The organism is [Empedobacter] haloabium, from assembly GCA_008011715.2.
Taxonomy (GTDB): domain Bacteria; phylum Pseudomonadota; class Gammaproteobacteria; order Burkholderiales; family Burkholderiaceae_D; genus Rugamonas; species Rugamonas haloabia.
In genome coordinates, this window is sequence record CP136508.1 from 5,571,600 (window position 1) to 5,685,769 (window position 114,170).

Consider the following 114,170-nt stretch of genomic DNA (forward strand, 5'->3'; position numbering starts at 1 on the left):
TCCAGCTTCGATGCCACGTCGGTGACGAACAGCTGGTTGGTGCGCGGCTCGATGATGGCGCTGCCGCGCTTGGACAGGATGCGGTTGCGCGAATCGCCGCCTTCCAGACCGAACACCGTCTTGAACGCTTCGGCCTTCTGGTAGTTCAGCTGGAAGATCTCGGACTTGAGCGGCTCCAGGTCGGCAATCTGCGCCTTCTGTTCCAGCTCCAGTTTCTCCTTCGTCAGCAGCTCTTCCTTCGGCGCGATCCAGATCACGTTGCCGTTCTTGCGCATGTCCAGGCCCTTGGCCTGCAGGATCACGTCCAGCGCCTGGTCCCACGGCACTTCCTTCAGGCGCAGGGTCAGGTTGCCCGCCACGCTGTCGCTGGTGATGATGTTCAGGCCGGAGATGTCGGCCACGGCCTGCAGCGCCGCGCGCACTTCCACGTTCTGGAAATTGAACGACAGCTTCTCGCCGCGGTAGCCCTGCGAGCCCTGGGTCAGCTTGTTCGGGTCTTCCTTGATCGGCTTTACGTCCACCACCAGCTGCGTGTCGCTCTGGTACACGCTCTGCTCCCACAGGCCCTTGGCTTCGATCTGCATGCGCACGTTGTCGCCCTGCGGCGTGGTGGTGATCAGCGAGACCGGCGTACCGAAATCCGTGACGTCCAGGCGGCGGCGCAGCGATTCGGGCAGCGCCGTCTTCAGGAAGTCCACCGTGACGCCATTGGCGCCCTGGCGCACGTCGACAGCGACCTGATTGCCGGGCAGGTCGACGACGATGCGGCCCTCGCCATTGCTGCCGCGACGGAAATCGAGGTCGCGCAACGCCGGGCGGGCGGCCGCCTTGACGACCGGCGCTTCGGCCTTCGCGACAGGCAGGCCGCGGCTGTCCACCGCCGTGGCCGTGCCGCCGGAGGCATCGATGGTGAGAATGACGTTCTTGCCGTCGATGGCGGTGGCGTAGTTCAGCGGCCGCTTCAGGTTGAACACGAGGCGCGAGCGTTCGCCCGCCTGCACCACGTTCACGCTGCGCAGGTCGCCCACTTCCATGTCCTGGCTGGTCTTGCCGGTGCCGTTGCTGGTCTTGCCGAAGTCCAGCGCGATGCGCGGCGGATTGGTGATGGCAAAGCCGATCGGCAGCTTGTCCGGTGCCTGGTCGAGCGCGATGCGGACGATCACGTTCGAGCCCTGCTGATTGGCCGTGACGGATTCGATCGCGTTCTGCGCCCAGGCGGCCGCGCTGGCCAGCGCCAGCGCCAGCGCGACGCCGGCCCGGCGCAGGGTTGTGATGGCGATCATTGCGTACTCTCCTTACTGTCCTGCAGTTCCAACTTCGATGTGCGTTCGACCCACTCGCCGGCCGCATCCTGTACCAGTTCCCGGATCGTCACGGCGTCTTCCGTCACCGCCGTGATCCGGCCGAAATTCTGGCCCAGGTGCTGCCCGGTCCGTACCTGGTACAGGGTACGGTCGATCTGCAGCAGGCCCCAGACGACGCCGCCTTTTTGCAGCGTGCCCACCATCTTCATCGTGTCGAGGGGGAAGCCCTCGAGGAATTCCTTGCGGCGGCCCATGTCGGGCTGCTCGCCGCCGCCGGGGCGGGCCTTGGCCAGCTCCGTCAGCAGCTTGTTCGGGTTGAACGGGTCCGGCTGCTCCTGTGCCGCGTAGGCGAACGGCACGAAGGTCTTCGGCTCCGGCAGCGGCTTGACGGCCGGCTGCGTGCTCGCGTCCACTTCCTTCATCCACTGGCGCACTTCCTGCACGTCGCTGTCGCCGCAACCGGCCAGCAGCGCGCAGCTCACAAACCATGTCGCAACGTGCCTCATGGTTTCGCCTCCTTCTTTTTCTTGGCGGCGGCCTTGCGCTGCGCCGCCACCTCGTCCTGGTCCAGGTAGCGGAAGGTCTTGGCCACCGCGTCCAGGGTCAGGGTGCCGTCGCGGCCCGTCGTCAGCGACATATTGTTCAGCGTGACGATGCGCGGCAGATTGGCCATGTCGCCCGCGAAGGCGCCGATGTCGTGGTAGTTGCCGGACACCTTGATGTCGATCGGCAGCTCGGCGTAATAGTCCTTGACGACGACCTGGCCCGGCTTGAACAGCTCGAACTGCAGGCCACGGCCGATGCCGGCCTGGTTGATGTCCGACAGCAGCGCGGCCATTTCGGCCTTGCTGGGCAGCTGCTTCTCCAGCCGCACCACGTACTGGTCGACCTGCGCCTTCTGGGCTACCAGCGCCGGCAGGTTGACCGCCTGCGCCGTCTTCATGCGGTATTCGGTGCGCAGCGTCTGTTCCTGCGCCGCGCCGGCGTCCTGCTCCTCGAACTGGCCGCTCCAGTAGCCGAAATAGCCCAGCACCACCACGCCCAGCGCCACGCCGACGCCGCACAGCACGCGCGGCGCCAGCGGCCACTGGCCGGGATGCACGCCATTCAGGCCGCGAAACTGCGCGGCGATGGGTTCGATCAGATCCTTGATATCCGTTGCCATGTCGTCACGCCGCCTTGTCCGGCGCCGGCTGTTGCGCGCCCGCCTTGCCGTCGTCTTCCGGTTTGTCCTTGTCGCGCGGGCGCTTGATGCCGACGATGACGGTGAATTCCACCACCTTGCGCGCCACCTTGCCCTGGCCGATCGTGCCGGCCTTCGCTTCCACCAGGTCGGGCCGCTCCAGCCACGGCGAAGCGCTCGACATATTGCGCAGCAGTTCCGACACGCGTTCCTGCGACTGCGCGTAGCCGTTCACCGTCACGCGCTGGCCTTCCTGGCGAAACGCCTTGAGGAACACGCCGGGCGGCGTCTGGCGCACCAGCTCGTCGAGCAGGTAGACCGGCTGGTTGCGGTCGCCCTGCAAGTCCTCGACGGCCTGCTGGCGCGCCTTCAGCGCCTCGATCTCCTGCTTCAGTGTGGCGATTTCCTTGATCTTGCCGTCCAGCGCGACGATCGCCGTCTTCAGCTCGCGGTTGCGGCCTTCCTGCACGGCGATTGCGCGCGCGTTGTAGCCGCCCACCAGCAGCACGATGCCGGTGCCGATCAGGGCCGACAGCACCATCAGCGCGACAAAGGCCGCCTTGCGCTGCTTGCGCTTTTCCTCGCGGTGCGGCAGCAGGTTGATGCGAATCATCCGAACCTCCGCAAGGCCAGGCCGCAGGCCACCAGGTAGGCCGGCGCGTCGGTGCGCAGCTGCTGCTCGCGCACGGTGCCCGCCAGCTTCATGCCCTGGAACGGCGCCACGATCGCGGTCGGGATGCGCGTACGGCTGGCGATCATGTCCATCAGGCCGGGCACCAGCGCACAGCCGCCGGCAAGGTGGATCTGGTCGATCTTCGTGTACGGCGTCGAGGTGAAGAAGAACTGGATCGCGCGCGTCACTTCCAGCGCGGCGCTTTCCAGGAACGGCGCCAGGATGTCGGTGGTGTAGCTGTCGGGCAGGTCGCCCGTCTTCTTGCGCGCCTCCGCTTCCTCGTAGGCCAGACCGTAGGCGCGCACGATGTCCTGCGTCAGCGAATTGCCGCCGAACGGCTGTTCCTTCTCGTAGACCGTCACGCCATCGGCCATCATCGAGCACTGCGTGATCTGGGCGCCCATCTGGAACAGCGCGATGACCTGGCCGGCGCCGGCGCCCGGCGCCTGGGCGACGATGCGGTCCAGCGCCGCGCGCGCGGCATAGGATTCGATGTCCATCACGCTAGCCTTCAGGCCGGAGGCCTCGGCGACCGCCACGCGGTCCTCGACCTTCTCGCGGCGCGCGGCGGCCAGCATGACTTCGATATCGTCGGCCGAACTGGCGACGGGACCGATCACGTCGAAGTCCAGGCTGACCTCGTCCAGGGCGAACGGGATGTACTGGCTGGCTTCGGATTCGACCTGCACTTCCAGCTGCTCTTCGGACATGCCGGCGGGCAGGATGATCTTTTTCGTGATGACGGCGGCCGGCGGCATGCCCAGCGCGACGTTGCGCGCCCGCGTGCCGCTTTTCTTGACGACGCGGCGCACCGCATCCACGACCTGGTCCAGGTTTTCGATATTGCCGTCGGTGACCGCACCGCGTGGCAGCGCCTCGCTGGCATAGCGTTCCAGGCGCAAGCCGTCCTTGCCCGCATCGGCCAGCTCGACCAGGCGCACGCAGGTGCTGCTGATGTCGAGCCCGACGAGGGGCGGCGCGGCACCGCCGAACAGGGCTTTCAGGTCGGGCATCATGGCCGCGCTCTCCGCCCGGCGCGGCACGCGGGCCCGGTTGCGGGCCACACCAGAGATGTTTGCATAATGTCAGAATTCGCTTCTAAAACAGGCACTTGGGCCTGGGACAGGGCTTGATGTTGAATCCTAGCAATAGCGCTGAGCGGGTGTAAAGGTATTTCTGTAGGGAATTTTTGTGACACTGTGCCTGTTCCACCACACAGTTTTCAAGACGACTAGCCGTGCCGATAACAAAGTTGTTTTGTTTCCTACGGAAAACTTTGCGACACCAGAGGGAGGCTGGCGTGCGTGCCCCGCGAAATGGGGGTGCCTTATAATGCTTGCATAAAATTATGAAAGTTGCCGTCGCATGACTCCTCCAAACAACGCCGCCAAGTCCAAGTCCCCCAAGAACATCCTGCTGCTCGCTTTAGGCTCCGTCGTCGGCCTCGTGCTGGTCGCGGTGTTGCTGGTCGTGTTCGGCCTGGCACTGGCCTACCCCAGCCTGCCATCGCTGGACACGCTGACCGACTACCGCCCCAAGATGCCGCTGCGGATTTATTCGGCCGACAACGTGCTGATCGGCGAATTCGGCGAGGAGCGCCGCAATCTGGTGCGCTTCAAGGACATCCCCGACGTGATGAAAAAGGCCGTGCTGGCCATCGAGGACGACCGCTTCTACGAACACGGCGGCGTCGATTACTGGGGCATCCTGCGCGCGGCGCTGCACAACGCGACGGGCGGCGCGCGCCAGGGCGCTTCGACGATCACGCAGCAGGTGGCGCGCAACTTCTTCCTGTCCAGCGAGCAGACGCTGAAACGCAAGGCCTATGAAGCGCTCCTGGCCTGGAAGATCGAGCAGAACCTCTCCAAGGACCAGATCCTGGAGGTCTACATGAACCAGATCTACCTGGGCCAGCGCGCCTACGGCTTCGCCTCCGCCGCGCATATCTACTTCGGCAAGGACCTGCGCGACATCAGCGTGGCCGAGGCGGCGATGCTGGCCGGCTTGCCCAAGGCGCCTTCCGCCTACAACCCGGTGGTGAACCCGAAACGCGCGCGCATCCGTCAACAGTACATCCTGCAGCGCATGGCGCAGTTGGGCTACATCACGCCAGCGCAGTTCGAGGAGGCGAAAAACGAACAGCTGAAGGTGAAGACCGACAGCAGCGAATTCGGCGTTCATGCCGAATACGTGGCCGAGATGGCGCGCCAGCTGGTGTACGAGCAGTTCAAGGACGACACCTACACGCGCGGCCTGAACGTGTTCACCACGATCACCAAGGCCGACCAGGATGCCGCCTACCTGGCGCTGCGCCGCGGCGTGATGGACTATGAGCGCCGCCACGCCTACCGCGGGCCGGAAGCCTACGTCGACCTGCCGAAGAACCGTTCCGAGGCGGACGAGATCATCGAAACGGAACTGGCCGAGCATCCGGACAGCGACGACATCGTCGCCGCCATGGTGCTGAGCGCTTCGCCGACCAAGGTGACGGCCGTGACGGCATCGGGCGAGGAAATCACCATCACCGGCAAGGGCCTGGACATGGCCAAGGCCTGGTTGTCCGAGAAGGCGGCACCGAACCGGCGCGTGCGCCGCGGCGCCGTGATCCGGGTGATGCAGGAAGAGAAGGACTGGGAAATCACGCAGATGCCGGAGATCGAATCGGCCTTCGTGGCGGCCAGCACGGAAGATGGCGCGATCAAGGCGATGGTGGGTGGCTTCGACTACAACCGCAACAAGTTCAATCACGTGACGCAGGCTTGGCGCCAGCCCGGTTCCTCGTTCAAGCCGTTCATTTATTCGGCCTCGCTGGAGCGCGGCCTGTCGCCGGCCACGATCATCAACGACGCGCCGATCTCGTTCGACGCGGGCCAGACCGGCGGCCAGGCGTGGGAACCGAAGAACTACGACGGCAAATACGAAGGCCCGATGACGATGCGGCGCGGCCTGACCAAGTCAAAGAACATGATCTCGATCCGCATCCTGCACAAGATCGGCGCCCGCTACGGCCAGGAATACTCGACCCGCTTCGGCTTCGAGGCCGACAAGAACCCGCCCTACCTGACGCTGGCCCTGGGCGCCGGCGCGGTGACGCCGCTGCAGATGGCCGGCGCCTACGCCGTCTTCGCCAACGGCGGCTACAAGGTCACGCCCTACCTGATCTCGAAGGTGACGGACGCCAACGGCCGAGTGCTGTCGCAAGCGGCGCCGGACCGCGCCGGCGTGGAGGGCAACCGCGTCATCGACGAGCGCAACGCCTTCCTGATGGACAGCATGCTGCGCGACGTGGCGCGCTACGGCACTGCGGCCAAGGCCCAGCAGGTGCTGAAGCGCCCCGACCTGGCGGGCAAGACCGGCACGACCAACGACTCGATCGACGCCTGGTTCGCCGGCTACCAGTCCAAGCTGGTGGGCATCGCCTGGATCGGCTACGACCAGCCGAAGAACCTGGGCAACCGCGAAACGGGCGGCGGCCTGGCGCTGCCGATCTGGATCGGCTACATGCAGAAGGCGCTGAAGAACATCCCGGTCGAGGAGCGCCCGGTACCGGACGGCATCATCATGGCCAACGGCGATTACTACTATGCCGAGAATCCACCGGGCGTCGGCGTCGAAAGCCTGGAGGGCGCCAACCGCGGCACCCCGGCCGAGGAAAAGGCGCGCGACGCCGTCAAGAACGAGCTGTTCTGATGGAATAAAAAAAACCGGTGACTGTCACCGGTTTTTTTTGGCGTCTGCAACCCAGCCGCTACAGCTGGCCGACAAACATCCCACATCGGCACCACAAAATCCCCACAGCCGCCGCGCCCGCCGCGGCGTACGCTGGTTCTTGAGCGTCGCAGTCCCTACCGGCCGCGCCGCCGCAGGCCGACAGGCCTTTCCTTCACTTTAACAGGATGTGCGCCGAAAGGCTGCGCCGGCGTAGCGACGCCCACGCGCAGGCGGGGAAGCGCTCACGCAATATGGCTCGTTCAATCAGGGTGCTGTACCGCAATGTGCACGGCCGCGTTCGGCGCAATTTCAACTGGCCGCCAATCCAGGAAAGGTCCGCCATCATCATCACGGCCGCCGAGTGGGCGCCGGGCAATCCCATCCCGGGCGATCCCAGCCCGGGTCGGCCCCATCTCGGCGAAGCCAATGTGTACGTGACCAACGTCGGCCCGCACGATCCGGAGGGCGGCAGCGGCGGGGTCGAGTTCCACCTGCACGTGGACTGGCCCTCGCCGCTGGACGTGATCGTGACGATCAGCGTGCTGGAGGACGTCGAGAACTTCGTCGTCGTTGGGTGAAAAAAAAACCGGTGACTGTCACCGGTTTTTTTATTGCCTCAAAACAGGGGTCGGTCCCGGGTTTCAGGGGTTGGTGCTGACGATCACCGGGGAGCCGCCGGACTGCTCGGTGGCGATCTGCGACAGCGCGTCGAACAGCTCGGTGCCGTCGCGCGTGTCGATCCATTTGCCATCCACGTAGCGGTAATGGAAGCCCCCGGAGCGCGCCGCCACCCACAGCTCCTGCATGGCGGCCTGGCTGTTGACGATGACCTTCGAGCTGTTGTGCAGGAACTCGATCTCCAGCACGTTGCCGCTGCGGCTGCACTCGACGTCGATGCGGTCCTCGTCGGTCAGGCGGTCCAGCGCGGTTTCGATGGCGGACAGGGTGCTGTCGGCCAGGTCCAAAAATTCCGTTTCGGTCATGCTACACTCCAAGGGTTCTGTACATACCGAGATTCTAATCGTGAAGTTCACTTTAGCGTTGCCCGTTGTCGTCGCGACCGTCCTGCTGACGGCTTGCGGCCAGACCGGCCCCTTGTATATGCCGAAGCCGCCGAACAAGCCGGCCAGCGCCACCGAGTTGGGCAAACCCGGCGTGGCGCCCGCTTCCGCTCCCGTTCCCTCGACGCCTCCCGCTTCCCAACAGTAACCGCACCCATGTCCCATTTCGACTACCAGAACGGCGTGCTGCACGCCGAAGGCGTTGCCTTGCCCGCCATCGCCGAACAGTTCGGCACGCCCACCTACGTCTACTCCAAGACCCAGCTGTTGGAAAACTTCGACGCCTATGCCAACGCCTGCGCCGGCCGTGACGCACTGGTCTGCTACGCGATGAAGGCCAACTCCAACCTGGCCGTATTGAACCTGCTGGCGCAGCGCGGCGCCGGCTTCGACATCGTCTCGGGCGGCGAACTGCTGCGCGTGATCGCCGCCGGCGGCGACCCGAAGAAAGTGATCTTCTCGGGCGTGGGCAAGAGTGTGGACGAGATGCGCCTGGCCCTGGAGCACGACATCCTGTGCTTCAACGTGGAGTCGATTCCCGAGCTGCACCGCCTGAACGACGTCGCCGGCACGCTGGGCAAGAAGGCGCGCGTGTCGCTGCGCGTGAACCCCAACGTGGACCCGAAGACCCACCCATACATCGCCACCGGCCTGAAAGCCAGCAAGTTCGGCGTCGCCTTCAGCGATGCACTGGACACCTATCGCGTGGCCGCACAGCTGCCGCACCTGGACGTATCCGGCATCGACTGCCACATCGGCTCGCAACTGCTGGACGACGCGCCGCTGCTGGAAGCGCTGGACCGCCTGATCGAGCTGATCGACGCGCTGGCGGCCGAAGACATCCACCTGCACCACGTGGACGTGGGCGGCGGCCTGGGCATCGACTACGGCGTCGCGGGCGAGGAAGCGCCGGCACCGGCGGGCGACTACGTCACGCGCGTGTTCCGCCGCGTGGACGCCTGGCGCGCCGAGAAACACGACGGCAAGGGCATCAAGGTGATCTTCGAGCCGGGCCGCTCGATCGTGGGCAATACCGGCGTGCTGCTGACCAAGGTCGAATTCATCAAGCACGGCGAAGAGAAGAACTTCTGCATCGTCGACGCGGCCATGAACGACATGGCGCGCCCGGCGTTGTACGAGGCCTGGATGGACATGCAGCCCGTGAAGCAGGCCAGCGGCGAAGGTGCCGTGTTCGACGTTGTCGGCCCGATCTGCGAGTCGGGCGACTGGCTGGCGCGCGATCGCGCGCTGCCGGTGGAAAGCGGCGACCTGCTCGTCATGAAGACGGCCGGCGCCTACGGCATGGCGATGGCCTCGAACTACAACACGCGCGGCCGCGCCGCCGAAGTCATCGTGGACGGCGACCAGGTGCACCTGGTGCGCCGGCGCGAGACGCCGCAGGAGCTGTTTGCGCTGGAAAGCGTGATCCGTTAAGAAAAACGGTGACAGTCACCGTTTTTCAAACCCCAACTGCAAACCCTGGGGTCAGACCCGGCGGGTCTGACCCCGGCCTTGCGCCGTTGGGTTGGCTTGCTTTTGGCGCGCCCACCACACCCGCATCCCCAGCAGCAGTGCCACGATCACCACGAACAGCATCGGCTCTGCCAGGTCGTGCTTGGCCGCCTTCATCCACCAGAAGTGCAGCACGCCCAGCGGCGCGACGAGGTAGACCAGCCGGTGCAGCCACAGCCAGCGCTTGCCGCCGAGGCGGCGCACCATCGCGTTGGTGCTGGTGATCGCCAGCGGAATCAGCAGCACGAAGGCAATGAAGCCGACCAGGATGAACGGCCGCTTGCCCACGTCCTTCAGCATCTCGGCCACATCGAAGAAATGGTCGAACCACAGGAACGTCATGAAGTGCAGCAGCGCGTAGAAGAACGCGTACAGCCCCAGCATGCGGCGCAGTTTGAGCACCCAGTTCCATTTGGCCAGGCGCCGCAGCGGCGTCACCGCCAGCGCGATGCACAGGAAGTACAAGGTCCAGTCACCGGTCGAGCGCGTGATGAACTGCAGCGGTTCCACCAGCGCCCCCGTCAACGTCAGCCAGACCAGGCGCGCCAGCGGCACCAGCGCCAGCACGAAGACGGCCGCCTTGATGACCGTCAGCTGTTTCGGCGAGGGTGTCATCAGAAGTTCTTCTTCAGGTCCAAGCCCGTGTACAGCGACGCCACGTCGTAGCCGTTGAACATCAGGGTCTTGCGCTTGCGCGACAGGAACGAGTCCTCGCCGATGCGGCGCTCGGTGGCCTGCGACCAGCGCGGGTGATCGACCTCGGGATTGACGTTCGAATAAAAGCCGTACTCGGACGGCGCCGAGCGGTTCCACGACGTGCGCGGCATGTCGCGCGTGAAGCGGATCTTGACGATCGACTTGGCCGACTTGAAGCCGTACTTCCACGGCACCACGACCCGCACCGGCGCGCCGTTCTGGTTCGGCAGCACCTCGCCGTACATGCCCAGGGTCAGCAACGTCAGCGGATGATTGGCCTCGTCCAGGCGCAGGCCTTCCGTGTACGGCCAGTCCAGCACGCGGCTGGCCACGCCCGGCATCTGCTTGCGGTCGGCCAGCGAGATGAACTCGACGTATTTCGCGTTGCCCGTCGGCTCGACCCGCTTGATCAGTTCCGACAGCGAATAGCCCACCCATGGAATCACCATCGACCAGCCTTCCACGCAGCGCAGCCGATACACGCGTTCTTCCAGCGGCGCCAGCTTCAACAGCGCGTCCAGGTCGAGCGTCAGGGGCTTTTTCACTTCGCCCTCGATCGACACCGTCCAGGGCCGCGGCCGCAAGGTGCCGGCGTTTTCCGCCGGGTCGCTCTTGTCGGTGCCGAATTCGTAGAAGTTGTTGTAGTGGGTGGCGTCGTGGTACGCGGTCGGCTTGTCCTGCGCGGACAGCGCCGCATTGCGCCTGGCCGCCAGTTTCGGGTTGACGCCCTGGGCGAACGCCTCGCGCGACAGCATTTCCAGCAGCGCGCCGCCGGCGATCGAGCCGGCCGCCATCTGGCGGATGAAGGCGCGCCGGTTCTCGAACACGGCACGCGGGGTGATCTCCGACGGGAACGGCAGGTCGATGCCGTTGGGGGAACGCTTGATCAACATGACAACTCCGAAATGGTGGTGGTTTATCCTGGACAAACGTTACACCATTCCGGAGGCTCCCCGGATTACAACTGGATTACATTGCGCTGAGCATTACAGCGCGCTCACAGTGCACCATAGGAGTGCAGGCCGGACAGGAACATGTTCACGCCCAGGAAGGCAAACGTCGTCACCAAGAGGCCGACCAGCGCCCACCACGCCGCCGCACGGCCGCGCAGGCCCGACATCAAGCGCATGTGCAGCCAGGCCGCGTAGTTCAGCCAGACGATCAGCGCCCAGGTCTCCTTCGGGTCCCACGACCAGTAGCCGCCCCAGGCCTCGGCGGCCCACAGCGCGCCCAGGATCGTGGCGATCGTGAAGAAGGCGAAGCCGGCCGAGATGGCCTTGTACATCACGTCGTCCAGCAGCTCCAGCGACGGCAAGCGGTCGACCAGGTAGCCGTGCGATTTGAGCAGGTAGGCCGTGGCCACCATCGCAGCCAGCGCGAACGTGCCGTAGCCGATGAAGTTGGCGGGCACGTGGATCTTCATCCACCAGCTCTGCAGCGCCGGCACCAGCGGCTGGATCTCGGCCGCGTCGCGCGACACCGTGTACCACAGCAGGAAGCCGACGGCCGCCGAGATCACCAGCATCACGAAAGGCCCCAGCTGGCGCGTGCCGTAGCGCTGTTCGTAGTACAGGTAGAACATCGCCGTGATCAGGGCGAACAGGATGAACACCTCGTACAGGTTGGAGATCGGGATGTGGCCCACGTCCGGACCGATCAGGTAGGACTCGTACCAGCGCACCATCATGCCGGTCCAGCCCAGCACCACGGCGGCCCAGCACAGGCGCGAGCCGATCGAACCGCCGGCGCCGGAGCGGCTGGCCAGTCCGATCAGGTAGAACAGCGTGGCCAGGAAGAAGCACACGCTCATCCACAGGATGGCGGACTGGCTCGACAGCATGTAGCGCAGCCAGAAGCGCTGGTTGGCCGCCTCCAGGTTGCCGTCGTACAGGGCGATCGCGCCCAGCGCCAGCAACGCGACCAGCGGCATCAGCCAGCGCACCGGTTTCCAGTGCCAGCCCAGCGCCGCGAACGTGGGCGCGGACAGCACGAGGATGACCTTCTCGTACACGTCCATATAGCTGCCGTAGCGGTTCAGCGCGAACAGCGCGCCGCCCAGCAGCGCGGCGGCGAACAGCCAGTCGGCGATCGTCAGGCGGCGGAAGTAACCCGGTGCCGCGCTGTATGTCGCATCCTTGGTCTGGTGTTGAGTGATGTCCATATCGGTCTCCAACCTCTCTTGTCCCTAAGCTTACGCCGATTGCGGCAATTGCCGCTTCAGCGTGTCGAACTCCCTGTCGAAGTCCAGTGTGCGGCGCTGCGTGCTCATCGCCATCAGCGCGTGCGCGCCCTGGTCGTCGTCGCGAATCCAGACCCACAGCCGGCGCTCGCGGATATAGAACATCGCGAACACGCCCAGCACCAGCAACGCGCAACCGGTGTAGACGACGGCCTTGCCGGGCGAGCGCGTCACCTGGAACACCGACGCCTTGACCTGCGTGAACTCGTCCAGCTGCAGGTAGACGGGCGCGCCGTAGAAGAAGCTGTCCGACAGCGCATTGGTCGCCAGTTGCAGGAAGCGCGCGTGCTGCTCGTCGGCCTTGGCCGGCGCCAGGCCGTCCTTGGCGCGTGCCACCTGCCACAGCTCCCACAGGGTGCCGTTCAGGATCTTCATGAAGATGTCGGCCGCCTTTTCCTGCTCGGCCGCCGGCACCTTTTCCAGGAAGCGGCTGACGGCGACAAAGCCGGCCGCCTGTGCATTGCCGGCAAAGATCTCCAGGCTCTTCGTGGCCGACAGCGCCAGCTGCGATTCCATCGCCTCGGCGCGGCTGGACTGCGGCATCGCGCGGCGCGCATACGCCTGCGCGGCCTGGCTGCGCAGCGCCGGATCGTGCAGCGCGGCGCGCAGGCGCATCCAGTCGCGCACGCTGTGCTCGTCGTCGGCGGGAATGCGCAGGTAGCTGAACGGGTCGGCCGGGCTGGAACGCACGCCCGCCAGGAACACCGTCGCGCCGTCCACCGTGACCGGCTGCATGTAGTTCTGGAACTCGCGCGCCTGGCCGGTCTTGTCGCGCAGCTTGTACTGCACGCTGGGGCCCACGTTCTTCAAGTCCTTGTTGTTGGCGTTCTTCGCCGCGGAGCCCAGCTGGCGGGCGAACGCGCTGTCCAGGCTTTCGCCCTTCTTCACGTCGCGCGCGTCGCGGCTGGCCATGTTCTCCACGTTGAACGGCCGGAAGTCGGTCCACTCGACCGTGTAGGCGTCGTCCAGCTTGGTCGAGGCGCCGACCTCGCCCGCCATGGCGAATTGGCCCGCCTGCGCTCCCGTCATCGGGAAGCCCGTCAGTTTCAGCTTGCTGCCGCCATCCTCGAAGCTGGACTGGTACACGGCCAGGCCCTTGTACACCAGCGGCTTGTTCACTTCGATGGTGGCCGGGAAGGTCTTGCCCGTCTCGTGGTCACGCACCACCACTTCGCTGGCAAACAGCTTCGGCATGCCGGTGCTGTAGAAATCGATATTGAACTTCTTCAGTTCCAGGGTAAAGGGCAGCTGCTGGATCAGCACCCCGTCCGCGCGCGGGATCACGGCCGTGTCGCTGGCCTGCCCTTCCGGCACCATCGCGTTGCCGCGGAAGGTGGGATTGCCCAGGCCGAGGCGGTGCTTGGCCGGAATCTCGGCGATCACGCCGCTGCCCTTGAACGGCTCCTTGCCCAGTACCCATTCCTGCACGCGGATCGGCACGTCCGAATCGAGCAGGCCGCCCACGCAGATGACGACGATGGCGCTGTGCGCGAAGATGTAGCCGAACTTGTTGGCCGCGCCGCGCTTGGCCGCGACCAGCGTGCCGCCGTCCTTGTCCACGATCCTGGTCTGGTAGCCCGCATGGGACAGCCGCGCGGCCGTCTGCTGCGCCAGCGCGGCGCGCGCCAGCGGCGCCTGCCATTCGACCTTGTGATGGAAGTTGCGCAGCGATTGTTCGCGCACGTTCTCGCGCCAGCTGCGCATGTCCTTCATCATCTTCGGCGTGTTGCGAATGATGCACAAGGTGGTGGATGTGACCAGGAACGCCATCATCAGCAGGAACCACCAGGCCGAGTAGACGGCGTACAGCCCGAGCTTGCCGAACACCTCGAACCAGAACGGACCGAACTGGTTGATGTAGTTCGGCATCGGCTGGTTCTGCTGCATGATCGTGCCGATGATGGCGGCGATCGCGATCATCATGAGCAGCGCGATGGCAAAACGCATCGACGACAGCAATTCGAATGCTTCGTTGAGCAGCGGACGGCGGGTATGCAGACGGATTCCGGTGGTCGAGGTGGAGCTCATGCCTTGCTTTGGGTACAGGTGAGTGGAGCGCACTGCATACTAACAAATCGGAAGCCACAAGGGGGGCCGCGCGCCGGCGTGCCTAGCCGCGCGCGCGGAAGCACTAGTCATTCCGGCCAGGTAGGCAATAACAAAAAGGGCAGCCAGCTCGCGCTGCCGCCCTTCCTCGTGTGTTTCCTTCGCCGGCTGCTTATTTCAGGCCCGCCACGTAGTCGGCCACCGCCTTCATCTCGTCGCTGGACATGCGTTCGGCGATCGTCGTCATCTCGGCGCTGTTCTTGCGGCCCTTGGCCTTGAAGCCTTCCAGCTGGGCGATCGTGTAGTCCTGGTGCTGGCCGCCGATGCGCGGATAGCGGGCCGGGTTACCGGCGCCGGCCGGACCGTGGCAGCTGGCGCAGGCCGGCACGTTCTTCTCGGCGATGCCGCCGCGGTAGATCTTCTTGCCCCATTCGACCGTGTCCTTGTTCTTGGCGGCGCCCGGCTTCTGGCCCTGCGTGGACAGGTAGGCGGCGATGTTGCGCTTCTCCGCGTCCGTCAGCATCTTCGAATACATCGTCATCACCGGGTTCTGGCGTTCCGGGGTCGTGAAATCGACCAGCTGCTTGTACAGGTAGCCTTCCGGCTGGCCGGCCAGCTTCGGATTGGCGGCGATCGTCGAATTACCGGCGGCACCGTGGCAGGACACGCAGGCCGGCAGGCCACGCGCCGTGTCGCCATCGGCATACAGGGACGAACCCTTGGCCGGATCGACCTTGACCGCTGCGGGATGGGCCGCGTCGGCGGCGAACGCCGTGCCCGAGAAAATCATCAACGCTGTGAATATGGAATGTACCACCGGTGTAAACGCACGATTCATTCAGACACCCTACAGAGACGAGTCGATAAAAGGGCCGCAGCGACGCGGACCGCAAGCCAGGTAATTCCTTATTGTACAATAGCTTCCCCGGCCAAAAAGCCTGTCTCCCTAGCGTTTCCCCTGATCTCCATGTCCAAGCTCTGGCAAGCCCGCTTCTTCACGACCGTCAATCACCTGCGCGACCTGCCTCGCACGACGGTGCCCGAAATCGCCTTCGCAGGGCGCTCGAATGCGGGAAAATCCACTGCAATCAATATCTTGTGCAACCAGAAGGGTCTCGCGTTCGCGTCCAAGACGCCGGGCCGCACGCAGCACATCAACTTTTTCTCCATCGGCGGCGCCCACGTGGCAATGCACCGGAAGGACGAGACCAACGTAGCCGAAATTCGTTGCCTCCTGGCCGATTTGCCAGGGTACGGCTACGCCGAAGTATCTGGTGATGCGAAGTTGCATTGGCAGCGCCTGTTGGGCGATTATGTACAGCGACGCGAACAGCTCGCGGCGCTGGTCCTCATCATGGACGCGCGCCGCCCGTTCACCGACCTCGATATCCAGATGCTGGAATGGTTCGCCCCGACGGGTAAGCCAATCCACTGCATCCTGACGAAGGTGGACAAGCTCAATCGCAACGAATCCGTCAACGTGCTGCGCCAGGCACAGGCCAAGCTCGATAGCTATGTCGACGAGGAGGGCGAAGGCTTCCCGTTCACCGTGCAGCTGTTTTCGGCGCTGAAACGCATCGGCATCGAGGAAGCCACGGCGAAGATCGAGGAACTGCTTGGCCTGAACGTCGACGTGGCCGGCCTGGCAGCGCAGGACGAGGACGACGCCGAACAATAAACCACTGCTGAATGGACCACACCGCGATGCACAGCCCTCACTTCTCCGCCCAGTTTCCCGCCATGCGCATGCGCCGCATGCGCCGCGACCCGTTCTCGCGCGCCCTGATGCGCGAAAACGTCGTCACCGCCGCCGACCTGATCTATCCGGTGTTCATCCTGGAAGGCAGCAACCAGCGCGAACCCGTGCTGTCGATGCCGGGCGTGGAGCGGGTCTCGGTGGACCTGTTGCTGAAGGTGGCCGAGGAGTGCGTCGACCTGGGCATTCCCGTGCTGGCGCTGTTCCCCGTGATCGATTCCTCGCTGAAGACGCCGGACGGCATCGAGGCGACCAATCCGGAAGGGCTGGTGCCGCGCGCCGTGCGCGAGCTGAAAAAGCACTTCCCCGAGCTGGGCATCCTGACCGACGTGGCACTCGATCCGTACACCAGCCATGGCCAGGATGGCCTGATCGACGACAACGGCTACGTCATCAACGACATCACGACCGACATGCTGGTACGCCAGGCGCTGGCGCAGGCCGACGCCGGCGTGGACGTGGTGGCGCCATCGGACATGATGGACGGCCGCATCGGCGCGATCCGCCAGGCGCTGGAAGCGAAGAACCACATCCACACCCGCATCATGGCCTACTCGGCCAAGTACGCGTCGGCGTTCTACGGCCCGTTCCGCGACGCCGTCGGCTCGGCGAAGAACCTGGGCAAGGGCGACAAGAACCAGTACCAGATGGACCCCGCCAACAGCGACGAAGCGCTGCGCGAAGTGGCGGGCGACCTGCAGGAAGGCGCCGACATGGTGATGGTCAAGCCCGGCATGCCCTACCTGGACATCGTGCGCCGCGTGAAGGACGAGTTCAAGGTGCCGACCTTCGCCTACCAGGTCAGCGGCGAGTACGCGATGATCAAGGCGGCCGCGCAGAACGGCTGGCTCGATCACGACAAGGTCATGATGGAAGCCATGCTGGCCTTCAAGCGCGCCGGTGCCGATGGCGTGCTGACGTACTTTGCGCTGGATATCGCGCGCAAGCTGAAGCAGGCATAACCCATGGTGTCAGGCACCTGTCTCAGGGCGTTCCGCCCTGAGACAGGTGCCTGACACCGGTGTTTGCTCCCAGGTCCGGCTCGGCACGAAGCACCTGCTCCACCCACTCCCCGAACACCCGCACCTTCGGCGCGGCCATCCTCCCCTTCGGATACAGCAGCGACACCGGCATCGGGGCCGGCGGCGTCTCGGGCAGCAGCTCGACCAGCGCGCCGCTGGCCAGGTGCCGCCGCACCTGATACGCCGCGGCCTGCGTGATACCGATGCCCTGCAGCGCGCACAGCACGTTGGCATCGGCATCGTCCACCGCCACCGGACCGCCCACCTGGGCCGTCTCGATCCGGCCATCCACGATAAAGTCCCAGTCGAACGGCCGGCCCGTGCGGCCCGAGTAATGCACGATGCCGCGGTGCGCACGCAAGTCGGCGATCGTGCGCGGCGTGCCATGGGCGGCCAGGTACGCCGGCGCGGCGCAGGTGACGAAGCGCATGCTGCCGACCTGCCGGCCCACCAGTGCCGAGTCCTGCAGCGCGCCGACCCGCAGCGCGCAATCGATGCCCTCCTGCGTCAGGTCGGCCAGCCGGTCGGCCAGGCTGACCGTGACCGTCAGCTCGGGCCAGGCAACCAGGAATGCCGCCAGGTGCGGCAGGACGACGTTGCGGCCGACGGCGCCGGGCAGCTCGACGCGCAAGGTGCCGCGCGGCCGCGCCGCCGCCGTGCCCCGGAAGCACTGCTCGGCGGCGTCGATGGCAGCCAGGATCTGCACGCACTGGTCGTAGTAGGCCGCGCCATCGGTCGTCAGCGCCAGCTTGCGGGTGGTGCGCAGCAGCAGCGTGGTGCCGAGATAGGCTTCGAGCTTCTGGATCGTGGCCGTCAGCGCGGCGCGGGGCAGGCCCAGCGTTTCGGCCGCCTTGGTAAAGCTGTTGGCTTCGACGATCCGTACGAACGTCTGCATGGCCTTGACCTTGTCCATGAATTGTTCATCTAAAGTGAAAAGTAAAAGCGCATTATGCGCTGATTATCTTTGCCGGCGACTCCCCTAGACTGGCCTCGTCCCTTCCCCCTCACGAGGTAATCATGAACTCTTCCATTTCACGCGGCATGGTGTTGCTGCTGGCCGCCGCCGCCGGGCTGATCGTTGCCAACCTGTATTACGCGCAGACGCTGGTCGGCCCCATCAGCGCGGCGACCGGGCTGTCGCCGGCAGCGGCCGGCCTGATCGTGACCTTGACGCAGGTGGGCTATACGCTGGGCCTGCTGTTTGTCGTGCCGCTTGGCGACCTGCTGGAGAACCGCCGGTTGATCGTCACGGCACTGGCCGCGGCGGCGGCGGCCTTGCTCGTGGCCGCGTTTGCCAGCAGTGCCGCGGTGTTTCTGGCCGCTGCGCTGGTCATCGGGCTGTCTTCGGTTGCCGCGCAGGTGCTGGTGCCGTTTGCCGCGCACCTGTCCAGCGAGGCCGAGCGGGGCCATGTCGTCGGCAAGGTCGTCAGCGGCCTGCTGCTGGGCGTGATGCTGGCGCGGCCGGCCGCCAGCCTGGTGGCCGACTACGCCAATTGGCACGTGGTGTTCGGCGGCGCGGCCGTGCTGATCGCGCTGCTGGCACTCGTGTTGCGGGTCCGCCTGCCGCAGCGGCGGCCGACGGCAGCCCTGTCGTATCCCAAACTGATCGGCTCGCTGTGGACCTTGTTCACGAGCACGCCCGTGCTGCGCCGCCGCGCCGCCTACCATGCCGGCCTGTTCGGCTCGTTCAGCCTGTTCTGGACTGTCGTGCCACTGGTGCTGGCCAGCCCGGCGTTCGGCCTCTCTGGTGCCGAGATTGCCGTCTTCGCGCTGGTCGGCATGGCGGGCGCCGTCGCGTCGCCCATTGCCGGCAAGCTGGCCGATGCCGGCCACGGCACGATTGCAACCGCGGTCGCGCTGGGCCTCGGGGTGGCCGGTTTCGCGCTGCCGCTGCTGGTGGCGGGCACGCGTTCGGTTGCGCTGGCCGTGCTGGTGGTCGCGTCGATCGTGCTCGACATGGGTGTCGCCGGCAACCTGGTGCTGGGCCAGCGCGCCATCTTCATGCTGGGCCACGAGGTGCGCAGCCGGCTGAACGGACTGTACTTTGCCGTGTTCTTTGCCGGCGGCGCGGCAGGCTCCGCGCTGGGCGGCTGGGTGTACGCGCAGTACGGCTGGCATGCCGCACTGCTGGCGGGGCTGGCGATGCCTGCGCTGGCGCTGTTGTACTGGGCGGGCGAAGCGTTGCCGTTCGGGGCGGCGCGCAAGGCGGCATAGGTTGCCGCTTGAAAATCGGAGGCTGTCCCCGATTTTCCGAACGCCGTAAATCGAAATCGGGGACAGCCTCCGCATTGGCCGCTTGTTTCGCGAAAACCCGGGTCTGTCCCGGTTTTTTACGCTTGCATGAACTCGCCCAGTTCGGTCGCGATGCGCTGCGCCAGCTGGTGGATGTGGAAGCCGTCGACAAAGCCATGGTGCGCCTGGACCGAAAACGGCAGTTGCAGGCGGCCGTTCGGCGCGTCGCGGAACTTGCCCCAGGCGATCGAGGGAATGTCGGGCGAGCCGAGTGCGGCGGTCGGGTGCTGGATCGACGTGAAGTCCAGCCAGGGGATGCAGGTGATGAAGACCTGGTCGCGTGCTTCGCGCGGCGTCATCGTGCGATAGATCGGGTTCAGTTCCGCCATGGCGGAAGCTTCGGCCCGGGCCGCCAGGCCGCGCGCGACGAATTCGCGCAGGTCGTCCGACCAGGCAAACTGGGCGAAATTGAGGTCATTGTGCTGGTTGATGACGGTAAACGACGGCACCAGCCGGTCGATGCGCAGGATCTCGCCGTCGAGTATGCGGTAGCGGAAGTTTTCCACGGCCAGGGTGGCGCGCAACACCGCGCACAGCAGCACGTGGAACGGTGCCAGGCCCTGCTCCTGGCACCAGGGCCGGAAGTCAGGCAGGTCCAGGTTGAACGTCAGGTTGAGGGCCGGACTGTCCATCCGGTCGAACATCTCGAAGCGGTCGCGCCGCCGGTCGATCAGCTGCATGTCGTGCGCCTTGGTAAAAAGCGCATTGTCGCACAGCATCAGCGCCCGGCGGGCCGTACGTATTTCGGATACATCTCTTTCAGCAGGAAGGCGCGCAGCTCCGGCTCATCCTCCTTGCGCGCGCTCATCTTGACGACCCGGCCCAGGCGATGCGACTCCCACTCGAAATCGCCCGGCTTTTCCTTGCGGATCAGCTCGATCATCTTCGTCACGACGGCGTTCTCGATGTCGATCTCGTTGCCCAGCTCGACGTGCACCTGCTGCAGCCAGCGCCGCTTGAAGTTCGTGTTCCAGCCGCGGAACTTGACGTCCGCGCTGTTGAAGGTCTGGTTCTGTACGTCGAAGATGCCGCCCGTGTCCTCGCGGTCGCCGGCGGCGTTGCGGCCCTGGGCGCCCATGATGTTGGCAATGGCGCGCGCCTTGGCCTTCGCGTCCTCGCTCTCGGCCGACTCGGCCGGCGGACTTTGCGTGGCGCCGCGGCGACGGCGGTTCTGTTCGATCAGCTGCGACATGTCCGTCACATCCGGTGGCGGCGGCGTCAGCTTGGCCTGGACCGGTGGCGTCTCCTGGCGGCGCGGCTCCGTGATCGCATCCGGATTGGTGCGCGGCAGCGGCGCCGGCTGCGGCCGCGGCTTGGCCTGCGCCGTGCGCTTGGGTGGCTGCTGCTGCGGGGTGGGCGTGGGCCTGGGTGTCGGTGTCGGTTTCGGCGGCGTCGGGGTCGGCGCGACAGGCGCGATCCACACCATTTCGCCGGCTTTCGACGGCGGCCGGATCTTGACGAACGTCTGCGGATTCATCAGCACGACCAGCAGGAGCAGCACGTGCAAGCCGATGGCGATGCCAAGGCCGACACGGTTCGGCTGCTTGCGTCCGTATTGCAATGGCAGCCCGCCCGGTGGCAGGGCCTGGCCGCAGGTGGGGCAATACTCGTCGTGACCGTGGGTATGACTGAATTGGAACAAGATAAACCGTCTTCTGTGCGCGAACCGGCAAGCCGGGCCAAAGTCGAGCAAGCTTACGCGAGCTTGCGCTTAACGGATGTTACCGTATGTATCCTCCCGGCGGGCGCGACGCTGCACCGCACCATGGCCGAGTCCGTGTCGCACAACGGGGTCAGGCACAAAAGCTGACACGGGCTCGAGTGTAGTGCCATTACTGCGGAGCTCATGTCAACATTCGTGCCTGACCCCGAGGTGGGACACGGGCTGGGCCGTCAGTGCTTGGCCAGGTGGACGGCTTTCAGTTCCACTGTTTGCGGTGGCGGCGTGGTGTCGTCCAGGTCGGTGTCGCTCATCGGGCCGCTGCCGCTGTACTTGTCCAGGAACAGGTAGATCACCGGTGTGATGTACAGGGTGATGACCTGCGAGAAGATCAGGCCGCCACACACGGCCAGGCCCAGCGGCTGGCGCAGCTCGGCGCCTGCGCCCAGTCCCAGCGCGATCGGCAGCGCGCCCATCAGTGCCGCCAGCGTCGTCATCATGATCGGGCGGAAACGCAGGATGCACGCTTCACGGATCGCCTCGACCGGCGTCTTGCCCTCTTCCCGCTGTGCCTGCAGCGCGAAGTCGATCATCATGATGGCGTTTTTCTTGACGATGCCGATCAGCATCAGGATGCCGATGATGGCGATCATCGTCAGGTCCATGTTGAAGATCCACAGGGTCAGCAGCGCGCCCACAGCCGCGGATGGCAGGCCCGCCAGGATCGTCAGCGGGTGGATATAGCTTTCGTACAGCACGCCCAGCAACACGTAGATGACGCCCAGCGCGGCCACGATCAGGATCACCTGGCTGCTCTGCGAGCTCTGGAACACGGCCGCGTCGCCGCCATAGGTGGTGATGATCGATGGCGGCAGGCCGAACTCCTGGCCCATCGCGTCGATCTTGGCCGTTGCATTGCCCAGCGGGACATCCGGCGCCAGGTTGAACGACAGCGTGATCGCCTGCAGCTGGCCCTGGTGGTTGACGGCGGTCGGCCCCACCGTGCGCTGCACCGACGCAAAGCTGGACAGTTTCACAAGCTGGCCGGCCGTGTTGCGCACCGAGACCTTGGTCAGCGCGTCCTCGAAGCGGCGGTCCTCGTCGGCCGCCTCCAGGATCACGAAATAACTGGCGGCGGACGAGTAGATCGTCGACACCTGCCGCTCGCCGAACGCCAGGTACAGCGCCGTGCGGATGTCGCTGAGGTTGACGCCCAGGTTGTTGGCCTTGTCGCGGTCGATCTTGAGCGAGGCCTGCAGGCCCTTGTTTTGCGAATCGCTCGTCACGTCGCGGAAGTCCGGGTCGGCGCGCATGCGCTCCAGGTAGCGCTCGGCCCATTCGTTCAGCGCATCCGGGCTGACCGACTGCAAGGTGTACTGGAAACGGCTCTTGCTGGGGCGCCCGCCCAGCTGCAGGTTCTGCACCGGCGACATGTAGACGGCGATCCCGGCCACCTGGCGCGTGGCCTTGCGCAGGCTTTCCAGCACCTGCGGCATCTTGTCGCGTTCGGCACGGTCCTTCAGCACGACGAACATCCGGCCCGTGTTGCCGCCGCCGGTAAACGACACCACGTCCTTGACGTTTTTGTCGGCCCGGATCAGCGCGGCCACCCGGTCCTGCAATGCCAGCATCGCCGTCGACGAGATGTCTTCGGAGGCTTCCGTGTTGATGCGGATCTGGCCGATGTCTTCCTCGGGGAAGAAGCCTTTCGGGATGACGCTGTACATGACGATCGTCAGCGCGAACGTGCCCACCGCCACCGCCAGCACCACATAGCGGTGGCGCAGCGCCGTGTCCAGCGTGCGGGCATAGCCGTCGCGCACCTTGGTGAACGCGGCCTCGAAGTGGCGGCCGATAAAGCTGTCGTCGCCGGACGTCTCGTGCGAGTCGGCCGGCAGGAAGCGCGAGGCCAGCATCGGCACCAGGGTCAGCGACACCGCCGCGGACACCAGCACCGACAGCGCGACGATGACGGCAAACTCATGGAACATCAGCCCCATCACGCCCGGCATGAAGAAGATCGGGATGAACACGGCCACCAGCGAAATGGAAATCGAGACGATGGTGAAGCCCATCTCGCGCGCGCCGATCAGGGCCGCCTGCAGCGGCTTCTTGCCGTGCTCGATGTGCCGCACGATGTTTTCCAGCACGACGATGGCATCGTCCACGACCAGGCCGACAGCCAGCGTGATGCCCAGCAGCGAGATGTTGTCCAGGCTGTAGCCGAACGCGTACAGCAGGGACAACGCGCCCAGCAGCGAGATCGGCATCGTCACGGCCGGGATGAAGGTGGCCGCGGCGCGGCGCAGGAACAGGAAGATGACGAGCACGACCAGCACGATGGTCAGCGCCAAGGTCAGGTTGACGTCGTGCAGCGCTTCTCGGATCGACACCGAACGGTCGTTGACGAGGGCGATATTGATCGACTCGGGCAATTGCGCCTTGAAGCGCGGCAGCAGCGCCTTGACGCCGTCGACGACCTGCACGGTGTTGGCGTCCGGCTGGCGCTGCACCAGCAGCACGATGGCGCGCTCGCCGTTGTAGCTGCCGAACGATTTGATCGACTGGAAACTGTCCTCGACAGTGGCCACGTCCTTCAGCCGCACCGGTTCGCCGTTGCGCACGGCGATGATCAGGTCGCGGAATTCGGACGCCTTCATCATCTGCGGATTGCCCTGGATCGTCAGCGTCTGCGACGGCCCGTCCAGCACGCCCAGCGGCGTGTTGGCGTTGGCGTTGCGCACGGCCGCCTGCACGTCGGCCAGGGTCAGGTCGCGCGCGTTGAGCAGGTCGGACTTGGCGCGGATGCGCACGGCGAAGCGCTTCTGGCCGTTGACGGTGACCTGCGCCACGCCGGGCAAGGTGGACAGGCTGGGCGCGATCAGGTTTTCCGCGTAGTCGTTCAGCTCGGACAGCGAGAGCGACGGCGAGTTCATCGCCATGAACAGCACGGGCGCGTCGGCCGGATTGATCTTGCGATACGACGGCAGGTCCGTCATTTCTTGCGGCAACTGGCGCTGGGCGCGCAGCAGCGCGGCCTGCACGTCCACGGCCGCTTCGTTGACGTCGATGCTGGAATCGAATTCCAGGGTCAGCGACGTGTTGCCCTGCGTGCTGGTCGACGTGATCATCGTCAGGCCGGCGATCGTGGAGAACTGCTTCTCCAGCGGCAGCGCCACCGAGGATGCCATGGTCTCCGGGCTGGCGCCCGGCAGGTCGGCATTGACGTTGATGACCGGCGTGTTGTAGCTGGGCAGCGCCGCGACGGGGATCTTCAGGTAGGCCAGCACGCCGGCCAGGATCAGGGTCAGCGACAGCAGCACCACCATCACGGGGCGCCGGATGGAGAGCTCGGACAGGTTCATTCGACACCTTTCGATTTGCCCTGCTCGGCCACGCGCGCGTCGGCGATGCGCACCTTGCCGCCCGGACGCAAGTTCTGCTTGCCTTCGACGATGACCTTCTCGTCACCCTGCAGGCCGCGTACGGCCGCGTCGCCGCCAAAGGCATGCAGCCGCTCGATGTTGGCGACCTTGGCCGTGTTGTCCGGCCCCACCGTGTAGACGAAGGTGCCGCGCGTGTTGGTGATGATGGCATTTTGCGGCAGCACCAGCGCGTCCTTCAGCGTCTGCACCGTCAGGCTCGTGTTGACGTACTGGCCCGGCCACAGGCGCGTGTCCTTGTTGTCGAACTGCGCCTTCACGCGGATGACGCCGGCGACCGGGTCCACCGTATTGTCGATAAAGCTCAGGTGGCCTTCGATCGGCTGCTCGGAATTGTTCTGGAACGCCTGCACCGGCACTTTGCCCGCGCGCTGGGCATCGAGCAGAGCCGCCAGGCTGTTTTCCGGCAAGGTGAACGCCACGTTGATGGGGTCCAGCTGGGTAATCGTCGTCAGCGACGTCGCCAGCTGCACCAGGCTGCCCGGATAGACGTTGATGGCGCCGACCCGGCCGGTCATCGGCGCCCGGATCGTCGTGTAGCTCTGGTCCACGCGGACGGCGCGGGCGGCCGCGATGTCCGCTTCCAACAGCGCGCGGGCCGCGTCGACCTGGCTCTTGAGCGTATCGACGGCGCCCTGGGCGATGAATTTTTGCGCCAGCAGTTCCATGCTGCGCTTGTACTGGCGCTCCAGGTCGGCCAGACTGGCGCGGTCGCGCGCCACCTGGGCGTCCGCCTTCTGCACATTGGCCGCCTCGCTGCGACTGTCCAGCGAGAACATCAGCTCGCCCTGCTTGACGAACTGGCCTTCCTTGACGTGCACCTTGACGATCGTGCTGGTGGTCTGCGGGTGCAGGTCGACGGTGCTGATGGGGCTGACGGTACCGTTGGCCTGCAGCAGCACGGGCACGTCCTGCCGCTTGGGCTGGACGATGTTGACGGTCGTCGGTCCCTGGAAACCGCCCTTGCCGCCGGCCTGCTGCGCCGGCGCGGCGGGACGGGTAAAGTGCCAGGCGCCGGCCGCAACGGCGACGGCGACGCCGACGAGAACTCCCAGAGTTTTCTTTTTCATTCTAGTGAACTGCAGTGATGAGTAAGTAGCATGAGCCGGCGGCTGACACCGGCCCTCCCAATTCTTGTTTTGATCTTATTGCTCTACGGCATTAAGCCCGACATTGTGGCACTGAACCGTGTCGGGCTGATTACTTGCCAGCATAAAATTCCGGCAGGGTCAGTACGGCTTCCAGCCCGCCGTGGTCGCTGTTGGCCAGGCTCAGCGTGGCACCATGCTGCTCGGCGATATTGCGGGCGATGGTCAGTCCCAGCCCCGTCCCCCCGGACGTGCGCGAGCGGGAACTCTCCAGACGATAGAACGGTTCGAACACGCGCGCCAGCTGGTCCGGCGGAATACCGGGTCCTTCGTCGCGGATGCGCACGCGCGCCGCGCCCGCCAGACGCTCGACCGTCACGTGCGCCTTCTGGCCATATTTGACGGCGTTGTCAATCAGGTTGACGAGGCAGCGCTGGATGTCCAGCGGCCGGCCCAGCAGGGCCATGCCGGCGGCGCCCTTCAGTTCCACCGGCTGGCCCGCGTCGGCGGCATCGGCGCAGACGCTGTCCAGCAGCGAATCGAGGTCCAGTTTCTGCATTGCGCCACCCGCATCCATGCTGCGCGCCAGGTCCAGGCCTTCCTTGACCATCGCCTGCATGGCGGACAGGTCGCCGATCAGTTTCAGGCGCAAGTCGTCGTCCGGCACCTTTTCCAGGCGCAGGCGCAAGCGGGTCAGCGGCGTCTGCAGGTCGTGCGTGATCGCCGCCAGCATTTCCGTGCGCTGCGCGATGTACTGGCGGATGCGTGCCTGCATCGCGTTGAACGCGGCGCTGGCCTGGCGGATCTCGCTGGCCCCCGTCAACTCCAGCGGCGGGTGGTTGATGTCGTTGCCCAGGTCCTTCGCGGCCTGCGCCAGCTGTTTCAGGGGTCGTACCGTCATCCGGGTGACCAGGTAGGCCAGCACGGCAATACACAGCAGGAACGGCACGAACACCGCGTATTCGTTGTGGCCCGTTGGCGCCGGGGCCCGCGGTGGCAGGACCGACAATTTCAGGAGTTGCCCGTCCGTCATGGCGATCTGCACGGACTCGCAGGTGCCGCGCCATTGGGTGGCGCCGAACACCGTATTGGTGGCCACGGGCCGGTCGCACGCCGCCGGACGCTCGGCCAGCGGCGTTACCTGGAACTCGCGGCCCAGGCGCTGCGACAGCGCGGCCAGAAAATTCCGTGGGCGGATGCAGCGCGGGGCGCTCCTCGCTGGCCAGCTCCAACTGGACGCTGCCCTTGCTGGCCACGGCCAGGTATTGCGCGCGCGACTCCGGGCGCACCACGTCCGCTGTTTCGATGATCTGCTCGGCCCGCTCCAGTGCGTGGAAGTTGCGGTAGCGTTCAAGGGTGCGCTGGCGTTCGTTGAGGGCCAGCCACTGCGTCAGCGCGGCCGACGCGATAATCCCCAGCATCAGGGCGAAAAACACCCGCCCTGTCATCGAATTGAAGAAGGCTTTCACACGCGCGGCTCCACCGAGACGGTGCCGGCCAACACATAGCCGCCATTGCGTACCGTCTTGATGATTTGCGGCACGCGAGCGTCCTCGCCCAGCTTCTGCCGCAGCCGGCTGATCTGGATGTCGATGGATCGGTCGAACGGGTCGGCGTCGCGCCCTTGTGTCAGGTTCAGCAACTGGTCGCGGTTCAGCACGCGGTTCGGATGTTCCAGGAAGACCTTGAGCAGGCGGAACTCGGCACCGGACAGCATGATCACCATGCCATCGGGGTTGAGCAGGTGGCGCGCCGTCAGGTCCAGGGTCCAGCCCGAGAAACGGATCTGGGCGGCCTTGTCCGCACCGCCGGCGCCAGCGGTGTTCGTACGGCGCAGCACGCTGCGGATGCGCGCCAGCAGCTCGCGTGGCTCGAACGGTTTCGGCAGGTAGTCGTCGGCGCCCATTTCCAGGCCAAGAATGCGGTCCAGCGGCTCGCTGCGGGCCGTCAGCATGATGACCGGCAAGCTCGAATGAGCGCGCAGCTTGCGGCAGATCGTCAGGCCGTCCTCGCCCGGCATGTTCAGGTCCAGCACGATCAGGTCCGGCTTGGTCTCGTCCAGCAGCTTCCACATGGCCGCGCCGTCCTGCGCGCCTAACGTGCGGTAGCCGTTCGTTTCCAGGTAATCGGCCAGCAAGGTGCGGATATCGCGATCGTCGTCGACGATCAGAATGCTCGATGTAGGTTCCATGCCTCAATTATCGCCACTTCGGCCGCCGCTGCCTAACGGGTGTTTGTATCGTCTTGTATATGTGAGCTCAGCAATAGGGAAACAATCGGATACAAATCGCCGGGCTGGGGACACTTCGCCGAAACACATCGCTGTCAAGATGGTTCCCATGTGCAGAGCGGTAAATGCACATCCACTTGCTGCTTAATCGATCGGAAGGATGAACCATGAATACCCTGCGCAAATCTCTTATTATCGGCATGACGGTTATCGGCATGGGCTCGGCTGTTGCCAGTCACGCCCAGGAAGCGACCACGCCAAAACATCGGGAATATGCGGCGACGAAATTCGACCCCGCCAAGCGCGCCGAACATTTCGCCCAGCGTCAGCAAAAATTGCATGATGCGCTGAAATTGACGGCAAACCAGGAAACGGCCTGGAATGCATATATCGCCGCGATCAAACCGCAAACGCCGGTGGGTCGCCCTCAACATATCGATTTCAAATCGCTGCCGGCACCGGAGCGTATGGAAAAACGGATCGAGCGCCAGAAAGAGCGCCTGGCGAAACAGGAAACCCGTCTGGCCGCGCTGAAGACGTTTTATGCGGTGCTGACACCGGAACAGCAAAAGACCTTCGACCAAGCGACGCAACACGAGGGTCGGCATCACGGCATGCATCGGGCGTTGCGCAAACAGCAAGGCTGAGCAGCATATCGATTAGTAACCGTAGCTGGTACCTGCGGTGCCTTCGGGGTGGCTTCGGCCGCCCCCTTTTTGTCCAGTGCGTGCCAAGTACAAGCTCGATTGCGCCAACTTTTAGCTCATTGTCAGCGAAGTACTGGGGCCAGACCCGCTGGGTCTGACCCCGCCCCTGCGAAAGACCGCCTGCGCACGCCTATATAACAGGGCGCCATTGGCGCCCTGTTTTGGCTATCGCATTCTCTGCAAAGAAACCAGGAATTTTTCGGCATTCTGGAAGCCGATCACCCGTGAGTCCGGTATTTCGCGCCCATCCGTACCAAACAGGATAATACCCGGTGGCCCGAACAGCCCAAAGCGTTTCAGCAGCGCCTTATCGGCATCGCTGTTTGCCGTCACGTCCGCCTGGATCAGGATCGTATTACCCAGCTTTTCCTTGACGGCCGGATCGACAAACGTCAGCTTTTCCATTTCCTTGCACGATACGCACCAATCGGCATAAAAATCCAGCATGACGGTTTTACCGCCCGTATTCGCAAGAATATTGTCCAGCTCATCGACATTGGCGATCCGCTTGAATGCCAGCGGTGCCTCGGCATTACCACGCAAGTGCGCCAGCGGCGCCAGGGGATCGCGGCTGCCGGTGGCCACGCCGATCATCTGGCCTACACCCAGTAAAATCGCCAGCACCGCAACGGTTTTCGCCGCCCAGCCGTTTTTCTGACGGATCAGATAGGTACCGTAGCCGATACCCAATACAGCCCAGCCGGACATCTGCACGACCGGAGGCAATACCGGCGACACCAGCCACCATGCCATGGCCAGCAATAAAACACCAAAGAAGCGCTTTACGGCATCCATCCAGGCACCAGCACGCGGCAGCAGTGCACCGGCGGACAGCCCGACCAGCATCAGCGGCACGCTCATCCCCACCGCCATGGCAAACAGCGCACTACCGCCGATCAGCACATTACGGGTCTGGCTGATGTACACCAACGCGCCGGCCAACGGGGCCGCCACGCATGGGCCCACGATCAAGGCGGAAATGGCTCCCATCGCAAAGACGCCGGCCAGCTTGCCGGCGGACTGGCGCCCCGAAGCGGCGGCCAGGCGGCTTTGCAGGGCGGACGGCACCTGCAGCTCGTACACCCCGAACATCGACAGTGCGAGCGCCGCCATCAACAAGCCGAAAGCGCCCAGTACCCAAGGATTCTGCAGCGCGGCCGCCAGGCCCTCTCCGATCAGCCCCGCCGCGATGCCCAGCGCCGTGTAGACGATCGCCATGCCCAACGCATAACTGCCCGACAACACGACGCCGCGCTTGCGCGTCGTGCCGCTGCCTTCGCCCACGATAATCGAGGACAGGATCGGCACCATCGGCAGCACACAAGGCGTGAACGACAGGCCCAAACCCAGCAGCAGGAACAGCGGTACGATGACCGCCAGCCGGCCGCCCTGCAACGCGCTGTCGATGCGGCCCAGCTCGCTTTGTGGCGCCGGCGGCGCGACGTCGGGCGGCGCTGCGACCGCCATCGACGCAGCTGGCGGCGCCGCGCTGCCTGGGCTCATTTGCAGGCTGAACGGGGCCGCGGCGGGCGCGGCAGCGGCCACGCCCACATCGCCCGGCGCGCCGCCCAGGCGTACCGTCGCATCCTGCGGCGAATAGCACAGGCCCTTTTCGGAGCAGCCCTGGCCGGTTGCCGTCAGCGTGAACGGTCCGCTCGCCTCGACCGGCACCCGCATCACGACGCTGCCGTGATAGGTCTCCACGTCCTTGGCAAATGTCTCGTCGTATTTCACCTTGCCGGGCGGGATCTGCGCGGCGCCCAGGCTGGCGCCCTGCGCACGGAACGCGAAGCGTTCGCGGTACATGTAGTAGCCGTCAGCGATCTTCCACGTCACTTCGACGGTCTTTGCGTCCGCCATGCGTGCGGACATCTGGAAGGCAATGTTCGGATCGAGGAATTCTTCGTCCGCCCGGGCGGGCGCGGCCGGCAGCAGGGCCAGCACGGCGGTCAGGACGGCAAACAGGCGCAGCAGGAAAGGCATGTGATCTACTCGGCAAAAGGACAATCCGGGAGCATGGTACACCCGCTGCCGCCGGCAAGCGACTGTCAGGCCAAAACTCGGGACAGATCCCGGTTCTGCGGCAGTGGATGCATCGTCATGGTGCCGCAAGTGGGCCGCGCCGATTGTCTTCGTCTGTCGCAAAGATGTCGCAGCAAACATGCCGCACCAAAAGAAAAAGCCGGGCGGACCCGGCTTTTTCATGGAACGCTGATGAATTACTCAGCGGTCGGTGCAGCTTCGACTTCGGTTGGTTCCGGACGGTCCAGCAGCTCGACGTAAGCCATTGGAGCGTTGTCGCCAACACGGAAACCCATCTTCAGGATGCGCAGGTAGCCGCCGTTGCGGTTAGCGTAGCGCGGGCCCAGTTCGGCGAACAGCTTCTGAACCATTTCACGATCACGCAGGCGGGCAAACGCCAGGCGCTTGTTTGCCAGGGTGTCGGTCTTGCCCAGGGTCAGGATCGGCTCGATCACGCGGCGCAGTTCTTTTGCCTTTGGCACGGTGGTCTTGATCGCTTCGTGACGCAGCAGCGAAACGGTCATGTTGCGCAGCATTGCCAGACGGTGGGACGAGGTACGGTTCAGTTTACGGAGGCCGTGACGGTGACGCATGGTACTTCCTTTCAATGATGTTTATATCCGAGCTCTTCGATCGCCAAGCGTGAGCTAGGCGCGGGCCGGTTAGTAGGGAAAACGCCCGCCACGACATGTGGCCGGCGGTGGTGCAAATTACTTCTCCAGACCTGCAGGCGGCCAGTTTTCCAGCTTCATGCCCAGGGTCAGGCCGCGCGATGCCAGCACTTCCTTGATCTCGTTCAGCGACTTGCGACCCAGGTTCGGGGTCTTCAGCAGTTCGTTTTCCGAACGCTGGATCAGATCGCCGATGTAGTAGATGTTTTCGGCTTTCAGGCAGTTCGCGGAACGGACGGTCAGTTCCAGGTCGTCCACCGGACGCAGCAGGATCGGATCGACCAGCGGCGCACGCGACGGTGCTTCGGCGGCGGCTTCCGTGCCTTCCAGCGCAGCGAACACGTTCAGCTGGTCGACCAGCACACGCGCCGACTGGCGGATCGCTTCTTCCGGCGTGATGACGCCGTTCGTTTCGATGTTGATGATCAGCTTGTCCAGGTCGGTACGCTGTTCCACACGTGCCGATTCGACAGCGTAGGAAACACGGCGCACTGGCGAGAACGATGCGTCCAGGATGATGCGGCCGATCGTCTTGTTCGTGTCTTCCGACAGGCGACGCACGTTACCAGGCACGTAGCCGCGGCCCTTCTCGACCTTGATCTGCATGTCCAGCTTGCCACCGGCGGTCAGGTGAGCGATCACGTGATCCGGGTTGATCAGTTCCACGTCGTGCGGCAGGTCGATATCCGATGCCAGCACGGCGCCTTCGCCTTCCTTCTTCAGGGTCAGCGTGACGGAATCGCGGTTGTGGACCTTGAAGACCACGCCCTTCAGGTTCAGCAGCAGGTCGACCACGTCTTCCTGCACGCCGTCCAGCGAGGAGTACTCGTGCACGACACCGGCGATGGTGACTTCGGTCGGCGCGTAGCCGATCATCGACGACAGCAGCACGCGACGCAGGGCGTTGCCCAGCGTGTGGCCGTAGCCGCGCTCGAACGGCTCCATCACGACTTTGGCGTGACCGGCGCCCAGGGCTTCGACGTCGATGATACGTGGCTTCAACAAACTGTTTTGCATTGAAATGTCCTTTTCATTACCCTCGGCTCGTTACACCGATAAGGCTGATGGCATTAGTGAAAACGCCCGCTCGAATGAGCGGGCGGGTATTACGGGTGAACTAAGCGGTGTGCCAGCTCAACTGTTACTGCGATTAACGCGAGTACAGTTCGACGATCAGCGATTCGTTGACGTCGTTGGCGATTTCGCTACGCTCTGGCAGGGACTTGAACGTGCCTTCCATTTTCTTGGAATCGACGGACACCCATGCCGGCATGCCGACTTGTTCGGCCAGCGACAGCGCTTCGACGATACGGGTCTGCTTCTTGGCCTTTTCGCGCACGGCGATGACGTCGCCGACTTTGACGGCGTAGGAAGCGATGTTCACGACGTTGCCGTTCACGGTGAAGGCTTTGTGCGAGACCAGCTGACGCGCTTCAGCGCGGGTCGAGCCGAAGCCCATGCGGTAGGCGACGTTGTCCAGGCGGGTTTCCAGCAGGGACAGCAGGGTCTCACCGGTGTTGCCCTTGCGACGGTCGGCTTCGGCGAAGTAGCGGCGGAACTGACGTTCCAGGATGCCGTACATACGCTTGACCTTCTGCTTTTCGCGCAGCTGGTTGCCGTAGTCGGAGGTGCGGGCACCCGACTTGACGCCGTGCTGGCCTGGCTTGACGTCCAGTTTGCACTTGGAATCCAGCGAGCGGCGGGCGCTCTTCAGGAACAGGTCGGTGCCTTCACGGCGGGACAGTTTTGCTTTTGGTCCGATATAACGTGCCACGGTAATTTTCCTTAAATAATAAATGACGCCCCAGAATCCATCGACGCGCGCGTCGATACGACCAGGCGCTAGTCTGACCCTCTAATCCGTCAGACGGTGGCTCAACATTTGGGCCCGACCGTCAGCCCCGGGAGGCGACGAACAGGCAAAAATAGCCGGACAGTATAACCGTTTCCGATTTACTGTTCCAGCGATTTTTACATCAGGGCGACGGTGGCCGGCCCACACCGGACCGGCCATTGTCTTGCTGTGCCGAAGATGCGTCTCGTACGCTAGGTACGAATCCAGCAATCCGAATCGGATTGCTTAGATACGACGACGCTTCGGAGGACGGCAACCGTTGTGCGGCACTGGCGTGACGTCCTGGATCTCGGTGATCTTGATACCCAGGTTGTTCAGTGCGCGAACAGCGGATTCACGGCCAGGACCTGGGCCCTTGATACGGACTTCCAGGTTCTTCACGCCGCATTCCTGAGCAACTTTACCAGCCGCTTCAGCAGCAACCTGCGCTGCGAACGGGGTCGACTTACGGGAGCCCTTGAAGCCGGCGCCGCCCGAAGTTGCCCACGACAGGGCGTTGCCCTGACGGTCGGTGATCGTGATGATCGTGTTGTTGAAGGAAGCGTGCACGTGGGCGATGCCTTCAGCGACGTTCTTTTTGACTTTCTTACGAACGCGCGCTGCTGCTGCGCTGCTTTGTTGCTTAGCCATAGTTGTTCCCTAGATTATTTCTTCAGCGATTGAGCGGCTTTGCGCGGACCTTTGCGGGTACGAGCATTGGTACGGGTGCGCTGACCGCGGACCGGCAGGCCCTTACGGTGACGCATGCCGCGGTAGCAACCCAGATCCATCAGACGCTTGATGTTCATCGACAGTTCACGGCGCAGATCGCCTTCCACCACGAACTTGCCGATTTCGTCACGCAGCTTTTCCAGCTCGCTGTCGTCCAGGTCTTTGATCTTCTTGTTGGTCGGAACACCCGTCTGGGCGCAGATGAACTGCGCACGTGGGCGGCCCACGCCGTAGATTGCCGTCAGGCCGATCACGGTGTGCTGATGATTTGGGATGTTAACCCCTGCAATACGTGCCATTCGTTATTCCTCGATTAACCTTGACGCTGTTTGTGACGCGGTTCGACGCAGATAACACGAACGACGCCCTTGCGCTTGATGATCTTGCAGTTGCGGCAGATCCGCTTGACTGAAGCGTTAACTTTCATTTTTGCACTCTCTTCTTGGATTCGATTACTTAAAATTACTTGGTCCGGAACACGATACGAGCCCGGGACAGGTCGTACGGCGTCAACTCCACCGTCACCTTGTCGCCAGGGAGAATGCGGATATAGTTCATCCGCATTTTACCCGAAATGTGGCCGAGTACCACGTGGCCGTTTTCCAGCTTTACTCGAAATGTTGCATTCGGCAGATTCTCCAGAATCTCGCCCTGCATCTGTATGACGTCGTCTTTTGCCATGTTGACCTGTTCGCTTAGCGGGTCGGAATGCCGCCCTTGAAGTTTGCCTTGCGCAGCAGGGATTCATATTGCTGCGACATCACGTAGTTCTGGACCTGGGCCATGAAGTCCATGGTCACAACCACAATAATCAACAGAGAAGTACCACCGAATACGAAGGATACTTTCCACTGGGCTTGCATAAACTCCGGCAGCAAACACACCAGGGTGATGTAGACGGCGCCAGCCAGGGTCAATCGGGTCAGGATCTTGTCGATGTAACGGGCAGTCTGCTCACCGGGACGAATCCCTGGCACAAAGGCCCCGCTCTTCTTCAAGTTGTCCGCAGTCTCCTTGCTGTTGAACACCAGTGCGGTGTAGAAGAAGCAGAAGAACACGATTGCCACGGCATACAGCAATGCATGGATAGGCTCGCCTGGGCTCAGCGATGCAGCCAGATCTTTCAGGAAGCGCACAACAGGGTTGCTGTTGTCCGCGCCACGCGAGAACCAGTCCACGATAGTGGCCGGGAACAAGATAATCGACGATGCGAAGATCGGCGGGATCACGCCTGCCATGTTCAGCTTCAGCGGCAGGTGGCTGGTTTGCCCACCGTAGATCTTGTTACCGACCTGACGTTTGGCATAATTCACCAGGATCTTGCGCTGGCCACGTTCCACGAACACCACCGCATAGGTCACGGCTGCGACCAGGATGACGATGATGATGGCGGAGATCGCGCTGATCGCACCGGTCGACACCTGGGTGAACAAGCCACCCAGCGCGCCCGGCAGACCGGCTGCGATACCGGCAAAGATGATGATCGAGATGCCGTTACCGAGACCGCGCTCGGTAATCTGCTCACCCAACCACATCACGAACATGGTGCCGGTCAGCAGCGTCACGATGGACGTGAAGCGGAAGGCCAGACCGGGATCGAGCACCAGGCCAGGCTGGGCTTCCAGCGCGACCGAGATGCCGAATGCCTGGAACAGGGCCAGGAACACGGTGGCGTAACGGGTGTACTGGGTGATCTTGCGACGACCCGACTCCCCTTCCTTCTTCAGTGCTTCCATCTGCGGCGAAACGATCGACACCAGCTGCATGATGATCGAGGCCGAGATGTAGGGCGTAATGCCCAACGCAAACACCGTGAAGCGCGACAGGGCGCCGCCGGAGAACATGTTGAACATGCCCAGCAGTCCACCCTCCTGCGACTTGAACAGTGCGGCCAGCTGTACCGGGTCGACTCCCGGCACCGGGACGTGCGCCCCGATGCGGTAGACTACCAGAGCGCCCAGCAAAAACCACAGACGGCCCCAAGGGAACCCGGCTGCGGCACTTTTAGCAAGCTGCGGATTAGTCGCCAATTTTCGCTCCGTTCAAGCTTAAGCGTCTCAGGCTACCGAGCCGCCGGCCGCTTCGATGGCCGCTTTCGCGCCGGCGGTCACTTTCAGGCCCTTGATGGTAACGGCCTTGGTGATTTCACCGGATGCGATCACGCGCACGTCGCGCGCCAGCACTGGCAGTACGCCAGCCTGCTTCAGGACCAGCACGTCGACTTCGCTGACCGCCAGGGCGTTCAGGTCGGACAGGCGCACTTCGGCCTTGAAGGTGGCGTTCAGCGATTTGAAGCCGCGCTTTGGCAGACGGCGCTGCAGAGGCATCTGACCGCCTTCGAAGCCGACTTTGTGGAAGCCGCCCGAACGCGATTTCTGACCTTTGTGACCACGGCCGGCAGTCTTGCCCAGGCCGGAGCCGATACCGCGGCCAACGCGGCGCTTAGCGTGCTTCGCGCCTTCGGCTGGTTGAATGGTATTCAATTCCATTGTGTTCTCCAGATCGTAAGCCGGGGCTTACGACACGACTTTAACGAGGTAGGCGACCTTGGTGATCATGCCGCGTACCGATGGCGTGTCCTGCAGCTCGGAAACCGAGTTGACACGACGCAGGCCCAGGCCACGCACGGTTGCGCGGTGGTCTTGACGGGTGCCGATCAGGCCCTTCACCAGTTTGACTTTGATAGTGCTCATGGTCATCCTCTTAAGCCAGAATGTCTTCCACCGACTTGCCGCGTTTCGCAGCGATGTCAGCAGGAGTGCTCATTTTCGACAGGCCGTCCAGGGTGGCGCGCACCAGGTTGTACGGGTTGTTCGAACCGGTGGATTTCGCCACCACGTCCGTCACGCCCATCACCTCGAAGATTGCGCGCATTGCGCCACCGGCGATGACGCCGGTACCTGGCTTGGCCGGGCTCATCATGACGCGCGATGCGCCGTGGCGGCCGGTTACCGAGTGCTGCAGGGTACCGTTCTTCAGAGGCACCTTGATCAGGTTGCGACGGGCTTCTTCCATTGCCTTCTGCACACCGACCGGTACTTCCTTCGACTTGCCCTTGCCCATGCCGATGCGGCCATCGCCGTCACCAACCACGGTCAGCGCCGCGAAGCCCATGATCCGACCACCCTTGACCACTTTGGTCACGCGGTTGATCGCGATCATTTTTTCGCGCATGCCATCATCCGGCTTGTCGCTTTGCATTTTTGCTTGCATTTTTGCCATGATCGTACCCTTAGAACTTCAGACCGGCTTCACGCGCGGCTTCTGCCAGCGCCTTCACACGGCCGTGGTAACGGAAACCGGAGCGGTCGAACGCGACTTCGGTGATTCCTGCTTTCAGTGCCTTTTCAGCGACGCGCTTGCCAACCAGGGCTGCAGCGGCGGCGTTGCCACCCTTGCCCGATTTGCCGGCCAGTTCCGCGCGAACTTCTGCTTCCACGGTCGACGCCGAAACCAGAACTTTAGCGTCCGGGCTGATCAGGTTCGCGTAAATGTGCAGGTTGGTGCGGTGGACCGACAGGCGGTTCACTTTCAATTGCGCGATCTTGATGCGGGTTTGACGTCCGCGGCGCAGACGAGATTCTTTTTTGTCCATCGTCAGCCCCTAATTACTTCTTCTTGGTTTCTTTAAGCTTAACCACTTCGTCCACATAGCGGACGCCCTTGCCCTTGTAAGGCTCAGGGGAGCGGTAAGCGCGCACTTCAGCGGCGACCTGGCCAACCTTTTGACGATCGATGCCCTTGATCAGGACTTCGGTCGGCGTCGGGGTAGCGACGGTCACGCCTGCTGGCATGTCGTGTACGACAGGGTGGGAGAAGCCCAGGGACAGGTTCAGCTTGTCGCCTTGTGCTTGCGCCTTGTAACCCACGCCGACCAGGGACAGCTTCTTCTCGAAGCCCTTGGTGACGCCGGTGACCATGTTGTTCACCAGGGCGCGCAGCGTGCCGGACATGGCGTTCGCTTCGCGGCTGTCGTTGGCCACGTCGAACGTCAGCGTGCCATTGTTGTTTTCAACTTTGACCAGGCCGTTCAGGCTCTGGGTCAGGGTGCCCAGCGGGCCCTTGACGGTGATCGCTTGCGCGGAGATGGCGACTTCGGCGCCAGCCGGCACGGCGATCGGCATTTTAGCTACTCGAGACATGTGTTACTCCTTAAGCCACGAAGCAGATGACTTCGCCACCGACACCGGTAGCGCGCGCTTTGCGGTCGGTCATGACGCCTTGCGGAGTCGACACGATGGCCACGCCCAGACCGTTCATGACGGTTGGAATCTCATCCTTGCCCTTGTAGACGCGCAGGCCCGGACGGGACACGCGCTCGAGGCGCTCGATGACAGGACGGCCCACATAATATTTCAAACCGATCTTCAGTTCCGACTTGCCTTCGTTCGAAGACACGGCGAAATCTTCAATGTAACCCTCGTCCTTCAGGACGTTGGCAATCGCTACTTTGACTTTCGACGATGGCATGGCCACGGTCGCTTTTTGCACGCCTTGGGCGTTGCGAATGCGGGTCAGCATATCGGCGATAGGATCGCTCATACTCATTGCTTATTCTCCTATTACCAGCTGGCTTTAGTCATACCGGGAATCTCACCACGCATGGCGAATTCACGGAGTTTGATACGGCCCAGACCGAATTTACGGAAGGTGCCGCGTGGACGACCGGTCATGGCGCAGCGGTTGCGCTGGCGGGTCGGGTTCGCGTTGCGTGGCAGGGCCTGCAGTTTCAGGCGGGCTTCGTAACGCTCTTCTTCCGACTTGGACTGGTCATCGATGATGGCCTTCAGAGCGGCGCGCTTGGCGGCGAATTTTTCCACCAGGTCAGCACGCTTCTGTTCACGGTTAATCAGTGCGAGTTTTGCCATGATCGTTTTAGTTCCTGAACGGGAATTTGAATGCGGCGAGCAGAGCTTTCGCTTCGTCGTCGGTCTTGGCGGTCGTGGTGATCGAGATGTTCATGCCACGCAGCGCGTCGATCTTGTCGTACTCGATTTCCGGGAAGATGATCTGCTCTTTGACGCCGATGTTGTAGTTGCCGCGACCATCGAACGAACGGCCGGACACGCCACGGAAGTCGCGCACGCGCGGCAGGGCCACGGTGATGAAGCGATCCAGGAATTCATACATACGGGCGCCGCGCAGGGTCACCATCGTACCGATCGGGTAGCCTTCGCGGATCTTGAAACCGGCGATAGCTTTACGGGCCTTGGTCACGACAGGCTTCTGGCCGGCGATCTTCGTCAGGTCGCCAACAGCGTGCTCGATAACTTTCTTGTCGGCCACGGCTTCCGAGAGACCCATGTTCAGGGTGATCTTGGTCAGGCGAGGCACTTCCATTACCGACTTGTAACCGAATTTCTCGGTCAGTTCGGCAACGACCTTGTCTTTGTACAGTTGTTGCAGACGGGCCATTTCTGATTACCCTTTCACTACTTCGCCGGAGGACTTGAAGACGCGGACTTTTTTACCGTCCACTTCTTTGAAGCCCACGCGATCGGCCTTGCCGGTCGCAGCGTTGAACAGAGCAACGTTGGACACGTGAATAGGCATGGTCTTGTCGACGATGCCACCAGTAACGCCAGTCATCGGGTTAGGCTTGACGGCTTTCTTAGCCACGTTCACGCCTTCCACCACGACGTGCTCAGCGTCTACACGCTGGGTCACTACGCCGCGCTTGCCCTTGTCCTTACCGGTCAGGACGATGACTTCGTCGTTTTTGCGAATCTTATCCATTACGACTCCTTACAGGACTTCCGGTGCCAGGGACACGATCTTCATGAACTTCTCAGTGCGCAGTTCACGCGTCACTGGGCCAAAGATACGGGTACCGATCGGTTCCAGCTTGGAGTTCAGGAGGACAGCGGCATTGCCGTCGAACTTGACCAGGGAACCGTCCTGGCGACGCACACCCTTAGCGGTGCGCACAACCACGGCGTTATAAATTTCACCTTTTTTGACACGGCCGCGAGGCTGAGCCACCTTAACGGTGACTTTGATCACGTCGCCAATGCCAGCATAACGGCGCTTGGAACCGCCCAACACCTTGATGCACATAACTTCTTTCGCACCGGTGTTGTCGGCCACTTCGAGCCGGCTTTCAGTTTGAATCATAGTATTCTCTTTCCCAACTTAAGCCGAAGAATCCACACAATGCGGACCTCTCGGTCAGTCTTGGTCCCGCCAGAGACGCGCAGCGTCACTGTTTGGGTGCTTGACCTTCATACAGTACTGACCGCGAGGCGCGTCTGCGGAGAGACACTTAGCGGCGATACATGAACGAAGCCCGCAAGTATTACATATAACCTGCGGGCCTGCAAGAACTAATTGGAAACCGGTCCGCCGCATCGCTGCGCCGGACCCGGGTTCTTCTTAGACGATTTGTGCAGCTTGCACTACACGCGTCACCGTCCACGCCTTCGTCTTGGAGATCGGACGACCTTCCGCGATCTCGACCGTGTCACCGGTCTTGACCTGGTTGGTCTCGTCGTGCGCGTGGTACTTGTTGCTACGCACGATGATCTTGCCGTACAGAGGGTGCTTCACGTGACGCTCGATCAGTACAGTAACGGTCTTGTCCATCTTGTCGGACACCACTTTACCGATCAGCGTGCGCTTGAGCGACTGTTTCACTGGTTCGTTCATTTGGCTTCCTTCGTGTTCATTACCGTTTTGACGCGTGCGATATCGCGGCGGACCTTCTTCAGCTGCGAGGTGTTGCTCAGCTGCTGGGTTGCGCTTTGCATACGCAGGCCGAACTGTGCTTTCAGCAGGTCGTTCAGCTCTTTTTGCAGAGCTGCCTGGTCTTTGCCGCGGAGTTCAGATGCTTTCATATTTCACTCCAATTATTGGCCAACCTGGCGCACCACGAAGGTGGTAGCCAGCGGCAGTTTGGCAGCAGCCAGGCGGAACGCTTCGCGTGCCAGTTCTTCGGCCACGCCGTCCATTTCGTACAGGACCTTACCTGGCTGGATTTCAGCCACGTAGTATTCCGGATTACCTTTACCGTTACCCATACGGACTTCGGCAGGCTTGTTCGAAATTGGCTTGTCCGGGAAAACGCGGATCCAGATACGGCCGCCACGCTTGATGTGACGGGTCATGGCACGACGCGCTGCCTCGATCTGGCGGGCGGTGATACGACCGCGCGCCACGGCCTTCAGACCGAATTCGCCGAACGACACGGCGGTGCCGCGCGTGTGCGAAATACCGGTGTTACGGCCTTTCTGCTCTTTACGATACTTTCTGCGTGCTGGTTGCAGCATGATTATTCTCCTGCTTTCTCAGCCGGCTTCGCAGCAGCGCGGCGAGCGGCTGGGGCGCCTGGTTTAGCGCCCGGACCTGGACGTGGACGGCCACCTGGTTTGCCATCGTCGCGACGTGGGCCGCGCTTCTTCTCGTCAGGTGGGGTGTCGATGACTGGTGCTTCGCCGGTGGCGGAGCGGTCACCCTTGTACACCCAGACCTTGACACCGATGATGCCGTAGGTGGTCGACGCTTCGGACGTGCCGTAGTCGATGTCCGCCTTCAGGGTGTGCAGAGGCACGCGGCCTTCGCGGTACCATTCGGTACGGGCGATTTCGATACCGTTCAGACGGCCGGACGACATGATCTTGATGCCCAGGGCGCCCAGACGCATCGCGTTCTGCATCGCGCGCTTCATTGCGCGACGGAACATGATGCGCTTTTCCAGCTGCTGCGAGATCGAATCGGCGATCAGCTGCGAATCGATTTCCGGCTTGCGGATTTCCTCGATATTGACGTGCACTGGCACGCCCATGATCTTGGTCAGGTCCGACTTCAGCACTTCGATGTCTTCACCCTTCTTGCCGATCACAACGCCCGGACGGGAGCTGTACACGGTGAAGCGGGCGTTCTTCGCAGGACGCTCGATGACGATGCGGCCGACGGAGGCGTTCTTCAGTTTCTTCTTCAGGTAAGCGCGCGCCTTCAGGTCTTCGTTCAGCATCGAAGCGAAGTTGCCGTTGGTCGCGTACCAGCGGGAAGCCCAGTTACGGGTAACGGCCAGACGGAAGCCGGTTGGATGAATTTTCTGTCCCATCTTGGCTCCTTAGTTACCGACCGTCACGTAAATGTGGCAGGACTGTTTCGAGATACGGTCGCCTCGGCCCTTTGCACGCGCGGTGAAGCGCTTCAGGATCGGGCCCTTTTCGACGTAGATCGTTTTCACGAACAGCTCGTCGATGTCGGCACCGTCGTTGTGCTCGGCGTTCGCAATAGCGGACTCCAGCACTTTCTTCAGGATGGCCGCGCCTTTTTTCGGGCTGAACTGCAGGATGTTCAGCGCGGCGTCGACTTTCTTGCCACGGATCAGGTCAGCGACCAGACGGCCCTTCTGATCCGACAGGCGCACGCCTTTGAGGATAGCTTTGGTTTCCATTATTTCTTAGCCTTTTTGTCAGCAGCGTGGCCCTTGAACGTACGGGTCAGCGCGAACTCGCCGAGCTTGTGACCAACCATGTTCTCGGAGACGTACACGGGAACGTGCACCTTGCCGTTGTGCACGGCAATCGTCAGACCGATGAAGTCAGGCATGATCGTCGAACGACGGGACCAGGTTTTGATTGGCTTCTTGTCCTTGGTCGCTTGCGCGGCTTCGACCTTCTTCACCAGGTGGGCGTCGCAGAACGGCCCTTTTTTCAATGAACGAGTCATGGTTTATCCTTATTTCTTGCCGCGGCGCGAGACGATCATCGAAGAAGTGCGCTTGTTCGAACGCGTCTTCTTGCCCTTGGTCTGCTGGCCCCATGGCGATACTGGATGACGACCAGCTGCGGTACGGCCTTCACCACCACCGTGCGGGTGGTCGATCGGGTTCATCACGACACCGCGGACGGTCGGACGAACACCGCGCCAACGCATCGCACCGGCTTTACCGATCTTGCGCAGGTTGTGCTCGCCGTTGCCGACTTCGCCAACCGTGGCACGGCACTCGATGTGCACGCGACGCACTTCGCCGGAGCGCAGACGCACCTGGGCGTAAGTACCTTCACGGGCCATCAGCACGACGCCGGCGCCGGCAGTACGGGCCATCTGGGCACCTTTACCTGGCAGCATTTCGACGCAGTGCATCGTGGTGCCGACTGGGATATTGCGGATCGGCAGGCAGTTACCGGCCTTGATCGGGGCTTCGGAACCGTTCATCAGCGTATCGCCGACGGACAGGCCTTTGGAAGCGATGATGTAAGCGCGCTCGCCGTCGGCGTAGCACAGCAGGGCGATGTGCGCCGTGCGGTTCGGATCGTATTCGATACGTTCCACTTTCGCAGGGATGCCATCCTTGTTGCGCTTGAAGTCGACCAGACGGTAGTGCTGCTTGTGACCACCACCGATGTGACGGGTGGTGATGTGGCCGTTGTTGTTACGGCCGGCGGTCTTCGATTTTTTCTCAACCAGGGCAGCGAACGGACGGCCTTTGTACAGGTCGGCGTTAACTACCTTCACCATGCCGCGACGGCCTGGGGAGGTTGGCTTCATCTTAACGAGTGCCATTATTTAGCCTCCTCGGAGAAATTGATTTCCTGGCCGGGCTTCAGGCACACGAAAGCACGCTTGGTATGGTTGCGACGACCGACGAAACGGCCCGAACGCTTCACTTTACCTTCGCGGTTTACGGTCTGCACCGATTCCACTTCTACCTTGAACAGCAGTTCAACGGCGGCCTTGATTTCTGGCTTGGTCGCGTCCATGGCAACACGGAACACGATCTGTTCGTTCTTTTCCGCGACCATGGTGGCCTTCTCGGAAATGACCGGCGCCAGCAGCACCTTCATCAGGCGCTCTTCGCTAATTTTTACGGCGCTCATGCCAGCAACTCCTCAATCTTGGCCAGTGCCGCTTTGGTAACCAGGACCTTCTTGTAGAAGACCAGCGACATTGGATCTGCGTGACGCGGTTCCACGACCAGCACGTTCGGCAGGTTGCGGGAAGCCAGCAGCAGGTTTTCTTCGATGTTGTCGGTGATGATCAGGACCGATTCCAGACCCATGCCGGTCAGCTTTTGCGACAGCAGCTTGGTTTTTGGCGCTTCGATCGTCAGATCTTCGATCACGACCAGGCGTTCCTCGCGGGCCAGCTGGGACAGGATCGAGCACAGACCTGCGCGGTACATCTTCTTGTTCACTTTGTGGGTGAAGTTCTCGTCAGGCGAGTTCGGGAAGATGCGACCACCGCCGCGCCACAGTGGCGACGACGACATACCAGCACGAGCGCGGCCGGTGCCTTTTTGGCGCCATGGCTTCTTGGTCGTGTGGTGGACTTCTTCACGGTCTTTCTGCTTGCGGTTGCCGCTACGGGCGTTGGCAGCATAGGCGACCACGATCTGGTGGATCAGCGCTTCGTTGTAATCACGGCCGAAGACGGTGTCAGCGGCGGCAACGTTGGAGGCAGCTTGACCTTGCGCGTTCAAGAGCTTGAGTTCCATCGATTAAGCTCCCTTCTTAGCTTTGACTTTGACGGCTGGCGATACAACCACCTGGCCGTTTTTCGCGCCTGGTACTGCACCTTTCACCAGCAGCAGCTGGCGGTCAGCGTCGATACGAGCGATTTCCAGATTCTGGGTGGTGACGGTGACGTCGCCCAGGTGACCGGTCATGCGCTTGCCTGGGAAGACGCGGCCCGGATCCTGTGCCATACCGATGGAGCCTGGTACGTTGTGCGAACGGGAGTTACCGTGGGTAGCACGGCCGGATGCGAAGTTGTAACGCTTGATGGTACCGGCGTAGCCTTTACCGATCGAGACGCCCTGGACGTCGATCTTCTGACCGACTTCGAACAGGGAAGCGGCGATGACTTCGCCAGCTTTCAGTTCTGCTGCTTTAGCAGCGTCAACACGGAACTCTTTCAGCAGAGTACCGGCTTCGACACCAGCTTTGGCAAAGTGACCCGCAGCGGCTTTGGTCACGCGGGAAGCGCGACGTTGACCGAATACGACCTGAACAGCGGAGTAACCATCCGTTTCAGGAGTTTTGATTTGCGCAATACGGTTGTTCGATACATCCAGCACGGTGACAGGGATCGAATCCCCATCGTCCGTGAAGATACGCATCATGCCAACCTTGCGACCGAGGAGGCCAAGGCTCATTTTTTCTCCATTCCCACCTACGATTGGGCAGGGCTATGTTGAACTACAAAAAAAGGTACAGACAAAAAAGTCGATTCCATACCGAAGCCGGCTAGTGTACTTCGCTTCGCCCCTTGACGCAACAAGTAATTACGAGGTATGTCGTTGTTGTTGCGTAAAGATTGCGCAGCGCCGCCAGCGGGGGCGGAACGCTACCTGGCCAGGGCCTGGTACAGCAGGTTGGTGACGCGCGCGGCCGGCTTGCCCGGGTCACCCAGCACCTTCTGCGGCTGGTGCTGCAGCATCAGCACGGCCACCAGCCGCTCCTGCCGGTCCACCGTGAACCAGGTCGACTGGGCGCCCGTCCAGCCGAACTGGCCCAGCGAGCCCAGGCGGCCGCGCCGGGCCAGGTCCAGCACGACGCCACCGCCCAGGCCGTAGCCTTCCGCGCCATGCTGATCCCAGGTCGGGTTCGGCAGATGCGACAGGTGGTTCTGCATCATCAGCTCGACGCTTTTGCGGCCCAGCACCATGCGGCCCTGCAGCACGCCGCCATCGAGCAGCATCTGGGCAAAGCGGGCGTAGTCCTCCGCCGTGGAATACAGGCCAATCGCCCCGTTCAGGTAGGGCGTGACGCGCTGGCCGTTGGCGGCCGGTGCCGGCAGCAGCTGACCGTCCGCATCGGTGGTGGTGACGGTCGCCAGGCGCGCGCGCTGCCCGGGTGCCAGCACGAAGCCTGTGTCGCGCATGCCCAGCGGCTGGAAGATACGCTTGTGCAGGAACGCGTCCAGCCGCAGGCCCGAGATCGCTTCGATCACGCGACCGGCGACGACGGCGCCGATCACGTCGTCGCGAAAGCGCGTGCCGGGCTCGGCCGCCAGCGGCAGCGCGGCCAGGCGGCGCACGTAGTCGTCCAGGTCCGGCGCCTGGTCGAGCGACGAATCGCCGCCGAAACCGGCCGTTTGCGCCAGCAGCTGGCGCACCGTCAGGACCTCGCGCGGGGCCTTGCCGTCGGCCAGGCGCAACGCGCGCAGCTCCGGCACGTACGCGGCGACCGGGTCGTCCAGGTTCAGCCTGCCCTCCTCCATCAGCATCAGCACGCCGGCGGCCGTGACGGCCTTCGTCATCGCGTCGATGCGGAAGATAGCGTCGCGCGCCAGCGGCTCGCGCCGCTCGAGGTCGCGATGGCCCCAGGCGCGCCAGTCGACCACGCGGCCGTGGCGCAGCACCAGGGCGACGGCGCCGAGGTGGTCGCCGCGCGCCACGCTCGACTCCAGGTAGCGATCGAGCCGCTCCAGCCGCTCCGGTGCGATGCCCTGCGTCTGCGGCGCGGCCTCCGGCAACGGGGCGGCGCCAGCGCTACAGGCGGCAACGAGCAGGAGCAGAAGGAGGCGTTTCATGGCAGGTTGAGCGAAGTGGTAACGACCCATTGTACTGCCGGTGCCGCGCGCGCCCGGCAGCGGGACAAGCGTCGGTGCGATAATCGCCACATGACCTCCTACATGCTCCTGAAACTGCTGCACGTGCTCAGCTCGACGGTCCTGTTCGGTACCGGCATGGGCATCGCCTTCTTCAAGTGGATCACCGACCGCACGGGCGACGTGCGGGCGATTCGCATCGTCACGGAACGGACGGTGCTGGCCGATTACGTCTTCACGACGCCGGCGGTGATCGTCCAGCCAGTGACCGGGCTGGCCATGGTCTGGCTGGCCGGCTATCCGCTGCTGAGCACCTGGATCGTCTGGTCGATCGGCTTGTACCTGCTGGCGGGCGTGTGCTGGCTGCCCGTCGTCTGGCTGCAGATCCGGATGCGCGACCTGGCGCGGGTGGCGGATGCGGCTGGCAGCGCCCTGCCGCCGCTGTACTGGCGCTACCAGCGCTGGTGGTTCGTGCTGGGCATTCCGGCGTTCAGCGCGCTGGTGGTGATTTTCTGGCTGATGCTGAATAAACCTGTCTGACAATATAAAACCGGGCCCGCAGGCCCGGTTCGCGGCGGCTGCCGAGACGATCAGAACGCGTAGCGCGCGCTGACGGTGAAGTAACGTCCGAAATTATTGTGCAGGCCCTGGTTATAACCAGCCTGGGCGACAAAGCTCGTGCTGATACCCTGCGACGGATCATACGGGGCGCGCTTGTCGAACAGGTTTTGCACGTTCAGGTTCAGCGTCAGGTTCTTGAAGCCGGTGTACGTATAGCCGAGCCCCACCGTAATCCAGCGGGCGATCTTGCAGTCCGGATAGTACGCTTCGTACAGGGGCACGGTACCGTTCCGGTTCGGCTCGGCATCGGTCGGCTGGGCCGTGCCATAGTGGCAGAAAGGCTGATCGTAGATCGTTTCGGCGTTGACATAGCGCTTCAGCGACACCGTGCCGACGTAGTTCACGGAAGCATTGACGGCATGGTCGCCCCGCGTCCAGGTGCTGGCGACGTTGAACTTCAATCGTGGCAGGTCGATGCCGCTGGACAGGTTCCAGTCGTAGATGCCGGCATTGCCGCCCACCAGGTTGTGTTCGATGTCGCCCGGATGCTGCGCCAGCGAATAGTGCGTCATGTAGGTGCCGTTCAGCTTGGTGCTCAGGCCACCCCACTCGCCCAGCTTGGCGCGATGGCGGACTTCGAAGTCGATACCGCGGACTTCGGTCGAGCCCTGGTTTTCCCATGGCAGCCTTACCATCAGCAGCGGGCCGGTGTTCGGGATCGGCGTGCCGTTGGCATCGGTCACCCAGTTCGCCGGATTCGGATCGCGCACGACGTTGGCGGGATTGCGGTCTTCGTTCTTGATGGCTTCAAAGGCCGAACCCTGCACGACCTCACCCTCCTTGCGGATACGGAAGTACTCCACCAGGAAGTCCAGGCTGCTGTTGGGGGAGTAGATGGCGCCGAGGGAGAAGCTGCGCGATTTTTCCGGCACCAGGTCCGGATTGGCACCGCCCGTCCCTGCAGCGGATTTGGCGCAGTCGACTTCGGTGGCACCCGGCTTCGGCGTGCGCTCATCGGCTTCGCAGCGGCGACGGTCGAACAGGTCACGCAGGAAGACCTGCGATCCGCCTGGCGTGACCTGCACCAGGGCCGGCGCGCGGAAGCCTTTGGCGTACGTGCCACGGAAGGCCAGGCCGTCGAAGGCCGTCCACTTCACGCCTACCTTCGGCACGTAGTTCGTTTTGATGCCCGGGTATTTGTCGGCACGGCCCGCGAAGTCCATTTCCAGGTTCTTCAGCAGCGGCGTGCGCAGTTCGACGAAGGCCGATTTCACATCGCGCTCGCCGTCGATAATGGAATTGACCAGGCCGTAAATATCGCCAGCGGCCAGTGCGGGCGTCGGATCCAGCTCGATCTTCTCGCGCCGCAACTCAACGCCGAGCGCCAGACCCATGGCACCGCCGGGTAGCTGGCCGAATTCGGTACTGGCCTTGGCATCCCACTGCAGGATCGAGGCCCGTCCTGGATTGGTAACGTCCTGTGCAATGGTCGGGTCTGCAGCCAGCGCGGCCAGCGACGTTCCGGTGTTGAGCTTGCGCAGAGTAGGCAGGTAAAGCCGGTCGTAATACGTGTCTTCTTTCTCAGAACGATTCCACAGCAAGCCGGTATCCCACGTCCAGCCGCGCAATTCCCCATTCGCACCGATCAGCACGCGCGTACTCTCGTTGATGACTTCATTGCCGCCACGCAGGTTGGCGAACCGGTAGCCCACCGAGGCGCGGGCGTTCGGGAAGGGGTTGTCCGGATGCCCGATCTCCAGGATGGCCTGGAATGGCTCGGCGACGCCAGTCGCCGTGAAGTTGTTGACCGAGGATTGGCCCAGCGTGATCGGCGTGCCCGTGTAGCTGCGTTCCGAACGCGAGTACGCCACCTCGGCGTAGGCGCGGGCGGTTTCTCCCAGTTTCAGCACGCCGCGGCTCATCACGGTGGCGTCCTTGCCCTCGCTCTGCGCTTCGAGGAACTGGTTGATATCGTAGTTGCAGAAGGTGCGGCCTACCCACACACTGGTGGTCGGAAAGCCCATCTGGGTCGAGCCCACGAGTTGCTGGGAGGGGTCGCACGCCAGCGTCGTCCGCAGGCGGTCGGCGGCATTGGCGCGGTTGACCCCGAAGTTCTTCGATCCGGGCGAGCTCTCCCGGTAGAAGGTCGGGTATTGCGACACCTGGCTCCCATACGGTGTCGCGAAGCGGCCGTTGAGCTGCTGGTACTGGGCGAAGGCAATGTCCTTCACGTCCCGCAGCGCGGTGCGGTCGCGCTTCGAGACATCGGCGGTGAAGAAGATGTTATAGCCATCGTCTTTCAGATCGCCTTTGCCCCAGGACGCCGTGGCACCACGACGGGCGAATTCGCCGTCATCGTTGGCGCTGGCGCGCGCGCCGAACTCGAAGCCCTGGAAGTTCGATTTCGTGATGAAGTTGATGACGCCACCGATCGCGTCGGAGCCGTACACGGCCGAGGCCCCGTCCTTCAGGATCTCGACCCGGTCGAGCGCCGTGATCGGGATGCTGTTCAGGTCATACAGAGTGGAATTGCCATCGTTCGGATCGGCATAGGCGGATGGCGTCATGCGCCGGCCATTCAGCAGGATCAGGGTCGATGTGGACGAAAGGCCCCGCAGCGATGCCGTGGCGACGCCGCGCGAGAAGCCACCGTCGGTCGTATCGTAATTGCTGTCACTGCCAATGGCAGGAACGAAGCGCATCAGTTCCTGGACCGTTTGTGCGCCCGTGTCCTTGATGTCCTGTGCCGTCACGACCTGTACCGGCGATGTGCCTTCCTTGTCGACGCGCTTCAGGTTGGAACCGGTGATGTAGACGGTCTGGCTCGGCTGCGCGGGTGGGGTCTGCTGTGCCAGGACGGCGGGGGTGGTCAGTGTCATCGCTACCGCAACGACACTCTTCTTCAAAGTGAACTGCATGCGTTTCGCTCCCGGATATTGTGATTTGTGCGTCCCATTAAGATGTCCTAATGGTTCTTAGCAATTTCTCACAGGTACGGTTGGGTTATCAAAAGGTTTAGCCTTTCTTGTAGTTTTTGGACACTTTGTGTTGCGCTTTTACGCCACTCGGATTTGATTATTCTGCCTTCGCGTGGCGCGACCATATTTTATTTAGAAGCCATGCTTATTCCGTTATGCGCGAGGCGCATATGGACGAGCAGAAGAAAGACGGGAGGATTGTCGGCCGAAGTGTTCGGCCCAAAAAAAAACCGGAGCCAAGGGCTCCGGTTTTTCAGGCGGGACGGCGAACCGTCCGGCACGAATCGATTACTGCAGCTTGATTTCGACGTCCACGCCAGCTGGCAGGTCCAGCTTCATCAGGGCGTCAACGGTCTTGTCGGTCGGATCCACGATGTCCATCAGACGCTGGTGCGTACGGATTTCGAACTGGTCGCGCGAGGTCTTGTTGACGTGCGGGGAACGCAGCACGTCGTAACGCACGATACGGGTCGGCAGAGGAACCGGACCTTTGACCACGGCGCCGGTGCGCTTGGCGGTGTCAACGATTTCCAGAGCGGACTGGTCGATCAGTTTGTAGTCGAAAGCCTTCAGGCGGATGCGGATCTTTTGATTCGGGGTGGACATGCTAATTCCTTAAAAAGAACGAACCGGGCAAGGACGCGCCGGCAATGTGTAAGGTCGTGCAAAACGGGTACTGCGCAGGGCTGCAAACAACGGTAAGGCTATCTACAACTGAGCGGGACCGGCATGATAGCACGGTCCCGCCCTGTACTGCTATCGCTGAATCGCCGAAGTGGCGATCAGCGACACCTTGGCATGATTAGCCCAGGATCTTGGCAACAACGCCGGCGCCGACGGTACGGCCACCTTCGCGGATTGCGAAGCGCAGACCTTCTTCCATCGCGATCGGGTTGATCAGCTTGACGGTGATCGACACGTTATCGCCTGGCATGACCATTTCCTTGTCCGCTGGCAGTTCGATCGAACCGGTCACGTCCGTCGTACGGAAGTAGAACTGTGGACGGTAGTTGTTGAAGAACGGGGTGTGACGGCCGCCTTCGTCTTTCGACAGAACGTAGATCTCGCCCGTGAAGTGGTTGTGCGGCTTGATCGAGCCTGGCTTCGCCAGAACCTGACCACGCTGAACGTCTTCACGCTTGGTGCCGCGCAGCAGCAGACCAACGTTGTCGCCGGCTTGACCCTGGTCCAGCAGTTTGCGGAACATTTCCACGCCGGTGCAGGTGGTCTTGACGGTGTCGGTGATGCCGACGATTTCGATCTCTTCGCCGACCTTGATGATGCCGCGCTCGACACGACCGGTCACCACGGTACCGCGGCCGGAGATCGAGAACACGTCTTCCACTGGCATCAGGAAGGCGCCGTCCACAGCGCGCTCAGGCGTTGGGATGTAGCTGTCCAGAGCGTCGGCCAGACGGATGATGCAGTCTTCGCCCATTTCGCCTTGCTGGCCTTCCAGCGCCATACGTGCCGAACCCTTGATGATTGGCAGGTCGTCGCCTGGGAACTCGTACTTCGACAGCAGCTCGCGCACTTCCATTTCGACCAGTTCCAGCAGTTCCGCGTCGTCGACCAGGTCGCACTTGTTCAGGAACACGATGATGTATGGAACGCCAACCTGACGGGCCAGCAGGATGTGCTCGCGGGTCTGTGGCATTGGGCCGTCAGCGGCGGAGCACACCAGGATCGCGCCGTCCATCTGGGCAGCACCGGTAATCATGTTCTTGATGTAGTCGGCGTGGCCTGGGCAGTCGACGTGAGCGTAGTGGCGGGTAGCCGTTTCGTACTCGACGTGGGCGGTGTTGATCGTGATGCCGCGTGCTTTTTCTTCCGGAGCAGCGTCGATCTGGTCGTAGGCTTTGGCTTCGCCGCCGAATTTCTTCGACAGAACGGTTGCGATTGCCGCGGTCAGGGTGGTCTTGCCGTGGTCGACGTGACCGATGGTGCCAACGTTCACGTGCGGTTTAGTCCGCTCGAACTTTTCTTTTGCCATTTTAATTCTTCCTTAGAACTATGATTTAAGGTTGTCCGGCCCGGGGGATGGCCCCGGGCCGGCAGAGGGCCGAGGCCCCCTTGCTACATGCTGTTACTTGGCTTTCGCGGTGACGATAGCGTCGATCACGTGCTTCGGTGCTTCAGCGTAGTGCTTGAACTCCATCGTGTACGTTGCACGGCCTTGCGTTGCGGAACGCAGCGAGGTCGAGTAACCGAACATTTCCGACAGCGGTACTTCGGCCTTGATGATCTTGCCGCCGCCGCCCGGGATTTCGTCCATGCCCTGCACCATACCGCGGCGGGACGACAGGTCGCCCATCACGTTACCAGCGTAGTCTTCCGGCGTTTCCACTTCCACGGCCATCATCGGCTCCAGGATGACTGGCGATGCTTTGCGGCAGCCTTCCTTGAATGCCATCGAGCCGGCCATGCGGAACGCGTTTTCGTTCGAGTCGACGTCGTGGTACGAACCGAAGGTGACGGTAACTTTGACGTCAACGACCGGGTAGCCAGCCAGCACGCCGGTGTTCAGCGTTTCGCGCACACCCTTTTCCACCGCAGGGATGTATTCGCGAGGAATCACACCGCCCTTGATGGCGTCGACGAACTCGAAGCCCTTGCCTGGCTCTTGCGGTTCGATCGTCAGCACGGCGTGGCCGTATTGACCGCGACCACCGGACTGCTTGACGAACTTGCCTTCCACGTCGGTGACGGTCTTGCGGATCGTTTCGCGGTAAGCAACCTGTGGCTTGCCGACGGTCGCTTCCACGCCGAATTCGCGCTTCATGCGGTCGACGATAATTTCCAGGTGCAGCTCGCCCATACCACCGATGATGGTCTGGCCCGATTCTTCGTCGGTCTTGACGCGGAACGACGGGTCTTCCTGTGCCAGGCGGTTCAGCGCCAGGCCCATTTTTTCCTGGTCGGACTTGGTCTTCGGCTCGACTGCCTGCTGGATGACCGGCTCAGGGAACTCCATGCGTTCCAGGACGATCATCGAGGTCGGGTCGCACAGCGTTTCGCCGGTCGTCACGTCCTTCAGGCCCACGGCAGCGGCGATGTCGCCAGCGCGCACTTCCTTGATCTCTTCACGCTGGTTGGCGTGCATCTGCAGAATACGGCCCAGACGCTCCTTACGGTTCTTGACCGAGTTCAGCACGGTGTCGCCCGAGTTCACGGTACCGGAGTACACGCGGAAGAAGGCCAGCTGGCCGACGAACGGGTCGGTCATGATCTTGAATGCCAGCGCCGAGAACTTCTCGTCGTCGGCGGCCTTGCGGGTGGCAGGCTGCTCTTCTTCGTCCGTACCAGCGACCGGCGGGATGTCCAGCGGCGACGGCAGGTATTCGATGACGGCATCCAGCATGGCCTGCACGCCCTTGTTCTTGAAGGCGGTACCGCACATCATCGGCACGATTTCCGATGCGATGGTGCGCTGACGCAGGGCCTTCTTGATCTCGGCTTCGGACAGGTCGCCCTCTTCCAGGTACTTGTTCATCAGGTCTTCGCTGGACTCGGCAGCGGCTTCGACCATCTTCTCGCGCCACTCGGCGGCGGAATCAGCCAGCTCGGCCGGGATGTCCACGTAGTCGAACTTCATGCCCTGGGACGCGTCGTCCCAGATGATGGCCTTCATCTTGACCAAGTCGATCACGCCCTTGAAGTTTTCTTCGGCGCCGATCGGGATCTGGATCAGGACAGGGTTGGCCTTCAGGCGGGCACGCATCTGCTCGTAGACCTTGAAGAAGTTGGCACCGGTACGGTCCATCTTGTTCACGAAGGCCAGGCGAGGCACCTTGTACTTGTTGGCCTGACGCCACACGGTTTCCGACTGTGGCTGCACGCCGCCCACTGCGCAGTAGACCATGCAAGCACCGTCCAGCACGCGCATCGAACGTTCCACTTCGATGGTGAAGTCAACGTGGCCCGGCGTGTCGATGATGTTGATGTGGTGCTCTGGGAAGTTGTTGGCCATGCCTTTCCAGAAGCAGGTGGTCGCCGCGGACGTGATGGTGATGCCGCGCTCTTGCTCCTGCTCCATCCAGTCCATGGTTGCTGCGCCGTCGTGGACTTCACCAATCTTGTGGTTCACGCCGGTGTAGAACAGCACGCGCTCGGTGGTGGTCGTCTTACCGGCGTCGATGTGAGCGGAGATACCGATGTTGCGGTAGCGCTCAATGGGGGTCTTGCGGGCCATAATTAATCCTAAATCTTTTAATGGACAAAACCGAGCAGCATTTTTTCAACCAAAAATGTGCCCGGCTTGAACAACAGATAAGGCCGGAAATTCCGGCCGGAATTTTTAGAAGCGGAAGTGCGAGAACGCCTTGTTCGCTTCTGCCATGCGGTGCACCTCGTCACGGCGCTTCATCGCGCCGCCGCGGCCTTCCGCAGCTTCCATCAGCTCACCGCCCAGGCGTTGTGGCATGGATTTTTCGCTGCGCTTGTTGGCGGCTTCACGCAGCCAACGCATGGACAGGGCCAGGCGGCGTACTGGACGCACTTCAACCGGCACCTGGTAGTTGGCGCCACCGACGCGGCGGGACTTCACTTCCACCAGCGGCTTGGCGTTGTTGATCGCTGCGGCGAACACTTCCAGAGGATCCTTGCCGGACTTCTGCTGGATGTGGTCGAACGCACCGTAGATGATGTTTTCAGCGACGGACTTCTTGCCCGACAGCATCAGAACATTGACGAACTTGGCGACTTCGGTGTTGCCGAACTTTGGATCCGGCAGGATTTCGCGCTTGGGTACTTCACGACGACGTGGCATTTCTATTTCCTTCCTGTCTTCAGTTGAGTGCCTCTGGGCACTCGCGCAAGGCCATCATGACCTCACACTTACTCGGTCTCGCGACCGCCTCAACTCAATTAAATTGCAAGAAATTACTTCTTGGCGGCTTTAGCGCGCTTCGCACCGTACTTCGAGCGAGCCTGCTTACGGTCTTTGACGCCCTGGGTATCCAGCGAGCCGCGAACCATGTGGTAACGCACACCTGGCAAGTCTTTCACACGACCGCCGCGCAGCAGCACGACGCTGTGTTCCTGCAGGTTGTGGCCTTCACCGCCGATGTACGAAATGACTTCGAAACCGTTGGTCAGACGCACTTTGGCGACCTTACGCAGAGCCGAGTTAGGCTTCTTCGGAGTGGTGGTGTACACGCGGGTGCACACGCCACGCTTTTGCGGGCAGTTTTCAAGTGCCGGCGATTTGCTCTTCACGACCGCGGCGGTACGTGGGTTGCGAATCAATTGATTGATGGTTGGCATCGTTCTAAATCCAACAAAATTGCTGCTGTTGACATCCCGGGTCCGGCGGACCGCCCCGGGGGCTAAAACCTGATCTCATCCGCGCCTCGCGCCTTGCCCCGGTCGATGCAGGCAGCGCGTATACCATGCGCAGACTAAAATGAGAACTCGCGAGTATAAGGCTTGCTCATGGCCCAGTCAACCAGTTTGCAAATTAATTAGGCAAGGCAACCATGGGCCCGCGGGCGCGGCCGGATGTGCGGCCCGTCCGGCGGAAAAGCACTGATAATAGCGGGCAATTTCCTTGCTATTTGTGTATGCGACCGTTGCTGCGCCCCGCCCCCCTGTTCGTCCTGCTGAGCTATCTGGCCTTGTCGGCAGTGCCCTATCTGCCCCTGTTGCTGGGCAAGCCCATGCCTGCGGCCTGGCCCGTGCTGGGCATCGAAATCGTTGCCTGGACGACGGTTTGGGCGCTGTTCGGGCGTCCGGCCAGGTTCCATTGGCTGCTGATTCCTGCCTTCATGGCGCTGCCGACGGAGATCTACCTGCTGGTGTTCTACGGCCAGGGCATCTCCACGCACCACCTCGGCATCCTGGCCGAGACCAGCCCGATGGAAGCGATGGAATTCCTCGGCAGTAAAGTCTGGTCGATGCTGGTCATCATGGCCCTGGTCGCGATCTGGTGGGTGCTGGCGTTCCGCGCCGCGCGCCAGAGCCCGGACCTGCACTGGCAGGGCGCGTCGCGCTGGACGGCGCTGGGCCTGCTGGCCGTGTTCGGCACGCTGGCCGCCTATGGCTGGGAGTTCGGCACGACACGGCCGCCTGCGCCGTCCGCTTCCGCTTCCGCTTCCGCTGCGGCGTCGGCCGATCGCGGCGTCCACCTGACCGGGCTGGCATTGCCGCCCCTGCCCGGCTGGGCGCAGCCGCCGGCGCGCTTCGACGCGTTCATCGACTCCTGGCCGTTCGGCCTGGTCGCACGCGGTGTCGATTTCTACCGCGAGCGCCGCTACCTGGCGGCACTGAACGAAACCAGCCGCAATTTCCGCTTCGGCGCGCACCAGGCCGCGCCGGACGACACGCCGGAAACCGTGATCATGGTGCTGGGCGAATCCTCGCGCCGCGACCGCTGGAGCCTGTTCGGCTACGCCCGCCCCACCAACCCGCTGCTGGCGCAGGAACCGAACCTGGTGCCGCTGAACGACGTCATCACCTCCGTCTCCGCCACCCGGCTGTCCGTGCCCGTGATCATCTCGCGCAAGCCGGCGCGGCAAAGCCTGGAGGACGGCTTCAACGAGAAATCGTTCCTGACCGCCTATAAAGAGGCCGGTTTCCGGACCTGGTGGTTGTCCAACCAGATCTCGTTCGGCAAGTTCGACACGCCTGTGTCCGTGTTCGCGCGCGAGGCCGACGTGGTCCAGTTCACCAACCTGGGCGGCTTCACCAACCGCTCCAACTTCGACGAGGTGCTGTTCGAACCGCTGCGCCTGGCGCTGGCGGACAAGGCGCCGAAAAAACTGATCGTGCTGCACTCGCTGGGCAGCCACTGGAACTACAGCCAGCGGCATCCGAAGGCGTTCGACAAATGGCAGCCGTCGCTGTTCGGCATCGACAAGCCCGTCTACACCGACCTGGCCATCAAGCCGCAACTGAACAACAGCTACGACAATTCAATTCTCTACAGCGACTGGTTCCTGGCCCAGGTGATCGGCCAGCTGAAGGCCTCCGGCCGCTCGGCCGCGCTGCTGTACGTGGCCGACCATGGCCAGACGCTGTACGACGGCAACTGCAAGTTCGCCTTCCACGGGCACAACACCCAGCACGAATTCCGCGTGCCGGCCTTCATGTGGTACTCGGACCAATACCGCGAGCGCTATCCGGACAAAGTGAAGCAATTGGTGCGCCACCGCAAGGCACGGCTGGCGACCGAAAACATGTTCCACACCCTGCTGGACGTGGCCGACATCCGCTATCCCGACGACCGCCTCGACTGGAGCTTCGTCAACGGTGCCTGGAAGAAGCACACGCGCTACGTCGACAGCTACGGCTGGACCGACTACGACAACGCCACCGTGCGCGGTGACTGCCGCGAGATCATCGCGAAGAAGCCGGCACGCAAGCGGTAGGAATGCGCCAGGACAGTCCCGGACCATGCCGACACCACCGCCGAGTCCGTGTCAGCTTTCGTGCCTGCCCCCGATGGCAAACACGGCTGCTTGCCGCAGACACTGTTGCACCCAGCAGCAGAGAGCTGGGGTCAGACCCGCCGGGTCTGACCCCGGTTTCCGGTCTCGGGCTGGAAATGCGCCAACGCTCCTCAGAGCACCGGCGGCGGCCCCGCCTCTTCGCCCCGCGCATGCCGGCTCAGCCACTGGAACACCGTGACCGCGTTGCATTCGATCGCGCTGTCGAAGCCGCTGTCGGCCAGCAGGCGGATGCCGTTGGTTGCGCGCAGTACGCCGGGGCGCACCGTGACGCCCTCCCCTGCCGCCTCTACGCAGAATGGCGCCAGCCGGTCGCGCAGCAGCGGGGCCAGCTCCAGGTTGTGCGACGACACCAACACCAGGTGGTGCCGCGCCAGTTCGTGCAGCACGGCCGTCGCCGCCGACACCGATTCCAAGTGATTGGTGCCCCGGAAAATCTCGTCGATGACGAACACGGCCGGCCCCAGCCGCGCCAGCGCCAGCAGTTCGCGCGCGCGGCGCAGCTCCGCCATATATAAGCTCTCGCCGCTGTCCATCGCGTCCTCGCTGTGCATGCTGGCGTACACCGGCAGGTTGGGCACCTGCGCTGAAGTCGCGTAACAAAAGCCGAACGCACGAGCAACGACCAGGTTCAGGCCGAGCGTGCGCAGCAGCGTGCTCTTGCCCACGCCATTCTGGCCCGAGACGAACGCGCCCGTCCCAGCAACCAGCCTGAAGTCCACCGGCGCCGGCCGGGCCAGCAGCGGATGGACGACGCCGCGCAAGTCCACGGCGCGGTCGTCGGACTGCCCGGCCCAGCAGAACGTCGCACTGGCCTCCAGGTGCCGCGCCAACGTGCAATCCGCTTCCAGTTCCGCCACCAGCCGGTAGCTGGCACGCAGGAAGTCAAGATGCTGTACCAAGGCCGCGCGGCTGGCGAAATAGCGTTTGAGGTTGGCCTGCAGCAGCCAGTCGCGGTACTCGCGCTGGCCGGGGATGCTGTCCGCCAGCGACAGCGCAAAGCGGCGCCGCAGCTTGCCGGCCTGCGCCGCGTCCGGCGCGAACGGGGCCAGCAGGCCGGTCGGGTCGGGCAGATTGCCCAGTGCCTGGTGGACGTCCAGCAAGGTGCGCAGCGGCAGCAGGACGCTGTCCCATTCCTGCGTCCGCTCATGCCAGCTGGCCTGCAGCGCCACCAGCACAAAGGTCAGCGCCACCGCGCCCACCCAGCCCAACGGGACGAAAAACGCCAGCACCAGGCTGGCCAGCCACGCGACCGGCAACAGCGGCAGCCAGCGTGCCCAGCCCGGCGCAGGCGCCAGTGGCGTGCCGAACAACGAGGGAACGACGTCGGCCTCGGCCCGGCGCAGCGGCCGGCATGCCTGCACCAGCTGCGCCAGCAGGTCGGGCGCAGCCAGCAGAGCACGTATGCGCGCCGGTTCGGCGGGCGCGGCACCGTGCAGGCGGCGGTGCAGCGCCTGGCGGCCGAACAGGCTGCTGCCCGCGCCCAGTCGGTCGGCATAGTCGTCCAGCAGCAGGTCGCGCGTCGTCTGCGCATCCATGCCACGCTCGTCCGCCGCCGCTGTCAGCAGATGAAATCGCGCGATCGCGGCGCGACCGAACGGGTGGTCGACGATACGGTCGTCGCCATTGGAAAACAGCCAGCCCATGCATACCCCAGTGGATTAACATTGAGCAATATGCGACGGATTGCCAATAAATCAAGCGAGCAACGACGCGGACAGCCGCGGACAACGCCGGACAGCGGACAGTCAACAGCAAAGTCACGCAAAATCAGCAACTTATAATATGGCACGGTTCCTGCAACGCAAGCGGCACCGAGCCACTCACCACGTTTGCCATGATCCGCGACACATCTCACCAGGACACCGTCATCGCCGCCCCGCCCGGCAGGGCCCGGCGGCGGCGCCTGCTGCTGGCCGCCGGCGCGCTCGCCGTGGCGGCCGCCTTTGCCGCCGCCTTCGGCAGTTGGCGCGGCAGCGAACATGCCGTCAGCGCCAGCCGCCTGCGCATCGCCGAAGTCACGCGCGGCACGCTGGTGCGCGACGCCGCAGTCAACGGCCGCATCGTCGCCGCCGTCAGTCCCACCCTGTATTCGACGGCACCGTCGTCCACCGTCACGCTGAAGGTGCGCGCCGGCGACACCGTGCAACGGGGCGACGTGCTGGCCGTGCTGGAATCGCCCGACCTGACCGACGAACTGAAAAAGGAGCAATCGAGCTACCAGGAGCTGGCGGCCGAGGTGGCGCGCCAGCGCATCCTGGCGCGCAAGCAGAAGCTGCTGGCGCAGCGCGATGCCGACACCGCCGAGATCGAGCGCCTGTCGGCCCAGCGCACGCTGGAGCGCTATGACGGCGTCGCCAACGAAGGCGTCGTCGCCAAGATCGACTACCAGAAGGCCAAGGACGCACTGCGCGCCGCCGAGATCCGCGCGCGCCACGCCGGCCAGGCTTCCAACCTGGAACAGGACGATGTCGAACTGGCGTTGAAAACCAAGTCGGCGCAGCTGGAACGCCAGAAGCTGACGCTGGCCAACGCCCAGCGCCGCGTCGACGAGCTGACGGTGCGCGCGCCCGTGAACGGCTTCGTCGGCACCCTGAACGTGGCCAACCGCAGCGTGGTGCAGGCCAACACCCCTTTGATGACGCTGGTCGACCTGTCGGCGCTGGAGGTGGAGCTGGAAGTGCCGGAGACCTACGTCAACGACCTTGGGCTGGGCATGCGCGCCGAGATCACCGTCAACGGCGCCACCGCCACCGGCAAGCTCTCGGCGCTGTCGCCGGAAGTCGTCAAGAACCAGGTGCTGGCGCGCGTGCGCTTCGACGGCCGCCAGCCGGACGGCCTGCGCCAGAGCCAGCGCGTGCAGGCGCGCCTGCTGATCGACGAGAAGCCGAACGTGCTGCTGCTGCCGCGCGGCCCGTTCGTCGAATCCGAAGGCGGCCGCCACGCCTATGTCGTACAAGACGGGGTAGCCGTGCGCACGCCGGTGCGCCTGGGCGCCACCAGCGTCAACGCCGTCGAAATCGCATCCGGCCTGAAACAGGGCGACAAGGTCGTCGTCGCCGGCACCGAAACGTTCGAGAACGCCGCGCGCGTCTCCATCAACCGCTGACCCAACATCACCAGATCACGAGGCCACCATGCTGCGCATGCAAAACCTGAGCAAAGTCTATCGCACCCACATGATCGAGACGCACGCGCTGCGCGGCTTCGAGATCCACGTCCGCCAGGGCGAATTCGTCACCGTGACGGGACCGTCCGGCTCCGGCAAGACGAGCTTCCTGAACATCGCCGGCCTGCTGGAAGAATTTACCGATGGCGAATACATCCTCGATGGCGTCAACGTCAAGGGCATGGACGACAACGCCCGCTCGCGCCTGCGCAACGAGAAGCTGGGCTTCATCTTCCAGGGCTTTAACCTGATCCCGGACCTGTCGCTGTTCGACAACGTCGACGTGCCGCTGCGCTACCGCGGCTTCAACGCGGCCGAACGCAAGGAGCGCATCGAGGACGCGCTGGCCAAGGTCGGCCTGGCCTCGCGCATGAAGCACTTCCCGGCCGAACTGTCCGGCGGCCAGCAGCAGCGCGTGGCCATCGCGCGCGCGCTGGCCGGCTCGCCCAAGCTGCTGCTGGCGGACGAACCGACCGGCAACCTCGATACGCAGATGGCGCGCGGCGTCATGGAGCTGCTGGAGGAGATCAACGCGCAAGGCACGACGATCCTGATGGTGACGCACGATCCGGAACTGGCCGCACGCTCGCAGCGCAACGTGCACATCATCGACGGCCAGGTGTCCGACCTGGTGAAAAAGTCGCCCACGCTGGTGGCGTAAGGAGCGTCCATGTTCGCCTATTACTTCAAGCTCGGCCTGCGCAACCTGCGCCGCAACCCGGCCCTGACGGCGCTGATGGTGCTGACGCTTGCCGTCGGCGTGGCGGCCAGCGTCAGCACGCTGACGATCCTGCACGTGATGTCCGGCGATCCGATCCCGCACAAGAGCGATCGCCTGATCGTGCCGCTGATCGACAACGGCCAGCTGCAGGGCTACGCGCCGGGCGACAAGCCGGACGACGACCAGATCAGCTACCGCGACGCCATGAATCTGCTGGCCAGCAAGCAGGGCATTCGCCGCACGGCCATCATGGGCACGGGCGGCGCGATCGAACCGGAGCGCAAGGACATGCCGTCCTTCGCCGCCACCGGCCTGGCACCCACGCGCGACTTCTTCGCCATGTTCGACGTGCCTTTCCTGTACGGCCAGGCGTGGTCGGAAGCGGACGACCGCGCCGGCGCCGACGTCATCGTCCTGTCGCGCAAGCTGGCGGAAAAGCTGTACGGCGACGTCAATCCGGTCGGCCGGCGCGTGCGCTACAACGGCTTCGACTTCCAGATCGTCGGCGTGATCGAGCGCTGGAACCCGATTCCGCGCGCGCACCGCATCATCGGCAAGGGCGCCTTCGACGACGAGGACGAGCTGTTCGTGCCGATGGCCAGCGCCACCCGCCACGAATGGTTCAACAACGGCAGCACCACCTGCTTCGACGACCGCGGTCCCGGCTACCAGGCCTGGCTCGATTCGGAATGCACGTGGATCCAGTTCTGGTTCGAGCTGAACACCGTGGCCGACCGCCCCGCCCTGCAGCATTGGCTCGACGCCTACGCTGCCGAGCAGCGCAAGCTGGGCCGGCTCAAGCGCAATGCGCCGAACAAGCTGTACGACGTGATGGAGTGGCTGGCGTACCAGAAAGTGGTCGGCAACGACAACAAGCTGTCGGCCTGGCTGGCCTTCGGCTTCCTGCTGCTGTGCCTGGTCAACACGATCGGCCTGCTGCTGGCGAAGTTCTCCGTGCGTGCCCCCGAGGTGGGCGTGCGGCGCGCGCTGGGCGCGTCGCGCCGTGAGATCTTCCACCAGTTCCTGACCGAGACTGCCGTCGTCGGCCTGGCTGGCGGCGTGCTCGGGCTGCTGCTGGCCTGGGGCGCGCTGGCGCTGATCGCGCTGCAGTCGAAACAGCTTTCGCTGGTCGCCCGGATGGACTGGACGATGCTGCTGACGACCTTCGTCATGGCGGTGGCGGCGGCCATGCTGGCCGGCCTGCTGCCCACGTGGCGCGCCTGCCAGGTGACGCCTGCCCTGCAACTCAAATCCCAATGAGGCCGTATATGGAGTTCCGTCCCATCCTGTCGTCCCTGCTGCGCAACCGCACCGGTCCCCTGCTGGTGGCCGTGCAGGTCGCCCTGAGCCTGGCCATCCTGGCCAATGCGCTGCACATCGTCAGCGTACGCCAGGCCGTCGTCTCGCGGCCTTCCGGCGTCGAACGCGAAAGCGACATCTTCCACGTGCGCGTGGCCGACCTGCGCGGCGGCGGCACGTTCAACGAGGTGCTGGCCGGCCAGAAGCGCCAGCTCGAACTGCTGCGCGCGGTGCCCGGCGTTGAATCGGTGGCGCAGACCAACCAGGTGCCGCTTTCGCAGTCGGGCAACAACACGGGCCTGGCCGCCGACCGGCGCCAGATCCGCCCTACCACCGGCGCCTCGTTCTACGTCTCGCCCGACTCGCTGGTCAAGACCTGGGGACTGAAGCTTGTCGAGGGGCGCGATTTCCTGCCCACCGAGGTGCTCGACATCGACACCAGGACCAGCACGGAACAGGCGAAGATCGCCATCGTCACGCAGGCGCTGGCGCAAAAGCTGTGGCCCGATGCGACCAGCTATGTCGGCAGGACCTTCTACTTCGGCACCGGCGACACGGCCGAGGCGGCGCGCGTGACGGGGGTGGTGGAACGGCTGCAGTCGACCAGCGCGGAGCTGGGCGAGCGCGGCGAGATGTCGCTGATCATGCCGATGCGACGGGTCGGTGAACCGCGCGCGATGTATACCGTGCGCACGGAACCCGGGCAGCGCGAACGCGTCATCAAGGAAGTCGAGGAAACGCTGCGCAAGGACGCCAACAACCACGTGATGATCCGGCCGAAAACCTTCGACGCCGACCGCAAGGACCGCTACCGGGCCGATCGCGGCCTGGCCTGGATGCTGGTCACCGTCAGCGTGCTGCTGATGCTGGTCACGGCCAGCGGCATCGTCGGCATGGCCAGCCTGTGGGTGACGCAGCGGCGCAAGCAGATCGGCGTGCGCCGCGCGCTGGGGGCCAGGCGCATCGATATCCTGCGTTACTTCATCCTGGAGAACGTGATGATCACCAGCGCCGGCGTGGCCGCGGGCCTGCTGGGGGCGCTGGCGCTGAACCACCTGCTGGTGTCCACGCTGGAGCTGGCGCGGCTGCCGGCCGGCTACCTGGTGGGCGGTGCGGCGATCTTCCTGGCGCTGGGCATCGCCGCCGTCTATGGCCCGGCATGGCGCGCGGCCAGCATCTCGCCGGCCACGGCAACCCGGGGCGTCGTATGAACCGTCGGCTTGATGTATGCTGACGGCCATGCCAACTGTACTCATCATCGACGACAACGCCGCCATCGCCATCGCGCTGGAAGTGCTGTTCTCGCTGCACGACATCGACACACTGCGGGCCGCGTCGCCGGAAGAAGGCCTGGCGGCGCTGGACCGCGCCGGCGCCACCGTCGACCTGGTGATCCAGGACATGAACTTCACGGCCGACACCACCTCCGGCGAGGAAGGCGTGGCGCTGTTCCGCGCCATCCGCAAGCGCCATCCCGACCTGCCGGTGATCCTGTTGACGGCGTGGACGCACCTGGACGCGGCCGTGGACCTGATCAAGGCCGGCGCCGCCGATTACCTCGCCAAGCCATGGAACGACCAGCGCCTGATCGCCACCGTCAAGAACCTGCTGGAACTGGGCCAGGCCAACCGCGTGCTGCGCCAGCGCCTGCAAGGGGAACTGCGCCAGCGCCGCGAGCTGGAACAGTACGACCTGCGCGGCATGGTCTGGCGCGACCCGGCCACGGAGCGGGTGATCCACCTGGCCTGCCAGGTGGCGCGGGCCGACGTGCCGGTGCTGATCAGCGGTCCGAACGGCACCGGCAAGGAACGCATCGCCGAGATCATCCAGGCCAACTCCCCCGTGCGTGATGGCCCGTTCGTCGTGCTCAATTGCGGCGCCCTGCCGGCCGAATTGATCGAGGCCGAGCTGTTCGGCGCCGACGCTGGCGCCTACACCGGCGCATCGAAGGCGCGCGAAGGCAAGTTCGAGGCGGCCGATGGCGGCACCCTGTTCCTCGACGAGATCGGCAACCTGCCGCTGGCCGGGCAGATGAAACTGCTGCGCGTGCTGGAGACCGGGCGCTTCGAGCGGCTCGGCTCGAACCGCGAGCGGCAGGTACAGGTGCGCGTGGTCAGCGCCACCAATGCCGACCTGCCCGCGATGATCCGCGCCGGCACCTTCCGCGAGGACCTGTACTACCGCCTCAACGTGATCGAACTGAAATTGCCGCCGCTGGCGGGACGGCCGGGCGACATCCTGCCGCTGGCCCGCCACTTCCTGGGCGGCGCCAAGACCTTGCGCGCGGATGCGGAAGCGGCGCTGCTGGCGCATCCATGGCCCGGCAATGTGCGCGAGCTGAAAAACGTCATGGCGCGTGCGCGCCTGCTGGCGGCCGACAGCGAGATCGGCGTGGCCGACCTGGGCCTGCCGCCGGCCGCCGCGCTGCCGGCGGGCGCGGCGACGGCGGACGCGGAACCCGACCGCGATGCCATCAGCCAGGCGCTGGCGCGGGCCAACGGTGTCGTCGCGCAGGCGGCCGCGGAACTGGGGCTGTCGCGCCAGGCGCTGTACCGGCGCATGGAGCGGCTGGGCATCGGCCGGCCCTGATGGCGCGTCCACCGGGCCCGCCGGGCCGGCGCCCTGCGCTGCGCCTTTCCCTCTTGACGCGCTGGTCGGCGCTGGTCGGCACGCTGCTCACGCTGGGCATCGTCATTGCGCTGGCGCTGGAGCACTGGTTCCCGAACCGGCCGTTGGTGGTCCTGGCGGTCTGCCTGCTGTGCGTGGTGCCGCTGTCGATCATCACCATCCGCTCGCAGCTGGCGCCGATGCTGTCGCTGTTCCGGGCGCTGGCCGGCACCGTCACCAGCTACCGTGACGGCGACTTTTCCTTCAGCCTGTACTGGCCGCAGAACGACGAACTGTGCGACCTCGTCGCCGCCCACAACGAACTGGGGGAAGTGCTGCGCGCGCAGCGCCTCGATCTCGTGCAGCGCGAACTGCTGCTCGACACGATGGTGCAGAACACGCCCGTCGCCATGCTGCTGGTGGCGGACAACGGCCCGGTCGTCTACGCCAACATCGCCGCGCGCCAGATGCTGGGCGAGGGCCGCAAGCTGGAAGGCCAGCGCCTCGATGCACTGCTCGCCACGGCGACACCCGCGCTGGCCGAGGCGTTGGCCCGGAGCGGCGACGGCCTGTTCACGACCGGCGATGGCGAGGACGAGGACGTGTTCCACCTGGCGCGCCGCCGCTTCAACCTGAACGGCCGGCGCCATGAACTGCTGCTGCTGCGCCAGCTGACCTCCGAGCTGCGCCGGCAGGAGGTACAGACGTGGAAGAAGGTCATCCGCGTCATCAGCCACGAACTGAACAACTCGCTGGCGCCGCTGACGTCGCTGGCCCATTCCGGCGCCGAGCTGGTGCGGCGCGGCCAGACCGAACGGCTGCCGCAGATCCTGGCGACGATCGAAGAACGCACGCGTCACCTGGAAGGCTTCATCCTGGGTTATGCCCGCTTCGCCAAGCTGCCGGCGCCGCGGCTGGAATCGCAGCATTGGGCCGGCTTCATTGCCCGCCTGGCCGAACAAGTGCCGTTTCGCATCGTCGGCGAACTGCCCGCCGAGCCGTGCGCCTTCGACCCGGCCCAGCTGGAGCAGGCACTGCTGAACCTGCTGAAAAATGCCCACGAATCCGGCTCGCCGACGGATGCCGTCACGATCACCGTGCGCCGGGTGCAGGACGTCATCCGGATCGACGTGCAGGATGCCGGCCCGGGCATGAGCGACACGGTGCTGACCAACGCCCTGGTGCCGTTCTATTCGACCAAGCGCAGCGGCACCGGCCTGGGCCTGGCGCTGGCGCGCGAGATCGCCGAAGCGCACGGTGGCCGCATCACGCTGGCGAACCGCGCCGGCGGCGGACTGGCCGTGACCTTGATCCTGCCGTCGGTTTCCTTGACAGTTTGATACCCCTCATCGGGCCCGGCCATAGCGTTTGCAATCGCCGGGGTGCGGCCTATCGTGACTGTATGCGGGCCGCGGGGGCCTGCTTTCCAGCGGGGAAACACCATGAAACTCTCTACGATTGCACTGACTGCAGCGTTGCTGGCCTCCGGCGGCGCTTATGCGGACGACATTACGACCAACGTCAACCTGGCGGGCGACTCGCCACCGCACCTGACGGGCGCGTTCGGCATCACCCACTACGAAGGCGGCGAGTTCACGGACAGGATCACGTTCTCGCCCACCTACGGCGAGTGGTTCGTGGACTCGAGCCTGATCACGATCGGCTTCAATCCGGCCACCAACATCAACTTCAGCTATGCCGAGATCAACGGCCATGCGATGTCGCTCAGCCCCACGGGCGTGTACGAATATGCGTACATGGTGCAGGAGCCGATCTGGGGGCCGCTCGTGCTGACCGTGCACGGCACGGTCGACACCGGCGACTGGTCGGCGTCGGCCTCCTACGCCGGCACCATCAATATCGCGCCGGTGCCGGAACCGGCCACCTACGGCATGCTGATGGGTGGACTGGGCATTCTGGCCTGGTTGGCACGTCGCCACAAGCAAAGTTGACCCGGATCAACTCCAGCAGCAAAGGACGCCTAGGCGTCCTTTTTTGTTGTGCACTTAAATTTTTCCAACAGACATGGTAATAAACGATTGACAACAAGTGATAGCACAATGTATCTTAGCAACTCGATAACCAATCTGGCATTTGAGGAAACCTTAGTATGAAACTGCAATCGATCGTTCTGGCAGCACTCCTGAGCACCGCCGTTGGTGGCGCCATGGCTGAAGACTACACCGCACCGACCGTGGCGATGTCGCTGGAAGACGGCAACTACTCCGCCGGCTTCAACGCAACCCACAGCACCGGCCTGTTCACCGACACGTTCACGTTCTCGTACTCGGGTCTGCCAGGCGAAGCAGTCGGCTTCGCTGCGAACTTCAAGAACAAGAAGAGCGACATCAACTTCTTCAGCGCTACGCTGAACGGCAAAGACCTGGGCGTGCTGAACTTCGGCAGCGACTCCAAAGTCTTCTTCGAAGAGCTGCCGGTCAGCGGCCTGCTGACCCTGGTCATCAAGGGCGAAGCCTTCGGTTCGGCTTCGTACGCCGGCACGATCGACGTGACGTCGGCCGTTCCAGAGCCAACCACCTACGGCATGCTGATGGGCGGCCTGGGCGTGATGGCCTTCCTGGCACGTCGTCGCAAGCAGGCTTGATGGCGCGCCGGTGCGCCGGTTGCCCATGAAAAAAAGACGCTCCGGCGTCTTTTTTTTCGTCCCTGGTAAACTGACGCCATGCAGAACCGACGTTTCGACCAGCCCGGCCACCCTCCCGCCACCATCACCGAATACCAGGGCGTACGCTCGCTCCACCTGGGCACCTCCTGGGTGCAGGGCGCCATGCGGCTGTCGCGGCCCGACGCCATCGAGCTCGAATACGTGCAGATGATGATGATGTGGCTGCTGTTCAACGACGACCCGCGCCATATCGTCCAGCTGGGCTTGGGCAGCGCGGCGCTGACCAAGTTCTGCTACCACCGCTTCCCCCGCGCCCGCGTCAGCGTGGCCGAACTCAATCCCAACGTCATCGCCATCTGCGGATCGCTGTTCGGCCTGCCGCCCAACGACGCGCGCCTGAACGTGCGCGAGATGAACGCGCTGGACTTCGTCAATGACGCCGCCAACCACGGCAAGGTGGACGTGCTGCAGGTCGACCTGTACGACGAAGAGGCGCGCGGCCCCGTGCTGGACTCGCCCGAGTTCTACCAGGCCTGCGCCGACTGCCTGGGCGAGGACGGCATCATGACCGCCAACGTCTTTGGCGACTTCAGCAACTACGACAAGAATCTGCAGCACATGGAACTGGCATTCGACGCCGTGGTGTGGCTGCCGGAAGTGCACGACGCCAACATCGTCGTGATCGCATTCAAGCGCGCGCCCGTGCTGGATTTTTCGGTGTTGTACGAACGCGCGGCGGCCATCCGCAAGGCCTACAACCTGCCCGCCAAGGCATGGGTCAACGGGCTGAAATCCTGGATGCAGGACCAGCAATAACGCGCGCGTTTACTCAGCCGTGGAAGTGTCGTAAAAATGCCGCGCCGGGTGACCGATCCGGCACTCTGCCAGCCCATGAGGCCGATTAGAGTACGGCAGATTTTGCAATAAAGCACGCAAAATTTGCCATACGTACAAAGTACGCAACAGTATGCTTTTATCACTCTGTTCGCTCCCGGAAGCGACGGTTAGTATCGGTGAGCCCGGACACACTGTCCCGTCCGATATTTCTGCGTCACCACCGATTACACGAGAGAGAACGAGACACATGAAGCAGACCATCCCAGCCTTCCGCCGCACCCTGCTTGCCGGCGCCGCCTTGCTGCTCACGGCGCAGGCCCACGCCCAATCCGTCGATACCGCCACCGCGCCCGCCAGTGCCACGCCAGCCGAACAACAGACCGTGGTGGTGCTGGGTTCGCGCTCGGCCGCCAAGACGGCTCTCGATACGGCCGCCCCGGTCGGCCTGATCAATATGAAGGACATGCAGAACGCCGGCCCGCTGGAGCTGGGCAAGCTGATGCAGACGCTGGATCCGTCGTTCAACTTCTCCTCGACGTTCATCAGTGATGGCACCGACATCATCCGCCCTGCCACCCTGCGCTCGCTCGGCCCGGACCAGTTGCTGGTGCTGATCAACGGCAAGCGCCGCCATCAACAGGCGCTCGTCAACGTGCAGCAGACCGTCGGCCGTGGCTCGGCCGGTACCGACATCAACGCCATCCCGCTGTCCGCGATCCACCACATCGAAGTGCTGCGCGACGGCGCGGCCGCGCAGTACGGCTCGGACGCCATCGCCGGCGTCATCAACATCGTGCTGAAGTCGAACATCAACGAGACGCAACTGTCGGGCCAGCTGGGCACCACCTCGGAGGGCGACGGCGACAATTATTCCGGCAGCGTCAACCGCGGCTGGGCGCTCGGCAGCGACGGCGGCTTCATCAACGTTTCGGCCGAAGGCCGCGTGCGCAAGGAAACCAACCGCGCCGGCCTGGACACGGCCCGCACCAACCCGCCGCGCGTGACGCAGCGCATCGGCGACAGCGACGCGAAAGACGCCTACCTGTGGCTGAACGCGGCCCTGCCGTTCGGCAAGGATGGTGGCGAGTTCTACGCGTTCGGCGGCGCCTCCAAGCGCAAGGGCGACTCGTCCGGCTTCTTCCGCGCGCCGGGCGACGGCCGCACCGTGGCCGCCGTCTACCCGAACGGCTACCTGCCGAACATCCGCACGACCGTCAAGGACGCTTCGCTGGCGGTCGGCTACCGCCAGGACCTGCCGAACGACTGGAAGGCCGACATCAGCGTCAACCACGGCCGCAGCGAACTGGGCTTCAACGAGAAGCAGACCATCAACGTCAGCTACTGGTACGAGCCGAAACCGGGCGGCGGCATCTACGCCGAGTCGCCCCTGGAAGCAGACACCGGCAAGCTCAAGTTCGACCAGACCACGTTCAACCTCGACTTCAAGGGCCCGCTGAACCTGGGCGGCGCCAACCTGTTCTTCGCCACCGGCTTCGAATGGCGCGAGGACAATTACCAGATCGTCGCGGGCGACCCGGTCTCCTACCAGTACGGCCGTACCAACAACCCCGGCATCGTGATTCGCGACGCCACCGGGGCCATCGCCGCCTCCGGCACGCAGGGCTTCCCGGGCTACACGCCATCGACCGAAGTCGACGAAGGCCGCCACAACATCGCGCTGTACGGCGACCTGGAATACCGCCCGACCTCCGAGCTGCTGCTGGCCGGCGCCGTGCGCTACGAAAAGTACTCCGACTTCGGCAACACCACGACGGGCAAGATCACGGCGCGCTGGGACCCGTCCAAGCAGGTCGGCGTGCGCGGCAGCTACTCGTCCGGCTTCCGTGCGCCGGGCGTGCAGCAGGCCTTCTACAGCTCCGTCTCGACCAACCTGGACGCCAAGGGCGTGCTGACCGAAACGCTGACGGCGCGCCAGAACAGCGCCGTCACGCGCGCCCTGGGCATCGCGCCGCTGAAGGAAGAAACCTCGCGCAACGCCAGCGTCGGCATCGTGCTGCGGCCGATGCAGAACTTCTCGTTCACGGCCGACGTCTACCAGATCAAGATCAAGGACCGCATCGTCTTCTCCAGCAATATCTCGGAGTCGATCAACGGTCCGGTGGTCGGTGCTGTCCTGAATCCGCTGAAGGTGGGCCAGGCGCAGTTCTTCACGAACGCGGTCGACACCACCACGCGCGGCCTGGACATCGTCACCGACTACAAGATGCCGCTGCCGGGCGCCACCCTGACCCTGTCCGCCCAGCTGGGCTTCAACAAGACCGAGGTGACGGGCCGTCATTCGACGTCGTCGATCCTGTCGGGCGAGGAGCTGTTCGACGCGTCGCAGGTCACGCTGATCGAGCACGGCCAGCCGCGCCGCCACCACGTGCTGGCGGCCGACTACACGCGCGGCCCTTGGAACGTCAACGCCCGCGCCAACTACTACGGCGAAGTCAAGGGCCAGGGCTTCACGCCAGGCTTCATCCAGACCTGGGACGCGAAGTGGATCGCCGACCTGACCCTGCGCTACAACTTCACCAAGAAGCTGAGCATCGCGGGCGGCATCAACAACCTGTTCGACACCTACCCGACCGAGTGGGACAAGAAGGGCGCCGCGCCGTTCCCGCAGCTGGGCTTCACGCACTGCTGGGAAACCTGCCCGTTCGGCATCAACGGCCGTTCGATGTACGTGCGCGCGGACTACGCGTTTTAACCCCGCCGGTGACAGGCACCGATCCGAGGGCGGTAACGCCCTCGGATCGGTGCCTGTCACCATGGGTCTTGTTTGCTTCATACGCGGCCAGATAGATCACGGCCGCCAACCGCCTCACCAGCTCCTCCATCCGCTCCGCCGGCACCTGCGCGTAGCCCAGCATCAGCCCATTCCAGGCAGTCGTACCCTGCACCGCGTGCGTCGACAACGCATTGACGACGATGCCTTCCCGGCGCGCCCGTTCCACGATCGCCAGGTCCGACAGCGCAGCATCGGTAAAGCGCAGCGACAGGTGCATGCCGGCCGACGCGCCATCGACCGTGGCGATGCGGCCCAGGTGCCGGTCCAGCGCCGCCACCAGCGCATCGCGCCGCTGCCGGTACAGCCGGCGCATGCGGCGCAGGTGCAGCGCGAACTGGCCACTGGTCAGGAACTCGGCCAGCGCCAGCTGCTCGGCCACGCGGCCCGCGGCGGCCGACTGCGCGCGCATCGTGGCCAGCTGCGGCGCCAGCTCGGGCGGCACCACCAGGAAGCCGATGCGCAGGCCGGGAAACATGGTCTTGCTGAACGTGCCGCAGTACAGCACCGGCGCGTCCGGCGCCAGGCCCTGCATCGCTGCCAGCGGCGGACCGTCGTGGCGGAATTCGCTGTCGTAGTCGTCCTCCACGATCAGCGCCCCGCAGGCGCGCGCGCCGTCGATCAGCGCCATGCGCCGCGCCAGCGACAGCACCGTGCCGACCGGATACTGGTGCGACGGCGTCGCATAGATCAGTTTCGGCCGGCGCGTGCGCCAGTCCTGCGGCGTCGGCGCCATGCCGTCGCCATCGACGTCGATGCCTTCGACCGCCAGCCCGGCGCCGCGGAACGCGGCCAGCGCGCCGCCATAGCCCGGGTTCTCCATCCAGACGATATCGCCCGCGTCGGCGCAGGCATGGGCGCACAGATCCAGGCTGCTCTGGCTGCCGTCGGTGATGAACACCTGCGCCGGCTCGCACACGACGCCGCGCGACGCGCGCAAATGGTCGGCGATGGCCGCGCGCAGCGCCGGCACCCCGGCCGGGTCGCTGTAGTTCAGCTGGGCCGGCGTCAGGCCGCGCCAGGCCCGGTCCAGCAGGCGGCGCCACAGCGCCAGCGGAAAGCTGGCCAGGTCCGGCACGCCCGGCACGAACGGCACGCCGTCGCTGGCATCGTTGCTGACGTGGCGCAGGTTGCGCGCCCGCCGCGACAGGCCAGCCTGCGGCACCGGCGCGGTCCTGCGCCGCCCCGGCGCGGGTGCCAGCGTGGCCACTACGGTGCCGCGCCGGTCCGGCACGACAAACCCTTCGCTGGCCAGCTGCTCATACGCATACAGCACCGTATTGCGCGCCACGCCCAGTTCCGCCGCCAGCGTGCGCGTCGCCACCAGGCGTGTGCCCGGCGCCAGCTTGCCATCGCGGATCGCCCAGCGCAGGCATTCGTGCAGCAGCCGCTGGCGCGGCCAGCTGTGGTGCCCGTGTTCCCGGTCGAAGCTTGACAACAACAGCGCGTAATCCATCCTGGCTCCATCGAAATGAACACCCCTGGACCTGTCGCAGGGGCCAACGCGACCATTATATTGCGCGCTCAACCAACCGAATGGAGATCATGAACAAGCCTACCGCCCCCACGCCCCGCACGCAGGTGAAACGCGTCGCCGAGTATGCGTCCTACGATGCCGCCCTGCTGCACGCCATCGTCGACAGCGCCTACGTCTGCCACATCGCCTTCGGCGACGCCAACGGCAGCCACTGCATCCCGACCGCCTGCTGGCGCCTGGGCGAGTACCTGTACATCCACGGTTCGAACGGCAGCCGCATGCTCAAACGCCTGCAGGAACAGGAGTGCTGCGTGACGATCACCCACGTGGACGGCCTGGTGCTGGCGCGCTCGGCGTTCAACCACTCGATGAACTACCGCTCGGCCATGATCTACGGCCGCTTCGAAGCGGTCGACGAGGCGCACAAGCGGGTGGCGATGGAAGCGTTCATGGAGCACATCGTGCCGGGCCGGCAGGCCGAGATCCGGGCGGGCAACGACAAGGAGTACGCCGCCACCACCGTCATGCGCATCGCGCTGGCGGAAGCGGCATGCAAGACCCGCACGGGGCCGCCGAACGACGATGCCGAGGACATGGACATGCCCGTCTGGACCGGCGTGCTGCCGCTGGTGACGACGCATGGCGCGCCGGTGGTCGAGCAAGGCTGCACGTTGCCGACGCCGGCTTACGTGGCGGCCTGGGACGCTTGAAGCACCGGGGTCTGTCCCTGGACAGGGACTGACCCCGAAGTTTGCTTGCGTTAGGTCGGCGCTGAACTTCAGGGTCAGTCCCGCCAGCGGGACAGACCCTAAGCGGATCCCTGTCTCCAGTGTTTTCTCAGCGCCGCTCGCGCCACCAAAGGCCGAGTAACGCGGCGGCGAACAGCACCGCGAACGGCCACGCAGGCAGTGTCGGTGCGCCAGCCGTGGTACCAGTATCACCCGGCAGCACGCGCGCCGCATACCGCTGCGTGGCCTCCTGCCGCAGCGCCCGCTGCCACGCCGGCCAGTCGTCGGCACCGAACACATACATGTCCGTGGCCTCCTTGCCGCTGCGCGCCGCGATCCAGCCGACCTGGCGCGGCCAGAAGGCGACGCAGGCGGCACCACCCTGGTCGGTGCGCGCCTGCCACGCCAGCGCGGCTTGCCCATCCACCGCCACCGTGCCGCCAGGCCGCACCCCGTGCGCGCACAGCTCCGTGCGCAGGCCCGCCACCGGCAGCGGATCCGGCTTGACCCAGCCGACCGACCGCAAGCTGGCGCGGGAGGACGCGTCCAGCACCTGCTGCCACCACTGGGCCAATGCCGCCGGCGCCGTGATCGCATGGCGGTGCCAGCCAGCGACGCCCAGCCAGACGATGCGCCCCTGGCGCCAGGGCCGCTGCCACAGCCACGGCTTGCCATCCTGGTCCGCCGCCAGCACCGACCAGTCGCCGCCCGCCACCGGATGCCATGACGCCGGTGGCAGCGCCAGCACCGTGCCGGCCGCCGCGACATGGCGGGTGTCCTCCTGCTCCGTCGTCACCGGCTGCTGCGCCAGCCGTAGCGCCAGCGCTTGCTGCCACACGGCCGGCGCGCCGGCATTGCCGCCAACGACCAGCAACGGCATGCCTTGCGCCACCTGGGCCAGCAGGGCGGCACGGGCCGTGCCGCCCTGGCTCTCGAACCAGCTGGCGTCGATGACGGCGGCGTTGGCCGGCGCCGGCAAGGCTGCGACGCCCTCGCTGCGCGTGACGGCCTTGCCCAGCACGGTCTGCCAGTCGAGCAATGCGCCGCCGTCGTGCAGCAGCTCGTTCAGCACGCGCGTATCGAACGACGGCGCGCCGAAACGCCCCACCACGTGCAACGGCAAGGCTGGCACGACGGTCAGCGGCACCGGTCCTTCCTGCAGCGTCTTGCCGGCGTCGTCCAGCAGCCGCGCGCGCAACAGCAGGCGCTCGGCCAGCGGCGGCAGCCACCGCACCGTCAACTGGGCGCCGCCGCCACGCGCCTCATGCAGCACGGCGCCGTTCTCGGCCAGCAGTTGCAGGCGCCATGGCCCGCTGGCGGGTTGCCGGCGCACGGTCAGTGCGAACGTGCGGCCCAAGGCCAGCGTGCGCGGAAAGTTCAGCCACAGCAGGTCGCCACTGGGTGCCTGCCAGGACAGGGGCCGGAGCGGCAGGTCGCGCCACTGGGCCTCGCGCAATCCATGCCCGGACACGACGATGCGGCCCGCCTGCGCCACGTCCGCCGCGACCGTGTCGTCGGTGACCGTCACGGCATCCATGACCGGCGTCACACTGGACGGCAACGCCAGCAAACCAGCCAGCGCCAGCCCCGCCGTCGCGGCCAGCCCGGCATCGACCCAGCGACGCCGGCGCAGGTACAGCGCCGCGCTGGCAACGCCCGTCGCGGCGGCCACGATGACGACCGGCGTCATCGCCCTCCTCCGGCGCTGCGCCAGGCGCGGTCGAATGCGCTGTCGGCCGCGGGCTGGGCCTGCAGCACCGGCGCGGCCGGCACCGTCGCGCGCAGCCAGGCGCGCAGCGGGCCGCGGCACGGCACGCAGCCGTCCGCCACGTCCTGCACGGCACGCTGCGCCGCCAGGCGCTGCTCGTCGGCCGGCAGGCGTGCCACGGCCGCCAGCGCCTGCTTGCGCCACAGCGCCGGCAGCGCGCTCTCGCCCGATAGAGCCTGCACCAGCGCCGGCACGTCGGCCTTGCCTGGGTCGATCGCATCATCCTTGCCGCGCGCGCGCCGGTAACTGGCCGCGCCGGCGGCGTCGCCGGTCAGGCGCTTGTCCTCGCGGATCGCCGGCGGCTCGAATGCGGCGCGGTGCAGGTACACGCGTTCGGCCTGCTGCAGCTCCTTGATCGCGGCCAGCGCCTTGTACTCGGGCGGCAGCGCGCTGCCCGGCGCAATGGCGCGCAGGGCCTTTTCGGCATCCCACATGGCCGCCAGCGCGCGCCGCAGCACGGCCTTGGTCTGCGGATCGAAGATCGTCGCGTTGTCTTCCATGTCGTGGGCGTGGCCGAACTGCGCGGCCAGGTTGGTGTTGCCGTTCATCGGTTCGTGTGTCTCTTCGCCATGTTCGTCATGGCCCTCGTGCTCGTCGCCGAACAAGGTCGATTCCTCGCCCAGGAACTGGCCGTAGCGCCGGCGCAGCTGCGCCTGGTCGGCCGCGATCCCTTCGCTGCGTTCGCGCAGCACGGCGGGCGGCAGCTTGCCGCGCATGTCCGCCACCAGCAGTTCCGTGTCGATGATGATCTGGCGCTGGCTGCGCAGGTTCTCCGGTTTCACCATGCTGGGCAGCGCGGACGAGTCCAGCGCCTGCGCTTCCGGCCCCGGCAGGCGCAGCGTGTGGGTGGGCGACTGCACCGTGTGCGGGTGTTCCGGATCGTTGTCGGTGGCGCGCACGAAGAAGTACAGCTCGTCGCCCGGTTCCATGCCCAACTCCGCCAGGGGCCAGTCCTTTTGCCAGTCGCGCCGCTTGGGGTCGCGGCCCTGCGGCAGCGGCAGCTCGCGGTCGCTGAAGCGGATGTTCTCGCCGCTGCCGCGCGCCAGGGTCAGGTGCAACGTGGCGCGGGCGATGCCGTAATCGTCCTTGGCCGCCACCGCGATCCGCACCGATGTCGTGCCGGGTGCCAGCAGGTGCACCGCTTCGACCGGCGCGGCCACCGTCACGGTGGGCGGCTGGTCGGCCGTGACGCGGACATCGTGGCGCACCGCGCCGCTGCGCCACGACACCGCGTCCAGCGCGCGCCACGCCGCGCAGCCTGCCGCAGGCACGGGCAGCACGGTGCCGTCACCCAGCTCGACGCGGGTGGCGCCCGTGGCGCACCAGTTGACGGTGCTGTAGCGCGGTACCTGCAGGTCGCGCGGCGCCGTCTGGTAGGGTTGCGCACCCGTGTAGGCTGGCGGCGTCACTCTCAGCGTGAGCGCGGCCGTGGCAGGCGTGGCGGGCTTTGCGGACAGCGCCGCTACCGGCGGCATCGGTCGTGGTGCCGGCACAAGCCACAGGGCCGCCGCGGCCACGGCGCTCAGCGCCAGCGGCAGCCAGCTGGGCCGCGTGCGCGCGCGCGCGATGGCGTCGAACTGCGCGGGGCCGACGGCGGCCGGTAGGCGCGCGGCCAGGCGGGCGCGCTGCAACCGCGCCAGCGGCGCTGCCGGCTCCTCCGCCAGCAACCGGCTGCTGTCCTCCAGCGCCGGCACCGCATCGTCCAGCCACGTGGGCCACTGCGCGGCGGTGCGGCGGCGCCATCGGCGCGCGTCCCATGCCGCCCAGGCGCCCGCGGCACCCAGCAGCGCCAGCCCGGCCGGCCATGCCGCAGGCAACGCGGCCAGGGCCGGTGCCAGCGGCGCCAGCCACCATGGCAGGCGGCGGCGCACGACGGCGCGCCACAACGGCCGCTCGATGGCATCGCGCAGGTCAGCTTCGGCGTGCATGGGCCAGTAATCTCTCGGTGAACAGCAAGCCGGCCAGCAGCCAGGGCCACCAGGCGGCGCGAGAACCGCCCGCCGGCGTCACGCCGCCAGTCGGCGCCAGCGCCAGCGCGGGCAGCGGATAAGAGGCAGGCGCCACGGCCAGCGCCTGCCAGGCATCGTACAGCGCCAGCGCCTGCGTCTCATCCCGTGGCGGCCATGGCATGCCAGTCCATACTCGCCCTTGCGGCGTGTCGGCATAGGCCAGCGGCAAGCCGGCGGCCGGCACACGCTGGCCGGCCATCGCACCGGCGCGCCACCAGTGTGGCGCGCGCCATGCGGGCGGTGGCGGATCGGCGCGGTCCCACACGATCAGCGCCGTGCGGGCATCCGGTGCGGCCACGAGTTCGTAGCGCGCGCCGCCGCTGCCAAATGCCTTGAACAACGCCTGCCAGCGCGCCAGCCGCTCGGCCGGCGCGGCCACGACAACCCGGTGCACGGGCGGCGGTGGCGACACGGCGGGCGCCAGCCGGAACGTGACGGCGTGGGCCAGGCGTGGCGGCCGCGCAGGCATCGGCACGGTGCCGGTACGGGCCAGTACCAGGATGCGAGCGTCCTTGCGCCATTCGTGCTCGTCGCGGTGCAGCCTGTCCAGCGGCGGCAGCTCCGACACCAGGCGCTCGGCATGCGCCATGCCTGCCGCCGCGACCTCGCGCTCGACCCAGTCGGCTGGCAGCCCGGGCGCCAGCAGCACCGTATCGCCGCGCCATGGGAACACGGTGACGGCCAGCCAGGCGATCAGCGCCGCCAGCAGCAACAGGCGGGCGAGCAGCAACAGGACATCCGTCCAGCGCCAGATGCGGCGCTGCTGCGGCGCGGACGACGGCAGGAACCGGGCCGTCGCCAGCAGCTCGGCCGCCGTGCGCTGGCGCTTCTGGCGGTGCCACCAGAGCGGCAGCAGCAGCGCGGGCAACGCGGCCCACCACCACGGTTGCAGGCTCGTCATCGCCGTGCCCCCGGCGCGGCCGGCGGGCGCAGCCAGCCGCGCAATACCGCCTCCAGCGGTTCCTCGATGCGTGCCTGCGTCAGCGCGATGTCGTGCTGGCGGCAGTGCGCCGCGACGCCGGCGAAATGGTCGAAGACGCTGTCGCGATAGGCTGCGCGATCCGTCGGCAGCAGGCGGTGCAACCCTTCGCTGCCGTTGCTTTCACGGTCGCGGTACGCGACACCGGACGGAAAACTGCCATCCACCTCGGCCTGCGTGCGCAAGGCCAGCAAGCGCACGTCATGGCGCAGGTGGCGCAGCCGCTGCAGCGCTTCGGACAGCGGCGACGGCCAGTCCAGGCAGTCGCTGGCCGCGAACACGACGGCCGGCGCGGCGGCGATGCGCAGCGCCGTCTTCATCGCGTCGGCGGCCGGCAACGCGCCGCTGGCCGCAGCGCGCGTGAATGCCGCCAGCACCCGCTGCAGTTGGCGCGGCCCGCGCGCTGCCGGCGTCACCTCGGCGCGCCCGTCCGCGCAGACGACCAGGCCGAACGCATCGCCCTGGCGCTGCGCGACGGCAGCCACGCAGGCCAGCGCCGTGCGGGCAAACCACAATTTGTCGAGGCCCGGCACCGCGTAGCTGGGTTCGGCCATCGAAGCGCTCGCGTCCAGCCACAGCCAGGCCGCGACATGGCTGTCGCGCTCCGCCTCGCGCACGTAATACCGGTCGGCGCGCGCCAGCAGCTTCCAGTCCACGCGGCGCCACTCGTCGCCCGGCGCATAGGCACGGTATTCGGAAAACTCGACACCGGCGCCGCGCTCGCGGCCCGCATGGATGCCGTGCCCGAGCCCCGCCAGCACGTGGCGGATGACCAGGTCGAGATTGGCGGCATGGGCCAGCAGCGCGGGCGTGGGCAGCATCGAGGCTTACGTCGGCTTGATCTGGTCCAGCAGGTGCACCAGGATGTCGGCCATCGCGATGCCGTCCGCTTCCGCCTCGAAATTGCGCAGCACGCGGTGCGCCAGCACCGGCAGCAGCATGGCGCCGATATCCTCGCGCGTGACGGCCAGCCGGCCATGGATCAGCGCGCGCGCCTTCGAGGCCAGCACCAGCGCCTGGCCGGCGCGGGGACCGGCGCCCCAGCCGACGTGCTTTTTTACCGCCTCGACCAGCGTCTCCGCCGGCCGCGTGGCGCGCACCAGGCGGGTCGCGTAGCGCAGCAGGTGCTCGCCGATTTCGATGTCGCGCACCAGCGCCTGCAGGCGCAGCAGCGCGGCCACGTCCATCGCTGCCGGCGCGTTGCGCAAGGCGCCGTGCGTGGTGTTGGCCACCATGGCGATTTCCTCTTCCTCGCTGGGGTAGCCCACGTCGATGCGCAGCAGGAAGCGGTCCAGCTGCGCTTCCGGCAACGGATAGGTGCCGGCCTGCTCGATGGGATTCTGCGTGGCCAGCACGAAGAACGGCTGCGGCAGCCGGTGGGTCTGGCCGGCAAACGTCACCGCGCGTTCCTGCATCGCTTCCAGCAGCGCCGACTGCGTCTTCGGCGGCGCGCGGTTGATCTCGTCGGCCAGCAGCACCTGCGTGAACACGGGCCCCTGCTGGAAGCGGAACTCGCGCTTGCGCGTGGCCGTGTCCTCTTCGAGGATCTCGGTGCCGACGATATCGGAGGGCATCAGGTCCGGCGTGAACTGCACGCGCCGGAATTGCATATCGGTGGCCTGTGCCAGCGATTTCACCAGCAGCGTCTTGCCCAGCCCCGGCACGCCCTCCACCAGCGCATGGCCGCCGGCCAGCAGGCAGATGATCAGCGATTCGATCACCTCAAGCTGGCCGACGATGACCTGGCCCATGCTGGCGCGCAGCGCCGCGACCTTGGCCGTCAGTGCCGCGATCTCCTGTTCGTTCCATTGCGTGTTCATGCCGCTTTCCGCCATGCCGTCAGGCTCCCAATGCGTATTGAATGATGTTGACCGCGAAGCGGGTGTTGTCCACCGCCAGCCAGCGCTTGTTGCGGAAGTCGTAGTCCCATTCGCAGCCGTAGTCCTTGTTGCTGTACAAAACGCCGATGCGGCCCTTGACCTCGATCGCCTGCAGGTACTCGTGCACCAGGTCGTCGCCCCAGCCGTTCAGCTCCATGCCCGTATTGGGCGGGCCGTCGAAGCGGAAGAAGCACGAATACAGCGGATGCGTGTTCGGAATCCTGTGCAGCGCCTTGGCGCCGAAGATGCGCGCCATCTCGGCCTCGAACGACTTGGCGAACAGCCCGTCGATATCGTGGTTGCAGTCGTCCACGAACACGAAGCCGCCACCCTTCACGTAGCGCTCGAAGTTGTTCCGTTCCGCCGCCGTGAACTGCACCAGCTTGTGGCCGGCCAGGTAGCAGAACGGCGCCTCCAGCATCTTCGGGTCGGACAGCGCGACGATGCGCTCCACCGTATCGACCTTCAGCGTGGTGTATTCGACCAGGGAGTGCAGCACGTTGCTCGGCATGCGGATGTCGACATCCCAGTCGCCCGACTCGTAGGTCAGGCGCGTGAAGTAGAAATCGTAGGCCGGCACGTGCTGTTCCTCAGACAGCGTCCGACAGCGACGTGAAGTTGAAGTCGCGCACCCGCATCGCCGGGATCATCATGCGGAAGCGCGAGCCGGCGTCGCCGATCAGCATCGGCTTGCCCAGCTCGTCGATATTGTTCAACATGACGACGGGACTCTCGTTGAAGCGGAAATTCTTGATCGGGTGCTTGATCTGGCCATTCTCGATGTAGAAGGTGCCATCGCGCGTCAGCCCCGTCAGGAGGACCGACTGCGGATCGACCATGCGGATATACCAGGTGCGCGTGACGAGGATGCCCTTCCTGGTCTCGGCGATCAGCTGCTCGGTCGACTTGCTGCCGCCGGCCATGATGATGTTGCCATGGTCGGCGCTGGCAGGCTTGCCCGTCTTCTGCGCCCAGTAGCGGTCGTAGTCGAGCGAGGCGACCTGGCCATTCCTGATAAGGTCCGTCTTCTGGCGCGCCAGCATCGACTGCTGCTCCCACGGCAGCACGGGCGCGTTGGCGTCCCACGGATCGGCCCACACATTGACCTTCTCGTCGAACAGGCGCTCGCCCAGCCGGTTGCCGCCGCCCTTCTTGGCCAGGAAGCTGCGGCCTTCATCGGCCTGGCGCGCATCGAAGGCGGTAAACATGAAGTTGAGCAGGTCGGACGATGCCGACGGTTCCAGCACCACCGTGTAGCGGCCCGGCTCCAGCGCCTTCGCTTCCACCGAGCGCAGCGCCTTCTCGATCGCGATCTCGGACGCGGCGCGCGCGTCGAACTGCTTCGGGTCGTAGGCGGCGCGGTTGACCCAGCCGGAACCGCGGCCGTCTTCCGTGCGCGTCGTGACCGTGAAATTCAGGCTGGCCAGCTCCTGGTAGCCGAACACGCCGTTGGAATTGGCGATGCATTCGAAGCCCGTGCTGTCCGAGAAGAAACCGGCGGCGACGAGGCCCTTCTTGCGGGCCGCGTCGATGCTCTGGAAGGCGACTTCGGCGCGGTACTCCGGCGTAAATTCGCTGGCGTTCGGGTTGAAGGTGGCCGATGGCCGGAACGCCTGCTTGGCGATGGCCGGCATGAATTCCGGGTTTTCCGGCGCCAGGCGTGCCGTTTCCTCGGCGCGGCGCACGGCCTTCTCGAGCGACTTGTCGTCGAATTCGTTGACCTGCGCCGTGCCCTGCCGCTTGCCGTAGGCCACCGCCACCGTCAGCTGCGTGTCCTCCACCAGCCCCGCCGTCGAGACGCTGTTGCGCGCGTAGCGCACATTGCCCTTGCGCGATCCGGAGAGCGTCACGCGGCATTCGTCCGCCTTCGTCAACGCCATCACCTTGTCCGTGATGCGCTTGGCGCTGTCCTGGTCCAGTAGTTTCATGCTTATCCTTCCAGTCAAGCGATCTTGCGTGCGGTGTTGATGACGTTGATGCCGTTGAAGCGGGTCGTGCTGGACCCGTGCGACACGGCGCTGATCTGGCTCGGCTGGCCCTTGCCGTCGAAGAAGGAACCGCCCATGCGCCAGTCCCGTTCGTCGCACATGGCCGTGCAGGCGTTCCAGAATTCCTGCGTGTTGGCCTGGTAGGCCACGTCGCCCAGCTGCTGGGTGATCTTGCCATCCTTGATCTCGTAGAACAGCTGGCCACCGAACTGGAAGTTGTAGCGCTGCTGGTCGATCGAATACGAGCCGCGGCCCAGGATGTAGATGCCCTTCTTGACGTCCTTGACCAGTTCGTCCGGCGTGAGTTTTTTACGCCCCGCCTGCAGCGACACGTTCGGCATGCGCTGGAACTGCACGCTGCTCCAGCTGTCGGCGAACGAGCAGCCATGCGATTGATGCTCGCCGATGATGTGGGCCTGGTCGCGCGTGGCCTGGTAGTTCACCAGCACGCCATCCTTGATGATGTCCCAGCGCTTGCCCGGCACGCCTTCGTCGTCATAGCCGACCGCGCCCAGTGAACCCGGCGTGGTGCGGTCCGCCACGAAATTGACGATGTCGGAACCGTACTTGAATTTCTTCGACTGCCACTTGTCCAGCGTGGCGAAGCTGGTGCCGGCGTAGTTGGCCTCGTAGCCCAGCACGCGGTCCAGCTCCGTGGCGTGGCCGACCGATTCGTGGATCGTCAGGAACAGGTGCTCGGGCGACAGCACCAGGTCGTACTTGCCCGGCTCGACGCTCTTCGCGGTCAGCTTCTCGCGCGCCTGGCGTCCGGCCGCTTTCGCATCCTCGACGATGTCGTAGGCGCCGTGGTACAGCGTGGTCACGCCGCCGGCGGCGCGTACCTTGTGGCGCGGCTGCGCGTCGAAGAACTCGTAACCCATGCCGGCCGGCGACGACAGCCCGTCGCGCGTGCGGAACTTGCCGCTGGCCTTGTCCACCGCCGTCGCCGTGAACGGCGACCACAGGCGGTGGATGTCCTGGTCGATGTAGGAGCCGTCGGTGGAGGCGAAGTACTTCTGCTGGTTCACCTGGAACAGCATGGACGTCATGAAGGTGGCGCCGGTCGCCAGCGCCGCCTTGTTGGCGGCGATCAGCATCTCGGCCTTGTCCTTGACGGGCACGGTGCGCCAGTCCTTCGTGAACGGAGTCGCCCACGCCACTTCGCCCACGCCCTTGACCGGGGCGAGGCGCACCGGTTCGCTCTGCAGGCGCGCGTTGGCGCGGGCGATCGCCACCGCCTGGCGCGCCGCTTCCGCCACCGCGTCGGCCGTCATCACGTTGGTGGCGACGAAGCCATAGGCGCCGTTGGCCAGCACGCGCACGCCCACGCCGGACGATTCGGTATTGACGATGTTCTCGACGTTGGTGTCGCGCGTCGTGATGAACTGGTTCAGGTAGCGCCCGATGCGCACGTCGCAATACGACGCGCCGGCCTTGGTGGCGGCGTTCAGCGCGGCATCGGCCAGCGCTTTCTTGAACTGGATGGCCATGGGATTGACCAGCTCTTCGGCCGCGATGGCGTTGCCGAAGACCGGCACCAGCAGTGTGCCGCCGGCGGCGGCGCTGACTTTCAGGAAGGTACGACGTTCCACTTCTGCTCCTTGGGGACTGCTTGGGGACTGTCCCCGCAGGGGGACTGTCCCCGAATTTTTGCGATACTCGACTTCGGGGTCAGTCCCCGTTGGGGACAGACCCCAGGCCTCCGGTGCCGCGGGTTACACCGCGTCCGACAACGACGTAAAGTTGAAGTCCCGCACCCGCATCGCCGGAATCAGCAGCTGCAGCGGCGTTTCGTCGCCGGCCAGGATCTCCGGCCGTCCCAGCTCGTCGATATTGTTCAGCATCGTGACCGGGCTTTCGTTGAAGCGGAAGTTCTTGATCGGGTGCTTGATCTTGCCGTTTTCGATGTAGAACGTGCCGTCGCGCGTCAGGCCCGTCAGCAGCACCGATTGCGGATCGACCATGCGGATGTACCAGGTGCGCGTGACCAGCACACCCTTCTTCGTGTTGGCGATCAGCTCCGCGGTGGACTTGCTGCCGCCGGCCATGACGATATTGCCCGGCTGGCCCACGGCGCGCGCCCCCTGCTTCTTGGCCCAGAACGGCGAGTACTGCAGCGCGGCGATCTTGCCGCCCTTGATCAGGTCCATCTTCTCGCGCGGCAGCATGGTCTGGCTGTCCCACGGCAGCACCGGCACGTCCGGATGCCATGGGTCGGCCCAGACGTTGACCTGCTCGTCGAACAGCTTGTCGCCCAGGCGGTTGCCGCCGCCCTTCCTGGCCAGGAAGCTGCGGCCTTCGTCCGCGCTGCGCGCGTCGAACGCGCCGAACATGTAGGCCAGCAGGTCGGCCGTCGCCGCGGGTTCCAGGATCACCGTGTAGCGGCCCGGTTCCAGCGCCTTGGCTTCGACCGAGCGCAGCGCCTTCTCGATGGCGACATCGGCCGCTTCACGCGCGTCGAACTTGCTCACGTCGCTGGCGTCGCGCCGCACCCAGCCCGAGCCGCGGCCGTCCTCCGTGCGCACCGTGCAGGTGAAGTCGACGCTGGTGCGCTGCTGGTGGCCGAACACGCCGCGCGAGTTGGCGATCGCCTGGAACGCGCTTTCGTCGGTGAAGAAGCCGGCGGCGACCAGCTTGTTCTTGCGGCAGGCCTCGATGCTGTAGGCCGCCACCTGGGCGCGGAACTCCGGATCGATGGCGTCGGTCTTGTCACTGAACGTGGCGGAAGCCTTGAACGCGGCGCCGGACGGCGTCGGCATGAACTCGGGGTTTTCCGGCGCCAGGCGCGCCAGGTCCTCGGCACGGCGTACCGCCTTTTCCAGCGACTTGTCGTCGAATTCATTGATCATCGCGGTGCCCTGCTGCTTGCCGAAGGCGACCGACACGGCCAGGCTGGTGTTTTCCACCAGGCCGGCGGTGGAGACGGCATTGCGGGCATAGCGGATATTGCCGGTGCGGCCGCCGTCGATGGTGACCGTGCACTCGTCGGCCTTCGACAACGACAACACCTTGTCGGTGATGCGCTTGGTGTCTTCCTGGTTCAACTTCTTCATCTGCCTGTCCTCTCTCAGCCGATCTTGCGGGCGGTATTGATCACGTTGATGCCGTTGAAGCGCGTCGTCGCGGCGCCGTGCGAGACGATGCTGACCTGGCTCGGCTGGCCCTTGCCATCGAAGAAGGAACCGCCCATGCGCCAGTCACGCTCGTCGCACAGCGCCGTGCAGGCGTTCCAGAACTCCTGCGTGTTGGCCTGGTAGGCCACGTCTTCCAGCGGCTGGGTGATCTTGCCGTCCTTGATTTCGTAGTACAGCTGGCCACCGAACTGGAAGTTGTAGCGCTGCTGGTCGATCGAGAACGAACCGTCGCCGACGATATAGATGCCCTTCTTGACGTCCTTGATCATCTGGTCGGGAGTCAGTGGTTTCTTGCCCGCCTGGAGCGACACGTTCGGCATGCGCTGGAACTGCACGCTGCTCCAGCTGTCGGCGTACGAGCAACCGTGCGATTGATTCTCGCCGATGATGTGGGCCTGGTCGCGCGTGGCCTGGTAGTTCACCAGCACGCCGTCCTTGATGATGTCCCAGCGCTTGCACTTGACGCCCTCGTCGTCGTAACCGACGGCGCCCAGCGAGCCCGGCGTGGTCTTGTCGGCCACGATGTTGACCAGGTCCGAGCCGTACTTGAATTTCTTCGACTGCCATTTGTCCAGCGTGGCGAAGCTGGTGCCGGCGTAGTTGGCCTCGTAGCCCAGCACGCGGTCCAGCTCGGTCGGGTGGCCGACCGACTCGTGGATCGTCAGCCACAGGTGTTCGGGCGAGAGCACCAGGTCGTATTTGCCCGGCTGGACGGATTTGGCCGTCAGCTTCTGCTTCGCCTGCTTGCCGGCCGCGCGCGCGTCCTCCACCAGGTCGTAGGAATTGCGGTACAGGGTCGTGACGCCGCCGGCGGCCAGGAACTTGTCCTCCTTGCGGCCGTCCAGGTACTCGTAGCCCATGCCGACCGGCGTGGACAGGCCGGAACGGGAGCGGAACTTGCCGCTCTTCTTGTCCACGGCCGTGGCGAAGAACGGCACCCACAGGCGGTGCAGGTCCTGGTCGATATACGAGCCGTCGGTCGAGGCGAAGTATTTTTGCTGGTTGACCTGGAACAGCAGCGACTGCATGAACGAGGCGCCGCCTTCCATGCCGGCCTTGTTCCCGGCGATCAGCAGCTCGGCCTTTTCCTTGATCGGCACCAGGCGCCAGTCCTTCTTGAACGGCGTGGCCCAGGCCACCTCGCCGACGCCCGGCGTTGGTGCGAGCTGCACCGGTTCGGCCTGCAGCTTCGCGTTGGCGCGGGCGATGGCGACAGCCTGGCGCGCGGCGCCGGCCACGCCGTCCGGCGTCATGTCGTTGGTGGCGGCGAAGCCGTAGGCACCGTTGGCGATGACGCGTACGCCGACACCGGCCGATTCGGTGTTCGTGACATTCTCGATATTCAGGTCGCGCGTCGTGATGAACTGGTTCAGGTAGCGGCCCACGCGCACGTCGCAATAGCTGGCGCCCGCCTGCGTGGCCGCCTGCAGCGCCGTATCGGCCAGCATCTTCTTGAATCTGGTGTCCACGGGTTTGACCAGGTCCTCGGCCGCGATGGCGCGGCCGAAGGGCGGCAGCAGCAGGGAGCCGAGCGCGGCGCCGCCAAGATTGAGAAATGCACGTCGTTCCATAAAGTCTCCAGGTGAGTAAAACAGAGCGCATGATTGACCGGCAACCTTACCAGCAAACCAACGCGTCGGACATGCAAACTTCATGCCATTTTGAAAGTGTTGTGTCGGTGCCAAACCCTCCTGCGCGGCCTCATCGACGGGGGCGTCCGCCCGGTGTCCACGCCGTGTCCGCGGTCGTCCGGTGCGGACACTTGACCGTGCCGGCTTATTGACTGATGATCAACTTGGGCGGCCAGGGTGCCGCCGCACCCGACCATTCCACAGGAGACCACGCATGAAACGATTCCTCGCCGCCGCCTTGCTGGCCGCGGCCAGCAGCGCCCCCGCCTATGCCGCCGACGACGCGGCCCTGAAGGCCGCCATCGCCAGCAGCTCCCGCACCCCGGACAACGTCAAGCGCGACGTCTACCGCCACCCCTACGAGACGCTGACCTTCTTCGGCATCAAGCCGGACATGACGGTGGTCGAGCTGTCGCCCGGCGCCGGCTGGTACACGGAGATCCTGGCGCCCTACCTGCGCGACAAGGGCAAGCTGATCGCCGCGGGCGCCACGCCGGAATCGAAGAGCCCGAATACGGCCAGGGCGGGCGAGAACTTCAAGAAGCGGCTCGATGCCAATCCCGCCGTCTTCGGCAAGGTGCAAATGGGTGCATTCGAACCGGGTGCGCGCGTGTTCACCTACGCGGCGCCCGGCAGCGTGGACATGGTGCTGACGTTCCGTAACCTGCACAACTGGATGGAGCCCGGCGACGAGAAGATGAAGGCGCTGCTGGCCAGCGTGCACACCGCGCTGAAGCCGGGCGGCGTGTTCGGCGTCGTCGAGCACCGCCTGCCGGCCGCGAAGAAGCAGGATGCGACGGCCTCGTCGGGCTATCTGCACGAGGCCTATGTGATCAAGACGATCGAGAGTGCCGGCTTCAAGCTGGCCGAGAAATCCGAGATCAACGCCAATCCGAAGGACACGGCCGACCACAAGGAAGGCGTGTGGGCACTGCCGCCGACCTACGCCAACAAGGACGTGGATCGCGCCAAGTATGCGGCGATCGGCGAGAGCGACCGGATGACGCTCAAGTTCATCAAGAAGTAACGGCGCGGGCCAAACAAAAAGGCCACCGGAACGAACGTTCCGGCGGCCTTTTTAACGAATGGGGTCGCCTCAGCGGCGCTGGAGCAGGCTCATCAGGCTGCAAAATGCGACGAAACCGGCGACCATGGAGCCGCACACGACGACAATCGACACAACCAGCTCGTTCATGCGGTGACAACTTTCATCTTATGACAAGAACGCGATTATGCTGCATTTGCACATGAAAGGGGTTCACTGAAACGCCCTGTTACATCTGTTTTTGCTGGTTTTTCCTCCAAAGCTGGCAGGTTTGACAGGGCGGCAACCCTTGCTTACTTTGCCGCGGCCTTCGCCTTCACCGGCGTGAACGCCAGGTCGTGGAAGTCGTAGCTGAAGTCCGTCTCGGTGGAGATGGCCGCCATCTTCATGCGCTCGATCGAGCCGTCCGGGTTCAGCGCGAACGTCACGTAGGCGTCGGCATTGAAGTTGCGCTCCTTCCAGCGCACGATGAAGGTGTCGTGCTGGTAGTGCTCCATCTCGCCCGTCAGGTCCGGCGTGCGCGTGAACGAGAAGATCTGCTTCTTGCCCTCGTGGCGGATGATGGCGCTGCCGTACCATGGATCGCTGTACTCGCCGTCGTAGGCGGTACGCGGCAGCGAAGGTTTCGAGCCTGCCGCGCGCGCCGCCGTCGCCTTGGCCTGGCGCGCCAGTTCGTCGCGGTGGTTCTGCTGCTGCTGCGCCGCGTAGATGCCGATCCAGTCGGTCGGCGTCACGCCCAGGTAATGGTCGATGATGCGCCAGCCCAGCGCCGCCATCGAGGCGCCGTTCTCGGCGTTGGTGAAGATGGCCACGCCCAGTTTCTCGTCCGGCAGCATCATCACGCGCGAATAAAAGCCCTGCAGCGCGCCGCCGTGCATGACGAGCTTGCGGCCACGGTAGTCGCGCACGTAGAAGCCCAGGCCGTACGAATTGAAGTTGGCGCGCGTGGCCGCCAGCGGCGGTTTCGGCTCCACGATCTTGACGGGCGTCTGCGGCGTCCACAGCTCGCGCGCCTGCGCCGCGCTGAACAGGCGCGTCTCGCCCGCCGTGCCGCCGGCCAGCAGCGCGTTCATCCACTTGGCAAAGTCCTCCGCGTTGGTGTTGATGCCAACCGCGCCGATCGCGTTCTCGACCGGCATCGGCTTGACGACGCTGATGCGGTCGTCGATGCGGCTGTGCGGCGCGGCGTGGTCGGGCGACCGCCACATCGCCGCCACGCTGGTGGTCGTACCGGTCATGCCCAGCGGGCCCAGGATGCGCGCCTGCATCGCCTCGCCCCAGCTCTTGCCCGTCTTCTGCGCGATGATGCGGCCGGCCACGATGTACAGCAGGTTGTCGTAGGCATAGCTGGCGCGGAAGCTGGTGGCCGGCTTCACGTAGCGCAGCCGGTGGATGATCTCGTCGGTGCTGAACGTCGTCGTCGGCCACCACAGCAGGTCACCCGCGCCCAGGCCCAGGCCGCTGCGGTGCACCAGCAGGTCGCGCACCGTCATCTCCTGCGTCACGTAGGGGTCGTACATGCGGAACTCCGGCAGGTGCTTCGTGACCGGGTCGTCCCAGGCCAGCTTGCCCTCGTCGACCAGCTGCGCCAGCGCCGCGGCCGTGAAGGCCTTCGAGTTCGAGGCGATCTCGAACAGCGTCTTGCCCGTCACGGGCGCCGGATCGCCCAGCTTGCGCACGCCGAAGCCCTTGGCGGCCACCACCCGGCCATCCTTGACAATGGCGATCGCCATGCCGGGCACGTCGAATGCCTTCAGCATCGCATTGGCGTCGCGCTCCAGTTCGAACGGTGCCGCTGGCGCGTTGGTGACGACGGCGCCGCTGGTGTCGGCCGCGAGCACGGGAATGTGCGACACGGCCGCGCCGCAGGCGGCCAGCAGGATGGCCGCGATAAAGGGTCTTTTCAGATGCATGGGCATGACTTTCCTGTCATTTCTTCAGCAGCTTCGTCACGGAAGCCTGGGTCTCGGGATGGTAGCGCGGCCGCGCCTTGGCGAATACGTCGCGCGCCCAGGCGGCCTGGCTCGGGTTCTTCAACAAGGCGCTGTACAGCGGCACCACGAACTTCTGCCGGCCCACGCTCATCAGGAAAGCGTTCAGCGGCTGGCGCACGTCGTAGTTGGCGTGCACGGCGGCCAGGTAGAAGCGGTAGGCGATCTCGTTGTTGCGGCTCGTGCGCAGGCCGAACGTCTGATCCAGCTCGCGCAGCTGGGCGGCATTGGCCTTGTTGTCGATATCGTTCAGGAAGTGCATCCATTCCATCGCCGTCCAGCTGCGCGCCGTCAGGTCGGCGGTGGCCTGCTCGCCCTTCAGCCAGGCGTCTCGCTGGGCATCGACGGCCACGAAGCGCTGCGACACCACGCGCTTGGCACTGGCCGGGATGCCGGCGCCGTACAGCCACTCGTCCAGTTCCGCCTGCGTCATGATTTCCGGATGCTTGTCCAGCAGGTTGGCGCGCAGGTAGGCCAGGAACTGCTCGGTCGTGACGGACTGGAACGCGTGCTGGTCGAACCAGCCGCGCAGGAACGGGTCGAACACCTCGCGGCCGGCGCGCTGCTCCAGCGTGCGCAGGAACCAGGCACCCTTCGGATAGGCCAGGCCTTCGTCCGTGTAGGTGTCCGGATTGACGTCCGGGTCGCGCGTCAGCAGCGCCTGCTTGGCGACGGGGATCTCCTTCAGCGAAGCGATGGCCTCTTCCTGCTCGACCTGCAGGTTCATGTCCGCCACTTCGCTGCCGTACAGGCTTTCGATGACGCGCGTCGTCACGTAGGTGGTGAAGCCTTCGTTGAGCCACCAGTGCTTCCACGACGCGTTGGTGACCAGGTTGCCGGACCAGGAGTGCGCCAGTTCATGGGCGATCAGGTCGTTCAGGCTGCGGTCGCCGGCAATCATCGTCGGCGTCAGGAACGTCATGCGCGGGTTTTCCATGCCACCGATCGGGAACGACGGCGGCGCCACCAGCATGTCGTAACGGCCCCACCGGTACGAGCCGTACAGCGATTCGGCGGCGGCGATCATCTTCTCCGTATCGGCCAGCTCGAACGCGGCCGCCTCGATGCGGCCCGGCTCCGCGTACACCGCCGAACGCGGTCCCAGGTTGCGCACCTGCAGTTCGCCGATGGCGATCGCCAGCAGGTAGGAGGGAATCGGCTGCGGCATGCGGAAGGTCCAGCCGCCCTTGCCGCTGCCCTGCTGGTCGTTTTCCGCGCTCATGACGACGCGCATGCCGTTCGGCGCGGCCACGCGCGCCGTATAGGTGAAGCGCACGGCCGGCGTATCCTGCACCGGCACCCACGAGCGGGCATCGATCGGTTGCGACTGGCTGAACATGAACGGGCGCTTGCCGGACAGCGTCTGCGCCGGCGTCAGCCACTGCAGCGCGTTGGCGCTGGGCGCCGTGTGGTAATAGATGCGTACCTTGTTCGGCTGGTCCTGCAGCGAGATGCGCAGGGCCTGGCCCTTCTTCGGATCGGCTTTGTCCAGCATGTACGACGCGGGGCGCCAGCCGCCCGAAGGCGTCTGCACCTGCACCCGCGCGATGCTCAGCTGGCGCGTGTCCAGCACCAGGGTGCGGGCGTTCTTGTCCAGCCAGTTCAGGGTCAGTTCGGCATAGCCGGCCAGCGTCTTGCGGCCGAAATCGGCCTTCAGGTCCAGGTGCAGCGCGGTGGTGCGCACTTCGTTGTAGCGGGCATAGCTCAGGGGATCGGCAAACGCGGAGACGGGGCCGAGCAGCGCCAGCATGATGGCGGCGCCGGCCGCGCGCAGTGTGAAGGGTGTTCGCATGAAGTCTCTTTCCTATTGACGTGGGCCGGCCCCGGGTCGCGGGCGGCGCGCTGAGAATAGCATAGAAGCGACATTTTCCAGTGCCGCCGGGCTGGCTCTGCTATCATGTGCGCGTTCTTGGGGAGTAGCCTCCTTCCGCCCGCGCGCGAGAAGAACCTGCGTCAACATGATCGGTCCGTCCGGGCCGTGGTGCAGGTGGCCGAAAGGCTTGGCGAGACCAATGATCCACGGGCGGCCGCTTGCGGGCCGGGGCTGCCCATGGGTCCTTGGTAAACGTCCGGCCCTAGTCATTTAGCCACCTACATGGAAGCCTTCCTCGTCTCCACCGGTATCGTCGCCCTTGCTGAAATCGGCGACAAGACCCAGCTGCTCGCCTTTGTCCTCGCCACGCAGTTCCGCCGCCCGCTGCCCATCGTCTTCGGCATCTTCGTCGCGACCGTCGTCAACCACTTCTTCGCCGCCGCCGTGGGCAGCTGGATCACCAACGTGCTGGGACCGGACGTGCTGCGCTGGGTGCTGGGCCTGGGCTTCCTGGCCATGGCCGCCTGGATCATGGTGCCGGACGAGATCGACGAGAACGAGCCGCACACCAGCCGCTACGGCGTGTTCGCCGCCACCGTGATCGCGTTCTTCCTGGCCGAGATGGGCGACAAGACGCAGATCGCGACCGTGGCGCTGGCCGCGCGCTTCGAGCAGATCGTGCCCGTCGTGGTGGGCACCACCCTGGGCATGATGCTGGCGAACGTGCCGGCCGTGTACATCGGCAAGCGGGCCGCCACCGCTGTCAATTTGAAGCTGGTGCATGGCATTGCGGCCGTGATCTTCGTCGCGCTGGGGGTGGCGACGTTGATGGGGGTTGGGCAGGCTGTCGGCTTGTGAGGGGTTGGGGTCTGACCCTGCGGGTCTGACCCCGAAGTTTGCATGCCTTCTGGTACCTTGAGTAAACTTCGGGGTCAGGCCCGAAGGGACAGACCCCGATGCTTCATGCGGCGCTGATTCGCAGCTCCACCGCATGTTCCTTGCCATCGTCCACCAGAGCGATAACGCCGTCGGCAATGAAGTCGCCGTCCACCACGACCGCCGTGGCGCCGCGCGTCACGCGGACCAGGTAGCGGCTGCTGCCGTAGCGGTAGCTCAAGGTAAAACCGTCCCAGTCGGCCGGCAGGCGCGGCGCGACGACGAGACGATCGCCCGTGCGCCGCACACCCAGCAGCGACTCCAGGATCAGCCGGTACATCCAGCCGGACGATCCCGTGTACCAGCTCCAGCCGCCGCGGCCCACGTGCGGTTCGACCGCGTAGATGTCCGCCGTCACCACGTAGGGCTCCACCTTGTAGGTCGCCACGTTGTCGCCATTGCTGGCGTGTTGCACCGGATTGATCAGGCGCATCAGCTCCCACGCCTTGTCCGTGTCGCCCAGCTGGGCGAAGGCCATCACCGTCCACACGGCGGCGTGGGTGTACTGGCCGCCGTTCTCGCGCACGCCCGGCACGTAGCCGCGGATGTAGCCGGGATTCAGGTCGGCCTTGTCGAACGGCGGGTCGAGCAGCTGGATCAGGCCGAAGTCGCGCCGCACCAGGCGCGCGTCCACCTGCGCCATCGCCTGGCGGGAACGCTCGGGATCGGCCGCGCCGGACAGGATGCCCCAGCTCTGCGAGATCGAGTCGATCTGGCATTCGGGATTCTCGTGCGATCCCAGCGGCGTGCCGTCGTCGAAATAGGCGCGGCGATACCATTCGCCATCCCATGCGTGCTGTTCGACGTTGGCGGCCAGCTTGTCCGCTTCGGCGCGGCATTCGACCGCGAAGGCCGCGTCGCCGCGCCCTTCCGCCAGCGGCGCGAAGCGGCGCAGCACCTCGATCAGGAACCAGGCCAGCCACACGCTCTCGCCCTTGCCTTCCGCGCCCACCCTGTCCATGCCGTCGTTCCAGTCGCACGAACCGATCAGCGGCAGGCCGTGCGCGCCGAACTTCAGGCCGTTGCGGATCGCCCGCACGCAGTGCTCGTACAAGTCGCCCGCCTGCGCCGAGCGGGCCGGCAGGTCGTAGTACGAATCCTCTTCCGGCTTGACGGGGCGCCCTTCCAGGTAGTGCGCCTGTTCGTCCAGCACGGCCGCGTCGCCCGTCACCTCGACGTAGCGGCTGGTCGCCAGCGGCAGCCACAGGTAGTCGTCCGAGCAGTGCGTGCGCACGCCGCGGTCGGCCGGTGGGTGCCACCAGTGCTGCACGTCGCCCTCGACGAACTGGTGCGCGGCGCACAGCAACAGGTGCTCGCGCAGCAGTTGCGGCTCGGTGTGCACCATCGCCATCGCATCCTGCAGCTGGTCGCGGAAGCCGAACGCGCCGCCGGACTGGTAGTAGCCGCTGCGCGCCCACAGCCGACAAGCGATGGTCTGGTACATCAGCCAGCCGTTGGCGATGACGTCCAGCGCGGGATCGGGCGTAGCCACCTGCACCGCCGACAAGGTGCGATCCCAGTGCGCCCGCACGGCGTCGAGCGCCTCCTGCGCGGCGGCGGCGCCGCCATGCTTCTGCACCATGGTCGTGGCGTCCGCGTTGCGGCGGCCGCCCAGGCCCAGCACGAAGACGATCTCGCGTTCCTGGCCCGGTAGCAGCTCGAACGGCACCTGGATGGCCGCACAGCTGTCCAGCCCCGTGCCGACCTTGCCGGACAGGCGCTGGCGCCCCAGCGCGGCCGGATTGGCCAGGCTGCCGTTGCGGCCGATGAATTCCGTGCGGTCGGCCGTCACCGTGCGGTTTGGCGCGTCCGCGTTGAAGAAGGCCACGCGGCCGGAGAACTCCGTGTTGTAGGCGTTGCGGGCGAACAGCGCGCCGCTGACGGGATCGACCTCGGTGACGACGTGCATGCCGGACTTCGAGCGCATCTCGCCCAGCACCCACTCGACGTAGCCGGTGGCCGACAGGCGGCGCGGCACCGGCGAATCGTTGCGCACCCGGATCACCGTGTAACGCACCGGCGCGTCATGCGCCACGTACGTCGTCAGGCGCGACGTGATGGCGGCCTCGGTATGCTCGAACGTGCTGTAGCCGAAGCCATGGCGCGTGACGTAGTCGCCGGCGCCGCGCGCGGGTAGCGGCGTGGGCGACCAGAAGTGGCCGCTGGCTTCGTCGCGCAGGTAGAACGCTTCGCCGCTGGCGTCGCTGATCGGATCGTTGTGCCATGGCGTCAGCCGGAATTCGTGCGCATTCTCGTGCCAGGTATAGGCCTGGCCGCTTTCGGAAATGACGCTGCCGAATTGCGGATTGGCCAGCACGTTCGACCACGGCGCCGGCGTGCGCCGGTTCGGTCCCGTGACGATCACGTATTCGCGCCCGTCCGGCGTGAAGCCGCCGATGCCATTGTGAAGAATCAGGTCGTGCGGCACGAGCGTCACGGGTCCCGCATCGTCGTACTCGCCCGAGCTGTCGGCCAGCAGCGGCGGCATGCGCAGCGGTGCCGGACCGCTGCGCTTGACCTGCTCGACCAGCGAGCCGCGGCCATCGCCGACGATGACGCGCGCCACCGTCTGCAGCAGTATGCGGTCTTCGGGCGAGATCTGCTCGAGCGGACGCACGAAGATGCCACCGGGGCGGTCGATCGACTGCGCCTCGATGCCGGAAGCGATCAGGCCCATGATCTGGTCGTGCAGCGCCTGGCGGTAGCCGGACGTGTCCTCGTACCAGATCACCAGGTCCACCGTCAGTCCCTTCAGGCGCCAGTAGGCGTGTGCCTGTACCATCTGCCGGGCCAATTCGATATTGGCCGAGTCCTTCACCTGCAGCAGCACGATCGGCAGGTCGCCCGAGATCGCGTACGGCCACAGGCCGGACTGGCCGCGCTGGTTGCGGATCAGCACCGCCGGCTCGGCGCGCAGCGTGGCGTTCGGGTAGATCACGTGATTGGCCAGGCGGCTGTACAGCTGGCCGTCCGCCTCGCTGGCGTTGAGCTGGCGCAGCACCACCTGGCTGTGCGTCCAGGCCAGCTCGAACACGCGGTCGGCCATGTGGCGGTCCTGGTACTTGTCGATCAGGTATTGGGCCGCCTCGCGCGTATCGGCCATGCCGGTCGCCAGGTCGACGGTGGCAACCTGGTCGGGCTGCAGCACGATCTGGTAGCGGATCGCGACGACCGGATCGAGCACCGAGCCGTGGCCGCCGGCCAGCGGTCCCGGTTCGAGCAGCGCGCGCGGCGCCTGCACCGAGTTGCCTCGACCGATGAAGTGGGCGCGGTCCGTCTCGTACGACACCTCGACCACCTTGGCGTCGTGCACCGTCATCAGGTGCAGCAGGAATGGCGCGTGTTCGCCCTTGCTGCGGGGGCGGCGCGTACACAGGATCGCGCTTTCGTCCGGCACGATCTCCGTCTGCACGAACAGCTTGGAGAACGCCGGATGGGCCGCATCGGCCGCCGCCGGCGCGATCACCACCTCGGCGAAGCTGGTCAGCTCGATGGTGCGCTGGCGCTCGGACTTGTTGGTGATGCGAATGCGGCGCATCTCGATATCGTCCTCGGGCGAGACGACGATTTCCGTGTACAGGTCGATCCCGTGGTCGCTGCGGCGCACCTCGGCGCGGCCTTCCGAGAAGATCACCTCGTAGCGCTCGGGCTCGGCCAGCGTGGGCTGGTAAGTGGCCGACCAGAACTGGCCGCTGGCGACGTCGCGCACGTAGCAGAAGTTGCCCCAGTTGTCGCGCGTGCTGTCCTCGCGCCAGCGCGTCACCATCAAGTCTTTCCAGCGGCTCGAGCTGCCGCCGGCGGCCGTCACCATCACGTGATAGCGGCCGTTCGACAGCAATTGCGTCTCCGGCACGGCCGTATCGGGCCGCGTCAGGATGCGCATCGGGCTGGCCTGTTCCTGCGCGGCCGCCTCGCGCAGCACCGGCGCCTGCTCGGCGCTGCTGGCGTAGAATGCGCCCACGCGCGGGCTGCGCTCCTGCAGCATGAGCAAGGCCGATTGCAGCATCGGGTCGGACTCGAAGCGGCGCTGCATCGGCCGGTCGTGCAGCAGGTAGGACAGCGACAGCAGCCCCATGCCCTGGTGGTGCACCATGAACGACTTGACGATGACGAAGGCCTGGCCACGCGGCAGCCGCGCCGGCGTGTAGTCGACCGCCTCGTAGAAACCGTAGCGTCCCATGAAGCCCAGCTCCGCCATCCGCGCCAGGTTGGCGCAAGCCGCCTCCGGCTCCACCATCAGGCCCATCATCGTGGCGTACGGCGCGATCACCAGGTCGTCCGCCAGGCCGCGCTTCATGCCGGTGCCGGGCACGCCGAAGGCACGGTACTGGTAGTTCATCGCCGCGTCCACCGTGGTGTAGCCGGATTCGGAAATCCCCCACGGCACGTTGCGCTGGCGGCCGTATTCGATCTGCGCCGCGACCACGGAGCGATAGGTCTGGTCCAGCAGCGTGTGCGGATAGGTCGGCATCACCAGCAGCGGCATCAGGTACTCGAACATCGAGCCGCTCCATGACAGCAGCACCGGCTGGCCGTGCACGATGGCGAGCTGCCGGCCCAGCGCGAACCAGTGCTCCTGCGGCAGCTGGCCCTGGGCGATGGCGACGAAGCTCGCCAGGCGCGCCTCGGAGGCCAGCAAATCGTAATAGCTGCCGTCCAGCCGCCGTTCGCTGACGTTGTAGCCGATCGCCAGCAGCTTGGTGGTGCGGTTGAACAGGAAGCTGTAGTCCAGCTGGGCGAACTCGCGCGCCTGCGCCGCCAGCGACTGCAGGGTCGCCAGCCGCTCGCGCGCCGCCGCCGCGCCCTGCTCGACCAGCACGGAAAGGTGCTGGCGCCGCTCGCGCTCCTCCGGCGCCAGGTCCGTCAGCGCGGCGCCGGGCAGCGGATAGCCGGCCAGCTCGCGCAGGGTCGGGATGCGCAGCAGGCTGGCGTCGAACACGCTGCCCGCCTCGGCGCCCGTCCATGGCGCCAGCAGGTTCACTTCGTCGAGCGCGGCGTGGCATTGCGCGGCCAGCGCCGCGGCCCACTGGCCGACGCTGCCCTCGGCCGTGGCGCTGCCGGCCAGGAAAGCGTCCGCCGCCGCCACCGCCTCGGTCACCCACTTGCGCAGCTCGACCAGGTTGGACGGATAGCGCGGCGGCGTGGGCGCCAGCGTTTCGCGCAGCGCCGCCAGCTGTTCCGGTGGGAGGCCGGCGCTTGCCGCCTCGTCGGCCAGGATGCGGTACGTCGTCGCCAGCCCGTCGGCCAGTTGTGGCCCCAGGATCGGTTGGTCGGCCAGGCCGAGCAGGCCGGCCTGCAGGGTCAGCAGGTGGCCGGCCAGGTTGCCGCTGTCGACGGTGGAGATATACATCGGCTGCAGCGGCTTGGTGGTCTGCGTGTCGTACCAATTATAGAAATGGCCCTGGTAACGTTCCATCGTGCCCATCGTGCGCAGCGTGTTGGCGGTGCGGCCGATCAGCTGCTGCACCGTCACGTAGCCGAAATCGTACGCGGTCAGGTTGGCCAGCAGCGCCATGCCGATATTGGTGGGCGAGGTGCGGTGCGCGATGACGGTGCTGGGGTGCTCCTGCACGTTGTCGGGCGGCAGCCAGTGGTCCTCGGGGCCGACGAAGGTATCGAACCAGGCCCACGTCTTGCGCGCCAGAGCGTGCAGGAAGTCGTGCTGCTCGGAAGACAACTGTGCCTGCAGCGGCTCGATCGGGCGGCTGATCCACCATGCGACCAGCGGCGCCACGAACCAGGCGACCAGGAAGATCGTGGCGGCTTCGAAGGCCTGGATGCGCGTCATCGCCAGCGCCGCGCCGGCCACCAGCGCCAGTGCGGGCGAGATCCACATGGTGCGCCAGGACGCGGCCAGGCCGCCGTTGGAGCGCGCCAGCGCCGATGCCCGCCACTCCAGCAAATGGCGGCGCGAGATCGCCATGCGCCAGATGGTGCGCGCGATGGCGTCCAGGCTGAACCAGGCCTCGTACGGCAGGAACACCAGCATCAGGATGCCATGGGCGAAGTGCAGGCCGCTGCGGCGCAGGGAGTTCGGCACGTGCTGGCGCCACAGGGTATCCGGCGCCTTGTGCGCCAGGTCGTACAGCGCGGCGGCCAGCGCCGGCACGAAGATGATGGCCAGCACGACGCCGGTCCAGAACCACGGGTGCGGCAGCGCCGCGAACGCCAGCAGCAGCGCCAGGGTCAGCACCGGCGCGACCAGGCTGCGGCGCAGGTTGTCGAACAGCTTCCAGCGCGACAGCGCGGACAGCGGGTTGCGCTCGCGCGCGCCCGTGCCGGTGCGCACGCGGCCGGCCAGCCAGCCGGCCAGCTGCCAGTCGCCGCGGATCCAGCGCTGCCGGCGCGTCACGTCGTCGCGGTAGCGCTGCGGGTATTGCTCGTACAGCTGCGCGTCCGACAGCAGGCCGGCGCGCAGGTAGCAGCCTTCCAGCAGGTCGTGGCTGAGGATGCGGTTTTCCGGGAAGCGCTCGCCCAGCACCTGCTCGAACACGTCCACGTCGTAGATGCCCTTGCCGATGAAGGAGCCTTCCGCGAACACGTCCTGGTAGACGTCGGACACGGTGCGGGTGTAAGGGTCGATGCCCGGCTCGCCGCCGCACAGTTTTTCGTACAACGAGGCGTTGGCACTGGGCAGGCTGACGGACACGCGCGGCTGCAGGATGCCGTAGCCCTCGACGACGCGGTTGCGGCGCGGGTCGATGCGCGGCAGGTTCAGGGAATGGCGCATGGTGGCGACGAACTGGCGCGCCGAGTCGCGCGCCAGCTGCGTATCGGAATCGAGCGTGATGACGTATTTGATCGTGTGCAGCTGCGACGTGTCGCCGACGACCAGCATGAAGCGCTCGCGCGCGCCGCCGCGCAGGAAGCGGTTCAATTCGCCCAGCTTGCCGCGCTTGCGCTCGTAGCCGATCCAGGCGGCCTCGCCCTCGTTGTAGGTGCGGTGCCGGTGCAGCAGCAGGAATGGGCCGCCGTCGCCTTCGTCATACTTTCGGTTGAGGTCCTCGATATGGTGGCGGGCCCGCTCCAGCAGCGCGGCGTCGGTGGGCAGCGTTTCGCTCGGCGCATCGTTGAAGTCGGACAGCAGGCAGAAACGCAGGTTCGGATCGCGGTTGGCCAGGAAGCGCACCTCCAGCTGCTCGCACAGCTCGTCGATGTTGGCCGCGCTGTACAGCAGCGACGGCACCACGACCAGCGCGCGCGCATCGGACGGGATGCCTTCCTTGAAGTCCAGCCGCGGCAGCGGGTTGGGCCGCACCAGCAAGGTGGCGACCCAGTTCACCAGGGCCAGCGCCAGCTGGCTGCTGCCCAAGAGGCCCAGCACCGCCAGCACGACCAGGGCCCAGCCCTGCACGCCGTCGCGCACCGCGCGTTCCAGCATCAGCGCCGTCAGCACGACGGACAGCACCGCGGTGCCGCCCAGGTAGGAGGCCAGTGGCGCGGCCCGCAACGTCTGGCGCAGCGCCTGGCCGGGCGTGCGGCGCATGCCGGCCTGCCGCTCCAGCAGCATCACGCCCTTGCCGATCAGGTAGAAGCCGACGTGCGCGTGGCGGGCATCGTCGCTGTTCGTGTGCGCGCGTGCCAGCTCGATCGCCTGCTGCGCCACCTCCGCCTCGGACAGCTTGCTGCGCCGGGCGATCTTCTCGATCACGTGGCGGTACTGGTCGCGCGTGACGAAATCCATGGTGCCGTACACGCTGGCCGGATCGGTGCGCAGGATGTGCTCGACCTTGCTCATCGTCTCGACGAACTCCTGCCAGTCCATCGTGCCCAGGAAGCGCAGGCTGCCGATGCTGTTGGCGATCGAGACCTGCTCGGCGGCCTGCTGGCCGATCTCGGCCTGGATCTGCTGCTCGATGGTCTGGCCGGCGTCGGCCAGGCGGTACGTGACCCAGGTCAGCGCCAAGGTCAGCGCCGGGCTCTGGCCCTGCAGGCGGCGCGACAGCTCGGCCACGAAGGCGCTGGTGATGGGCGGGTTGGAGCGGGCCATGTCCGCCACCACCAGGATCAGGCCACTGGGGTTCTTGTCGGCCACGTCGACCATCTGGTCGGCCCAGCTGTTGGCCAGGTCGCGCTGGTAGCGGTTTTCCGCCACGCGCGCAGCCGCGCGGCGCAGGTTCTCCAGCAGCGCCAGGCGCAGCATGATGGGGATGGCCCACAGCTCGCCCAGGGTCAGCGGCGCCACTTCCTGGTAGGCCTCGACGAAGCGGCACAGGCTTTCCGGGTCGACGCGGCCGTCGCCATGGGCGATCACTTCCAGCGCCAGCCGGTAGACACGCGGGGTGTCGGCTTCCAGCGCCAGGCGCGGCAGCTCGCGGCTGTAGTTCTTCGGCAGGTGCCGCCGCGCGATGCGGACCTGCTCCTCGATCAGGTAGTAGTTATCCAGCAGCCATTCGGAGGCCGGGGTGACCTGGCGGCCCTCGCGCACGGCCGTCGTCAGGTCCTCGATGGTCTTGCGCAACACGGCCGCGTTGGCCGTCAGCCGGGCCAGCAGGCGGTCCGGGCCGCCCTTCCCGCTGAGCTGGTGCGACATGGCCAACGCGCGGCCGTGATTGGCCATCTGCTGCGCGCTGAACAGTTCCGCGCGCAGCGGCAGGTCATCTTCGGCGGGGGTCTCGGGCGGCGTCTGGGTCACTGTGGCCTCGCTGGTGCGACTGAAAGTATGTTCCAGCCGATGTTAGGCGGGCGCAGGCGAAGCCACTGTACGCCAGCGTACATATAGCCAAGAAGAAATGCAAAAGATGCAACCCAGCACTTACCGGGTCGGCAGCCAGCGCGGCTTGGTGTCCGTAAACAGCTCTCGCTCGACCGGGCCGTCGTACGCCGGCTCCAACGTGCCCAGCGTGACCGCGATGCGTTGCGGCGCCTGCGTGCTGCGCCAATATAAGGTCGAGCCGCACACGCGGCAGAAGCCGCGCCGCCCGTGGTCGGACGAGGCATATTCGGTGACGAGGTCCTGGCCCTGGTCGAAGACGAAGCCGGCGCTGTCGACGTTGGCGTAGGTGCCGGCCCCGGCGCCATGCTGCTTCTGGCACATGGTGCAGTAGCAGTGGCTGCTGTGATGGACGGGGCCCGCGGCCCGGTAGACGATGCCGCCGCACAGGCAGCTGCCGTGGAGTTGCTGCTCGCTCATGCCGTCTCCTTCAGAATCGTCCGGGACAGTCCCGGACTTTCGGCCATGGTGCCAGAAAAACGGTGACAGTCACCGTTTAAAAAAAGGCGGCCACGCAGGCCGCCCGAAAGGCAAAACCAACTACGAGGATGCTTATGCGGCCAGCGCGACACCGCCGGCCAAGTGGTAGGCCTGGCGGTAGCCATGGCGGCGCAGGCACTCGGCCGCGCGGGCGCTGCGGTTGCCGCTGCGGCAGACGAATACCAGCGGTGCGTTGTCGGCGCGGCCCAGCCAGGCGGGCAGGTGCGCGGCGAGACGGCTCAGCGGAACGCTGACGGCCGGCAGGCCGGGGACACCGCCGGCCGCGTGCTCGTAGGCCTCGCGCACGTCCACCAGCAGCGCATCCGGATGGGCGCGCAGCAGCGCGTCGAGCGCCTGCCCATCCAGATGCATGTCCGCTGTCGCGGATGCGGTCTGGCCAGCCAGCGCCACGCGCAAGCTGGTACAGCACGCACTTTGCTCTTCGAAACCGGGGCACAGCAGCGTTTCCGGCGGCAGCAGTGCCGCCAGCGCGGCCGGTTCGGCGCCGCCGGCAAAGGCGTGCGACGGCGTGCCGTCGGCGCTGTCCAGCACGTAGCACAGGCTGGCCGGGCCCAGCGCCATGCGGCGCAGCCGGCGCGCGCCCAGCACCAGCACGTCGCCCTCGACCGGCCACGAGGCGCCGTCGCGGGTGGACAGGCGCGCTACTAGCCGGAAGCCGTGGCCGCCCAGCAGCGCATCGACCCGCGCCGTCAACGCCGCCTGCGGATCGATCAGCACGCAGGCGCGGCTGGCAGCGTCGCATACCAGCCAGGTATGCGCGCCGGCGGCCGTCAGTTGCAGCGGGCCATCCAGCGCCGCCGTGCCGGCCATGCCTTCCGCCAGCAGGCCGGCCAGGCGCAGCGCGTCGCCGCAGCGCACGATGCGCTCGCACGCGGCCGCGATGGCCGCGGCATCGGTGGCGGGGCCGAACGACAGCCGCACCGCGCTGCTGCTGCGCCATGCCGGCAGGCCCATCGCCTCCAGCACATAGCTGGGCGCGGCCTTGGCGGCGGAACAGGCGCTGCCGGCGGAGACGCGGATGCCGGCCGCGTCGAACACGTCCAGCAGCTCCTTGCTGGACAGGCCCGGCACGGAAAAATTGATGGTCGTCGGCAGCGCCTGCTCGAGCGGCGCGTTGAAGACGATGCCGGGCAGCGCCTGGCGCAGGGTGGTCACGACCTGGTCGCGCAGCGCGGCCAGCTCGGTTGGAGTGCGGAAGGTGCCGCCCTCTTCCAGCGCGGCCAACACGGCGCCCAGCGCGGCGATGCCGGCCATGTTTTCCGTGCCGGAGCGCTGCGCGCCTTCCTGGCCGCCGCCCATCATCAGCGGCGTGAACGGCGCGCCGGCGCGCACGTACAGCATGCCGATGCCTTTCGGCGCATACAGCTTGTGGCCGGAGAACGGCGCGTAGTCGATCCGGGTCGACGCGAGGCGCAGCGGCAGCTTGCCCAGGGCCTGGACGCAATCGACCATCCACAGCGCCGGGCTGCCGTCGAGGGCCGCGGCAATGCCGTCCAGGTCCGAGATGACGCCCGTTTCGTTATTGGCCGCCATCGTGCAGACGAACGCCGCCTCCGGCGCGACGGCGCGCAGGCCCGCCAGGTCGTGGCGGCCATCGCTGCCGACCGGCAGTTTATGCAGGGTCAGGTCCAGCCCCAGCAGGCGATTCCAGTGCGCCAGGCTTTCCGGCACGGCCTTGTGTTCGGTCGCTCCATACACCAACAGCGACCCTGTGGCCAGCCCGGCCGCGCGCCGCTCGCGGATGGCGCACAGCGCGGACAGCACGGCCGTCTGGATGCCTTCGGTGGCGCCGCTGTTGAATATCAGGCGGCCGCTGTCGGCGCCCAGCACGCGGCGGGCACGCGTGCGCACGTCGTCCAGCAGCGCCTTGGCTTTCAGCCCGGTCGCGTGGCTGCTGCTGGGATTGCCGTAACAGCGCTCCATGGCCTGCACGGCCGCACGCAACGCCGCCGGCAGCACGGCGGTGGTGGCATTGCCATCCAGATAGATTTCAGTCGTCATCCGGGTAGCTTAAGTGTTAATCGCGAAGAATCCGTTCTAAAATGCCTGCTTGGAGCGCCATAAACAGCATATACATTCTTCTTAAATGGGGATTTTTAGCATGAACCATCTCGACAAGTTCGACTACGCGATCCTTGGCGCCCTCCAGGTGGACGGTACGCTGTCCGTCGCCGAGCTGGCCGAGCGGGTCGGACTGAGCAGCACGCCCTGCTGGAAGCGGCTGAAACGGCTGGAGGAAGACGGCTACCTGGACAGCCGTGTGGCCATCGTCAACCGCCACAAGACGGGCCTGCCCGTGACCGTCTTCGTCAGCGTGCGCACCAGCCAGCACGACGAAAAATGGCTGCAGCGCTTTGCCGCCGCCGTCATCGCGCTGCCGGAGGTGCTGGAATTCCACCGCATGAGCGGCGACGTCGATTACCTGTTGAAGGTGGTGACGACCGATATCGCCGGCTACGACCGCTTCTACAAGAAACTGATCCGCACCGCCAACCTGACCGGGGTGTCGTCCGCCTTCTCGATGGAGCAGATCAAATACACCACGGCCCTGCCGCTCGAGCTCGTCTCCCACGGCAGCATGGGGTAGCCCTGCAGCAACGGCTCAGCCGTGGGATAATGGAAAGATGCCTCTTAAATCTTTCTTTACCGCATTCATCCCGGCGGCAGGGACGGCCAGCGCGGCCGAACGATTACGCGCCTGTGGCGGCGCACTGCTGGGTTTGTTGATCACCGGCCTGTCCGCCCACCTGCTGCTGGGAGAGGACGCCATCTGGCTGGTCGCGCCGATGGGCGCCTCGTCCGTTCTACTGTTCTGCCTGCCGGCCAGTCCGCTGGCACAGCCCTGGTCCGTGGTAGGCGGCAACGTCATCTCGGCGCTGGTCGGCGCCGCCTGCGTGCGCTGGCTGGGCCATGCGTTGCCGCTGCCCGCGCTGGCCGCGCTGGCGACGGCCCTGGCGATCGGCGCCATGTTCAGCCTGCGCTGCCTGCATCCGCCCGGGGGTGCCGCCGCGTTGACGTCCGTCATCGGCGGCCCGGCCGTCCATGCGGCCGGCTTCGGTTTCGCGTTCGGTCCGGTCCTGCTCGATTCTTTGCTGCTGGTGGCAGCCGCGATCATGTACAACAACCTGACCGGTCGGCGGTATCCCCACAGCCAGGTGCTCGCGCATCCGAATCCCCACGCGACCAAAGACGCGGTTCCGACCGTGCGCCTGGGCTTCCGGCCGGAGGACCTGGATGCCGTGCTGAAGCGCTATGGCCAGGTGCTGGACATCAGCCGCGACGACCTGGAAGCGCTGTTCCTGCAGACCGAGCTGCGCGCCTACCAACGCCGTTTCGGCGTGATCAGCTGCGGCGACATCATGTCGAAGGACGTCATCACGGCCGAGTTCGGCACCAGTTTGGTGACGGCCTGGCGCGAGATGCGCGGCCACCATATCGCGGCCGTGCCGGTGCTCAATCCGGCGCGGCGGGTGATCGGCATCGTCACGCAGGGGGATTTCCTGCGCCATAGCGGCCTGGACGATTACCGCTCGATGCGCGAACGGCTGGTCGAATTCCTGCGGCCCAGCGGCAAGTCCCATTCGGAAAAGGCGGAAGTGGTGGGCCAGATCATGACGGCACGGCCCAAGGTCGCGCGCCTGGATACCCCGATCGTCGACCTGGTGCCGCTGATGGCCGATGCCGGCCTGCACCATATCCCGGTCGTCGACGACGAGGAGCGCTTTGCCGGCATCGTCACCCAGTCGGACGTGGTGGCGGCCCTGTACGAACACCGCCTTGCCGAGGCCGAACCGGCCGCCGTGCCGGCCTAAGCAGCCTTACGAAAAGACTTCCGCCTGTGCCGGGCGGCGGAACAGCCCCAGCCCGACCAGCAAGCCGGCCACGGCCAGCATGGCCCAGCCGGCCGGTTGCGGCGCCGGCCGGGGCGGTACGCGACGGGCGACAGAGGTGTTTTCCGGCTTGGCGACGGGTGCCGCGGCGGCGGGCAGCGCCAGGGTGGCGGCCAGCATCAGGGCAGTCAACTGCTTCATCGAATTCCTGTTCTTGTTCTTGATCGGTTGCAAAAAGTTCCTTGCAGCATGATAGCGATGTTTCAACCGCAACAACACAGTTGAGACAAACCATTACAAATTGACATACCGTCGAGACAACTTCTTTGCCGCCGGGTGCTTATCGCTTATGCTGTCGCGTTTGTTTTCAACTCATTAATAAACGGAATTCGCATGAAATCTCTCCGCGTCACCCTGTGCGCCGCCGCGCTGCTGCTGGCATTTGGCCCCGTCCAGGCCGCCGCCCCTGCCCCGGCCAAGGGCAAGGTGTCGGCCGCCGTCGCCGATGCGGCCGGCAAGCGCTTCCTGCAACTGGCCGACGAGTACTACGACGCCATCGCACGCTTCGAGCCGGTGGGCGCGACCGAAAACGGCGACAACCGTTTCGACGACCAGATCGGCATGGCCATCGCGCCTGCCGAGCGGGCCCGTCAGTACGAGCGCTACCGTCAGTACCAGAAGCGCCTGAACGCCATCGACCGCCGCGCGCTGGTGCGCAGCGACCAGATCAACTACGACGTGCTGGCGTTCGAGCTGAAGACCCTGCTGTCGCTGGAGCCCTATCCGAGCCACCTGCTGCCGATCAGCCAGATGGACAGCATGCCGATCACCTTGGCGAACTTCGCCGGTGGCGAGGCGTCGCAACCGCTGACCACCGTCAAGCAATACGAGGCCTACCTGAATCGCCTGACGCAATTGCCGGCGTGGATCGACCAGGCCATCGTCAACATGAAGGAGGGCATGCGCACGGGCGTCACGCAGCCGAAGGCGATCATGGTGTCCGCCCTGCCGCAGTTCCAGAAGCTGGTCAGCGCCACGCCCGAGCAGAGCATCTACTACACGCCGATCAAGAAGATACCGCCCAGCTTCGGCGCCGCCGACAAGGCGCGCCTGACGGCCGCGTACCGCGCCACGATCGGCACCAAGCTGATGCCGGCGCTGGCACGCCTGGCCACCTTCCTCGAGCAGCAATACGTGCCGGCCTGCCGCACGTCGACGGGCCTGGCGGACGTCCCGAACGGCCCGGCCTGGTACAAGGCGCGCGTGGCCGACTCGACCACGACCAACCTGACGCCGGAGCAGATCCATGCGATCGGACTGAAGGAAGTGGCGCGCATCCAGGGCGAGTTCGCCCGGCTGGGCCCGAAGCTGGGTTACGACGGCCCTGCGGCCGGCCTGCCGGTCTGGGTCTCGCAGCAGCCGCGCTTCTTCCCGTTCAAGACGGAAGAGCAGGTGCAGGCTGAGTATCACAAGCTGAACGACTTGCTGGACACCAAGCTGCCGTCGATGTTCACCCTGCTGCCGAAGGCCAAGCTGGACCTGCGCCTGGAGCCGGAACTGAGCCGCGACACGGCCTCGGACCATTACACGGCGCCGGCGGCCGATGGCTCGCGCCCGGGCGTGTTCTGGTCGGTCGTGACGGACCCGAAGAAATACGGCAGCACGGGCATGACGACCTTGTTCCTGCATGAAGGCAAGCCGGGTCACCACTTCCATATCGCGCTGATGCAGGAACTGGGCCTGCCGAACTTCCGCAAGTTCGGCGGCAACACGGCCTTTACCGAAGGCTGGGCGCTGTACGCCGAAACGCTGGGGCGCGAGATGGGCCTGTTCGAAGATCCGGCGCAGTACTTCGGCCACCTGAACGACGAGCTGCTGCGCGCTACCCGCCTGGTCGTCGACACGGGCATGCACGCCAAAGGCTGGACGCGCGAACAGACCATCCAGTACATGAAGGACACGCTGGGCTACGATGCCGTCGCGAAAAGCGAAACCGAGCGCTACATGGCCTGGCCGGGCCAGGCGCTGGCGTACAAGATCGGCGCGTTGAAGATCATGGAACTGCGCCAGCGCGCGCAGGCGGAACTGGGCGACAAGTTCAGCCTGCCGGCCTTCCACGAGCAGGTGCTGGGCGACGGCACCCTGCCGCTGAGCTTGCTGGAAGCGAAGATCGACCACTGGATCGCGCAGCAGAAGGTGGCCGGCCGATAAGGCGGCCCTGGGCGGCTACAGATAGACGCCGCCCAAGCCCACCAGCAGGGTTGCCGCGCCCAGCGACAGCAAGGCCAGCAGCAGCCAGCCGGCAATGCCGCCCAGCAGTGCTGGCGCCCAGCGACGGCGGCGATAATCGCCGCCGGTGGTCATCCACACGTAACGGCAATGCTCGCGGGCAGGAAACCCACACCATGCAACCGTCAGGGCGGCGCCGGCCAGCCAGGGCAGGTGCCGCGCATACAGCTCGAACAACGCGGCCGCCACGCCCGACAGCAGGATCGTCGCAATGACGAGCCAGCTCCAGCGGCGCGCCACGACGGCCTTGTCGGGCCGCCCCAACGCGTGCCAGTTCGCGGCATGCAACCATGCCCCGAACGCCGGCGAAAACAACAGGCTCCAGCCGGCGGCCGCCCACGGGTTCCACAATTTGCACCTGTCCTGCTTCATGGTACCTCCGAAGTGGAGTAATCTTCAGTGTACCCTGCAAGCCAAGGATGGCATTGCCCATGAGCAAGCTCTTACTTGGACAGCGCATAGCGCTTGATGCGTTTGATGACCAGTTCCGGCAACGCGGTGATCTGCTTGCTGTGGTTGGCGAACACGATTTGCTGGCGCCCGATCGAGACCGGCGCGCCGTTGGCGTAGAAGCGGAATTCCAGCCAGAAGGAGCAACGTTTGACGTCGTAGGCATTCACCTCGCAGGTGATCTCCTGGAACGGGAAGGTTTCGGCCAGGTAGTCCTGCTGGGCATGCTTGGTGATGAACACGCCTTCCTGTTGCAGCATGTCGCGCGAGATGCATTCGTAGAACCATTTTTCGCGGCAGATGCCTTGCCACTCGAAGTAGCGGGCGAAGTAGGTATTGCCATAGGCATTCGAATCTTTCAGGTAGATCGACAACTGGTGGTGGAACGTCAATTCGGCGCTATTGCATACGTCATTGCTTGCATCGTTCGCTACGTTGGCGTGCATGAACATGAATTGCTCCCTAGGATTAGTGGCCGTCCGGCTCTAGTGTCCGGTGGCGTGCGGCATCAGTTGCCGAACACCTTTACTTTTTGCCTGAATGCATGGAGCACTTTTGATTTAACGCAACTCCGCATTGATTAGGGCCAACTTAGCCAGGACATCGCCACATTCCGTTGTTAAGATCGCTTGCCTGCTTCGGTTTCGTTACTCTGGCGAGAGGACCGCATGTATTCCATTCTGCCGGGCCTGGTGTCGTTGCTCTTCATTGGCTACGGCGTCTATGTGCTCAATTCACGTGGTGTCAACCGTGTCAGCATGACCTTCTTCCTGGTCTGCTTCACGACCTTCTTCTGGCAGGCCGCCTGGGCGGTGCTGTTCCAGGTCGACGATCCCGTCCTGGCCCTGAACATCGCCCGGCTGGGCTACCTGCCCATCCTGTTCCTGCCCACCACCTTGTATCACTTCATCACGGAACTGACGGGTCACCGCAGCGAGAAGCCGCTGGTGCACGGCAGCTATGCGCTGGCGGGCGCGCTGGCCGTGATGATCGCCACGACCGACTGGTTCATCGCCGGCATGCACACGTATTTCTTCGGCCACTACCCGCAGGCCGGCTGGCTGCATCCGCTGCACCTGGTGCAGACCGTCGTGGTCGTCACGCGCGGCCTGTACCTGCTGTACCGCCGCCAGCAGGTCGCCCTCTCGACGGAAAAGGCGCGGCTGCGCTACTGCCTCGTCAGCATCCTCATCTATTTCGGCGCCGCGGTGGACTACCTGTGCAACTACGGCGTGGAGCTCTACCCGCCGGGCGTGATCTTCATCGCCACCAGCCTGGGGCTGATCGCGCAGGCCATGGTGCGGCACAACCTGCTGGCCGACCCCATCGCCACGGCCGCCAGCATCGCCCATGAAGTGCGCACGCCGCTGGCCACGATCCGCAGCCAGTCGCGGGTGCTGGCGCGCAGCCTGCCCGAGCTGATCGCCGGGTACAAGCGCTCGCAAGCGCCTGGCTTGAATGCGCAGCAACTGGAATACCTGGGCGAGATCGCCCAGCACATCGAGGCGGAAGTGTCGCGTTCGAATTTCATCGTGGACATGCTGCTGGCCTCCGCCCGCGCCGGCTCGCTGCAGCGTGACGGTTTCGCCATCCATTCCGTCAAGCGCTGCGTGGACGAGGCCATCGCCTGCTATCCGTTCTCGGAACGGGAACGCGAGCGCGTCAGCGTATCGATCCGCGACGACTTCCGCTTCTTCGGCTCGGACACCCTGCTGGTCTATGTGCTGTACAACCTGCTGAAGAACGCACTGCAGGCGTTGAAGGGGGCCGGCCGCGGTACCGTGCTGATCGAGTGCCATGCGGGCGCCAGCCAGAACCTGCTGGTCGTCACCGACACCGGCCTGGGCATCGCCGCCGACGTGCTGCCGCACGTGTTCGATCCGTTCTATACGACCCGCCATTCCGGCGGCGGCACGGGCATGGGGCTGGCGTTCTGCCACAAGGTGATCACGGCCTTTGGCGGCACCATCGGCTGCGAATCGGAAAAAGGGTCATTTACCCGCTTTACCGTCGGCTTTCCGACGCACTTGCCATCGCGGGCCGCCGACGAGCCGGTCCCCGACCATTATCCGATGCCCCATCAGGCGAAATGAATTCAGGAGGGCGATTCCTCGGCCGCGCCGCGGACCACATCGTCCAGGTCTGTTTCATCGCCCAGCACGAATATCTTCCGTTCGCTCAACACGTTCAGGATAAAACCCTGCTGCTCGCGCAGGCGCCGATGGAAATCGGGCAGCGAATACAGGTTCGGATTGATCTTGCGGCGCAGCAACCGCTCCGCCACGGGCAGGCGGCTCAGCAATTCTCCATACGTCGTATTCTCGCCGATCAGCAATAGCTCGATCGCATCGGCCGAGGCTTCCTGTTCCTTCGCCGTTTTTCCATACACGAACGCCACATTCAGCGATTTGCGCATCGGTGCCAGCGCGGAATTGAGGACGCTGACCAGGCCGAAGGTTTTCTTGACGATGCTGGTCAATTCCTCATACACGACGTTTTGTTTATTCGGGCGGAACTGGCGCACGTTGCCGATGCGTTCCGACACGATCAGGCCTGCCTCATGCAAACGCTTTAACTCGCGCTGCGCGGAAGCGCTGCCCAATCCGGTCAGGCGCATGATCTCGTTGAGGTGAAAACCCTCGTTGACACGCACAAACAGCAAGCCCAGCAGTTTTTGCTGGGCGGGAGTAAACAAGGCTGAGGCAATCATGGCCAAATACTAGCATGAAGGCGCTGGAAGCTGGCACGATCCAAGGCCGCGTACGCGCGTTACAATAACTGATTGCTATCTTTTCCAGGTGACCCATGCAGCGTACGCTTGCACTGCTCCTCTCCCTCGGCCTCGGCGCAACCGTTCCGCTGACCAGCGCGGCACCGGCCAAGACACCCGCCGTGTCGCAGCCGGCTGTGTCCTTCGACCGCAAGGCATATTCGATCCCGCATCAAAAATTCGTGCTGCAAAATGGACTGACCCTGATCGTGCATGAGGACCACAGCGTGCCGTTGGTGGGCGTCAATATCTGGTATCACGTGGGATCGCGTAACGAAAAGCGTGGAAAGACCGGGTTCGCGCATTTGTTCGAGCATTTTTTCTTCAACGGCTCGGAAAACCATCCGCATGGTTTCCGCGAGGCGATGGACGACTTGGGCGCCAATAACCGCAATGGCACCACCAATACCGACCGTACCAATTTCTATGAGGACGTGCCGACATCGGCGCTGGAGCGCACGCTGTACCTGGAAGCGGACCGCATGGGGTTCCTGGGCAATTATATTTCCAAGGAGATGCTGGAACGGGAGCGGGGCGTGGTGCAGAACGAAAAGCGCCAAGGCGAAAACCAGCCTTATGGCCGCGTGCACCTGGAAAAGTCGGCCAAGATGTATCCGTATTCCCATCCCTATTCCTGGCCGGTGATCGGCAGCATGGACGACCTGAACGCGGCTTCGCTGGACGATATCCGCGAGTGGTACCGCAGCTATTACGGCCCGAATAACGCGGTGATTTCGCTGGCCGGCGACATTACGCCGGAACAGGCACTGGCGCTCGTGAAGAAATACTTCGAGCCGATCCCGCCCGGGCCGCCGCTGCCGCGCATGGCCAGCTGGATTCCGCAACTGGACCGCAACCTGCGCGACGAGATGGAAGACCAGGTGCCGCAGGTGCGCATCTACCGCAGCTATCACCTGCCCGGCTGGCGCGATGCGGACATGACGCGCCTGGGCCTGCTGTCCGACGTGCTGGCCAACTCGAAAAGCGCGCGCCTGAACCGGCGCCTGATCGACGACAAACGCCTGGCCACCGCCGTGGCAGCAGGCGTGGATGCCAGCGAACTGTCCAGCACGTTCGACATCGTTGTCACCGTGCGCCCCGGTGTCGATCCGGCCGAGGCCGAACGGGAACTCGACGCCGTGCTCGATCAATTGCTCGACCAGGGGCCGACCGCGGCCGAGGTGGCGCGGGTACGCACGATGACGCTGGCCAATTTTGCCCGCGGCATCGAGCGCCTGGGCAGCCGCGCCGACGTGCTGGCCGAAAGCATGACCTATGGCGGCAGCCCGGATGCCTACCTGCGGCAGCTGGACATCGTCGGCAGCGCCAAGCCGGCCGAGCTGAAGGCCGCCGGCACGAAATGGCTGCGCGCACATCATTACACAATGACGGTCAAGCCATTTGCCAAGCTGGCCGCGGCCAGCAGCACGCTCGACCGCAAGGTGCTGCCGGCGCTGGGCGAGGCGCCCGACGTCAAGTTCCCGGCCATGCAGCACGCCACCCTGGCCAATGGCCTGAAAGTCATTCTGCTGGAGCGGCATGGTGCACCGATCGTCAACGTGGCGCTGGCCGTGGATGCCGGCGCGGCGGCCGATACGCCGGCACAGGCCGGGCTGGCCTCGCTGACCCTGGAGCTGCTGGACAAGGGCACCAGCAAGCGCGACGCCTACCAGATGTCGGACGCGCTGGAAGCGCAGGGCGCGCGGCTGAGCACCGGCACGAGTGCCGACCTGTCGCTGGTGAAGCTGCAGGCCACGTCCGCCAACCTGGCACCGTCGCTGGCGCTGCTGGCCGAAGCGGCGCTGCGCCCGGCCTTCCCGCAGGATCAGTTCGCGCTGTCCCAGCAACGCCGCCTGGCCCAGATCGCGCAGGAAAAGGCGCAGCCAAGCGCGCTCGCGCAGCGCGTGCTGCCGGGCCTGCTGTACGGCCCCGCCAACGGCTACGGCCGGCCATCGTCCGGTTATGAGGACGCGGTGCGCCAGCTGACCCGCGCCGACCTCGTCAAGTGGCACGGCGACTGGTTCAAGCCGGGCAGCAGCACCGTCATCGTCACTGGCGACACGACGATGGAAAAAGTGAAACCGATGCTGGAAGCGGCATTCGGCAACTGGCAGGCCGGCCGCGCGCCCGCCAAGGCGACGGCAGCCGCCACGCCGGCGCCGCGCAGGATCTACCTGCTCGACAAGCCGGACGCGCCGCAGTCGACGATCGTCGCCGCCCACCTGGCACTGCCGCAAGGCCAGCCGGAAGACCTGGCGATGGAACCGGTGATGCAGAACTTCGGCGGCATGGCCACGTCGCGCCTGAACCGCAACCTGCGCCTGGACAAGCACTGGAGCTACGGTACCAGTGGCCGCCTCACCAACGTGCGCGGCCAGCGCAGCTTTGTCGTGCTGGCGCCCGTCCAGACGGACAAGACCACGGAAGCGATGGCGGAAGTGCAAAAGGAAATCCGCGCCATCGCCGGCGCACGGCCGATCCAGGGCGGGGAATTCACGAGCATCATGCGCAACATGACGTCGCGCCTGGCCGGCCGTTTCGAGTCGATCAACGCACTGGAAGCGGCCGCGCTGGAGACCGTCAACCTGGGCCTGCCGGACGATTATTGGACCCGCTACGCCAGCAACGTGCGCGCGCTGACGCCACCGCAACTGGCCGCCGCAGCCGGCAAGTTCATCCGGCCCGACGACCTGGTCTGGGTCGTCATCGGCGACCTGCGCAAGATCGAGCCGCGCATCCGCGCGCTGGGCTGGGGCGACGTGACGGTGCTGGACAGCGACGGCCAGCCGGTGCGCTGACGATGACGACCTATCACGGCAGT

The 114,170-nt window shown here is 65.2% G+C and carries 104 protein-coding genes and 1 riboswitch (2 of these 105 cut by a window edge); of the genes, 29 read left to right on the forward strand and 75 right to left on the reverse strand.

The genetic code is table 11. The annotated features are described in order from the left end of the window. The 5 genes in view from pilQ to E7V67_024210 are tightly spaced (at most 4 nt apart) and all read right to left on the reverse strand, a layout consistent with a single transcriptional unit that may run on beyond the window. Nucleotides 1-1,283: the 5' portion of a type IV pilus secretin PilQ gene (gene pilQ, locus E7V67_024190; GenBank protein WUR12758.1), read on the reverse strand. The gene continues 859 nt to the left of window position 1, outside the view; 1,283 of the gene's 2,142 nt are visible here — the first part of the coding sequence; it begins with the start codon at nt 1,281-1,283; its stop codon lies off the left edge, out of view. Next, a complete protein-coding gene (locus tag E7V67_024195; GenBank protein WUR12759.1) occupies nt 1,280-1,810 on the reverse strand; it encodes a pilus assembly protein PilP in 531 nt (176 codons plus the stop codon). The genes pilQ and E7V67_024195 overlap by 4 nt, the downstream gene beginning before the upstream one ends. Continuing rightward, nucleotides 1,807-2,469 (reverse strand): type 4a pilus biogenesis protein PilO, encoded by a 663-nt coding sequence (locus E7V67_024200; protein WUR12760.1) that lies wholly within the window; start codon nt 2,467-2,469, stop codon nt 1,807-1,809. Before E7V67_024200 ends, E7V67_024195 begins: the two co-directional genes overlap by 4 nt. A gap of 4 nt (nt 2,470-2,473) precedes the next feature. Next, complete coding sequence (locus E7V67_024205; GenBank protein ID WUR12761.1) at nt 2,474-3,100, reverse strand: PilN domain-containing protein; 627 nt, start codon at nt 3,098-3,100, stop codon at nt 2,474-2,476. Beyond that, entirely contained in the window at nt 3,097-4,173 is a 1,077-nt protein-coding gene (locus tag E7V67_024210; protein ID WUR16338.1) for a pilus assembly protein PilM, read from the reverse strand. Before E7V67_024210 ends, E7V67_024205 begins: the two co-directional genes overlap by 4 nt. Before the next feature lie 352 nt (nt 4,174-4,525). Here E7V67_024210 and E7V67_024215 point away from each other — a divergent pair, with 352 nt between their 5' ends. Next, entirely contained in the window at nt 4,526-6,850 is a 2,325-nt protein-coding gene (locus E7V67_024215; protein WUR12762.1) for a penicillin-binding protein 1A, read from the forward strand. Between the two features lie 272 nt (nt 6,851-7,122). Further along, nucleotides 7,123-7,449 (forward strand): hypothetical protein, encoded by a 327-nt coding sequence (locus tag E7V67_024220; GenBank protein ID WUR12763.1) that lies wholly within the window; start codon nt 7,123-7,125, stop codon nt 7,447-7,449. A gap of 63 nt (nt 7,450-7,512) precedes the next feature. On the opposite strand, the gene cyaY is transcribed toward E7V67_024220, so the two are convergent. Continuing rightward, nucleotides 7,513-7,854 carry an iron donor protein CyaY gene (cyaY, locus tag E7V67_024225; GenBank protein ID WUR12764.1) on the reverse strand — a complete coding sequence of 114 codons (342 nt, stop codon included), beginning with the start codon at nt 7,852-7,854 and terminating at the stop codon, nt 7,513-7,515. 40 nt (nt 7,855-7,894) lie between these two features. Here cyaY and E7V67_024230 point away from each other — a divergent pair, with 40 nt between their 5' ends. Both E7V67_024230 and lysA read left to right on the forward strand, forming a co-directional pair. After that, nucleotides 7,895-8,080: a lipoprotein gene (locus E7V67_024230; GenBank protein ID WUR12765.1), complete on the forward strand. Its 186-nt coding sequence runs from the start codon at nt 7,895-7,897 to the stop codon at nt 8,078-8,080. Nucleotides 8,081-8,088: 8 nt separating this feature from the next. Next, nucleotides 8,089-9,366, forward strand: coding sequence for a diaminopimelate decarboxylase (lysA, locus tag E7V67_024235; GenBank protein ID WUR12766.1), 1,278 nt, complete (start codon nt 8,089-8,091; stop codon nt 9,364-9,366). 51 nt (nt 9,367-9,417) lie between these two features. On the opposite strand, the gene E7V67_024240 is transcribed toward lysA, so the two are convergent. The 5 genes from E7V67_024240 to E7V67_024260 form a co-directional block, all read right to left on the reverse strand. Further along, nucleotides 9,418-10,059, reverse strand: a complete 642-nt coding sequence (locus E7V67_024240; protein ID WUR12767.1) for a protein-methionine-sulfoxide reductase heme-binding subunit MsrQ — start codon at nt 10,057-10,059, stop codon at nt 9,418-9,420. Beyond that, nucleotides 10,059-11,033, reverse strand: coding sequence for a protein-methionine-sulfoxide reductase catalytic subunit MsrP (msrP, locus tag E7V67_024245; protein ID WUR12768.1), 975 nt, complete (start codon nt 11,031-11,033; stop codon nt 10,059-10,061). The genes E7V67_024240 and msrP overlap by 1 nt, the downstream gene beginning before the upstream one ends. A 104-nt stretch (nt 11,034-11,137) precedes the next feature. Next, the gene (gene ccsB, locus E7V67_024250) at nt 11,138-12,301 is read right to left on the reverse strand and encodes a c-type cytochrome biogenesis protein CcsB (protein ID WUR12769.1); all 1,164 of its coding nucleotides are present in this window, start codon (nt 12,299-12,301) and stop codon (nt 11,138-11,140) included. Nucleotides 12,302-12,331: 30 nt separating this feature from the next. Beyond that, entirely contained in the window at nt 12,332-14,407 is a 2,076-nt protein-coding gene (locus E7V67_024255; protein ID WUR12770.1) for a cytochrome c biogenesis protein ResB, read from the reverse strand. 190 nt (nt 14,408-14,597) lie between these two features. Further along, the gene (locus E7V67_024260) at nt 14,598-15,263 is read right to left on the reverse strand and encodes a c-type cytochrome (protein ID WUR12771.1); all 666 of its coding nucleotides are present in this window, start codon (nt 15,261-15,263) and stop codon (nt 14,598-14,600) included. A gap of 129 nt (nt 15,264-15,392) precedes the next feature. Between E7V67_024260 and yihA the strand changes: the two genes are divergently transcribed. Then, entirely contained in the window at nt 15,393-16,103 is a 711-nt protein-coding gene (gene yihA / locus E7V67_024265; protein WUR12772.1) for a ribosome biogenesis GTP-binding protein YihA/YsxC, read from the forward strand. A 26-nt stretch (nt 16,104-16,129) separates the two neighbouring features. Further along, nucleotides 16,130-17,143 (forward strand): porphobilinogen synthase, encoded by a 1,014-nt coding sequence (hemB, locus tag E7V67_024270; GenBank protein WUR12773.1) that lies wholly within the window; start codon nt 16,130-16,132, stop codon nt 17,141-17,143. Nucleotides 17,144-17,165: 22 nt separating this feature from the next. On the opposite strand, the gene E7V67_024275 is transcribed toward hemB, so the two are convergent. After that, nucleotides 17,166-18,116 carry a LysR family transcriptional regulator gene (locus E7V67_024275; protein ID WUR12774.1) on the reverse strand — a complete coding sequence of 317 codons (951 nt, stop codon included), beginning with the start codon at nt 18,114-18,116 and terminating at the stop codon, nt 17,166-17,168. A gap of 104 nt (nt 18,117-18,220) precedes the next feature. Between E7V67_024275 and E7V67_024280 the strand changes: the two genes are divergently transcribed. After that, nucleotides 18,221-19,417, forward strand: coding sequence for an MFS transporter (locus E7V67_024280; GenBank protein WUR12775.1), 1,197 nt, complete (start codon nt 18,221-18,223; stop codon nt 19,415-19,417). Between the two features lie 116 nt (nt 19,418-19,533). Here E7V67_024280 and E7V67_024285 read toward each other — a convergent pair whose 3' ends face one another. From E7V67_024285 to E7V67_024310, 6 genes are all read right to left on the reverse strand, one after another. Next, a complete protein-coding gene (locus E7V67_024285) occupies nt 19,534-20,175 on the reverse strand; it encodes a CatA-like O-acetyltransferase (GenBank protein WUR12776.1) in 642 nt (213 codons plus the stop codon). Between the two features lie 38 nt (nt 20,176-20,213). Beyond that, nucleotides 20,214-21,137 (reverse strand): hypothetical protein, encoded by a 924-nt coding sequence (locus tag E7V67_024290; protein WUR12777.1) that lies wholly within the window; start codon nt 21,135-21,137, stop codon nt 20,214-20,216. Between the two features lie 251 nt (nt 21,138-21,388). Continuing rightward, nucleotides 21,389-24,520, reverse strand: coding sequence for an efflux RND transporter permease subunit (locus E7V67_024295; protein ID WUR12778.1), 3,132 nt, complete (start codon nt 24,518-24,520; stop codon nt 21,389-21,391). Continuing rightward, nucleotides 24,517-25,668, reverse strand: a complete 1,152-nt coding sequence (locus tag E7V67_024300; protein ID WUR12779.1) for an efflux RND transporter periplasmic adaptor subunit — start codon at nt 25,666-25,668, stop codon at nt 24,517-24,519. The genes E7V67_024295 and E7V67_024300 overlap by 4 nt, the downstream gene beginning before the upstream one ends. Nucleotides 25,669-25,798: 130 nt before the next feature. Beyond that, nucleotides 25,799-26,785 carry an ATP-binding protein gene (locus E7V67_024305; GenBank protein ID WUR12780.1) on the reverse strand — a complete coding sequence of 329 codons (987 nt, stop codon included), beginning with the start codon at nt 26,783-26,785 and terminating at the stop codon, nt 25,799-25,801. 366 nt (nt 26,786-27,151) lie between these two features. Continuing rightward, a complete protein-coding gene (locus E7V67_024310; protein WUR12781.1) occupies nt 27,152-27,877 on the reverse strand; it encodes a response regulator in 726 nt (241 codons plus the stop codon). 206 nt (nt 27,878-28,083) lie between these two features. Here E7V67_024310 and E7V67_024315 point away from each other — a divergent pair, with 206 nt between their 5' ends. Then, the gene (locus E7V67_024315) at nt 28,084-28,563 is read left to right on the forward strand and encodes a Spy/CpxP family protein refolding chaperone (protein ID WUR12782.1); all 480 of its coding nucleotides are present in this window, start codon (nt 28,084-28,086) and stop codon (nt 28,561-28,563) included. Nucleotides 28,564-28,788: 225 nt separating this feature from the next. Here E7V67_024315 and dsbD read toward each other — a convergent pair whose 3' ends face one another. The 30 genes from dsbD to E7V67_024465 form a co-directional block, all read right to left on the reverse strand. Further along, on the reverse strand, nt 28,789-30,606 hold the full coding sequence (gene dsbD / locus E7V67_024320; protein WUR16339.1) for a protein-disulfide reductase DsbD: 1,818 nt from the start codon (nt 30,604-30,606) through the stop codon (nt 28,789-28,791). 236 nt (nt 30,607-30,842) lie between these two features. Next, nucleotides 30,843-31,238, reverse strand: a complete 396-nt coding sequence (gene rplQ / locus E7V67_024325) for a 50S ribosomal protein L17 (GenBank protein WUR12783.1) — start codon at nt 31,236-31,238, stop codon at nt 30,843-30,845. Between the two features lie 117 nt (nt 31,239-31,355). Next, the gene (gene rpoA, locus E7V67_024330) at nt 31,356-32,333 is read right to left on the reverse strand and encodes a DNA-directed RNA polymerase subunit alpha (GenBank protein WUR12784.1); all 978 of its coding nucleotides are present in this window, start codon (nt 32,331-32,333) and stop codon (nt 31,356-31,358) included. Between the two features lie 133 nt (nt 32,334-32,466). Next, a complete protein-coding gene (gene rpsD / locus E7V67_024335) occupies nt 32,467-33,090 on the reverse strand; it encodes a 30S ribosomal protein S4 (protein ID WUR12785.1) in 624 nt (207 codons plus the stop codon). Between the two features lie 306 nt (nt 33,091-33,396). After that, nucleotides 33,397-33,801: a 30S ribosomal protein S11 gene (rpsK, locus tag E7V67_024340; protein WUR12786.1), complete on the reverse strand. Its 405-nt coding sequence runs from the start codon at nt 33,799-33,801 to the stop codon at nt 33,397-33,399. 14 nt (nt 33,802-33,815) lie between these two features. Next, nucleotides 33,816-34,181 carry a 30S ribosomal protein S13 gene (gene rpsM / locus E7V67_024345; GenBank protein ID WUR12787.1) on the reverse strand — a complete coding sequence of 122 codons (366 nt, stop codon included), beginning with the start codon at nt 34,179-34,181 and terminating at the stop codon, nt 33,816-33,818. A gap of 14 nt (nt 34,182-34,195) precedes the next feature. Beyond that, nucleotides 34,196-34,309, reverse strand: a complete 114-nt coding sequence (rpmJ, locus tag E7V67_024350) for a 50S ribosomal protein L36 (GenBank protein WUR12788.1) — start codon at nt 34,307-34,309, stop codon at nt 34,196-34,198. Between the two features lie 35 nt (nt 34,310-34,344). Further along, complete coding sequence (gene infA, locus E7V67_024355; GenBank protein ID WUR12789.1) at nt 34,345-34,563, reverse strand: translation initiation factor IF-1; 219 nt, start codon at nt 34,561-34,563, stop codon at nt 34,345-34,347. Nucleotides 34,564-34,577: 14 nt separating this feature from the next. Continuing rightward, nucleotides 34,578-35,912 (reverse strand): preprotein translocase subunit SecY, encoded by a 1,335-nt coding sequence (secY, locus tag E7V67_024360; GenBank protein WUR12790.1) that lies wholly within the window; start codon nt 35,910-35,912, stop codon nt 34,578-34,580. Between the two features lie 27 nt (nt 35,913-35,939). Next, nucleotides 35,940-36,371, reverse strand: coding sequence for a 50S ribosomal protein L15 (gene rplO, locus E7V67_024365; GenBank protein WUR12791.1), 432 nt, complete (start codon nt 36,369-36,371; stop codon nt 35,940-35,942). A gap of 27 nt (nt 36,372-36,398) precedes the next feature. Then, nucleotides 36,399-36,581 (reverse strand): 50S ribosomal protein L30, encoded by a 183-nt coding sequence (gene rpmD, locus E7V67_024370; GenBank protein WUR12792.1) that lies wholly within the window; start codon nt 36,579-36,581, stop codon nt 36,399-36,401. Between the two features lie 4 nt (nt 36,582-36,585). Continuing rightward, complete coding sequence (rpsE, locus tag E7V67_024375; GenBank protein ID WUR12793.1) at nt 36,586-37,104, reverse strand: 30S ribosomal protein S5; 519 nt, start codon at nt 37,102-37,104, stop codon at nt 36,586-36,588. Nucleotides 37,105-37,114: 10 nt separating this feature from the next. Then, on the reverse strand, nt 37,115-37,477 hold the full coding sequence (gene rplR, locus E7V67_024380; GenBank protein ID WUR12794.1) for a 50S ribosomal protein L18: 363 nt from the start codon (nt 37,475-37,477) through the stop codon (nt 37,115-37,117). Nucleotides 37,478-37,490: 13 nt separating this feature from the next. Continuing rightward, entirely contained in the window at nt 37,491-38,024 is a 534-nt protein-coding gene (gene rplF / locus E7V67_024385) for a 50S ribosomal protein L6 (protein WUR12795.1), read from the reverse strand. Nucleotides 38,025-38,034: 10 nt separating this feature from the next. Beyond that, nucleotides 38,035-38,430 carry a 30S ribosomal protein S8 gene (rpsH, locus tag E7V67_024390; GenBank protein WUR12796.1) on the reverse strand — a complete coding sequence of 132 codons (396 nt, stop codon included), beginning with the start codon at nt 38,428-38,430 and terminating at the stop codon, nt 38,035-38,037. 14 nt (nt 38,431-38,444) lie between these two features. Continuing rightward, nucleotides 38,445-38,750: a 30S ribosomal protein S14 gene (rpsN, locus tag E7V67_024395; protein ID WUR12797.1), complete on the reverse strand. Its 306-nt coding sequence runs from the start codon at nt 38,748-38,750 to the stop codon at nt 38,445-38,447. A gap of 7 nt (nt 38,751-38,757) precedes the next feature. After that, a complete protein-coding gene (rplE, locus tag E7V67_024400; protein WUR12798.1) occupies nt 38,758-39,297 on the reverse strand; it encodes a 50S ribosomal protein L5 in 540 nt (179 codons plus the stop codon). 6 nt (nt 39,298-39,303) lie between these two features. Continuing rightward, a complete protein-coding gene (rplX, locus tag E7V67_024405) occupies nt 39,304-39,618 on the reverse strand; it encodes a 50S ribosomal protein L24 (GenBank protein WUR12799.1) in 315 nt (104 codons plus the stop codon). Nucleotides 39,619-39,627: 9 nt separating this feature from the next. Next, nucleotides 39,628-39,996: a 50S ribosomal protein L14 gene (gene rplN / locus E7V67_024410; GenBank protein WUR12800.1), complete on the reverse strand. Its 369-nt coding sequence runs from the start codon at nt 39,994-39,996 to the stop codon at nt 39,628-39,630. A 258-nt stretch (nt 39,997-40,254) separates the two neighbouring features. Further along, nucleotides 40,255-40,527, reverse strand: a complete 273-nt coding sequence (gene rpsQ, locus E7V67_024415) for a 30S ribosomal protein S17 (GenBank protein WUR12801.1) — start codon at nt 40,525-40,527, stop codon at nt 40,255-40,257. Next, nucleotides 40,524-40,715: a 50S ribosomal protein L29 gene (gene rpmC, locus E7V67_024420; GenBank protein ID WUR12802.1), complete on the reverse strand. Its 192-nt coding sequence runs from the start codon at nt 40,713-40,715 to the stop codon at nt 40,524-40,526. Before rpmC ends, rpsQ begins: the two co-directional genes overlap by 4 nt. A gap of 12 nt (nt 40,716-40,727) precedes the next feature. Further along, nucleotides 40,728-41,147, reverse strand: a complete 420-nt coding sequence (rplP, locus tag E7V67_024425) for a 50S ribosomal protein L16 (GenBank protein ID WUR12803.1) — start codon at nt 41,145-41,147, stop codon at nt 40,728-40,730. Between the two features lie 2 nt (nt 41,148-41,149). Further along, nucleotides 41,150-41,944 (reverse strand): 30S ribosomal protein S3, encoded by a 795-nt coding sequence (gene rpsC / locus E7V67_024430; protein WUR12804.1) that lies wholly within the window; start codon nt 41,942-41,944, stop codon nt 41,150-41,152. 9 nt (nt 41,945-41,953) lie between these two features. After that, nucleotides 41,954-42,286 carry a 50S ribosomal protein L22 gene (rplV, locus tag E7V67_024435; protein WUR16340.1) on the reverse strand — a complete coding sequence of 111 codons (333 nt, stop codon included), beginning with the start codon at nt 42,284-42,286 and terminating at the stop codon, nt 41,954-41,956. Beyond that, nucleotides 42,283-42,558 (reverse strand): 30S ribosomal protein S19, encoded by a 276-nt coding sequence (gene rpsS, locus E7V67_024440; GenBank protein WUR12805.1) that lies wholly within the window; start codon nt 42,556-42,558, stop codon nt 42,283-42,285. Before rpsS ends, rplV begins: the two co-directional genes overlap by 4 nt. A 9-nt stretch (nt 42,559-42,567) precedes the next feature. Then, the gene (rplB, locus tag E7V67_024445) at nt 42,568-43,395 is read right to left on the reverse strand and encodes a 50S ribosomal protein L2 (GenBank protein ID WUR12806.1); all 828 of its coding nucleotides are present in this window, start codon (nt 43,393-43,395) and stop codon (nt 42,568-42,570) included. Then, a complete protein-coding gene (gene rplW, locus E7V67_024450) occupies nt 43,395-43,709 on the reverse strand; it encodes a 50S ribosomal protein L23 (GenBank protein ID WUR12807.1) in 315 nt (104 codons plus the stop codon). The genes rplB and rplW overlap by 1 nt, the downstream gene beginning before the upstream one ends. Then, nucleotides 43,706-44,326, reverse strand: coding sequence for a 50S ribosomal protein L4 (gene rplD / locus E7V67_024455; protein ID WUR12808.1), 621 nt, complete (start codon nt 44,324-44,326; stop codon nt 43,706-43,708). The genes rplW and rplD overlap by 4 nt, the downstream gene beginning before the upstream one ends. A 3-nt stretch (nt 44,327-44,329) precedes the next feature. Further along, on the reverse strand, nt 44,330-44,986 hold the full coding sequence (rplC, locus tag E7V67_024460) for a 50S ribosomal protein L3 (GenBank protein WUR12809.1): 657 nt from the start codon (nt 44,984-44,986) through the stop codon (nt 44,330-44,332). 191 nt (nt 44,987-45,177) lie between these two features. After that, nucleotides 45,178-46,365, reverse strand: a complete 1,188-nt coding sequence (locus E7V67_024465) for a serine hydrolase domain-containing protein (protein WUR12810.1) — start codon at nt 46,363-46,365, stop codon at nt 45,178-45,180. Nucleotides 46,366-46,455: 90 nt separating this feature from the next. On the opposite strand from E7V67_024465, the gene E7V67_024470 reads away from it, so the two are divergent. Beyond that, entirely contained in the window at nt 46,456-46,923 is a 468-nt protein-coding gene (locus E7V67_024470; GenBank protein ID WUR12811.1) for a DUF2269 domain-containing protein, read from the forward strand. A 50-nt stretch (nt 46,924-46,973) separates the two neighbouring features. On the opposite strand, the gene E7V67_024475 is transcribed toward E7V67_024470, so the two are convergent. The 6 genes from E7V67_024475 to rpsL form a co-directional block, all read right to left on the reverse strand. Next, complete coding sequence (locus tag E7V67_024475; protein ID WUR12812.1) at nt 46,974-49,862, reverse strand: TonB-dependent receptor; 2,889 nt, start codon at nt 49,860-49,862, stop codon at nt 46,974-46,976. Between the two features lie 348 nt (nt 49,863-50,210). Further along, nucleotides 50,211-50,528 (reverse strand): 30S ribosomal protein S10, encoded by a 318-nt coding sequence (rpsJ, locus tag E7V67_024480; GenBank protein ID WUR12813.1) that lies wholly within the window; start codon nt 50,526-50,528, stop codon nt 50,211-50,213. Between the two features lie 196 nt (nt 50,529-50,724). After that, nucleotides 50,725-51,915, reverse strand: a complete 1,191-nt coding sequence (gene tuf, locus E7V67_024485) for an elongation factor Tu (GenBank protein WUR12814.1) — start codon at nt 51,913-51,915, stop codon at nt 50,725-50,727. A gap of 93 nt (nt 51,916-52,008) precedes the next feature. Further along, nucleotides 52,009-54,114 (reverse strand): elongation factor G, encoded by a 2,106-nt coding sequence (gene fusA / locus E7V67_024490; protein ID WUR12815.1) that lies wholly within the window; start codon nt 54,112-54,114, stop codon nt 52,009-52,011. Between the two features lie 105 nt (nt 54,115-54,219). After that, nucleotides 54,220-54,690: a 30S ribosomal protein S7 gene (gene rpsG, locus E7V67_024495; protein ID WUR12816.1), complete on the reverse strand. Its 471-nt coding sequence runs from the start codon at nt 54,688-54,690 to the stop codon at nt 54,220-54,222. Between the two features lie 113 nt (nt 54,691-54,803). Then, on the reverse strand, nt 54,804-55,187 hold the full coding sequence (rpsL, locus tag E7V67_024500) for a 30S ribosomal protein S12 (protein WUR12817.1): 384 nt from the start codon (nt 55,185-55,187) through the stop codon (nt 54,804-54,806). 296 nt (nt 55,188-55,483) lie between these two features. Between rpsL and E7V67_024505 the strand changes: the two genes are divergently transcribed. Next, nucleotides 55,484-57,289 (forward strand): sulfatase-like hydrolase/transferase, encoded by a 1,806-nt coding sequence (locus E7V67_024505; protein WUR12818.1) that lies wholly within the window; start codon nt 55,484-55,486, stop codon nt 57,287-57,289. Between the two features lie 191 nt (nt 57,290-57,480). Here E7V67_024505 and E7V67_024510 read toward each other — a convergent pair whose 3' ends face one another. Continuing rightward, nucleotides 57,481-59,013, reverse strand: a complete 1,533-nt coding sequence (locus E7V67_024510; GenBank protein WUR12819.1) for a DNA mismatch repair protein MutS — start codon at nt 59,011-59,013, stop codon at nt 57,481-57,483. A 191-nt stretch (nt 59,014-59,204) separates the two neighbouring features. Between E7V67_024510 and E7V67_024515 the strand changes: the two genes are divergently transcribed. The 10 genes from E7V67_024515 (at nt 59,205) to E7V67_024560 (ending at nt 71,339) form a co-directional block, all read left to right on the forward strand. Beyond that, on the forward strand, nt 59,205-60,476 hold the full coding sequence (locus tag E7V67_024515) for an efflux RND transporter periplasmic adaptor subunit (GenBank protein ID WUR12820.1): 1,272 nt from the start codon (nt 59,205-59,207) through the stop codon (nt 60,474-60,476). Between the two features lie 28 nt (nt 60,477-60,504). Then, complete coding sequence (locus tag E7V67_024520; GenBank protein WUR12821.1) at nt 60,505-61,197, forward strand: ABC transporter ATP-binding protein; 693 nt, start codon at nt 60,505-60,507, stop codon at nt 61,195-61,197. Between the two features lie 9 nt (nt 61,198-61,206). After that, the gene (locus E7V67_024525; GenBank protein WUR12822.1) at nt 61,207-62,517 is read left to right on the forward strand and encodes an ABC transporter permease; all 1,311 of its coding nucleotides are present in this window, start codon (nt 61,207-61,209) and stop codon (nt 62,515-62,517) included. Nucleotides 62,518-62,525: 8 nt separating this feature from the next. Further along, nucleotides 62,526-63,767, forward strand: a complete 1,242-nt coding sequence (locus tag E7V67_024530) for an FtsX-like permease family protein (protein WUR12823.1) — start codon at nt 62,526-62,528, stop codon at nt 63,765-63,767. 28 nt (nt 63,768-63,795) lie between these two features. Then, nucleotides 63,796-65,145 carry a sigma-54 dependent transcriptional regulator gene (locus E7V67_024535; GenBank protein WUR12824.1) on the forward strand — a complete coding sequence of 450 codons (1,350 nt, stop codon included), beginning with the start codon at nt 63,796-63,798 and terminating at the stop codon, nt 65,143-65,145. Then, nucleotides 65,145-66,503 carry an ATP-binding protein gene (locus E7V67_024540; GenBank protein WUR12825.1) on the forward strand — a complete coding sequence of 453 codons (1,359 nt, stop codon included), beginning with the start codon at nt 65,145-65,147 and terminating at the stop codon, nt 66,501-66,503. The genes E7V67_024535 and E7V67_024540 overlap by 1 nt, the downstream gene beginning before the upstream one ends. A 102-nt stretch (nt 66,504-66,605) precedes the next feature. Continuing rightward, entirely contained in the window at nt 66,606-67,115 is a 510-nt protein-coding gene (locus E7V67_024545; protein WUR12826.1) for an FxDxF family PEP-CTERM protein, read from the forward strand. Nucleotides 67,116-67,273: 158 nt separating this feature from the next. Next, entirely contained in the window at nt 67,274-67,768 is a 495-nt protein-coding gene (locus tag E7V67_024550; protein ID WUR12827.1) for an FxDxF family PEP-CTERM protein, read from the forward strand. Nucleotides 67,769-67,846: 78 nt separating this feature from the next. Then, nucleotides 67,847-68,605 (forward strand): spermidine synthase, encoded by a 759-nt coding sequence (locus E7V67_024555; GenBank protein WUR12828.1) that lies wholly within the window; start codon nt 67,847-67,849, stop codon nt 68,603-68,605. Nucleotides 68,606-68,873: 268 nt separating this feature from the next. After that, the gene (locus E7V67_024560) at nt 68,874-71,339 is read left to right on the forward strand and encodes a TonB-dependent receptor (GenBank protein WUR12829.1); all 2,466 of its coding nucleotides are present in this window, start codon (nt 68,874-68,876) and stop codon (nt 71,337-71,339) included. On the opposite strand, the gene E7V67_024565 is transcribed toward E7V67_024560, so the two are convergent. Beyond that, the gene (locus E7V67_024565) at nt 71,296-72,873 is read right to left on the reverse strand and encodes a PLP-dependent aminotransferase family protein (protein ID WUR12830.1); all 1,578 of its coding nucleotides are present in this window, start codon (nt 72,871-72,873) and stop codon (nt 71,296-71,298) included. The genes E7V67_024560 and E7V67_024565 overlap by 44 nt on opposite strands. 89 nt (nt 72,874-72,962) lie before the next feature. On the opposite strand from E7V67_024565, the gene E7V67_024570 reads away from it, so the two are divergent. Further along, the gene (locus E7V67_024570; GenBank protein WUR12831.1) at nt 72,963-73,604 is read left to right on the forward strand and encodes a pyridoxamine 5'-phosphate oxidase family protein; all 642 of its coding nucleotides are present in this window, start codon (nt 72,963-72,965) and stop codon (nt 73,602-73,604) included. A gap of 127 nt (nt 73,605-73,731) precedes the next feature. Here the strand turns inward: E7V67_024570 and E7V67_024575 are convergent, their stop codons facing one another. From E7V67_024575 to E7V67_024620, 10 genes are all read right to left on the reverse strand, one after another. Next, nucleotides 73,732-75,312, reverse strand: a complete 1,581-nt coding sequence (locus E7V67_024575; protein WUR12832.1) for a hypothetical protein — start codon at nt 75,310-75,312, stop codon at nt 73,732-73,734. Beyond that, entirely contained in the window at nt 75,309-77,318 is a 2,010-nt protein-coding gene (locus tag E7V67_024580) for a hypothetical protein (GenBank protein WUR12833.1), read from the reverse strand. The genes E7V67_024575 and E7V67_024580 overlap by 4 nt, the downstream gene beginning before the upstream one ends. Next, nucleotides 77,302-78,300: a hypothetical protein gene (locus E7V67_024585; GenBank protein ID WUR12834.1), complete on the reverse strand. Its 999-nt coding sequence runs from the start codon at nt 78,298-78,300 to the stop codon at nt 77,302-77,304. Before E7V67_024585 ends, E7V67_024580 begins: the two co-directional genes overlap by 17 nt. Beyond that, entirely contained in the window at nt 78,297-79,199 is a 903-nt protein-coding gene (locus E7V67_024590) for a DUF58 domain-containing protein (GenBank protein WUR12835.1), read from the reverse strand. The genes E7V67_024585 and E7V67_024590 overlap by 4 nt, the downstream gene beginning before the upstream one ends. Nucleotides 79,200-79,205: 6 nt before the next feature. After that, nucleotides 79,206-80,198, reverse strand: coding sequence for a MoxR family ATPase (locus E7V67_024595; GenBank protein WUR12836.1), 993 nt, complete (start codon nt 80,196-80,198; stop codon nt 79,206-79,208). Nucleotides 80,199-80,217: 19 nt separating this feature from the next. Then, nucleotides 80,218-80,838: a DUF4159 domain-containing protein gene (locus tag E7V67_024600; protein WUR12837.1), complete on the reverse strand. Its 621-nt coding sequence runs from the start codon at nt 80,836-80,838 to the stop codon at nt 80,218-80,220. A gap of 10 nt (nt 80,839-80,848) precedes the next feature. Further along, nucleotides 80,849-82,186 (reverse strand): TldD/PmbA family protein, encoded by a 1,338-nt coding sequence (locus E7V67_024605; protein WUR12838.1) that lies wholly within the window; start codon nt 82,184-82,186, stop codon nt 80,849-80,851. A 14-nt stretch (nt 82,187-82,200) separates the two neighbouring features. Next, a complete protein-coding gene (locus E7V67_024610) occupies nt 82,201-83,838 on the reverse strand; it encodes a TldD/PmbA family protein (protein ID WUR12839.1) in 1,638 nt (545 codons plus the stop codon). Nucleotides 83,839-83,961: 123 nt separating this feature from the next. Beyond that, nucleotides 83,962-85,299: a TldD/PmbA family protein gene (locus tag E7V67_024615; protein WUR12840.1), complete on the reverse strand. Its 1,338-nt coding sequence runs from the start codon at nt 85,297-85,299 to the stop codon at nt 83,962-83,964. A 14-nt stretch (nt 85,300-85,313) separates the two neighbouring features. Next, the gene (locus E7V67_024620; protein ID WUR12841.1) at nt 85,314-86,951 is read right to left on the reverse strand and encodes a TldD/PmbA family protein; all 1,638 of its coding nucleotides are present in this window, start codon (nt 86,949-86,951) and stop codon (nt 85,314-85,316) included. Between the two features lie 274 nt (nt 86,952-87,225). On the opposite strand from E7V67_024620, the gene E7V67_024625 reads away from it, so the two are divergent. After that, the gene (locus E7V67_024625) at nt 87,226-88,038 is read left to right on the forward strand and encodes a class I SAM-dependent methyltransferase (protein WUR12842.1); all 813 of its coding nucleotides are present in this window, start codon (nt 87,226-87,228) and stop codon (nt 88,036-88,038) included. Between the two features lie 311 nt (nt 88,039-88,349). Here E7V67_024625 and E7V67_024630 read toward each other — a convergent pair whose 3' ends face one another. Together E7V67_024630 and E7V67_024635 are read right to left on the reverse strand one after the other, a co-directional pair. Continuing rightward, complete coding sequence (locus E7V67_024630; protein ID WUR12843.1) at nt 88,350-89,969, reverse strand: serine hydrolase; 1,620 nt, start codon at nt 89,967-89,969, stop codon at nt 88,350-88,352. A 16-nt stretch (nt 89,970-89,985) separates the two neighbouring features. Continuing rightward, entirely contained in the window at nt 89,986-91,839 is a 1,854-nt protein-coding gene (locus tag E7V67_024635) for a M1 family metallopeptidase (GenBank protein ID WUR12844.1), read from the reverse strand. A 100-nt stretch (nt 91,840-91,939) separates the two neighbouring features. After that, a riboswitch (yybP-ykoY riboswitch) is annotated at nt 91,940-92,122 on the forward strand. A 20-nt stretch (nt 92,123-92,142) separates the two neighbouring features. Here E7V67_024635 and E7V67_024640 point away from each other — a divergent pair. Beyond that, entirely contained in the window at nt 92,143-92,718 is a 576-nt protein-coding gene (locus E7V67_024640) for a TMEM165/GDT1 family protein (protein WUR12845.1), read from the forward strand. 103 nt (nt 92,719-92,821) lie between these two features. Here E7V67_024640 and E7V67_024645 read toward each other — a convergent pair whose 3' ends face one another. The 3 genes from E7V67_024645 to E7V67_024655 all read right to left on the reverse strand — a co-directional run bounded on the left by E7V67_024645 (nt 92,822) and on the right by E7V67_024655 (nt 104,011). Then, nucleotides 92,822-101,356: a glucoamylase family protein gene (locus E7V67_024645; protein ID WUR16341.1), complete on the reverse strand. Its 8,535-nt coding sequence runs from the start codon at nt 101,354-101,356 to the stop codon at nt 92,822-92,824. A gap of 195 nt (nt 101,357-101,551) precedes the next feature. Then, a complete protein-coding gene (locus E7V67_024650; GenBank protein WUR12846.1) occupies nt 101,552-101,929 on the reverse strand; it encodes a GFA family protein in 378 nt (125 codons plus the stop codon). A gap of 132 nt (nt 101,930-102,061) precedes the next feature. Beyond that, nucleotides 102,062-104,011 (reverse strand): aminotransferase class V-fold PLP-dependent enzyme, encoded by a 1,950-nt coding sequence (locus tag E7V67_024655; protein ID WUR12847.1) that lies wholly within the window; start codon nt 104,009-104,011, stop codon nt 102,062-102,064. Between the two features lie 100 nt (nt 104,012-104,111). Here E7V67_024655 and E7V67_024660 point away from each other — a divergent pair, with 100 nt between their 5' ends. Both E7V67_024660 and E7V67_024665 read left to right on the forward strand, forming a co-directional pair. Then, the gene (locus E7V67_024660; protein ID WUR12848.1) at nt 104,112-104,597 is read left to right on the forward strand and encodes an Lrp/AsnC family transcriptional regulator; all 486 of its coding nucleotides are present in this window, start codon (nt 104,112-104,114) and stop codon (nt 104,595-104,597) included. A gap of 37 nt (nt 104,598-104,634) precedes the next feature. After that, entirely contained in the window at nt 104,635-105,822 is a 1,188-nt protein-coding gene (locus E7V67_024665; GenBank protein ID WUR12849.1) for an HPP family protein, read from the forward strand. A gap of 6 nt (nt 105,823-105,828) precedes the next feature. On the opposite strand, the gene E7V67_024670 is transcribed toward E7V67_024665, so the two are convergent. Further along, entirely contained in the window at nt 105,829-106,041 is a 213-nt protein-coding gene (locus tag E7V67_024670) for a hypothetical protein (protein ID WUR12850.1), read from the reverse strand. 192 nt (nt 106,042-106,233) lie between these two features. Between E7V67_024670 and E7V67_024675 the strand changes: the two genes are divergently transcribed. After that, nucleotides 106,234-108,051 carry a DUF885 domain-containing protein gene (locus E7V67_024675; protein WUR12851.1) on the forward strand — a complete coding sequence of 606 codons (1,818 nt, stop codon included), beginning with the start codon at nt 106,234-106,236 and terminating at the stop codon, nt 108,049-108,051. A gap of 15 nt (nt 108,052-108,066) precedes the next feature. Here E7V67_024675 and E7V67_024680 read toward each other — a convergent pair whose 3' ends face one another. After that, the gene (locus E7V67_024680; protein WUR12852.1) at nt 108,067-108,501 is read right to left on the reverse strand and encodes a hypothetical protein; all 435 of its coding nucleotides are present in this window, start codon (nt 108,499-108,501) and stop codon (nt 108,067-108,069) included. A 71-nt stretch (nt 108,502-108,572) separates the two neighbouring features. Continuing rightward, complete coding sequence (locus E7V67_024685; GenBank protein WUR12853.1) at nt 108,573-109,031, reverse strand: acyl-CoA thioesterase; 459 nt, start codon at nt 109,029-109,031, stop codon at nt 108,573-108,575. Between the two features lie 216 nt (nt 109,032-109,247). Here E7V67_024685 and E7V67_024690 point away from each other — a divergent pair, with 216 nt between their 5' ends. Next, nucleotides 109,248-110,672, forward strand: coding sequence for an ATP-binding protein (locus E7V67_024690; GenBank protein WUR12854.1), 1,425 nt, complete (start codon nt 109,248-109,250; stop codon nt 110,670-110,672). A gap of 2 nt (nt 110,673-110,674) precedes the next feature. Here the strand turns inward: E7V67_024690 and E7V67_024695 are convergent, their stop codons facing one another. Then, nucleotides 110,675-111,289, reverse strand: a complete 615-nt coding sequence (locus E7V67_024695; GenBank protein ID WUR12855.1) for a winged helix-turn-helix domain-containing protein — start codon at nt 111,287-111,289, stop codon at nt 110,675-110,677. Between the two features lie 95 nt (nt 111,290-111,384). On the opposite strand from E7V67_024695, the gene E7V67_024700 reads away from it, so the two are divergent. Together E7V67_024700 and E7V67_024705 are read left to right on the forward strand one after the other, a co-directional pair. After that, on the forward strand, nt 111,385-114,147 hold the full coding sequence (locus tag E7V67_024700; GenBank protein ID WUR12856.1) for a pitrilysin family protein: 2,763 nt from the start codon (nt 111,385-111,387) through the stop codon (nt 114,145-114,147). A 2-nt stretch (nt 114,148-114,149) separates the two neighbouring features. Further along, nucleotides 114,150-114,170 carry the 5' portion of a GFA family protein gene (locus E7V67_024705; protein ID WUR12857.1) on the forward strand. 378 nt of this gene lie beyond the right edge of the window, so only the first 21 of its 399 coding nucleotides appear in the window; its start codon is at nt 114,150-114,152; its stop codon lies beyond the right edge, outside the window.

Excerpts from the sequence above, each read along its gene's own strand:
- E7V67_024195 (WUR12759.1), bottom strand. The coding sequence starts at position 1,810 with ATGAGGCACGTTGCGACATGGTTTGTGAGCTGCGCGCTGCTGGCCGGT.
- E7V67_024200 (WUR12760.1), bottom strand. The coding sequence starts at position 2,469 with ATGGCAACGGATATCAAGGATCTGATCGAACCCATCGCCGCGCAGTTT.
- E7V67_024205 (WUR12761.1), bottom strand. The coding sequence starts at position 3,100 with ATGATTCGCATCAACCTGCTGCCGCACCGCGAGGAAAAGCGCAAGCAG.
- E7V67_024210 (WUR16338.1), bottom strand. The coding sequence starts at position 4,173 with ATGCCCGACCTGAAAGCCCTGTTCGGCGGTGCCGCGCCGCCCCTCGTC.
- E7V67_024215 (WUR12762.1), top strand. The coding sequence starts at position 4,526 with ATGACTCCTCCAAACAACGCCGCCAAGTCCAAGTCCCCCAAGAACATC.
- E7V67_024220 (WUR12763.1), top strand. The coding sequence starts at position 7,123 with ATGGCTCGTTCAATCAGGGTGCTGTACCGCAATGTGCACGGCCGCGTT.
- cyaY (WUR12764.1), bottom strand. The coding sequence starts at position 7,854 with ATGACCGAAACGGAATTTTTGGACCTGGCCGACAGCACCCTGTCCGCC.
- lysA (WUR12766.1), top strand. The coding sequence starts at position 8,089 with ATGTCCCATTTCGACTACCAGAACGGCGTGCTGCACGCCGAAGGCGTT.
- E7V67_024240 (WUR12767.1), bottom strand. The coding sequence starts at position 10,059 with ATGACACCCTCGCCGAAACAGCTGACGGTCATCAAGGCGGCCGTCTTC.
- msrP (WUR12768.1), bottom strand. The coding sequence starts at position 11,033 with ATGTTGATCAAGCGTTCCCCCAACGGCATCGACCTGCCGTTCCCGTCG.
- ccsB (WUR12769.1), bottom strand. The coding sequence starts at position 12,301 with ATGGACATCACTCAACACCAGACCAAGGATGCGACATACAGCGCGGCA.
- E7V67_024255 (WUR12770.1), bottom strand. The coding sequence starts at position 14,407 with ATGAGCTCCACCTCGACCACCGGAATCCGTCTGCATACCCGCCGTCCG.
- E7V67_024260 (WUR12771.1), bottom strand. The coding sequence starts at position 15,263 with ATGAATCGTGCGTTTACACCGGTGGTACATTCCATATTCACAGCGTTG.
- yihA (WUR12772.1), top strand. The coding sequence starts at position 15,393 with ATGTCCAAGCTCTGGCAAGCCCGCTTCTTCACGACCGTCAATCACCTG.
- hemB (WUR12773.1), top strand. The coding sequence starts at position 16,130 with ATGCACAGCCCTCACTTCTCCGCCCAGTTTCCCGCCATGCGCATGCGC.
- E7V67_024275 (WUR12774.1), bottom strand. The coding sequence starts at position 18,116 with ATGGACAAGGTCAAGGCCATGCAGACGTTCGTACGGATCGTCGAAGCC.
- E7V67_024280 (WUR12775.1), top strand. The coding sequence starts at position 18,221 with ATGAACTCTTCCATTTCACGCGGCATGGTGTTGCTGCTGGCCGCCGCC.
- E7V67_024285 (WUR12776.1), bottom strand. The coding sequence starts at position 20,175 with ATGCAGCTGATCGACCGGCGGCGCGACCGCTTCGAGATGTTCGACCGG.
- E7V67_024295 (WUR12778.1), bottom strand. The coding sequence starts at position 24,520 with ATGAACCTGTCCGAGCTCTCCATCCGGCGCCCCGTGATGGTGGTGCTG.
- E7V67_024300 (WUR12779.1), bottom strand. The coding sequence starts at position 25,668 with ATGAAAAAGAAAACTCTGGGAGTTCTCGTCGGCGTCGCCGTCGCCGTT.
- E7V67_024310 (WUR12781.1), bottom strand. The coding sequence starts at position 27,877 with ATGGAACCTACATCGAGCATTCTGATCGTCGACGACGATCGCGATATC.
- E7V67_024315 (WUR12782.1), top strand. The coding sequence starts at position 28,084 with ATGAATACCCTGCGCAAATCTCTTATTATCGGCATGACGGTTATCGGC.
- dsbD (WUR16339.1), bottom strand. The coding sequence starts at position 30,606 with ATGCCTTTCCTGCTGCGCCTGTTTGCCGTCCTGACCGCCGTGCTGGCC.
- rplQ (WUR12783.1), bottom strand. The coding sequence starts at position 31,238 with ATGCGTCACCGTCACGGCCTCCGTAAACTGAACCGTACCTCGTCCCAC.
- rpoA (WUR12784.1), bottom strand. The coding sequence starts at position 32,333 with ATGCAAAACAGTTTGTTGAAGCCACGTATCATCGACGTCGAAGCCCTG.
- rpsK (WUR12786.1), bottom strand. The coding sequence starts at position 33,801 with ATGGCTAAGCAACAAAGCAGCGCAGCAGCAGCGCGCGTTCGTAAGAAA.
- rpsM (WUR12787.1), bottom strand. The coding sequence starts at position 34,181 with ATGGCACGTATTGCAGGGGTTAACATCCCAAATCATCAGCACACCGTG.
- rpmJ (WUR12788.1), bottom strand. The coding sequence starts at position 34,309 with ATGAAAGTTAACGCTTCAGTCAAGCGGATCTGCCGCAACTGCAAGATC.
- infA (WUR12789.1), bottom strand. The coding sequence starts at position 34,563 with ATGGCAAAAGACGACGTCATACAGATGCAGGGCGAGATTCTGGAGAAT.
- rplO (WUR12791.1), bottom strand. The coding sequence starts at position 36,371 with ATGGAATTGAATACCATTCAACCAGCCGAAGGCGCGAAGCACGCTAAG.
- rpmD (WUR12792.1), bottom strand. The coding sequence starts at position 36,581 with ATGACCATGAGCACTATCAAAGTCAAACTGGTGAAGGGCCTGATCGGC.
- rpsE (WUR12793.1), bottom strand. The coding sequence starts at position 37,104 with ATGGCAAAAATGCAAGCAAAAATGCAAAGCGACAAGCCGGATGATGGC.
- rplR (WUR12794.1), bottom strand. The coding sequence starts at position 37,477 with ATGGACAAAAAAGAATCTCGTCTGCGCCGCGGACGTCAAACCCGCATC.
- rplF (WUR12795.1), bottom strand. The coding sequence starts at position 38,024 with ATGTCTCGAGTAGCTAAAATGCCGATCGCCGTGCCGGCTGGCGCCGAA.
- rpsH (WUR12796.1), bottom strand. The coding sequence starts at position 38,430 with ATGAGTATGAGCGATCCTATCGCCGATATGCTGACCCGCATTCGCAAC.
- rpsN (WUR12797.1), bottom strand. The coding sequence starts at position 38,750 with ATGGCAAAACTCGCACTGATTAACCGTGAACAGAAGCGTGCTGACCTG.
- rplE (WUR12798.1), bottom strand. The coding sequence starts at position 39,297 with ATGGCCCGTCTGCAACAACTGTACAAAGACAAGGTCGTTGCCGAACTG.
- rplX (WUR12799.1), bottom strand. The coding sequence starts at position 39,618 with ATGGATAAGATTCGCAAAAACGACGAAGTCATCGTCCTGACCGGTAAG.
- rplN (WUR12800.1), bottom strand. The coding sequence starts at position 39,996 with ATGATTCAAACTGAAAGCCGGCTCGAAGTGGCCGACAACACCGGTGCG.
- rpsQ (WUR12801.1), bottom strand. The coding sequence starts at position 40,527 with ATGAACGAACCAGTGAAACAGTCGCTCAAGCGCACGCTGATCGGTAAA.
- rpmC (WUR12802.1), bottom strand. The coding sequence starts at position 40,715 with ATGAAAGCATCTGAACTCCGCGGCAAAGACCAGGCAGCTCTGCAAAAA.
- rplP (WUR12803.1), bottom strand. The coding sequence starts at position 41,147 with ATGCTGCAACCAGCACGCAGAAAGTATCGTAAAGAGCAGAAAGGCCGT.
- rpsC (WUR12804.1), bottom strand. The coding sequence starts at position 41,944 with ATGGGACAGAAAATTCATCCAACCGGCTTCCGTCTGGCCGTTACCCGT.
- rpsS (WUR12805.1), bottom strand. The coding sequence starts at position 42,558 with ATGACTCGTTCATTGAAAAAAGGGCCGTTCTGCGACGCCCACCTGGTG.
- rplB (WUR12806.1), bottom strand. The coding sequence starts at position 43,395 with ATGGCACTCGTTAAGATGAAGCCAACCTCCCCAGGCCGTCGCGGCATG.
- rplW (WUR12807.1), bottom strand. The coding sequence starts at position 43,709 with ATGAGCGCCGTAAAAATTAGCGAAGAGCGCCTGATGAAGGTGCTGCTG.
- rplD (WUR12808.1), bottom strand. The coding sequence starts at position 44,326 with ATGGAACTCAAGCTCTTGAACGCGCAAGGTCAAGCTGCCTCCAACGTT.
- rplC (WUR12809.1), bottom strand. The coding sequence starts at position 44,986 with ATGAGCCTTGGCCTCCTCGGTCGCAAGGTTGGCATGATGCGTATCTTC.
- E7V67_024465 (WUR12810.1), bottom strand. The coding sequence starts at position 46,365 with ATGAAACGCCTCCTTCTGCTCCTGCTCGTTGCCGCCTGTAGCGCTGGC.
- E7V67_024470 (WUR12811.1), top strand. The coding sequence starts at position 46,456 with ATGACCTCCTACATGCTCCTGAAACTGCTGCACGTGCTCAGCTCGACG.
- E7V67_024475 (WUR12812.1), bottom strand. The coding sequence starts at position 49,862 with ATGCAGTTCACTTTGAAGAAGAGTGTCGTTGCGGTAGCGATGACACTG.
- rpsJ (WUR12813.1), bottom strand. The coding sequence starts at position 50,528 with ATGTCCACCCCGAATCAAAAGATCCGCATCCGCCTGAAGGCTTTCGAC.
- tuf (WUR12814.1), bottom strand. The coding sequence starts at position 51,915 with ATGGCAAAAGAAAAGTTCGAGCGGACTAAACCGCACGTGAACGTTGGC.
- fusA (WUR12815.1), bottom strand. The coding sequence starts at position 54,114 with ATGGCCCGCAAGACCCCCATTGAGCGCTACCGCAACATCGGTATCTCC.
- rpsG (WUR12816.1), bottom strand. The coding sequence starts at position 54,690 with ATGCCACGTCGTCGTGAAGTACCCAAGCGCGAAATCCTGCCGGATCCA.
- rpsL (WUR12817.1), bottom strand. The coding sequence starts at position 55,187 with ATGCCAACCATCAATCAATTGATTCGCAACCCACGTACCGCCGCGGTC.
- E7V67_024505 (WUR12818.1), top strand. The coding sequence starts at position 55,484 with ATGCGACCGTTGCTGCGCCCCGCCCCCCTGTTCGTCCTGCTGAGCTAT.
- E7V67_024510 (WUR12819.1), bottom strand. The coding sequence starts at position 59,013 with ATGGGCTGGCTGTTTTCCAATGGCGACGACCGTATCGTCGACCACCCG.
- E7V67_024515 (WUR12820.1), top strand. The coding sequence starts at position 59,205 with ATGATCCGCGACACATCTCACCAGGACACCGTCATCGCCGCCCCGCCC.
- E7V67_024520 (WUR12821.1), top strand. The coding sequence starts at position 60,505 with ATGCTGCGCATGCAAAACCTGAGCAAAGTCTATCGCACCCACATGATC.
- E7V67_024525 (WUR12822.1), top strand. The coding sequence starts at position 61,207 with ATGTTCGCCTATTACTTCAAGCTCGGCCTGCGCAACCTGCGCCGCAAC.
- E7V67_024530 (WUR12823.1), top strand. The coding sequence starts at position 62,526 with ATGGAGTTCCGTCCCATCCTGTCGTCCCTGCTGCGCAACCGCACCGGT.
- E7V67_024535 (WUR12824.1), top strand. The coding sequence starts at position 63,796 with ATGCCAACTGTACTCATCATCGACGACAACGCCGCCATCGCCATCGCG.
- E7V67_024540 (WUR12825.1), top strand. The coding sequence starts at position 65,145 with ATGGCGCGTCCACCGGGCCCGCCGGGCCGGCGCCCTGCGCTGCGCCTT.
- E7V67_024545 (WUR12826.1), top strand. The coding sequence starts at position 66,606 with ATGAAACTCTCTACGATTGCACTGACTGCAGCGTTGCTGGCCTCCGGC.
- E7V67_024550 (WUR12827.1), top strand. The coding sequence starts at position 67,274 with ATGAAACTGCAATCGATCGTTCTGGCAGCACTCCTGAGCACCGCCGTT.
- E7V67_024555 (WUR12828.1), top strand. The coding sequence starts at position 67,847 with ATGCAGAACCGACGTTTCGACCAGCCCGGCCACCCTCCCGCCACCATC.
- E7V67_024560 (WUR12829.1), top strand. The coding sequence starts at position 68,874 with ATGAAGCAGACCATCCCAGCCTTCCGCCGCACCCTGCTTGCCGGCGCC.
- E7V67_024565 (WUR12830.1), bottom strand. The coding sequence starts at position 72,873 with ATGGATTACGCGCTGTTGTTGTCAAGCTTCGACCGGGAACACGGGCAC.
- E7V67_024570 (WUR12831.1), top strand. The coding sequence starts at position 72,963 with ATGAACAAGCCTACCGCCCCCACGCCCCGCACGCAGGTGAAACGCGTC.
- E7V67_024575 (WUR12832.1), bottom strand. The coding sequence starts at position 75,312 with ATGACGCCGGTCGTCATCGTGGCCGCCGCGACGGGCGTTGCCAGCGCG.
- E7V67_024580 (WUR12833.1), bottom strand. The coding sequence starts at position 77,318 with ATGCACGCCGAAGCTGACCTGCGCGATGCCATCGAGCGGCCGTTGTGG.
- E7V67_024585 (WUR12834.1), bottom strand. The coding sequence starts at position 78,300 with ATGACGAGCCTGCAACCGTGGTGGTGGGCCGCGTTGCCCGCGCTGCTG.
- E7V67_024590 (WUR12835.1), bottom strand. The coding sequence starts at position 79,199 with ATGCTGCCCACGCCCGCGCTGCTGGCCCATGCCGCCAATCTCGACCTG.
- E7V67_024595 (WUR12836.1), bottom strand. The coding sequence starts at position 80,198 with ATGAACACGCAATGGAACGAACAGGAGATCGCGGCACTGACGGCCAAG.
- E7V67_024605 (WUR12838.1), bottom strand. The coding sequence starts at position 82,186 with ATGAAACTACTGGACCAGGACAGCGCCAAGCGCATCACGGACAAGGTG.
- E7V67_024615 (WUR12840.1), bottom strand. The coding sequence starts at position 85,299 with ATGAAGAAGTTGAACCAGGAAGACACCAAGCGCATCACCGACAAGGTG.
- E7V67_024620 (WUR12841.1), bottom strand. The coding sequence starts at position 86,951 with ATGGAACGACGTGCATTTCTCAATCTTGGCGGCGCCGCGCTCGGCTCC.
- E7V67_024625 (WUR12842.1), top strand. The coding sequence starts at position 87,226 with ATGAAACGATTCCTCGCCGCCGCCTTGCTGGCCGCGGCCAGCAGCGCC.
- E7V67_024630 (WUR12843.1), bottom strand. The coding sequence starts at position 89,969 with ATGCATCTGAAAAGACCCTTTATCGCGGCCATCCTGCTGGCCGCCTGC.
- E7V67_024635 (WUR12844.1), bottom strand. The coding sequence starts at position 91,839 with ATGCGAACACCCTTCACACTGCGCGCGGCCGGCGCCGCCATCATGCTG.
- E7V67_024640 (WUR12845.1), top strand. The coding sequence starts at position 92,143 with ATGGAAGCCTTCCTCGTCTCCACCGGTATCGTCGCCCTTGCTGAAATC.
- E7V67_024645 (WUR16341.1), bottom strand. The coding sequence starts at position 101,356 with ATGGCCAATCACGGCCGCGCGTTGGCCATGTCGCACCAGCTCAGCGGG.
- E7V67_024650 (WUR12846.1), bottom strand. The coding sequence starts at position 101,929 with ATGAGCGAGCAGCAACTCCACGGCAGCTGCCTGTGCGGCGGCATCGTC.
- E7V67_024655 (WUR12847.1), bottom strand. The coding sequence starts at position 104,011 with ATGACGACTGAAATCTATCTGGATGGCAATGCCACCACCGCCGTGCTG.
- E7V67_024660 (WUR12848.1), top strand. The coding sequence starts at position 104,112 with ATGAACCATCTCGACAAGTTCGACTACGCGATCCTTGGCGCCCTCCAG.
- E7V67_024665 (WUR12849.1), top strand. The coding sequence starts at position 104,635 with ATGCCTCTTAAATCTTTCTTTACCGCATTCATCCCGGCGGCAGGGACG.
- E7V67_024670 (WUR12850.1), bottom strand. The coding sequence starts at position 106,041 with ATGAAGCAGTTGACTGCCCTGATGCTGGCCGCCACCCTGGCGCTGCCC.
- E7V67_024675 (WUR12851.1), top strand. The coding sequence starts at position 106,234 with ATGAAATCTCTCCGCGTCACCCTGTGCGCCGCCGCGCTGCTGCTGGCA.
- E7V67_024680 (WUR12852.1), bottom strand. The coding sequence starts at position 108,501 with ATGAAGCAGGACAGGTGCAAATTGTGGAACCCGTGGGCGGCCGCCGGC.
- E7V67_024685 (WUR12853.1), bottom strand. The coding sequence starts at position 109,031 with ATGTTCATGCACGCCAACGTAGCGAACGATGCAAGCAATGACGTATGC.
- E7V67_024690 (WUR12854.1), top strand. The coding sequence starts at position 109,248 with ATGTATTCCATTCTGCCGGGCCTGGTGTCGTTGCTCTTCATTGGCTAC.
- E7V67_024695 (WUR12855.1), bottom strand. The coding sequence starts at position 111,289 with ATGATTGCCTCAGCCTTGTTTACTCCCGCCCAGCAAAAACTGCTGGGC.
- E7V67_024700 (WUR12856.1), top strand. The coding sequence starts at position 111,385 with ATGCAGCGTACGCTTGCACTGCTCCTCTCCCTCGGCCTCGGCGCAACC.